Origin of the sequence: Mannheimia haemolytica (genome assembly GCA_900638155.1) — a bacterium.
GTDB classification, from domain to species: Bacteria; Pseudomonadota; Gammaproteobacteria; order Enterobacterales; family Pasteurellaceae; genus Mannheimia; species Mannheimia glucosida.
On the sequence record LR134495.1, the window covers coordinates 2,076,175 to 2,191,517 of the forward strand.

Genomic DNA, 115,343 nt, shown 5'->3' on the forward strand with positions numbered 1-115,343 from the left:
AAATTGTAATTGAGCTTTGAAATCACGGGCAAGCGTGCCAAATAAGCTGTCATCTTGCTCCGCAAACCATTGTAAGCCGAACTGTTCGACTTTAGGTTGGTTTTCCGCTTCACGTTTTTGGTTGATCAATTCAGATAACGCATTATATGCCACATTAAAATTGCCCAACTCATCAACCAATCCGTGTTTTAACGCATCAGTTCCCAGCCACACTTGCCCTTGAGCCACTTTATCTACCGCCTCTTTTGGCATTTTCCTGCCACGAGAAACCAGCTCTAAAAAACGGTCGTAGCCGTTTTCAATCCCAATTTGCAGCACTTCTGCCTGCTCTTGCGGTAGGCTTTTTAAACCGGCTTGTTGTGCTAGGGCAGAAGTCGCTATGCCGTCTTCGCTCACACCGAGATTTTTAGCGGTTTTTTCAAAAGTTACTGCTAAACCGAAAATACCGATAGAGCCGGTAAGCGTATTCGGGCTAGCAATAATTTTATCGCTAGTAGCCGCAATCCAATAACCGCCCGATGCTGCCATTCCGCCCATTGAAGCAACCACCGGTTTGCCGGCTTGTTGAAAGGCTTCCACTTCTTGGCGAATCAGTTCAGACGCCACAGCACTGCCGCCGGGGCTGTTAATGCGTAGAATTAAGCCTTCCACATTTTTGTCATCTCGAGCTTGTTGCAGTAATTTTACCAGCGTCTCGCTGCCCACATTCATTTGATCGCTTTCGCCACCGGCAATCGCCCCTTCCACATTCACCACTGCAATTTTCGGTGCATTTACCTCTGCAAAGCGGTCATTCAGTTCAGTCATATAATCCAAAAATTCAATCTGGTTATAGCTGCCTTCGCTGTTTTTACCAAACTGTGCAATCAGTTTATCTCTGCTTTCCTGACTAGAAACTAATTGGCTAACCCATTTTTGGTTTAATGCAAATTGAGCATCATCGCCTTTAGCTTGCTTATACTTTTCAATGTAGTTCACAGCCGACAGATCCACCGCTTGCGGTTCAATATTGCGGTTTTGAGCCAGTGTTGCCACCGTTTGTTGCCAAGTGCCGTTTAACCAGCCATGGGCGTTTTGTTTCGCCTCCTCAGACATATCATCACGCATAAACGGCTCAACCGCCGATTTATAAGTACCGACACGGAAAATATGCGGTTCAGCCTCAATTTTATCGAGCAAGGTTTTGAAATAGGTGTTGGAATAATTCAAGCCTTTTAAATCTACCGCCCCGACTTTGTTGAGGTAAATTTCATCGGCAAAGGAGGCAAGATAATATTGTTTTTGCGAATATTCTTCAGCCACCGCAATCACCGGTTTGCCTGATTGCTTGAAGTTGTTGATTTCATTACCAATGAAATCCAATGAACTAAAATCGGCACTTTGTAGCTTTTGCAGATCTAACACCAAGCCGGTAATTTTCGGGTCATCTTTGGCGTGGCTAATCGCTTGTACTACATCAAAAGTCGAAATTTTAAACGGCTCGGAACTGCCTAATTCCGATTGCACCAAGCGGTAGAAATCGGCAAATTCTTCACGATTATCCGCTAAATAACCGTCTAAATTTAAACGTAACGCCCCTTGAGTGAACACCGGCTTTTGCGTACTGCTAGAAGAGCTGATAAACGCCACTACCGGCACTAACAGCAAAATAAACAGAATAAAAAAGAGGTTAATGACACACTCTCTAATACAGCGGAAGATTCGGTAAAATGCTTTTAAAATCGTTAACATCAGAAATTCCTAAAATAAAATCAGTCGGCACAGTATAAAGCAATCACCAAATGAAGAAAATATGCTATTCTTGAGTGCAAAAAATTAACAAAGGAACGCTTATGCAAATCTTGGATTTATTACACCATCGCCGTTCAAATAAAAAATTTGGCGATAAAGCCCCGAATGCAGAACAGCTTGAACAAATTCTAAAAGCAGGCCTCCGAGTGCCGGATCACGGGCGATTAAAACCTTATCGCTTTGTGGTGATTGAAAAAAGCGGTATGCCACAGTTTGGTGAATGTTTAAAAGCTGCGGTAGAAGAATTTGAGATGGGCGAGGAACCCTTAAAAAAGGCGGAAAAATTAGCTAATCAAGCTCCAATGATTATCGGCGTAGTGGCAAAATTAGACGACAGTATCGCCAAAGTACCAAGTTGGGAGCAGATGATTACCGCAGGTTGTGCCACCTACGCCATTCAGTTAGCGGCAAATGCACAGGGCTTTGATACAGTTTGGATCACCAATAAATGGATTAACGGCACAGCCCTTCGCTCTGCTTTTGGTTGCCAAGAATCGGATAAAATCATTGCTTTAATTATGCTTGGCTCACCGGCAGAGGGCGAGCAAATTGCATTAGCCCCTGAAAGTGAAAGTTTAGAGGGGTTTGTACGTTATCTTAAGTAAGCAGGTTAACAGATAAAAGTTAGTAATAAGGGCGAAAAATATTTCGCCCTTTCTTTTCTCTGTTTTTCCTTACTTCTTCCACCCTTTTAACGCATCAGCAAAAGCGTTGTTGCCAAATGTGTTGCGGTTATCACGTTGCAAGCGGTCATTTTTCTGCGGATTTTTGCGAATTTCTGCTGAATTTCGACCGCTTGTCAGCTCTTTTTTGTCGGTTGGTTTGTCGTCTAAACGCATTGTTAGGGCAATACGTTTACGAGCAGCATCCACCTCAAGCACTTTGACTTTCACCACATCACCGGCTTTCACTACCGTGTGCGGATCTTCCACGAAAGAGTTGGAGAGCATTGAAATGTGAACTAAACCATCTTGGTGTACGCCAATATCGACAAAAGCTCCAAAGTTTGCCACATTAGTGACTGTACCTTCCAAAATCATACCGGCTTTGAGGTCGGTAATTTCTTCCACGCCGTCCATAAACACGGCGGTTTTGAACTCTCCACGAGGGTCACGCCCCGGTTTTTCCAGCTCTTTGAAAATATCGTTCACTGTTGGTAAACCAAACTGCTCGTCCACAAAATCTTTGGCGTTGAGCGAGTGAATTTTAGTGCTGTTACCCATTAATTCTGCAAGTGTTGAGGTGGTTGCCTGTAAGATTTTTTCTACCACCGGATAAGCTTCCGGGTGAACACTCGAGGCATCAAGGGCATTTTTCCCGCCGATAATTCGCATAAAACCGGCACACTGTTCAAAGGCTTTCGGCCCTAAACGAGGCACTTTTTTCAGCTCTGAACGGCTGGTAAAACGTCCGTTTTCGTCACGGAATGCTACAATATTTTGTGCCAATGTTTTGGTCATTCCCGCCACCCGAGCCAGCAACGGAGCAGAGGCAGTATTCAGATCCACGCCCACCGCATTTACACAATCTTCTACTACCGCATCGAGTTTACGGGCAAGTTGGGATTGGTTTACATCGTGTTGATACTGCCCAACACCAATCGCTTTTGGTTCGATTTTCACCAACTCGGCAAGTGGATCTTGCAAACGGCGGGCAATCGAAACCGCTCCACGCAATGAAACGTCTAAATTTGGGAACTCGTTAGCGGCAAATTCCGAGGCAGAATAGACCGATGCCCCAGCCTCACTCACCACCACTGTTTGAGGTTTATTCTCTTTGATTTCTTTAATTACCGTTTTGGCAAAACGTTCGGTTTCACGAGAAGCCGTACCGTTACCAATCGCAATCAGCTCCACATTGTGCTTTTTAATTAAGCTGAAAATCGTAAGTTGTGCCTCCGCCTCTCGCCCGGTGTGAGGGTAAATTGTGGCGGTATCCAGCAATTTACCGGTGTTATCCACCACTGCCACTTTCACGCCGGTACGCAAGCCCGGGTCTAGCCCCATTGTATTTCTCGCACCGGCAGGGGCTGCCATTAATAATGCCGAGAGATTGCGGGCAAACACATCAATCGCCTCTTCTTCAGCTTTTTCACGCAGGGTTGCCATTAATTCAGTTTCTAAATGCAGAGCAGCTTTGATTTTCCACGTCCAAGCAATCACTTGATCACGCCATTTATCCGCCGGCTGATGATTGAAAATCACGCCCAAATGCTCACGAATAATCTCTTCACAATGGCTGGATTTTGGGCCTTCTTCCGCGGTCGGATCGGCATTTAATGAAAGCGATAACACTCCTTCATTTCGCCCACGGAACATCGCCAAAGCACGGTGGGAAGGCACGCTGTTAAACGGCTCGCTATGAGCAAAATAATCACGGAATTTCTCGCCCTCTTCCTCTTTGCCGTCAATCACTTTCGATTCCAACGTGGCGTAAGCGGTCAAATATTGGCGAAGTTTTGCAAGTAGTTCGACATCTTCGCTAAAACGCTCCATTAAAATATATCTTGCCCCATCTAAGGCGGCTTTAGTATCCGCAACGCCTTTTTCCGCATCAATAAAGTTTGTGGCTAAGGTTTCAGGATCTTGTTTCGGATCATTCCATAAACTGTCCGCCAATGGCTCTAACCCTGCTTCAATCGCAATTTGCCCTCTGGTACGACGTTTAGGCTTATACGGCAAATAGAGATCTTCCAGCTCGGTCTTGCTTTCACTGCTGAGGATTTTGGCTTTTAATTCATCGGTTAATTTGCCTTGTTCTTCAATCGACTTCAAAATGGTTTGGCGGCGTTCGTCCATTTCACGCAAATAAATTAAGCGGGTTTCAAAATGGCGAAGTTGGGTGTCGTCTAGCCCGCCGGTCACTTCTTTACGGTAACGGGCGATAAATGGAATGGTATTGCCCTCATCTAATAGCGTGATGGCTGCAAGAATTTGGTGTGAGCCAACGTTGAGTTCGCCGGCAATAATTTGGCTGATTTTTAGATTTAAGTCAGTCATTAGTTTTCCTTCAATAAATTTGCTCGAGGTTTATCCAATTTCTCAAGCTCGGTCAATGTTTCGGCAATTTTTTGCAGATTCGGCTCTTTTTTCGCACATAACACCATATTTTCTAAGCTATCTGCTTGGTGATAATAAGGAGCTTTGCTTTTGACAGCCTGCTCAAATTGCTGATAAGCCTGTTGAAATTGACCCTGTTTACATAAAAAAGTGCCGTAATTATTCAGCACATCAGGGCGGTTTTGACTCAATTTCAGTGCCGTTTGGTAGGCTTTTTCGGCATTTTCAGCATCACCTGTTTGTTGGTAATAATAGGCAAGCACCGAATAAGGGAGGTAATCTTTTTCATCGTGAGCCAAGGCTTTATCAATATTCTGCTTAGCTTTTGGGAAATCATTTTGCTCCAGATAAGCTAAAGCCAAATTAATACGGGCTTTTACCGCTTCCGAGCGGTTAAATTCGACTTCAGAGGAAGAAGGGGGAAGAGAAGAACAAGCCGCTAATAAAAAAATCAGAATACAAGCGGTCATTTTTGGAAAAAATTTTGCAAACATAGCGTTCTCCTACAACAAAGGGCTTAATTTTACTGTTCCATCCTCGCTAAGACTAGCGATTTTTTGCGAAGAAGAAAAATTTTTCGTGTTCATTTTTCGACGCAGATCGCAAAAATAATAATGGGGTGTTGTGTGGTATTTCACTTTGTCCCAATATACTTGACATCAAAAAAAACTTGCATAAACTAACCACTTATGATTACAAGGTCTCACAATGACAACTCCTGACAATCAGCCTGTAGCAGCATTTAACGTATTTCTGACTAAACACGCTCAAAAAGAATTCTCAGCATTACCTGTTTCACTACAAGCTGCAACAGCCGATGTAATAGCCGAGCTGAAAACCTATGGTAATCAGCTTACCGAACCTGAAGTAAAATCGCTTCAAAACGGGCTTAAAGAATTAAGAGCGAAATCAAGAGAAGGGATTTCCCGTAGTTTCTTTTTCTTTATGGCAGGAAAGCAAGCGTACATTGTGCATATCTTTCAAAAGAAGAGTCAGAAAATACCGAAACAGAACCTTGAGCTTGCTCTTGAACGTATGAAGAAATTAAAACAGGAATTAGAAAATGGCAAAAGATCTTGATTTAGAAGTCGTCCCTTTTGATGATGTCTTACGACAAGCGATGAGAAACCCTCAATTTAAACAGGAATTTGATGAACTTAGGGTGCAAAGAGAATTGGCACAGATACTCAAACAAGCTCGTTTAGAGAAGAATCTCACACAGGCACAAGTTGCCGAACTTTCGGGCATTAACGTGAAAAATATCAGCCGATTAGAGAGAGGCGTTATTTCACCTAAATACGCAACAGTAGTTCGTTATTTGAATGCATTAGGTGGCTCATTTCAATATGTTCCACATTTGGGGTAAAAGAAAAGGCAGAAACCTCTGCCTTTATACTACTCAGATTAATGGGTTTTAACCGCAATACCCTGCCCAAATTTACGTTTTTCAAGGGTACGTTTAGTGCGGTCAATCACATCGCCGGCAAGCTGTCCGCAAGCGGCATCAATATCATCACCTCGAGTTTTACGCACTGTTACTGTGAAACCATACTCCATCAAGGTTTTTTGGAAACGATCTACCCGAGAGTTGGAGCTTTTACCATAAGGAGCTTCCGGGAACGGGTTCCACGGAATCAAGTTAATTTTACACGGCGTGTTTTTCAATACTTCCGCAAGTTGGTGAGCGTGGTCGGTACTGTCATTGACGTGATCTAACATCACATATTCAATCGTGACCTTGCCGTGGTTGGCATTAGAAACTTCAAGGTATTTATTCACCGAATCCATCAACATTTTTATGTTGTATTTTTTATTAATCGGCACTAATTCATCACGCAGCTCATCGTTCGGGGCATGGAGTGAAATCGCCAACGCCACATCAATTTGCTCACGCATTTTGTCTAATGCAGGTACTACACCCGAAGTAGAAAGCGTAACACGACGTTTAGATAAGCCATAGGCGAAATCATCTAACATAATTTCCATTGCCGGAATCACGTTATTCATATTCAGCAGCGGTTCACCCATTCCCATCATTACTACATTGGTAATCGGGCGAACACCGGTTACGCCAAAATTACCGATAATTTTAGAGGCTCGCCAAACTTGGCCGATAATTTCCGCCACGCTTAAGTTGCGGTTAAAGCCTTGTTGAGCCGTTGAGCAGAAAGTACAAGCCAACGCACAGCCTACTTGTGAAGAAACACACAGGGTTGCACGGTCATCTTCAGGAATATATACCGTCTCGATTTGCTGATCGCCCACTTGCATTGCCCATTTGATTGTACCATCTGCAGAACGTTGTTCTATCGCGACTTCTGGGGCTTTAATTTCGGCAATACGTTTTAATTTTTCACGCAATACTTTATTGATATTGCTCATATTGTCGAAATTTTCTTCGCCAAAATGGTAGATCCATTTCATTAGCTGGTCGGCACGGAAAGGTTTTTCCCCCATTTCAGCAAACAGTTCCCGCATTTCTTGACGATTAAGATTTAATAAATTGATTTTTTCTTTTGGTTGTTCAGCAGACCCACAGCCTGCATTGGTAATCAGTTCTGACATAAAGTTGAAAGCCTCGTTATTACACGGATTACGGCAAAAGGTTGGAGCAAATGCCCTTATTTTGCGATTGGATTTTAAAGCGTGCAATTTTACTGGCTCTTGAGGGATTAGGCTAGTAATTTTTAATCAAAAGGGCTGAATTGCCTGAGTAAACTTATCAAGAATAACCTTATAAAAAACAAGACTATTTACATCATTCTCAATGTTCTATAGAATAGCTGTCGATAATTCTCATTCTCAATAATATTAAGGAGGCTGAAAATGAAACTATCAACAATTAAAAAAGCATTGGTATTAACCTTTGGTTTAAGTGCAGCAATGGCAATGGCAGAGCCGTTTAAAGTAGTGACCACTTTTACCGTGATTCAAGATATTGCACAAAATGTCGCCGGTGATAAAGCCACTGTGGAATCCATTACCAAACCGGGTGCTGAAATTCACGATTATCAACCAACACCAAAAGACATTGTAAAAGCTCAAAAGGCAGACTTAGTGTTATGGAACGGTATGAACCTTGAGCGTTGGTTTGAACGTTTCTTTGAAAATGTAAAAGGCAAACCGGCGGTTGTCGTCACCGAAGGCATCACCCCAATGCCGATTACCGAAGGTGAATATAAAAACCTGCCGAATCCGCACGCTTGGATGTCCACCGACAACGCATTAATTTACATTGAAAATATTCGTGCGGCTTTAGTAAAATATGACCCACAAAACGCAGACACCTATAATGCGAATGCAAAAGCCTATGCTGAAAAAGTAAAAGGCATTGCCGAGCCGTTACGCCAACGTTTAGCCTTTATTCCTGAACAGCAACGTTGGTTAGTAACCAGCGAAGGGGCATTTAGCTACTTGGCAAAAGACTACAACTTAAAAGAACTGTATTTATGGGCAATCAATGCGGAAGAGCAAGGTTCGCCAAAACAAGTGAAAAAAGTGATTGATGGAGTAAAAGCCAATAAAATCCCTGTTGTCTTTAGTGAAAGTACTGTTTCCGACAAACCGGCAAAACAAGTGGCGAAAGAAACCGGTGCATTATACGGTGGCGTAATTTATGTGGATTCTCTTTCAGAGAAAGATGGTCCGGTTCCAACCTATTTAGATTTGCTTAAAGTGACCATCGGCACTATTGTCGAAGGGTTTGAACGCAGCAAAAAATAATAAGATTTAGCAATGACAACTATTTCAGCCTCTATTTCCATCGAAAATTTATCGGTTCGTTATAATAACGGACATATCGCTTTGCAAGATGTCTCATTTCATCTGGAAAACGGCACAATTTGTGCATTAATCGGCGTGAATGGAGGGGGAAAATCCACACTGTTTAAAAGTTTAATGGGGCTGGTTAAGCCATTAACCGGCTCTGTTAAACTGAGTCAGCTCCCGATTGCTAAAGCCCTAAAACAAAATTTGGTTTCTTATGTGCCACAAAGTGAAGAAGTGGACTGGCAATTTCCGGTTTCGGTTTACGATGTGGTGATGATGGGGCGATACGGCTATATGAATTTTCTACGCCGCCCAAGCCAAACCGATAAGCTCAAAGTAGAGCAAGCAATGCAACGCCTTGATGTTTTACATCTGAAAGACAGGCAAATCGGCGAACTTTCCGGCGGGCAAAAAAAACGGGTATTTTTAGCTCGTGCCTTAGCTCAAGAAAGTAAAATCATCTTACTTGATGAGCCTTTCACCGGTGTTGATGTTAAAACCGAAAATGCGATTGTTGAGCTACTTAAACAGCTTAAAAACGAAGGGCATTTAATTTTAGTTTCAACCCACAACCTTGCCAGCGTACCGAGCTTTTGCGACCAAGTCTTGATGATCAATCGCACACTACTGGCAAAAGGTAAAACGGAAGAAACCTTTAATAATCAAAATTTAGAACGGGTGTTCGGCGGTTTATTGCATTATCAAAAGTAGTTTTAAGTCAAAAATAGGGAGGTAAATACCTCCCCATTTTTGTATCACTGACTCTTAGAATATGCAAAACTGAGGAAAAAAATGACCGCTTGCACAAGAATAATCGTCGGCCCTGTTGCAGCATCAATATGGTAGCTAAGCAATGTGCCGAATACCGATGAAAATATCGCAACGCCTAGGGCAATCAACAACATAGTATCAAACCGCTTAGTCAGCAGATAAGCGGTGATCCCCGGGGTAATCAACATTGCCACCACTAAAATCACACCTACTACTTGCATTGCACTGATAATGGTTAAAGCGAGCAAGGAAAGTAAACCATAATGCAATAATTTAACCGGTAAGCCAGCTACCTTGGCTTGATTAACATCAAAGCAATAGAGTAAGAAATCTTTGCGTTTTGCGACCATTACTGCAAATGTAAAAAGGCTGATCGCCAAAGTCTGAATCAAATCGCTTTTGGTTACACCTAACAGATTACCAAATAAAATATGGGTCAAATGCTCGCCGGTATTAAAAGCGGTAAACAGTAAGATCCCAAAGGCAAACATACCTGAAAATACAATCCCCATTACCGTGTCTTCTTTCAAGCGGCTATTTTCTTTTAAATAACCCACCGATAAGGCACAACCTAAACCTGAAAAAAACGCCCCTATTGAGAGTGGCAACCCTGCAAGTGAGGAAATCACCACACCTGGCAGTACGGCGTGCGAAATTGCATCGCCCATTAAAGACCAGCCTTTTAACACCAAATAGCAAGATAAAACCGCACTTACGCCAGCAACTAAAATTGCGGTAATCAACGCAACTTGCATAAATTCAAATTGCAAAGGCTCTAAAACCCAATTAAGCATTTTGAGCCTCCACACGGTGTAATTTCCGCTTTTGGGTAATCAAGCCATATTTAGGGGCAAAGCAGAATGCGAATAAGAAAATCAGGGTTTGTAAGCACACAATTACCGCCCCGGTTGCTCCGTCTAAAAAGTAGCTTAAATATGCCCCAATACCTGATGTCAGCGTGCCGATAAGCATTGCAATCACCACTAATGTGGGGAAGCGGTCAGTGAGCAAATAAGCAGTTGCGCCGGGCGTGACGACCATAGCAATCACTAAAATTGCCCCAACCGTTTGCAGAGCCACTACCACACAGGCACTTAATAAGGTAAAGAAAATCACTTTATAGCGTAATGGCGAAAGCCCGACTGACAATGCGTGGTGTTCGTCAAAAAAGACGAGTAGCAAATCCTTCCAAAATAGGATTAAACCCAGTAGCGAAATCGCAATAATCAGCACCACCTGCCACAAGTCATCATCAGCAATGCCTAAAATATTTCCCATTACAATCGAATTCACATCAACCGAAGTTGGATTGAGGGAAACAATAAACATACCGAGTGCAAAAAAAGTCGTGAAAATAAAACCGATAACTGCATCTTCCTTAATTTTGGTCAGGCTTTTTACCCAAAGAATCGACAATGCCGCAAAAATGCCGGAAAAAAACGCACCAACGGCATAGGGCAATTTTAGTGCATAAGCAATGGCAACACCCGGCACCACAGCGTGCGATAGGGCATCACCAATCAAAGACCAGCCTTTTAACATCAAAAAGGCGGAAAGAAAGGCACAAACCAAGCCCACGCCCATACTGACAAAAATCGCTTTTTGCATATAGTTGTAGGCAAAAGGTTCTAATAAAACATCAAGCATAAAATCCTAACAAGTTGTTGATAATAGTTCGCATATACTATCATATAAACCCCTTTTCTTGTATGGATTAAACTTAAATATCTACTTTAAATTGATAAGGATCAGGATAGCGATAACGAAAACCAAGTTCTTGGCAAATTTTATCTGCCTTTACCACTCTTACAAGCGGTTGATTTTCTTTAGAAAAATGCAAATCCGCTAGCCCAAAACGCTTCGCCATTTCACCATAATAATCTTTACGGCTTGGGTGCTGTTCGGCACATAAATGAAAAATACGTTTCCCATTCGGTTGCTCCAATAACAAAGAAATGGCTGCGATACAGTCCTCTAAATGCACTAGATTGACTGGTTGCCCTGCCCCACTCAAATTTTGCTTCCCAGCCAAATAAAAAACCGGGTGTCGCTTTTTCCCTACCAAACCGGCTAAACGCAAAATATCGCAATGAATTGGCTGATTCAGTAGCCAGTTTTCCATTTTTACCAATAGGTTAGCAGAATCAACCGTTGCATTTTCATCAAAAACACCCGATTCCATTGGCAAAACTGAAGTTGAGCTAGTGAAAATCAGATGTTTCAAGCCCTTGTCTATTGCAAGCGAAACTAATGTTTGAATACCGCAAAGGTAATTTTCAGGGCTAATTTGGCTAGGTGGTAAGGCAATCACTAACGCATCAGCGGCAAGTAATTGCTCGATCTCGCTTGTCACTGCTAACGCATTTAAATCTAAAGGATAGCATTCTATCGATAAATCTGTAATTGTTCGCTTAGTCCCTGCAACACACCAGCCCTTATTTTGTAAGGCTTCAGCTAAAGGTAGCCCGAGCCAGCCAAGCCCTAAGATGGTAAGCTTTTTCATCATTAATGTTTCTCAAGAGTAAAATTGGAATGAGGGGAAATTTAGATATAAAAAAAGCACCTCTTGGTGCTATCTACTTTTAATTTTAGATTGGAGCGGGAAACGAGGCTCGAACTCGCGACCCCGACCTTGGCAAGGTCGTGCTCTACCAACTGAGCTATTCCCGCATATTTGGTATATTATCGAAATGGTGCCCGAGGCCAGACTTGAACTGGCACGCCCCGAAAGGCGAGGGATTTTAAATCCCTTGCGTCTACCGATTCCGCCACTCGGGCTTCGATAACTATCATATTGTTAAAATTTAATTCTTCTAAATGGTGCCCGAGGCCAGACTTGAACTGGCACGCCCCGAAAGGCGAGGGATTTTAAATCCCTTGCGTCTACCGATTCCGCCACTCGGGCAGCACGATATAGAAAAATTGGAGCGGGAAACGAGGCTCGAACTCGCGACCCCGACCTTGGCAAGGTCGTGCTCTACCAACTGAGCTATTCCCGCATATTTTAAATTGTTGATTTTCTAAATGGTGCCCGAGGCCAGACTTGAACTGGCACGCCCCGAAAGGCGAGGGATTTTAAATCCCTTGCGTCTACCGATTCCGCCACTCGGGCAGCACGATATAGAAAATTGGAGCGGGAAACGAGGCTCGAACTCGCGACCCCGACCTTGGCAAGGTCGTGCTCTACCAACTGAGCTATTCCCGCATTTAAAAACGCTACGAACCTCGTAGCGTCTCAACAGGTGCATATTCTATGGATTTCAGATTTAATGTCAAATAAATTTGTAGGAAATCTGTAAAAAATCGTTTAATTGGTGAAAAATAACGCTTTTTGCAAATTTTTCATCAAATTTGACCGCTTGCAGCCGCCTTATTTGTTGAAATCATAATCAGCAAATTTCCGACAAATATCAATTACAACCTTTGTGGCTTTTTCCATCGTATCAACCGAAATAAACTCAAATCGTCCGTGGAAATTTTCGCCGCCGGTAAATAAATTCGGGCAAGGCAAGCCCATAAATGAAAGGCGTGAGCCGTCAGTGCCGCCACGGATCGGTTCTAAATTCGGCTCAATGCCTTGTTCACGCATTGCGTTTTCGGCAATTTCAACCAAGTAGCCGTAATCGTCCAGCACTTCACGCATATTGCGATACTGCTCGACAATCTCGACTTTTCCGCAGTGTTCGCCGTAAAGCTGTTGCATTTCTGCCAAGGTGTCGTTCAGCATTTTGCCGAATGAGGCTAATTCATCACGTTCAAAACTACGCAAAATATAGTGAATTTCTGCTTTATCAATGCCGCCCTCGATGCCGTGCAACATAATAAAGCCTTCACGCCCTTCGCTGGTTGCAGGGGTTAAATGGGGCGGCAGACGGTGTTGGAACTCGCAAGCTCGCTCTAAGGCGTTGATCATCTTACCCTTTGCCGTGCCGGGGTGAACGCTTCGCCCGAAGAACGTAACGGTCGCTGCATCGGCATTGAAATTTTCATACTGCAATTCGCCCAGTGACCCGCCATCTAGCGTAAAAGCAACATCGGCACCGAATGCCTTTACATCAAAATGATCTGCGCCTCGACCGATCTCTTCATCGGTGGTGAAGCCGATGCGGATCTTGCCGTGCGGAATGTGCGGATTGGCTTGTAAATACTCGATAGCCGAGAGAATAATCGCAATGCCGGATTTGTCGTCTGCGCCAAGCAAAGAGGTGCCGTCAGTGGTGACTAAGGTGTCGCCAATCAGCTTGTTTAAATTCGGGAAATCCGCTGGCGAAAGGTAATCACCACTGCCGTTTAGCAAAATATTGCCGCCTTCATACCGCTTGATCACCTGTGGTTTGACGTTTTCACCATTAAAATCGGGCGAAGTATCAACGTGAGCAATTAGCCCAAGCACCGGCAGGGTTTTATCAATATTGGCAGGCAAGCTGGCGAACAGATAGCCGTTGGGGTCAAGATAAATCTCGCTTAGCCCCATCGCCTCTACTTCCGTTTTCAGCAGATGAAGCAAATCCCACTGCTGTTGCGAGCTTGGCACAGTTTGGCTTTTCGGATCTGAGGTTGTGTGAATTTGGGTGTAACGTAGTAAACGGTTAAGAAGGGATTGTTTCATTATCTTTCCTTACTATTAATTAGTTTAGAGTTTAGTGCAACCAATTTTCTAATTTTAAATCAGGTACCATTTTAAATGCCTGATCGCTAGAAACTAAAATACACTCTTCAGCAAGAGCGTGGCTAGCAATCATTTGATCCTGCACTCCCATTACTTTGCCATTTTTCTCCATCTCTGCCCGTAACTTGCCATAAAGTTCAGCACAACGATAATTCCAATCTAAAACCTTTACACTCGATAAAAAATAATCTAAAAATTGAGAAAGCTGCCCATTATTTCTTTTCGCCACACCATAAACCAATTCAGCAGCAGTTACAGATGAAATACAAAGCTTCTCAGGATTAATGGATTTTAATTTTGCCACTACATTTGTATTTCCACGAAAAAAATAGCTTACAGTATTCGTATCTAACATATACATTTAAGCCACCTCAAAAGGATCCCTTTGCTCAAAGGATTGGTTTCTCTCTTTTGTGTCTAAAAATGTTTCATCACATACAACAGCAGGCAATAGCTCAAACAATTTTTGCCAATGCTCGGCATTTCTCGATCTCAATGATAATAAAATATCGCCATTTTCTTGTTTAGAAACATAGACTTGCTCGGCATCGAACTCAAATTCAACCGGTAAACGTACCGCTTGGTTTCTCCCATTACGGAATAATCTCGCAATTTTTTCCATCTGTTCCTCCAATAGGTAGTGTATATGCCAAAGTATATGCCTATTTTATATAACTGGCAAGATAACCCGTTCTCAAATACTCAATAACATACTGATTTCAAATCACAATATTACCAACTAATAGTCGGTTTACGTTTCTGCTCAACGCAATCTTTCAAATAAAGATTGATCAATGTTTGGTAAGGCAAATTCACCTCTTCGGCAAGTTGTTTAAAATAGCTGATAACATCGTCTTCAATCCGAATAGTGACCACACTTTTGCTTTTTAGCCCTTTTGCATAAGGGTTTTTCACTGCATTAGAAAAATCGTATTCTTCTCTCATTTAGTTTACTCCTCTTGATATACACATTCAGCTAGAAGAAGTTTACGCTCTTTTATATGTAAATAAAATATATTTACACCTTATAAACAAAAACGATTTTTACGATACAGATCGCAAAAATCGTTTACATTTAAAATAGCTATTTATTAATCACGTTTCATTGAAACGACAAGTGCATTCAATGTTTCAATTTGTGCCTTTTGCATCTCAATAATTTCGGCTTGATGTGAAATTGTTTGTTTCAGCAGAGCAATTTCAGAGGCTAAATTTTCATCAGTAGGGTTAACAATATTGATGCAATGATTATTTCCACTCTCTTGGAAATAAACAATATTTTTCTCCCCCAATGCCATCAATTCTAATAAATCATAATTCAGCACTTCACAAATTTGACGGAGACGGGAAATGCTAAGTTGCGTTTCGCCACGTTCGATTTTGGCATAGCCCTGTACAGAAAGCCCGACTCTCTCAGCCATCTCTTCCTGCGACCAACCTCTTGCTTCACGCAAAAAACGGACTTTTTCATTTACATTCATTGTTATCTCCATAAATTCGGTAGAAATCTTCACTTTGAGTTGATTGTAGAGTATTAAACGATAATGACATAATAAATTTAACATCATCTTTTGAGGAAAATTATGTCTCGTCGTTACTTGTTCTATTTTAGCCTATTAATATCTCCGTTTACATACTCTAACGAAGAAATTAATGAGGCACTCAAACTAGATCCTCGTGTACAGCAATTTGCCGAAGATTTGATGCAAAAAGAGTATTCCTATGAAGATGCGTTTGAAGTTGCGGTGGTACAAGCCAAACAGTGTCTTTATGGAAAATCACACCCAAACAGTAGGATCTGCCAATCCTACGGATTGTGGAAAATTTACCTAACCAAATAACAGGAGAAATACTTTGAAAAAGACAATTTTAGCTTTATCAGTCTTATTGATTTCTTACTCTGCACACGCAGTAAGATGTTCTGATTTTGCTACGCAAGCCCAAGCTCAAGCTTATATGCATCAAAATGGTGCTTATAAGTTAGATAGAGATCGTGACGGTATAGCTTGTGAACATTTACGCCGTTAATCATTGATTTATACCATAGAGGGCAGATTTGATTGTGATCTGCCCTTTTCCTTTTTATCCGCCCACAATCTCTCTTAGCAAATTTTCCACAAATTCTAACCGCTTGCGGTTGTCTTCGAGTGCTAAGCGGAATTTGAACTTCACCGCCCCTTCAAAACTGTACACCGCCGGTTGTTTTTGGATTAAGGCGATAAACTTCATCGGGTCGGGTTGGGCGGTCGGTTTAAATTCAAGATAACCGCCGTGAATGCCGGCATCAATTTTCTTAATCCCAAGCGTTTGTGCCACCAAGCGAAGTTGGGTAATCGCAAACAGATTTTTGGTTGCCTCTGGGAGCAAACCGAAGCGGTCGATCAGCTCCACTTTCAAGTTGTTCAGGCTTTGCAGATTTTCGCTGCTTGCGATCCGCTTGTAGAACGACAGACGCATATTCACGTCCGGCAGATAATCGTCCGGCAACAAGGCTGGCACACGCAATTCAATCTCCGCTTGGTGTTGGGTGATTTCATCGAGGCTCGGCTCTCGCCCTTCTTGCAAGGCTTTGACCGCATTTTCGAGCAAGTCCATATAGAGCGAAAAACCGATGCTTTCAATCTGTCCGCTCTGCTCCGAACCGAGTAATTCGCCTGCACCACGGATTTCTAAATCGTGGGTCGCCAACGCAAACCCTGCCCCGAGATTATCAATGGTACTCATCGCCTCCAAACGTTGTTCGGCATCTTTGGTGAGTGTTTTCGGGTGTGGCGTGAGCATATAGGCATAGGCTTGGTGATGGGAACGCCCGACCCGTCCACGCAGTTGGTGCAGTTGTGCTAGCCCGAATTTGTCCGCCCGTTCGATAATAATGGTATTAGCGGTTGGCACGTCAATCCCCGTTTCAATAATGGTGGAGCAAACCAACAGGTTAAAGCGTTGATGATAGAAATCGCTCATCACCCGCTCCAATTCACGCTCACGCATCTGCCCGTGTCCGATCACAATTCTTGCCTCTGGCACAAGTTCCGCCAATTTCTCGGCACAGTTTTCAATGGTTGCCACATCATTGTGCAGGTAATAAACCTGCCCGCCACGCAGAATTTCACGCAAAATTGCCTCACGGATCACCACATCATCACTTTGTCGCACAAAGGTTTTGATTGAAAGTCGGCGAGCCGGCGGGCTGACGATAACCGAGAGATCACGCATTCCGTTGAGTGCCATATTCAGCGTTCTTGGAATTGGCGTGGCAGTGAGGGTCAGAATATCCACATTGGCACGCAGTTGTTTGATCTTCTCTTTTTGGCGTACGCCGAAACGGTGTTCTTCATCAATCACCAGCAAGCCGAGATCACGGAACGCTACATCGTCTTGCAACAGTTTGTGCGTGCCGACCAAAATATCCACTTTGCCCTCCGCCACATTTTGCAAAATCGTTTTCTGCTCTTTGGCGGTTTTAAAGCGAGAGAGTACTTCCACATTCACAGGGTAGTTGGCAAAACGGTCTTTAAAATTCTCATAATGCTGTTGGGCAAGCAAGGTGGTTGGGGCAAGAATGGCAACCTGTTTATGGTTCATCACCGCCAAGAAAGTCGCTCGAATTGCCACTTCGGTTTTGCCGAAGCCGACATCGCCACACACCAATCTATCCATCGCTTTGGCTTGGCACATATCGCTAATTACGGCATTGATGGCGATTTTCTGATCGTCCGTTTCCTCAAAAGGAAAGGTAGCACTAAACTGATCAAATTCCGCTTTGTCGTAGGCAAACGCAAAACCGGTTTGGCTTTCTCGTTTGGCGTAAACATCGAGCAATTCTGCCGCCACATCACGGATTTTTTCCGCAGCACGTTGGCGGGTTTTCGCCCACGCCTCACTGCCTAATTTGTGCAGCGGTGCAGTTTCGTCCGCCCCACCGATATAACGGCTGATTAAATGGAGCGAGGCAACCGGCACATAGAGCTTGGCATCGTTAGCATAATGTAGCACGAGATATTCGGCTTTGATTCCACCAGCGTCCAGCACGTTTAAACCGCCGTAACGCCCCACGCCGTTTTCCAAATGCACCACCGCCTGCCCGATTTTCAGCTCAGCAAGGTTGCGGATTAGGGTATCTGGATTGACGGTTTTGCGGTTTTTCTCACGCCGTGTTTGCACCTTTTCGCCTAAGAGATCGGTTTCGCAAATTATTGCTAAATTTTGACCGCTTGTATTTATTGATGGCGCAAGCGTCTCGCTTGTGCCATTTGCATTTTCAATAACAAAACCTTGATCAAGCGGTGAAATAATTAGAAAAGTTTGCAAATTGTCGTTTGGTACAAGCGTGGACGCTTGCACCATCATTTCATCAATAGAGCCTACCTGCTTCGGTTTCACCCCAAGCGGAGCAAGCAGATCCAGCAAGGTTTCTCTTCGCCCTTCGCTCTCCACCGAAAACAGAATGTTGCCGTCAAATTTTTGGCGGAATTGCTGGAAGGCAGAAAACGGTTCTTTCGCGGAAGATTGAATGGCAATATCCGGCAAGTTCGCCACATTTGCATTCATTTTCGCTGCTGATTTACGGATTTTCTCCGAGGTTATCGTTAAACGAGGATAGCCTTTCAGCCAGCGATTCACCTCATCAATCGCAAACCAGAGATCGCTCGGTGGCAGTAGCGGTCGCATCGGATCCACTCGGCGGCTTTCATAGCGGTTTTGGGTATCTTGTTGAAATTGTTCGGCTTTTTGCTGAATATCAGCGAAAGTGATAAACAGCGTTTGGGCTGGGAAATAGTCAAACAGGCTTGCCATTTCCTCAAAAAACAACGGCTGCCAATACTCAATCCCTGCATTCAAAATGCCTTTGCTGACTTGCTGATAAATATGCTCCGGTTCACGACGGATTTCACCGAATTTTTCACGGAATTTGGCTCTAAAATGCTCGATCCCGTTGCTATCGGTCGGGAACTCGTGTGCCGGCAGTAAATTGATTTCGGCAATTTCCGTTTTGGTGCGTTGGTTATCCACATCAAAGGTGCGGATACTGTCGATCTCATCATCGAAAAAATCGAGGCGAAACGGCTCTTCTGCTCCCATCGGGAATAAGTCTAAAATCGAGCCACGCACGGCATATTCACCATATTCCAACACCTGTTCCACCGCCCGATAGCCGGCATTTTCCAGTTGTAACCGCAGTTTTTGAATCGAAAAACGGTCGCCTTTTTTAATCAACAGCACATTGTTAGCGAGATAATTCGGCGGGCAGACCTTCTGCATTAAGGTGTTAATCGGTAACAGCAAAATCTGCTGCCGCCCTTGTTGCAGTTCAAACAGGGCGGAAAGTCGGGCGGAGATAATGTCTTGGTGCGGCGAAAAATTGTCGTAAGGCAAGGTTTCCCAATCGGGGAACAGTTGCACCGGCAGCCCTGCAAACTGTGGCAAGGCTTTTTCCAAGCGTAACGCGGTGCGGGTATCGGGCGTGACTACCACCGTCAAGCCGTGAAAGGCTCGGGCAGCTTGGCTGATAACAAGGGTATCGGAATGCCCGACAAGGTTGCCGAGAGTTTGATGATCTTGAAAATTGCCGTCAGATTTCGGCAGATTAAGTGAAATTAGAGACATACAAGCGGTCTGTTTTTGATAAAAAATTGCAAATTGTTGCTTAGTTTACTAAAGCACGGCTGATTGTGCAAAATAAGCGGAGAAATTATGTTATCTAGATCGCATTGCGAAAAAATTCTGATAAAATGTTCCTCTTTTTTAACTCTTACTCACACATATTATGAAAAATAAAATTTTAGGAAGTGCATTAATGATTGCAGGCACTACCATTGGTGCAGGAATGCTGGCAATGCCGCTTACCTCTGCCGGAATGGGCTTTGGGGCAACTGCATTATTATTAGTCGGATTATGGGCTTTGTTGGCTTATACCGGTTTATTATTTATGGAAGTGTATCAAACCGCATCACAAAAAGATGTCGGTGTGGCAAGCCTTGCCGAGCAATACTTTGGCTTAATCGGGCGTGTGTTAGCAACTTTCAGCTTGCTCGTACTACTTTATGCCCTACTTGCTGCTTATATTACCGGCGGTGGTTCATTGTTAGCCGGTGTAATGCCTGAAATGGCAGATGCTGATATGAAACTAAAAATTAGCATTTTAATTTTCACGGCGGTATTAGGTGCATTTGTAGTCGTTGGTGTGAAATCGGTTGATGGTTTAACCCGAGTACTGTTTTTGGGAAAAATTGTTGCTTTTATTGCCGTGTTGCTGATGATGCTGCCTAAAGCGAAGCTGGAAAACTTGACGGCAATTCCATTAGATAACTTACTCATTATTTCTGCTATACCCATTTTCTTCACTGCGTTCGGTTTCCACGTTATTATGGGAACAATTAATAGCTATTTAGACGCAGATATCGGCAAGGTTCGTAAATCTATTTATATCGGGACGGCAATTCCGCTAGTGGCTTATTTATTGTGGCAGCTCGCTACACACGGGGTATTAAGCCAAAATGAATTCACCACAATTTTGACACAAGATCCGACCTTAAACGGCTTGGTGAAAGCCACTAGCCAGATTACCGGTAGTACGATTTTAGGCGAAATGGTTCGCTTATTCTCAGTGCTTGCATTGATTACCTCATTTTTAGGGGTTTCGATGGGAATTTTTGAAGGCGTGGGCGATTTGTTAAAACGCTTAAATCTACCGACTAACCGTTTATGGCTGACCATCGCCACCTTTACACCGCCAATTCTGTTCGCTTTATTCTATCCGAACGGCTTTATTAAGGCATTAGGTTACGCCGGTTTACTCTTTGCGTTCTATGGTATGATTTTACCAATCGGCTTAGCGTGGAAAGCACGTCGCCAATATCCGAATTTACCTTACCGTGTGATTGGTGGTAATTTGGCATTAGTGGTTGCGTTAATTGCCGGTATTATCATTATGGTAATTCCGTTTTTAATTCAGGCTGGCTATTTACCGCAAGCGGTAGGCTAATATTGAAAAGGGCTACGATTCAATATCGTAGCCCTTTCTATAAGTTACAAGCGGTCATTTTTCGATGACTTTTTACAGATTAGCCAATCAACTGATACAAAGCCTTAATTTGATGCTCTTTCAATGCCCCACCAATTTTCTCTCTGCCGACAAAAATCTTAAACATCGCGTTGCCTTTTTTATTAATGAAAATCAGGGAAACCGTGCGTTTTCCCATAAAAGGGCGATCTAATAAATAAATTTTGGCACAATTTTCGTGGCGTAGATGCCCTTGTAAGCCACCGCCCTCTTTATGTTCGAAATTGTAAAATCCACGAGAAATTGAACCGCTTGGGAGCTTGCCTACAAACTCAATAATGGTATCTTCCGTATGGGAAATCAGCGTAATTGCATCGTCCCATTCGTGGATTTCCTGTAACACTTCGGCAAAACGCTCTCCTTCGGTTACTTTTAGCATTTCAGCCGGTAAATTCAGCATTACCTCTTCCAGCGTGCATTGATATTTTGCCGCTAACATTTCTAAAATTTGCCCCGGATTTTCGGCTAATTCATTGCGTAGGGCGGTTTGTTGTTCGATTGATATCATTAAATGTTCCTTTAAGTAAAGAGAGTTTCTTAGCTCTCTAAGTAAATTTGTAAATTAGAAACGGTATTCAAAATTAGCCGAGAAGTTACGTCCAGGTTCATAATAGCGTTGTAATCCAGGATAGCCACCGTAAGTTGCATTTTCACGTACTCCAACAGAATTAACGATTCCACCTGTTGTATTTAAACCACGTAAAGTATCCCAAGTATGATATTTACGGTTAAACAAATTATAAATACCGGCACGTAATGTAATATTCTCTGTTGGTTTATAGAAACCGTATAAATCCACAACAAAGGCTTTAGCATTTAAGTGCTTCCAGGTATCTAAACCTGTCTCGTGAGAATATTCAGTACAACGAATGTCATATTCATCCCCCCAATAAGGGTAATACGGATTTGGCGTTCTATCCTCTTTAAGGCATTTTTCCGGTAATGTTTTTAAATATTTTGCATCTTTCGCCTTTTTAGCCCCCAAGAATGTGAAGCGAGAAAATACTCCCCATTTACCTTCAGGTTGTTCATAATCTAAGCCAACTACGGCTTTAATCGGCTGAATAGAAAGTAAATCTGCCCCGTTAGACATACTACCTTTGCTGTAACCGAAGGCTCCAAATAGCTTCCAGCCTTCAGGTATTGGCATAGCTGAATTTAAATTCCATTTACCACTCACTTCTAGCCCATAGATTTTCGCAGAATCAATATTTTGCATTTGCTGTACCGGGCGCCAAAACTCTCTACCATATGCTTGGTAAACATCCCAGGTTTCTTGCTCCCATAAAAAATCTTTATATTTAGTATGGTGGAAATTAACTGAGAGCAGCCCAACATTGCCACTACCTTGCAAACTTAAATTTTGGCTTAAACTACGTTCCGCTTTTAGGTTTGGATTGGACATCCAAGCTCCTGCAGCATTATCACGGTAATCAAAATACATTTCTGATGCATTTGGAATACGGAAGCCTGTCCCAATGTTATATCCTACTTTCCATGCCTCAGTCAGATGTTTTTCTAAACCGGTAACCCAAGTTAGTTGATTAAATTTCGCATTGTCAGTTTTTACGCAGTTACGACAAACAAGACCATTGAGTTCTTGCTGTTCATACTTCGCCCAATCATAACGAATGCCTAGAGTTGCAATCCAATCATGCGTTAAATCAATCTTATCGTGCAATGAAAAAGTGTGCTGTTTCGTTTTAATTGGGTACATCATCGTAGAATCGGGAGAATTTACCCAAACACCGGATAAATAAACCGAGTCCTTATGTAATACATCGAAATCTCTCTCTGCAGTAGAGGCTTTGAAAGATAGCTGATGAGTCCATTTACCAAATTCTAATGCTTGGCTGTCTAAACGGAAATTTAAGCGTTTCAATTCAGTATTAAAAATACGAATATTATTGTCACTTGGTTTTCTTTGTTTAGCAGGGCTCCAGTCTGTTGCCTCTTCAGCGCGTGTACCTTCATAGTTATAAGCAGATGTTTCAGTATCTTGATAATCTGCATCTATCTTCGCTAGAGATATCCATTTTGACTCTGGGAAATACTCATAAAAAACATTTACTGTATCACGTTTACTACGGTCTTCCGCTTCACGCCAAAAAGAAGTAATAGTAACGGCTGAATCTTCGATAATATAATTTTTATTATTTTGCCCACTGTAAGAAACACCAACGCGGTGATTATCATTAAATCGATAAGCAAATTTGGCTAAATAATTATGATGATTATGAGTAGAATCATCAGGAGTTTGTTTACTACTGCGTAAAGAGCGAGTTTGTAGAGAATCTTCAGGAAGAGTATAACCTCCTGCACTTTTCATTTCATGCCCATGGCGATTTGAATAAACCAATATCGCCTCAGCTTTCTCACCTAAATATCCAACACCGAATGTATTCAACCATTCATTATTACGAGTACCATATCCTGTGCGATAAAAAGCACCAAATTTATTACCGTTACGAACAATATCATAAGGCTCAAGCGTCCGATAATTAACTCCGCCGCCTAAATTACCACTACCTTGATTGAAAGAATCTGCACCTTTAGATACTTCAATAGTACGAGCTAATTCCGGATCTATAGATTGGCGAGATGTATTTAAATTACCATAGCGTTTATAAAGGGAATTTTCTTCTGAATCAGGAAGCGAGACACCATCAATACTTATTCCGACACGGTTGTCTTCCACTCCACGAATAGCAAATCCTTTTTGATGTCTACCTTGGTTAACAATGCCAACATCAGGGCTATAACGAACTAAATCTCGATTATTTTGAATCAACTCTTGCTGAATTATCTCTTTATTTTTCTTTTCTATAGAAGCCTTCACATCTTCTTTAGCTACAACATTCACTTCAGATAATTCCGCTGTTGTTTCTTCAGCATAGGTAGCTTGTGAAGACAAAATACTACTAACGCTTAAAGCCAATATAGTCGGGCACAATTTTTTAGACTTTATTGAATAAGAGGTAAACACCATGATTCTCCCTAGATAGATTTTTAATATACTTTATTATTAATAAGATGTATTATCAGTTACATCACATTTATAGTCAATAATGATTCTCATATGGATTGAAAGTTTTCACTCTTTATAGTAATCTAAAAAAACACTATTTAAATTGAGGTATTTTATGACAACCAACCGTCAAGAGGTCTTACAAAACCGTTTAGGTCCAGAAATTGAAGAATTAAAACAACAAATCAAAACTATAATGCTTGCAACCATAGATAAAGATGGTGTACCGAATGTGAGCTATGCCCCTTTTGTAATTAATAACGGCGAATATCAAGTCTTAATCACTACTATTGCCCGTCACGCTCGTAATTTACAAGAGGTGCCAAAAGTCTCTTTAATGCTAATTGAGGATGAAAGTAAGAGCCGTCAAATTTTTGCCCGTCGTCGCTTAACCTTTGACGCAACAGTGCGAATGATTGAACGTACTGATGAGGAATGGAATAATAGCATTGCAGCACTTAAAGCTCGTCACGGTGATTTAGTTGATGAACTGTCAAATATGCAAGATTTCAAGCTCTTTAGCTTTAAGCCAACGGCTGGCCTATTTGTAAAAGGATTTGGTAAAGCCTTTGATGTTGGTGTTGATGACTTAATTAATGTCGTTCATTTAGACCAAGGCCACCAAACTGCCTAATTGCGAAATAAACTCACGGCTATAAATAATCCTATTTATAGCCGTTTTTATTACGACAAGCGGTCAAATTTTTTGGAAAATTTACCGCTATTTTAGTACAATAACGACACTATTCTATGAGCTAAACGCAACTAAAAAAAGGAAATCCTATGCAACCTAAAGCGAAACTCAGAAAAGATTATCGAGCTCCCGATTTCACTATTACTGATATTTATCTTGACTTCCAACTTGACCCGGATCGCACTTTTGTCACCTCAAAACTAACTGTCGTGCGTAAAAATCCTGAGGCGACCACACTTCGTTTAGACGGTCATAGTTTCGATTTCCTTTCGCTTAAATATGACGGTGTGCCGTTTTCTGCCTTTCAAAAAGATGATGAATCTTTAACCTTAAATTTAGCCGATGTGCCTGCCGAGCAGTTCGAGCTTGAAATTGAAACCGCATTAAATCCGGCACAAAACACCTCGTTACAAGGTTTGTATAAATCGGGCGACGGGCTTTGCACCCAGTGTGAGGCTGAAGGTTTCCGCCAGATTACCTATATGCTCGACCGCCCTGATGTACTTGCAAAATATACGACAAAAATCACCGCTAGTAAGAGCAAATACCCGTATCTGCTTTCTAACGGTAACCGCATCGCACAAGGCGAGTTGCACGATGGCAGACACTGGGTGGAATGGCAAGATCCGTTCTTTAAACCAAGCTATTTATTTGCATTAGTAGCCGGTGATTTTGACTTACTCCAAGATAAATTCATCACCAAAAGCGGACGTGAAGTCACGCTCGAAATTTATGTCGATCGTGGGAATTTAGACCGAGCTCCGTGGGCAATGGAGAGCTTAAAACGTTCAATGAAATGGGACGAAGAGCGTTTCGGTTTGGAATACGATTTAGATATTTATATGATTGTTGCCGTTGATTTCTTCAATATGGGAGCAATGGAAAACAAAGGGCTGAATATTTTTAACTCTAAATTTGTATTGGCAAAACCGGAAACCGCAACCGATACCGATTATTTAGATATTGAAGCGGTGATTGCCCACGAATACTTCCATAACTGGACGGGCAACCGCATTACCTGCCGTGACTGGTTCCAATTAAGTCTAAAAGAGGGCTTAACCGTCTTCCGTGATCAGGAATTTACCTCTGATTTATGGTCTCGTTCGGCAAAACGAATTGAAGATGTGCGTTTACTGCGTACTGTGCAATTTGCCGAAGATGCCAGCCCGATGGCTCACCCAATTCGTCCGGAGAAAGTGATTGAAATGAATAATTTCTACACCGTGACCGTGTATGAAAAAGGGGCGGAAATTATTCGTATGATTCACACCCTGTTAGGCGAAGAAAAATTCCAACAAGGTATGCAGCTTTATGTGGCAAGACACGATGGTTCTGCGGCAACTTGTGAAGATTTCGTTAAGGCAATGGAAGATGCTTCAGGCGTTAATCTTGAACAATTCCGCCGTTGGTATAGCCAATCCGGCACGCCTGAGCTCACCATTTCCGATGAATATGATGAAACCCGCAAGGCATACCGCTTGCATATTTCACAAATGACACCGGCAACCCACGATCAGATGGATAAACTCAATCTGCATATTCCGCTTAAAGTAGCGTTATATGGTGAACAGGACGGTAAACGCATTCCATTACAATATGAATTATTAACCGTAAGCGATGTGTTAGATGTAACCGCAGAACACCAAACCTTTGAGTTTCATAATGTAACACAACGCCCGGTGCCGGCATTGCTGTGTGATTTCTCTGCACCGGTACGGTTAGATTACAACTATACCACCGAGCAGCTTTTAACCTTACTCAAACACGCTGAAAATGATTTTGTGCGTTGGGACGCAGCACAAATGCTCTACACCAATGAATTGCGTGAAAATTTAAGCCGTTATCAGCAACAGCAGCCTCTCAACTTCTCAGAAGGGTTAGTGAATGCCTTAACGTTCGTGTTGGATAACTCAGCAAGCTCGCCGGAGCTAACGGCATTAACCCTCACATTGCCGAAAGAAACCGAGTTTGCAGAATCATTCAAAACCATTGACCCACAAGGCATTGCGGTTGTGCGTGAATTTATGCAGCATTCCATTGCTCACGCCTTGCAAGATAAACTATTAGCGGTTTATCACCAAAATCAATGTGGGGAATATCAAGTTGTAGCTGAAGATATTGCTAAACGAGCCTTGCGTAATGCTTGCTTAAGCTATTTAGCCTTTACTGATTTAGGCAATGCGTTGGTGCATAAGCATTACAATAATGCCGATAATATGACAGATACGCTCGCTGCATTACAAGCCGCAACCAAAGCCCAGCTAAGTTGCCGTGATGCGTTATTAGCCGATTTTGAGCAAAAATGGAAACACGACGGTTTAGTGATGGATAAATGGTTTATGCTACAAGCCACCCGACCGGACGACGATGTGTTATCCATCGTGCAAAATTTAATGGAACACCCAAGTTTTAACTTTAATAACCCGAACCGTTTACGTTCATTAGTAGGTGCATTCTGCGGTCAAAACCCGAAAGCCTTCCACGCCATTGACGGTTCAGGCTATCGTTTCTTGGTAGATACGCTGATTAAACTTAACGAAAGTAACCCACAAGTTGCTGCTCGACTTATTGAGCCGTTAATTAAACTCTCACGCTACGATAACCAACGCCAAACCTTGATGCGTCGTGGCTTGGAACGCCTGCGTGAGTTGGATAATCTAGCTCGGGATCTGTTTGAGAAAATTGAAAAAGCGTTAGATTAAACCAAGCAATACAAGCGGTGTAACTTGCAAATTTTTTCGGTATTATGTAGCAGTTGCACAAAACCCGAGATTTAATCTTAACCGCAGTAAAGTTTCTGATGTCCTTAGCTCCCAAAATAGAGTTAAGGGCATTTCTTTTACCTCATTTTAGCTGATTTCCTCACGTATTACATAAAATTTCCTTACAGCAGACGTAGCCAATCCGCTCAACCTTATCAAAGGTAAGCTGATTTTCCTGTACTTAAATTTCAGTTAGCTTTGCAGTTAAAAAACTAAGCAGCCAACAGTTCTTGCTCGTATCTCATTCGTTCGTTGAGGTTTTTAAAGTAAGCTTGGGAAATTTCTTCGGGGCTGAAAGCTCTCATACCGATAAGCTCTTGTGAGCGATGATTACCTTGCCAATAGCCTACCCATTCCCTTAGTGGTAATACCCATAAGCAACGTTTAAGAATATCACTAAATAGGTCGCCATTAGACTTTTGACGGTTATCCGACATAAAGGCAGCTTGGTTAGCATAATGTAGGGCATATTTATTGTCGCATTTGTGGTGTACACCACGATGTAAATCACGGAAACGAGCATTAAAGGATTCGGCTAAATTGTTGTTGATACCTTTTGCACTGTAACACTCTTTATGATTCACACTCCAGAGAGTGTAATGAAAATCTAAACCTTTATAGGCTGGATTTTCATCACACATAATATCACTACCTTGTTTCACGAATTGATGATTTAACGCCAAAACAGTTTTGGCATTTTCAGTGTAGTCCATTGCCACAATGGTTCTATTTGAACCCCATAGATTTTCATCATTAGAAGCACGTTGATTTAAGCTAATGATACAACGTTTAGTCGGTCTGAATTTTGGAAATTTCCGTCCTTTTTTATCGGCTTTTTGTTTCTGTTTATGGGCGTTTTTAGCGAAGTTAGTTGGACGTAATTTGAAATTAATCCACGCACCATCTTCGTGAATTTCACCTTGTAAGGGAGTTAAATCACGAGTTTTGAATAGGGCTTCACGTAGTTTATGGCAAAGGACAAAAGCGGTTTTGTAGTTAATGTTTAAGTGGCGGCTCATTGTTATTGCTGAAATACCTTTGACTTCATTCGCAAACAACAAAATTGCCGCTAAAATATCAACGAAAGGCAATTTATGAAAAGCAAATGCAGTGTTGGTGGTAATGTAGAAATGACGTTTGCAATGCTTGCAGCACCAACGTTTACGAGATTGAAGAAAATAAGCATTGTGGCGGATTCCGCAATGTGGACATACTATGTCCGTAATATCGTTAGGATTTCCCCAACGGTTGGCTTTTAAAAGTTGGAAGGCTTCATCTTCACTTAAACGAAAGATTTGTTTGAGATTTAAATTTTTAGATTTGCTTGAAAGCAGATAATGCTGCGCCATAAGTATTCCTTGTGTGTACAAGGTACTCAAAGCCAAACGCTAGACATAAAAAATCGCCCACCTGAATTTCAGGTCGGCTAAAAGCGTTTTCGTGCTTCGAATATCGTAATGAATACTCAGTGACAAATGCCAAGATAAGTTCAGACCAACATTCTGACTGCCTGTTACAGTCGTTGTCGATGGTAAATAAGCAATTAGATTACTCTTGTCTGGCGGGCCATCTCCTTGCAAACAAGGCTAAAGGCGAGATTTATTCTATTCGTAAGCAAGTTATAAATTGAAATCTTTACTATTCAGCATATTCCTTTTTAACAATAGTAAAACTTTAATAATAACTTATGAAACTATGTTAAGCATATTATCAATAACACTATTATGCCAATCCTTTTCCGTTTTCCCTTCTAATAAAGTTTGTTTAGAAATTTTCAATGAAAATTCATGAATTTTATATAAATCTTTAGGTTGGATATTCTTTTTAACAGCTTTTTTAAAAAAAGTAATAAATGTTGAAGTGTTCATAGGTATAACATCAACATGTCCTTTATAGATATTGCTATTTATTAATGAGGATGTGTAAAAATAGTTAATAACAGAATCTTGAAGTTTATCCGCAATAAAAATACCAAATGCAGGACCTTCTTGTTGAAGTCTTCCTATATGCCTATTTACAGGCTCTCCTTCCATATCATACTGTTTGCTTCCAGTAGATAAGCTAACTTCAACACCAATTTTAAAGCATCCATAATCACCAATGATGTCGCTTTTACCTCCACCTGCTGTTGAAATAGGATTACCCATATCATCAACTATAAAATTCCCTTGAACATCTCCGTGATTAATCATAGTCATTGCTCTCCATACATTCCATTCATAGTATGTTGGACGCATACTTGCAGGTTCAATTTCTTTGTTTGATATTTGATTAAAGGTATTTAGGATATCATCAATATCTTTTTGTTTTTTTACTTTTAACGTTACTATTTGATTGTTTATTAATTCTATTCTCTTTTTCTCACGTAATATGTTTAGCTTTGATTTTAGTTCGTAAATATCAAGATTAGGATCTACATATTCACCATTAAGTTCAATCATAGAATTAATAATGTTTTGTGAGCAATCATTAAGTAATTCTGGAATGCGTGGATTTGATATATATTTATCAAAATCCTCTCGATTCATATCAATAGGCATAATATCCCTAGAAACATTATCTAAGATATAATCAACTTCATTTTTTCTTGTTGGGTTTATTTGAAGTGATTTTCCTTTTGAATTTATTACCAGTCCGGTTGATTGAATAACTCGAAAAATTGAATCTGCATAATCAGATAAATTATTCATTTTCTTCTTTACAAATTCATCAACTGTTTTGGTTTCAGACTCTCTAGTTTTTATATTTCCTGACGCAATAATATCTTTATATAAAACTTTAAAAGTGTTTATTTTGTTCTGATGTTCAAATATTCGCAATGCTGTATTATTTTTCTTGGCTATATTACGCTCAACTCGATAATTAAGAATATTATTAACTACCTCATCAAAATTTTCATAATTAGTTAATGTCATTCCGTATGTCAGAAACTCATTGTATGTTAAATATCCTAGTTTATCTATCAATCTGAGTAGTTCTAGAAATGGTTTAATCTTAAAACACCCTTTATTACTTTCTTGTTCCTTATGTAAAACAGATGGTAATTGGTATTTTAGTACTTGATGTAACATGACATCTTCAAATAAAGCATTATTTTGTAACAATTCTCCTGCTTCAGTAATTCTAAACTTCTTATTTCTTTGAGTAATAAAAAAACCTAGAGCTTGAGGCATTCGTGTAAGTTTATCTCTTCCAGCAAATGCTTTATTTTTAGCATTACCTGCTTCTACCCCCGCAACCTGTTCTTTTGATAGCATCTCATAAAACTTCTCTTGTAAATCAGCATCATAATTCTGTCCATCAAGATTATATTTTTTAATAACCTTGACATACTCACTGAGTAATCTAGGATTTCTAGGACTAGTAAACCCTAGTAAAAATCGTTCACCAAATTTTGCCATGTTCTTAGATCTTATAGTTAGTTATGATTAAATGATTTGCTTCGGATTTAAACCTATTTCTGATATTAACAGAATATGATTTTGAATATGAGTATTTTATATACCCATTGTATAATTCACGAATTAAAGGGGTTTCACTAATAATCATCATTGAAGGTGATGATAAATTCTTAAAATCAACAGCTAACTTCCTATGCTCATCTTCTCTAAAGTCGCCAGTAAACACTTCATTTCCATAATCACTAAAAGTAGTATCGTAAGGGGGATCTAAAAAGATAAAATCTTTTGGTCCTGCAAGCTCAAATCCCTTTTCATAACTACCATTATATATTTCGCTTTTTGATAATAGATTATGATGTTTTTGCTCTAAAAGACTTGTATTGAAGTTAGCATACCTACCATAAGGAACATTAAATTCCCCTTGAGAATTATATCTAATCATACCTGAATATGCTGTTTTATTAATAAAAAAGTAAATAGCTGATTGGCTATATTCATGCTTAATTTTGTTATTAAACATATCTCGGATTCGGTAATATAATTCCTCATTAGGGTCATCCACTCTTTTTTGAGGAATGACAGTTTTTCTATTTATAAAGATTTCTCTGTTAAATTCATATTTTCTTTGTAAATCCAATAAATCTTTTTTCACAGTTTCAAAATTATCACTTCCAACTTCTTGATAAAATTGGATTAAACTAGAATTTATATCACTTACAAACGCTTTCTCAGGTTCTAAATAAAAATACGTAGCTCCACCGCCTAAGAATGGCTCATAGTAAGTCTCAAATTTAGGAATTAAATGTATATAATTAGGTATTTCTTTTGATTTTCCACCACGATATTTCAAAATTGGCTTCATTAATTTTTCCTTGATATTTGCAAATTGAACGATTATCTATCACTATAAATTCTAATCACAAAAATAAAAAAGACGACCTATTACTAAGTTGCCTTTGCTTTTTGTATTTACCGTTAAGTGTAATTTAGCTCAACTACCATTCGTAGCCGATACCCACAGAACTAACAATATCACCTTGTGTATTGGTACTACCATTTAACCTAAGTAATAGTTTACCAACCGCTTATTTTGAGATTTCAGACAAAATTTTAAAGGAAACATCAAAGGCCTTTTGCGTATCACCAGATAATAGGCGATAATGATTAAGTAAATTGGATTCATTTTCTGTTAGTGAATTGGGGTTAATAGCACTATTAAACATTTCACCTTCACCTGTAATTAGCCAATGTAGATTAATCTCCATTGTGCTAGCCATCTTTAATAATGACTCCATATTTGGAGCTCGCTCTTCCAATAAATAGTTTTGGACAGTTCGGTATGGTATTGATGTTGCTTCCGAAAACCCTTTTATATTCAATCCCTTACTATCGATAACTAATTTCAGACGCTTACATATACTCATAATGGTATATCCTTATTGATAAATATCACTCTATATGGTATATTTAACCATGTCGTATATACTCAATATAACATAAATAAACTAAAATGGTACAACACTTCTTACTTTCTAGTAAAGCCCGAACGCTTTCGCCCATCAAGATAGCCCGACTATCTGATGATGAAGCGTTTTCAATGCTATGCGATATTCGTTGGGGAAGTGAAAAGAATGTCGTGTGTCCAAAATGCGGTATTCAGCATCAAGCCTACTTTATCTCTACTCGCAAGCAGTGGCGATGTAAACATTGTAAGCATACCTTTAGCATTACTTCAGGTACAATTTTTGCGAATCACAAGTTGCCGATTCAAACCTACTTGTTCGCTATTGCGTTATTTGTGAATGCGGTAAAAGGGATTTCCGCTTGCCAACTGTCTCGTGACTTGAACGTACAGTACAAAACGGCATTTACGCTGGCTCATAAGATTCGTGAAAGCCTGATTATTCAACGTGAGCTATTCCCCCTAGTAGGCGAAATCCATATAGATGGAACTTACATTCATTCTGCGCCACGCCCAAAGAATAAGAAAGTAGAACGTATGGATAGACGTTTAAAAGCCAATACCAATCCAAACAAGCGTGCGGTATTGGTGATGCGTGAGCGTTACGCTGAACAGGACACTTTATCTAATCCGCAGTTAGTTGGTGCAAAGCGAACCATCACTTTCCCTATTCTCTCAGAGAACACAGAAACGGTGAAGAAAGTGGCTGCTGCGTACATTGAGCCAAACAGCCGTATTCATGCGGACGAAAACTCAGCTTATGATGAATTAATAGTGAATTACGACCTACAACGAGTAAATCATCAACATGAATATCGTAGCGATGAAGGCGTTACTAATAACCTTGCGGAAAGTTACTTCGCACGTTTCAAACGTATGTATTACGGACAAGTCCACAAGATGAGTAACGTGTATCTTGATAATTATGCCAACGAAGTCGCCTATCGTGAAGATACTCGTAAACTGGACAATTTAACCATTTTCAATGATATCACCAGTAAATGCCTCAGCACGTCATCAGATAATGCTTGGAAAGGCTATTGGCAAGGTAATCATCGACAAGTAGAACGGCTGGTAATGTAATGGCAAAGAAAATCTATTTAAGTCAAATTCAAGCAAAAATTGACCGCTTGCAGCGTGAGCGTAAACAAGTGCTAGAACACCTTACGTTAGTGGAAGATAAACTCAATAAACTACAAGCTGCTATTGAAATTATGCAGGAAGAAGCCCTGACTGATGAATACAATACAGAGCTTTATACTTATCAAACTCATAAACGCCATTTCAAAGGCAAGTTACGCCAAATGGTACTGGCAGAGATGAAGGCTCAACCAAACCATGAATTTACCGTTAATGAATTGATTAAGCTCATTCTTATTCGAGATAAACAAGAACCAATCATTCAACCGCAGCATACTGTTTCTGTTCGTGGCGCATTAAAACACTGGCTTAATAAAGGTGTCGTCGAACGATTAGCATTAAAAGCAAATAATGTACGGTGGAGGTTGAAAATGTAACTATTTCGCCTTCAAACGCCAATAACACGTTTTCCCTTCTAGCTTTTTCTCAACCAATGAATGCTTAACAAGATGATTTAGCGTGCTATGCATTGTTTGTAAGTGTAAACGTGGCACGCCGTTATCAATAGGCTGGTTATCTAATTTCAATGCTTGAAGGGTAATTTCATTCGTATGAAACCATTTTTCAGGTTGCTTTTTAAGAATATGCGCCACTAATTGACGTGGTGATGACTGAAAACGAACATTGCGAGATTTCTTACTTAATGAAAAATCTGAATCTCTTGCGTGATTTAGCGCAGTTCGATAGTCTAAAATTTTCTGATTTAATCCCTTTATCTTAGCTTCAAATTCAGCCCTTTCTTGTTCTGCAAGGGAAATTTCTTCAATCAATAATTTTTCTAACGCATTCATTTTTTCTTACCTTTAAATTACAATGAGATAAGAAAAATGTAGCAGAAACACTTAGTTAAATCTTTGTGCAACTGCTACATAATACCGAATTTTTTTACAAATTACACCGCTTGTTAGTTAATACCTTACCTCAAACCTCTCAAACCTTTCCGAACCAAGATAATCGCTCACAATTACCTGTTCCACCTTTGCAGCAGATGAGCCTTGTTGTAACCAATTTTCCAGTTGAGCCATTGTCTGTTCATCCGCTTCAGCGACTACTTCTACCGAGCCGTCATCACGGTTTCTGACATAGCCTTTCACGCCTAATTTTTCGGCTTCTTTTAACGTAAAAAATCGAAAAGCGACGCCTTGAACCCGTCCGTAAACCGAGAATAATTTTGCGACCATTCTTCCCCCATAAAAATAGGCTGCTTATTTTTCAATAAACAGCCCATAATGTCTTATTTCACGATGTAGAGGTTACGCAGTAAAATATCATCTTGCGGATCTTTACCCTCATAGCCTTTCACGTAAGGTTTCACCAAACGAGGGTTTACATAGTTATAAATCGGAATAATCGCATAATCTTTGGCTAACTGCTCCTCTGCTTTTGCATAAGCAGCTGCACGACCGGCTGCGTCTGTCGCTTTGTAAGATTCTGCTACCGCATCATCATACGCTTGGTTCTTATAGAACGCCGTATTGTTGCTGGAGTTCGATAAGAAATAGTTCACAAAAGTGGTTGCTTGGTTATAGTCTGCCGACCAACCTGCACGAGAAACATCATAATTTGCATTGCGGCGGGTATCTAAGAACGTTTTCCACTCTTGGTTTTCCAATTTTACATCAACAATGCCGTCTGTGCCTTGTTTCCATAATGATGAAACTGCAATCGCAATTTTCTTGTGGTTGTCGTTGGTATTATAAAGAATAGTAAATTTTAACGGGTTCGCTTTACTGTAACCGGCTTCTTCCAATAATTTCAACACTTTGGCTTTTCTATCTGCCATTAATTCTTTAGAATAAGCAGGTTGCTGAATTTTTTCGCCCTCGTGAATATAAGGAGGTGTAAACACATAGGTTGGGGTTTGACCTTGTCCTAACACTTTATCGGTAATAATGGTGCGATCTAAAGCTAAGTTTAACGCCTCACGCACTTTCACATTATCAAACGGCGCTCGTTTATGGTTAATTTCATAGTAATAAGTAGAAAGGGTTCTTGCCGTAAACACTTCGTTTGGAATCTCTTTTTTCAAGGTTGCAAACTGCTCTGGTGGAAGAGTATAGCTGGTCATATCCAAGTCACCGGCACGGTAACGGGAAACATCGGTTGTGGCATTGGCAATGGCTAAGAAAGTTGCTTTATTAATCACAGTTTCTTTATCATTCCAATAATTTTTATTACGCTCAAACACGATTTTTTCATTAATGACGTGATCAGCTAAGGTATAAGCTCCGTTTCCAACCAGATTGCCTTTTTTCACCCAAGCATCACCGTATTTTTCAACGGTCGCTTTATGTACAGGTAATAAAGAAGAGTGTGTGACCAACTCTACCGCATACGGCACAGGTTGGCTTAACTGCACTTGGAAAGTATGATCATCAATCGCTTTAACCGCTAATTCCTCTGGCTTTTTCTTGCCGTCAATAATATCTTGGGCATTTTCTACATTGAGATAAGTTAAATAGCTTGAATAAGGTGAAGCCGTAAGTGGATTAACTAAACGCTGCCACGCAAATACGAAATCGTGGGCTGTCACGGCATCACCGTTTGACCATTTAGCATCTTGGCGTAATTTGAACGTCCACGTTTTGTAATCCGGTGTATTTTCCCAACTTTCCGCCACACCCGGCTGAATATTGCCGTCTGTGTCTTTCGTAACCAGCCCTTCAAATAACTGATAAGCAACTTGCGATTCCGGCACGCCCTCAATTTTATGTGGATCAAAACTTGATGGCTCAGAAGCATTATTAATCGTAATTTCTTGTTTTTCTGCAAGCGTTGTTCCTTCAGGTACTTTCGCTGCAAATACATTTGTCGATAAACCTAATACTAACGAGGTTGCTAATAAAGAAAGCGAAAATTTTGACTGCATATTTAATCTCCATTTATAAAATAATGACTGGGTGCAAAATAATATGTTTCGAATTAATTTTTTTAAGTCTAGGCATTATTATTTTGATTGCAAGAAGATTTTTTAAAAAATGTGATAGATATCACCTTTCAATACAAAAATTGCATAAAAAAATACCGAAGAAAATAGCTCTATAAACTCTGATAATGACTAGATAACTTACTAGAACAGCTGTATTATTCAGAACAATATTCTAAACATATTTAAAAAAGACTATTTTTAGGCTTATTACACAGAATAAAAATCCTTATTTAACTGAAAAATACCGTTTTACTTTCATTTTTTTAATCGTTATATTCACTCCATATCAGCAAGCGGTCATTTTTGTAAAATTGTTTGCAAATTTAACCGCTTGTATAGCCAAAATTATTTATTTGAGTTGGAACATTTTATGCAGCAAGCCAAAACCCTATATCAAAAACTATTCGACTCACACGTTGTGTATGAAGCCGAAGGCGAAACACCGATTATTTATATTAACCGCCACTTAATTCACGAAGTCACTAGCCCGCAAGCGTTTGACGGCTTGCGTGTTGCCGGTCGCCAAGTTCGCCAAGTCAGCAAAACCTTCGGTACAATGGACCACAGTATTTCAACCCAAGTGCGTGATGTACAGCAACTTGAAGGGCAAGCGAAAATTCAAGTATTAGAATTAGAAAAGAACTGTGAAGAAACCGGTATTCCACTGTTTGACATCACTAAAAAACAACAAGGTATCGTCCACGTAATGGGGCCGGAGCAAGGCTTAACTTTACCCGGTATGACCATTGTATGTGGCGACTCCCACACCGCCACTCACGGGGCATTTGGTGCGTTAGCCTTCGGTATCGGTACTTCTGAAGTGGAACACGTTTTAGCCACCCAAACCTTAAAACAAGCCCGAGCGAAGAGTATGAAAGTGGAAGTTCGCGGCAAAGTGAACCCGGGCATTACCGCAAAAGATATTGTGCTTGCGATCATCGGTAAAACAACTATGGCTGGCGGTACAGGTTATGTGGTGGAATTTTGTGGTGAAGCAATTCGAGATCTTTCAATGGAAGGACGAATGACGGTGTGTAATATGGCGATTGAGTTTGGTGCAAAAGCCGGTATTGTTGCCCCGGATGAAACCACGTTCGCTTACTTGAAAGACCGCCCAAATGCACCAAAAGGCAAAGATTGGGACGATGCTGTTGAATATTGGAAAACGCTCAAAACTGATGAAGGTGCAGTTTACGATGCGGAAGTGATTTTAGAAGCAAAAGACATTGCCCCACAAGTAACTTGGGGAACCAATCCGGGGCAGGTAATCGGTATTGATGATGTAATTCCAAACCCGGAAGATATGGCCGATCCGGTCACACGAGCTTCGGCTGAAAAAGCCTTAGCTTACATCGGCTTAGAAGCCCATACCGATATGAAAGATGTACCGGTTGATCAAGTCTTCATCGGTTCTTGCACCAATGCTCGCATTGAAGATTTACGAGCTGCGGCTGCGGTAATGAAAGGGCGTAAAAAAGCCGACAATGTAAAACGTATTCTCGTTGTGCCGGGTTCAGGTTTGGTAAAAGAACAAGCGGAAAAAGAGGGGTTGGATAAAATCTTCATCGAAGCCGGTGCAGAATGGCGTAACCCGGGTTGCTCAATGTGTTTGGGAATGAACGATGACCGCTTGGGCGAATGGGAACGTTGTGCCTCTACGTCTAACCGTAACTTTGAGGGCAGACAAGGACGTAACGGTCGTACCCACTTAGTCAGCCCGGCAATGGCGGCTGCGGCAGCGGTGTTCGGTAAATTTGTGGATATTCGCAAAGTGTCATTAAACGCATAATAGGAGGAAAAAATGGCAGGTATTAAACAACATTCAGGCTTGGTCGTTCCTCTTGATGCAGCGAACGTAGACACCGACGCAATCATTCCAAAACAATTTTTGCAAGCTATTACCCGTGTCGGCTTTGGTAAGCACCTTTTCCATGAATGGCGTTATTTAGATGCGGAAGAGACCCAAATCAACCCCGATTTCGTACTGAACTTCCCACAATATCAAGGTGCAACCATTTTACTCGCCCGTAAAAATTTAGGCTGTGGCTCTTCTCGTGAGCACGCCCCTTGGGCATTGGCAGATTACGGTTTTAAAGTAATGATCGCCCCAAGTTTTGCGGATATTTTCTACAATAACAGCTTAAACAACCATATGTTGCCGATTAAATTAACCGAAGGGGAAGTCGAAGAGATCTTCCAATGGGTGTGGGCAAATGAAGGAAAACAGATCCACGTTGATTTGGAAGCGATGACTGTAACTGTTGGCGAGAAAGTTTATCGCTTTGAGTTAGACGAATTTCGCCGCCACTGCTTATTAAATGGTTTGGATAATATCGGCTTAACACTTCAACACGAAGCAGCGATTGCAGCTTATGAGAAAAACATTCCGGCATTTTTACGCTAATTCAGACATAATAAAAACGGCTAGCATCTTTAAAGTGCTATCCGTTTTCTTTTTAGCAATTTTCTTTTAGGCAATTAACCTTCTCTACACTCTAACCACGGTACATTGTTCTTATAATAGGTTGAAATGAACTCTCGTGCCACTAACTCCACGAAACCACCTTCAATCGGTTGATAAGAACGATAACGCACTTCAAATTTGGTTCCTCTCCCGTTCAAACTAATATTCGCAATATGGTCGAAAGGATATACTTTTCCATTATCTAACTGGAAATAGATACCAAAATTCTCTTGCTTACGGCTTTCAGACCAAAGCGGGAAATAAGTCGCAAGGTAAGAACCCCCCCCTGTTAAGAAATTCTTACAATAATAGCTATAACGCTTAAAATCTTTCGGATTATTCAACTCCGCTTGGCTGATATTCTGTTTCAAATATCCAACCTGTGCTTGTTGCTTAGTTGAGTTTGATTGTGGTGAGGGCGTACAAGCAAATAAGCCAATTGCCACTGTTGCCATTAAAGCAATTTTGAATTTATTCATAAAAATCCCGATAAAATATTAAATTAAATCTGATATTTGCTTTTATCGCCAATATCAAAATGCAGCGGCATTCGCCATTTTTGAATACTCAGCACAAGAAGCAACAAGCCACAGACAAGGCTTAAAATTTGCACTAATAAAGGCCATTCTAGTGCAAAAGCAATCCACAATGCCGCCACTAAAAGCGGTTGGAAATTTAAGCCGAATACTCTAAAACAGAAATATTCTTTATAGCTTAATCCGCCGATCACCAGTAGCATTGCCCCGAACGCAAGCAAAGGGAAATTAAACACAGCACCAAGTAAACCAATCCAAGCAGAAAATTGGAAAATCAGGCGAAACGATTTGGCATAAAGATGTAAAGATGAAGCCAACATTGTGCCAGATACTAATAAACCATATTGTGCCGTTTGCGGATAATAAGGCAATAAAAGCAACATCAATGTAGCTAACACAAAACCGCTGCGGTAAATGATGATGGTTAAATAATCCAAAAAATCCATTGGGGATTTGATATGTGGATCTGCCATAACTGCCTCCTTAAACAATAAATTAGCCAATAAACGCAAGGGCTTGTTCCACTACTTCTACACCAGCTCCTTGTTTAGTGGCATTTTCACTTAAATGACGACGCCACTGTCTTGCCCCTTTACAATGTTGGAATGCTCCGAGCATATGGCGAACAATATGATTTAAATAGACACCCTTTGCTAACTCTCGTTCAATGTAAGGGAACATCTTTTCCACCGCTTCTTTTGCAGTTACAAGCGGTCGATTTTCATTAAAAATTTGCGAATCGATCTCGCCTAGCATTGACGGGTTTTGATAGGCCTCACGCCCTACCATTACCCCATCAACAAACTGCAAATGCTGTTTAATTTCCTCAATGGTTTTAATGCCGCCATTGATGCTAATCTTTAAATGCGGAAAATCTCGCTTGAGCTGATAAACCCGATCATAATCTAAAGGCGGAATTTCACGGTTTTCCTTCGGGCTTAACCCTGTCAGCCACGCCTTGCGGGCGTGTACGATAAAATCATTGCTATAAGGTTGCACTTTTTCGATAAAATCACACAAAAATTCATAGCTGTCTAAATCATCAATCCCAATACGATGTTTAACCGTGACCGGAATTTCCACCGCTTCTTGCATTGCTTTAATACAATCCGCCACTAAATCCGCTTTTGCCATCAGGCAAGCCCCGAACATGCCGTTTTGCACTCGGTCTGACGGGCAACCGACATTTAGATTAATCTCGGCATAGCCTCGCTCTGCCACCAATTTGGCACAATGAGCCAACTGTGCCGGGTCGCTTCCACCCAGTTGCAAAGCCACCGGATTCTCGCTCGGATCATATTCCAACAAATCATATTTGGCGTGAATAATCGCCGGGGCGGTGATCATTTCGGTATAAAGCAAGGCTTGACGACTAAATTGGCGATGAAAATAGCGGCAGTGACGGGTTGTCCAATCTAACATTGGAGCAACCGAAAAACGTCCACGGTAAAAAGGTTGAATTTCGTTAGTCATAAAAATATCAAAATAAAGCGGTAAAAAATCAGCAAAAAATAACCGCTTGTAAGCGATTCAAAACAAGCAGCCATCATACTCGAAAAAGCCAGATAAACATAGTTTCCTCAAGGCTTCCCCATCTATCTGCGCACTTTTAAAACAACCTCAAAACACAATATATAGTGTTTCAACATCAAATCACACACAACATATTGAAGCAAAAATTTACAAAATTATTTTTCTTTATAAATCAATAAGCTACCAAAGACCAATAAAAAAGAGTGTTTGTCAAGACTTGTCTTGAAACTTTTTTTGCATACAATCATCTACCAGTTCCAAACATAAACTTTAAGATAGAGCCTACGAATATGTCTAGAAACCTCTTCCAAAAACGCTTAAATATTAAGCCGTATGAGTATCCTGAGCTTCTTGAATTTAAAGATGCAATTCGCCATTCTTACTGGTTACACACCGAATTTAACTTCACCGGCGATATTCAAGACTATCGCACCACTATTAACGATCACGAACGTCACGTGTTAACCCGAGCAATGCTTGCAATTTCACAAGTAGAAGTAAACGTAAAACGTTTCTGGGGTGAGTTATACCGCTATTTCCCAAAACCGGAGATGGACGATGTAGGCGGTACTTTTGCTGAAAGTGAAGTTCGCCATAAAGATGCTTACTCGTTCCTATTGGAAAAATTAGGCCTAAATGAAATGTTCAGTCAAATTCATGAAATTGAACCATTAATGAACCGCATTCGTTATATGGAAAGTTTTATGAAAGATAAAGATGCTGGCAAAGGCGAATTTGTTTTATCGTTAGTGCTGTTCTCTTTATTTGTTGAGCATATTTCATTGTTTGGACAGTTTATTATTATGATGTCGTTCAACAAGCATAAAAACCTGTTTAAAGGGATTTCCAATGCGGTTGAAGCCACCTCAAAAGAGGAAGAAATTCACGGTAAATTCGGAATTGCGTTATACGAAATTTTACGTGACGAACACAGTGAACTATTCACACCAGAATTTTTTGAAGATTTGCAAACCTTGGCAAATCAAGCGTTTGAAGCAGAACGTGGCATCTTAGACTGGATTTTCGAAGAAGGTGATTTAAGCTTTATCACCAAAGCGACGGTAGAAAATTACATTAAAAACCGTTACAACAATTCTTTAAGCATTTTAGGGTTAGAGCCGCCACACGACATCGACCCTGAATTATTAAAAGAGACTGAGTGGTTTGATATTGAAATTCTTTCAACTAAAGAAACCGATTTCTTTAACAAACGTAGCACCGATTATTCTAAAAAAATGAAACAGATTACCGCAGATGACTTATTTTAATACTGACCGCCCAGACTTCCACTGGCTTAATGAAGACAGCCGTTTATTCTTACAACGTGGCTATTTATTGGAAGGCACAACCGCATTAGACCGCATTCGTTTTATTGCCGAACACGCAGAACGTAAACTCGGCATTGAAGGCTATGCCGATAAATTCTATCACTATATGGCAAGAGGCTACTTCTCGCTTTCTTCGCCAATTTGGTCAAACTTCGGTTTAGATCGTGGCTTACCGATTTCTTGTTTTGGTAGCTACATCGGCGATTCTATCCACGAGATTATGGTAACAACCGCTGAAGTGGGCATGATGAGTAAAATTGGCGGAGGTACTTCCGCCTACTTTGGCGATATTCGTCCGCGTGGCTCGTTAATTAAAAACAACGGTAAATCAGACGGCTCATTTAACTTCAGTAAATTATTTGACACTGTGATTGACGTGATTTCACAAGGAACATCACGCAAAGGTCAGTTTGCCGGTTATATTGATATTGAACACGGCGATATTGACGAATGGTTGGATATTCACACCGAAGGTAACCCAATTCAATTAATGTATTACGGTGTGTGTGTTGGTCACGATTGGTTAGAGTCAATGAAAGCCGGCGATCCATACAAACGTCAGCTTTGGGCAAAATTGTTACAACGTAAAACCGAAACCGGTATCCCTTATTTATTCTTTAAAGACAATGCCAACGCAGGTCGTCCCGATGTCTATAAAGATAAAAATATGACGATTCACGCCTCTAACTTATGTACTGAAATTATGTTGCCTTCAAGCAACGAAGAAAGTTTCGTATGCTGTTTATCGTCTATGAATCTACTCTACTTTGATGAGTGGAAAGATACCGATGCACCAGAAACATTAACCTATTTCCTTGATGTCGTAATGAGTGAATTTATTGAGAAAAGTCAATCAATTCCATTCTTAGACCGTGCAAACCGCTTTGCCCGTCGCCATCGTGCATTAGGTTTAGGCGTGTTGGGCTGGCATAGCTACCTACAGGCAAATAATATTGCCTTTGACAGCTTCCAAGCGATGCAAAAAAATAACGAGATTTTCAAAACACTTCAAGAGAAAACCTTGAAAGCCTCGCAAGAATTAGCTCAACGTTTTGGCGAGCCGGAAATTCTCGAGGGCTATGGTCGCCGTAATACCACATTAATGAGTATTGCTCCAACTAAATCCAGTAGCTTTATTTTAGGCAGTGTGTCGCCATCGGTAGAGCCGTTTAAATCCAACTACTATGTAAAAGATTTAGCGAAGATCAAAACCGTGTATAAAAACCCGTTCTTAGAGAAATTACTCCAAGAAAAAGGCCTAGACACCGAAGAAATTTGGACGTCTATTTTACAAAATGATGGTTCGGTTCAGCATTTAGAACAGCTTTCCGAGCACGAAAAAGAAGTATTTAAAACCTTTGCCGAAATCAGCCAATTAAGCGTGATTCAGCAAGCTGCTCAACGTCAAAAATATATTGACCAAGGGCAAAGTATTAATGTGATGATCCACCCTGCCACACCGGCTCGTGATCTTAACCAATTATACTTAACAGCAGAAGAGCTGGGCTTAAAATCCATCTACTACCAAAACTCAATGAGTGCAGCACAGGTATTTAACCGTAACCTATTAAGCTGCTCAAGTTGCGAAGGGTAAGTAAAGCTGTAAAACTAAAAATGCTGAATAATCATTTATTCAGCATTTTTTGTACCCTACTCTTAACACAAAATTATTTACTCTCCCGACATAACTTCAAGGTAGCTTGAATCAGCTCAAAAGCTATTGTGCCTTGTTGTGGGATTTCAGGTAAGCTTTCCTCACAGTCGAACCATTTTGCATCGCAGATTTCTTCTTCCTGTAGCTGAATTTCACCGCTTTCATAATCCGCTAAAAAACCTAGCATTAATGAATTGGGAAACGCCCAAGGTTGGCTTCCAAAATAACGCACATTTTTCACTTTAATGCCCGTTTCTTCAAACACTTCACGATGCACCGCAGTTTCTACCGCCTCACCGGCTTCGACAAAACCGGCTAAAGTGGTATAAATTGTGCCTTTATGGCGTAGATGATTAGCTAGTAGGATTTGTCTGCCTTTTCGCACCGCCACAATAATTGACGGGCTAATCGTTGGGTAAGCTCGATTGCCACACGCATTGCAGTAAATTGCAATTTCATCGCTTGCCAGTATGGTTTTCTCGCCACATTTTCCGCAAAATTGGTGAGTCTGAAAGAAATGGTTAAGCGAAACAGCTCGATGCAACAAATGAGACAGTTCGGGTGGTCGGTTAATTTGGCTTCTTAAATAAGCAAACTCTCGCTGATTATCCGATTCTAACGCCTTCACCAAATAAGCCGGCGAGCCTTGATATTGCCCGATGGTTAATTTCTCACGTCCACTTAAGCCCAGCTCTTCCGCACTTCCGAATGGAATTTCCCCAGCCTCCAAGGCAATATCAAAATCGCTGACGATAATCCAATATCCTTTATTCATCTTTCAATCCTAATTGTGTAAACAACTTACGTTTTTCATTTTCAGATAGCACTTGAAACTCACCACAGCCTAAATTGCCTAATCTAAACTGGCCTATCCCAACACGAATTAACCGTAAAGTCGGGAAACCGATATGTGCAGTCATTCGTCTGACTTGGCGATTTTTCCCTTCAGCAATACTCAATTCCATCCAACTGGTCGGAATGGTTTTCCGCTCACGAATTTGCGGGGCAATATGCCAAGCAAAATCAGGTGCTGCTATCGCCCTAACTTTGGCAGGCTTGGTCAAACCATCTTTTAATTCCACCCCTTTTGCTAGTTTGGCTAAATCCTCCGGCTGTGGCACACCTTCCACTTGTACCCAATAGGTTTTCTGCTTGTCAAATTTCGGGTGAGCTAAACGGTGCTGAATGTCGCCATTATTGGTCAAAAGCAGCAATCCTTCACTGTCTCTGTCCAACCGCCCGACAGGGTAAATATTAGGAATCAGAATAAAATCTTTTAGCGTTTTTCGCCCCTGTTCATCGGTAAATTGGGTCAGCACATCATAAGGCTTATTGAGCAACACAACAGTGGTTTCCGCAAAGGTAAGCGGTCGTTTTTGCGGATTTTTTTGCAAATTTTTAGCAAAATTTGACCGCTTGTTGGTCATTCTTTTAAAGGTTGGTTGTTTCATTTTTTCAGGTTCGCCCACGCAACAGACAGTAAAATAATTGCCCCACCGATAATCATCTTAAGTGTTGGCACTTCACCAAAACAGAGCCACGCAATCACTATCGCATACACCGGCTCAAGAGAAATAATCATTGAGGCAGTACGGGCGTTGATGGTATCAAGACTGGAAATAAACAGGGTATAGGCAAGAGTGGTACACAAAAAACCGATACAGAAAATCCAAAACCAATCTTGGGCGGAAACACTTGGAAATTCAGTGATTGAGAAAGGCAATAGAAACAGAGTGGCAAAAATATACTGCCACCAGCTTGCTTGCACGCCGGAAATTTTGCTCATTGTACGGCGATTCGCTACCGCCAAAATGCCGTAAACTAAAGCGGATAACACACCCCACAATAATCCTTGAGTGGCTTGATTACCAAAGGTAAATTCAGGGGTAACTAAAATTAAACCAACCGTGATAGCAATTAACAACACCACTTCACGAAAGCGTAATTTTTCACGGAAAAACAGGCTTTCAAATAACGCTACAAATGCCGGAAAGCTGGCAAAACCTAAGGTTGCTACCGCCACACCGCCTACTTTAACCGCCACAAAAAACGTGACCCAATGGGCAGACAATAGGCCAGCAGAGAATGCCAGTTGGGTAACTTGCTGTAAATTGAGCTTTACAAGCGGTTGTTTTTTCCATAAAAAATACAAAGAGATGATGGCAAAAGCAATCACCACCCGCCCAAGCACAATAGTTTCAGCCGAGCTTTGAATTAATGCTCCGAAGATCCCCGAAGCACCAAATAAAACCGCTGTGCCGTGAACTTTAAGCAATGCAAGTGTTCTTTTCTCCACTATTTGATCCTTTTGATTTCATCTTGTGGATCCGGCTTGCGTTCAAACTCGGCATCAAAAGTATTGCCATCTTGAGGCGATTGTGAATGAAAATGGGTGTTTTGCGAGGTAAAACGCATAAACACCTTATTTTTCACGCTGTTAATTACTAAGGCTTGAATCCATTTTCGGCTAAAGGGTAACACGCATAAAATCGCTAAAATATCGCTTAAAAAGCCGGGAATAATCAGCAAAATACCGGCTAAAATAAACATCACCGAGTTGCCGACTGCTTCAGTCGGTATCTTGCCTTGGCTTAAATCTTGCTTGATGGAAAAGAGGGTATAAACGCCTCTTAACTTCACGATCCACAACCCTAAAAATGAAATCACGACCAGCAATAAAATCGTGGGTAACACACCAATGGTCGAGCCAATATTCACCAGCAGTGAAATTTCGCAATAGATATAAAAGAAAATACCAAACAGAATCGCTAAAATAGGCATATTACCCTCCCAACGTTGCGGCAGCGTTTGCCGTCAGATTTTCTGCACCATTGGCTCGCATGACAATATTGTCTTCGGTACGAATCCCGCCAAAGGCTTTAAAAGCCTCAATTTTCTGCCAGTTAAAGGCTGAAGATAAGGTACTATTTTTCCAAGGCTTAAGTAGCATTTCAATAAAATAGAAACCCGGCTCAATGGTAAGCACCATATTTTCCTGTAGCTCACGGGTACAACGCAAACTGGGGTAAACCTCAGGGGGAGCTTTATGGCTGCCTCGGGCATTTTGCTGAAAACCGCCCACATCGTGCACTTGAATACCCAATAAATGCCCTAGTCCGTGTGGGAAGAACGTACGGCTAATCCCTTGTTCAAAAATTTGCTCGGCTGAAAGATGAATAAATTGATGTTCCACTAATAATTGCGAAATCAGCTGCTGCATTCGGGTGTGATAATGCAGGTAGTTCACCCCAATACTCAGCTCGGCAATAATTTGTAACTTAAACAGTTCCATTTTCGCCACCAGCTCGGCAAATTCAGAACTGCTGTCAAAGGCATAGGTGCGAGTAATATCGGAGGCATAGCCATTTACCGTTGTGCCGGCATCAATTAAAAAACTGTGGCGTTTTGCGTGGGTGCCAAAATCTAACGCCGTATAATGTAGCACCGCACCATTTTGATTAATCGCCACAATATTGCCATAAGGAACATTGAGATCAGATTGCTGCGTCGCTTTCAAATATTCAAGGTTGATTTCAAATTCGCTTTTGCCGGCAAAAAATGCCTCTTTTGCTACTTGATGCCCTTTTAACGCTGAAAATTGGGCTTGGTAAATACTTTCAATTTCAAACTCCGTTTTGATGGAGCGAGCAAAATTCAGGCTATTCAGCACTTTCTGCGGGTTAATATGGTTAAAGCCTAACTTTTTGGCTAGCTCAACATCTTCACCGATAAAGGCACAAGCGGTCGGATTTTGGATAAAGGTTGCAATTTCATTCTCTGCTCTCAACAAAATCCACTCAAATTCCGTAGCGAAAAATGCCTCCGTTGGCACTTTGGAAGTAGAAACCCAATAATCTTCAGGGGCATAAAAATAGACTTTCGGCTTATTTTTGCCATCTAAAAATAACCAGCAATTTTCAGCTTGGGGATACGGGAAAAAGTAATTAAAATAAGGGTTAATTTTAAACGGGGCGGTTTGATCGTCTAAAAATAAGGTTTTTGCCTTGCCGGCATAAATCCATAAACCGTCTAAAAAGGCATTTTCCAGTAAACTTTGCACTGTCTGCTGCAAACGTGCGAGATGCGTAGAAAATAGATTTTTCATAAGGAATAAAATGACTCAATTAACTGTAAATAAAGAATTAGATACCTTAGGGCTACGTTGCCCCGAGCCGGTGATGCTCACCCGTAAAACAATCCGTAGTATGGAAGAAGGGGAAATTTTGCATATCATCGCCGATGACCCAGCTACCACCCGCGATATTCCGAGTTTCTGCGAATTTATGGATCACCAATTAATTCAAAAAGAAGTGGACTCCACTCCATACCATTATTGGATTAAAAAGGGCTTGGAATAAACCACAAGCGGTCGATTTTAGCCATAAAATTGCAAATTTATGCACAAAATCGACCGCTTGTTTTAATTAATGACGGCGAGGTTCGTCCTCAAAATCGTCATCTTCATCATCGAAAAATTCACCGTCATCGCCGTACTCATCTTCATCAGCATTCGGATCTTCAAAGTAGGTTCCCCAGCCCTCATACTCAGCACCGGCTTTTTCAATTAATGGCAGTAACTCTTTTTGTTGTGCGGTAATTAAATCGGCATTGAGGTTAATTTCGCTCACAATGTCGCATACAAAAATCACTTTACCGTTTTCGTCTTCCACTTCTTCCGCTTCGGAAATTTCATAGCCCAGCTTATAGGCATCAACTACTAATTTTTCCAATTTATCAAAATCGTGGTGAGCAACGTGGTGTTCAATAATATAAAGGGCTTCAGGATCTGAACCATCGGCTAATAATGATGAAATGATTTCATCGGTTTCTGTGCGTAATTCATCGAAATTGTACATATTGAATTCCTTACTTATTCTGTGATTAATTCTGGTGCAAACCAGCTATCTAATTTGTTCGACAGCTTATCAATACCGATTTTATTCAGTGCGGAATAAGCCTCTACTTGAATATCGCCTTGGAACGGTAAAATCGCTTCTCTTACCATTTTTACCTGCTTAGAACGTGCCGATTGGCTTAACTTATCCGCTTTGGTCAACAGCAGTAACACCGGCAAGTTGGCCGACACTGCCCATTCAATCATCTGTTGATCTAAATCTTTTAACGGGTGGCGAATATCCATTAAAATCACCACACCGCCTAAACATTCACGCTTTTGTAAATATTCACCTAATGCCTTTTGCCATTGGATTTTCATCTGTTCAGGTACTGCTGCATAGCCATAGCCGGGTAAATCCACCAACTTACAATTCGGCTCAACCTCAAACAAGTTAATCAACTGCGTTCGCCCCGGTGTTTTGGACGTACGGGCTAAACTTTTTTGGTTAGTTAACGCATTCAAGGCGGTCGATTTACCGGCATTTGAACGCCCGGCAAACGCAATTTCAACACCGGTATCTTCCGGTAAATGGCGAATATCCGGTGCGGAGGTTAAAAAATGGGTTTTATGATAATTTAATTTCATTTTATTCTCTAAATTTAAAAGATAAGCCTTGCTCACCATATTGATTCGGTTCAGGATTACCGGCAAATACGCCCCATTCTAAAAAGAGCAACATTCCAATAAATGCCGGCATTACCTGTCCTAGTAATATCTGCATAATTCCTTGCGAATAAGGGGCTGCGAGATAACAAATAATCGGTACTAACACCATTAACAAGGCTTTTCCCGAACGATTGCGGTCGTGTAATCGTTTGATAATAATAGCAGACAGGCTAAATCCTGTAATTACAAGCGGCAGCACACTTAATAAAGACAAATCAGCTAAATTTATCAACATCGCAACCACAAACAGGAAAAGAAAGTTGATTCCAAATCCAATCCAAAAACCTTGTCTGTTTAGCCTACCGTTAAAACTAAAAAGTGCTTTATACCAAATCATTTTCTATCCTAAAGCTACATCAAGTACCATCATTACCACAAAGCCCAACATCAAACTTAAAGTCGCAATATCGGTATTGCCCGAACTTTGCGATTCTGGGATCAATTCTTCTACCACCACGAAAATCATCGCTCCGGCAGCAAAAGCAAGAGCATAAGGTAAAATAGCTGCCATCGATAGCACAAAAACTGCCCCAATCACCGCTGCAATAGGTTCAACCACTGCTGACATAGAGCCATACCAAAATGCTTTCTTCCGACTGTGCCCCTCACCTCGAATTGGCAATGCAAGTGACGAGCCTTCGGGAATGTTTTGTAACCCTATTCCGATTGCCAAACCGATAGCTCCCATAATGGAAGCATCTACGCCTGAAACTTGGGTTGCCAAAGCACCGAAAGCCACCCCTATGGCTAATCCTTCTGGAATATTATGAATCGTAATCGCAAGAAAAAGCAAAGTAGATTTTGATAAGCCTTGTTTAAGTTGATCATTTCCTTCAGCTTGCTCAATCGGCTTACTCAAGTGCAAATGCGGCACAACATAGTCAATTAATCGAATAAAAGCTCCGCCGGCAAGAAAGCCAATCGCTGCAGGCAACCAAGCTAAAGAGCCATAATCCGCCTCGGCATATTCTAAAGAAGGTGCAAGCAAAGACCAAAACGAGGCTGCAATCATCACCCCGGCAGCAAAGCCCATCATACTGTCTAATAATTTTCGATTGACCGATTTAAAAAAATAGACAAATGATGAGCCGAAAATCGTACACCCCCAAGAAAATAAACCGGCTAGAAAAGCTTGCCATACAGGAGAAAGTGAAAGGAAATATTCAAACAAGAAACAGTACCAACTAAAATCAATATTGGCTCATTCTATCAAAGATTCAGATTCATTAACATAGTATAAACAAAAGCTCAATAAAGATTTCATTTGTAAAATTTCATAAAAAAACGACCGCTTGCATTTCCCTTTCATAAATACAATGAAAATCCTAACAAGCGGTCATTTTCCGTGAGTTTTTTACCTTTACCACCACAACAAAAAACCGCCTGTATCTCTACAGGCGGCTCTTCTTTTTATTTACTTGTTCTTAGCTTTTTACTTTTTATTCGTTTTTGCTTTGCGCTTCGCTTTTGATTAAGTTTCCGCTTTTGTCACTTTTCGCTTTCACTTAATCCCGCTTAAAATTAAAACCCCGACGATGCTCTACTCTCACATGGCGAATCACCACACTACCATCGACGTCACTGCGTTTTACTTCTGAGTTCGGTATGGGGTCAGGTAGGACCACAGCACTCTTGTCGTCGGGAAAATTCCTTTCTATCTTATGATTTCTTTATCTTTTCTTTATTCGTTCTTCTCAATACAAAAACAAGCCTAAAAACATTTGAGCGTTGTATAGTTAAGCCTCTCGGGCAATTAGTACTGGTTAGCTCAATGTCTCACAACACTTACACACCCAGCCTATCTACGTCGTAGTCTCCAACAACCCTTACACACTTATAGTGTGGGAGAACTCATCTCTTGGCAAGTTTCGTGCTTAGATGCTTTCAGCACTTATCTCTTCCGCACTTAGCTACCCGGCAATGCGTCTGGCGACACAACCGGAACACCAGTGGTGCGTCCACTCCGGTCCTCTCGTACTAGGAGCAGCCCCAACCAATTCTCCAACGCCCACGGCAGATAGGGACCGAACTGTCTCACGACGTTCTAAACCCAGCTCGCGTACCACTTTAAATGGCGAACAGCCATACCCTTGGGACCTACTTCAGCCCCAGGATGTGATGAGCCGACATCGAGGTGCCAAACACCGCCGTCGATATGAACTCTTGGGCGGTATCAGCCTGTTATCCCCGGAGTACCTTTTATCCGTTGAGCGATGGCCCTTCCATTCAGAACCACCGGATCACTATGACCTGCTTTCGCACCTGCTCGACTTGTCTGTCTCGCAGTTAAGCTTGCTTATACCATTGCACTAACCTCACGATGTCCGACCGTGATTAGCAAACCTTCGTGCTCCTCCGTTACTCTTTGGGAGGAGACCGCCCCAGTCAAACTACCCACCAGACACTGTCCGAGACCGCGTTCCGCAATCTTCGTTAGAACATCAAACGTTAAAGGGTGGTATTTCAAGGACGCCTCCACAATCACTGGCGTGACTGCTTCTAAGGCTCCCACCTATCCTACACATCAAAATTCAATGTTCAGTGTCAAGCTATAGTAAAGGTTCACGGGGTCTTTCCGTCTAGCCGCGGGTACACCGCATCTTCACGGCGATTTCAATTTCACTGAGTCTCGGGTGGAGACAGCCTGGCCATCATTATGCCATTCGTGCAGGTCGGAACTTACCCGACAAGGAATTTCGCTACCTTAGGACCGTTATAGTTACGGCCGCCGTTTACTGGGGCTTCGATCAGGAGCTTCTCTTTCGATAACACCATCAATTAACCTTCCAGCACCGGGCAGGCATCACACCCTATACGTCCACTTTCGTGTTTGCAGAGTGCTGTGTTTTTAATAAACAGTTGCAGCCAGCTGGTATCTTCGACCGGTTCAACCTTCGTGTGCAAGACACTACAATCTACGCCGGCGCACCTTCTCCCGAAGTTACGGTGCTATTTTGCCTAGTTCCTTCACCCGAGTTCTCTCAAGCGCCTGAGTATTCTCTACCTGACCACCTGTGTCGGTTTATAGTACGGTTTATAATAACCTGAAGCTTAGTGGCTTTTCCTGGAAGCGTGGTATCAGTTACTTCATCTCCGTAGAGACTCGTCATCACTTCTCGGTGTTAATAAGCGTCCGGATTTGCCTAAACGCTCCACCTACCGGCTTAAACAGACATCCAACAGTCTGCTAACCTAACCTTCTCCGTCCCCACATCGCAGTTATTACAAGTACGGGAATATTAACCCGTTTCCCATCGACTACGCTTTTCAGCCTCGCCTTAGGGGCCGACTCACCCTGCCCCGATTAACGTTGGACAGGAACCCTTGGTCTTCCGGCGAACGAGTTTTTCACTCGTTTTATCGTTACTTATGTCAGCATTCGCACTTGTGATATCTCCAGCAGACTTCTCAATCCACCTTCATCGACTTACACAACGCTCCCCTACCCAACAGACTTTCATCTGATGCCGCAGCTTCGGTGCTATATTTGAGCCCCGTTACATCTTCCGCGCAGGCCGACTCGACTAGTGAGCTATTACGCTTTCTTTAAATGATGGCTGCTTCTAAGCCAACATCCTAGCTGTCTAAGCCTTCCCACTTCGTTTCCCACTTAATATAGACTTTGGGACCTTAGCTGGCGGTCTGGGTTGTTTCCCTCTCCACGATGGACGTTAGCACCCACCGTGTGTCTCCTGAGTATCACTCTTCGGTATTCGCAGTTTGCATCGGGTTGGTAATCCGGGATGGACCCCTAGCCGAAACAGTGCTCTACCCCCGAAGGTGTCCGCTCAAGGCTCTACCTAAATAGATTTCGGGGAGAACCAGCTATCTCCCGGTTTGATTGGCCTTTCACCCCCAGCCACAAGTCATCCGCTAATTTTTCAACATTAGTCGGTTCGGTCCTCCAGTTAGTGTTACCCAACCTTCAACCTGCCCATGGCTAGATCACCGGGTTTCGGGTCTATACCTTGCAACTAGACGCCCAGTTAAGACTCGGTTTCCCTTCGGCTCCCTTATTCAGTTAACCTTGCTACAAAATATAAGTCGCTGACCCATTATACAAAAGGTACGCAGTCACAGAATAAATCTGCTCCCACTGCTTGTACGCACAAGGTTTCAGGTTCTATTTCACTCCCCTCGCCGGGGTTCTTTTCGCCTTTCCTTCACAGTACTGGTTCACTATCGGTCAATCAGGAGTATTTAGCCTTGGAGGATGGTCCCCCCATCTTCAAACAGGATATCACGTGTCCCGCCCTACTTGTTGTTAGCCTAGTACCACAATGGAGTTTTAAGGTACGGGATTATCACCCTCTACGATTGTCCTTCCCAGAACATTCCCCTAACTTCACTGCTATCACTAACTGGCTCTTTCGCGTTCGCTCGCCGCTACTAACGAAATCTCGGTTGATTTCTTTTCCTCGGGGTACTTAGATGTTTCAGTTCTCCCGGTTTGCCTCACACAGCTATGTATTCACTGGGTGATAGTAGGTTCTTCACCTACTGGGTTTCCCCATTCGGACATCTTGGATTAAACGCCTCTTATCGACTCATCCAAGCTTTTCGCAGATTAGCACGTCCTTCATCGCCTCTGATTGCCAAGGCATCCACCTTGTGCGCTTAGTCACTTAACTATACAACCTCAAATGTTTTCTAAAACTTCTTAGAAATAAAAAGTAAAAAACAATGAAGTCAGTTTTACAACTAAACACTTGACTGCTTTTGTTCAGTCAAGATTTTTTCTACTCAGACTTTCACTTGGGGACATATCTAATATGTCCCTACAGAAAATCTCTCAGTTTTTCAGCTTGTTTCTATATTGTTAAAGAACAAAGATAATGGCTTTCGCCTATCATCATACCTAAAATTGCAAATAATCCGGTATTTTTAACCGCTTGTAATCTTAGGTATGATGATAAAGTCACGATGATTGGTGGAGATAAGCGGGATCGAACCGCTGACCTCCTGCGTGCAAGGCAGGCGCTCTCCCAGCTGAGCTATATCCCCATTTCATCTTCCGTTTTCTTCACTCATAGTCGCTTCGCTTTCGCTTGCCTTCTGAGTGGTGGGTCTGAGTGGACTTGAACCACCGACCTCACCCTTATCAGGGGTGCGCTCTAACCACCTGAGCTACAGACCCAACGGATGACCTTCGGTTTTTGTCTTCTTTTATCAAACAATCTGTGTGAACACTTGCTGTCGTTCTCGATTTTGGTAAGGAGGTGATCCAACCGCAGGTTCCCCTACGGTTACCTTGTTACGACTTCACCCCAGTCATGAATCATACCGTGGTAAACGCCCCCCTTTCGGTTAAGCTATCTACTTCTGGTACAACCCACTCCCATGGTGTGACGGGCGGTGTGTACAAGGCCCGGGAACGTATTCACCGCAACATTCTGATTTGCGATTACTAGCGATTCCGACTTCATGGAGTCGAGTTGCAGACTCCAATCCGGACTTAGACGTACTTTCTGAGATTCGCTCCCCATCGCTGGCTCGCCGCCCTCTGTATACGCCATTGTAGCACGTGTGTAGCCCTACTCGTAAGGGCCATGATGACTTGACGTCATCCCCACCTTCCTCCGGTTTATCACCGGCAGTCTCCTTTGAGTTCCCGACCGAATCGCTGGCAACAAAGGATAAGGGTTGCGCTCGTTGCGGGACTTAACCCAACATTTCACAACACGAGCTGACGACAGCCATGCAGCACCTGTCTCAGAGCTCCCGAAGGCACCCTCGTATCTCTACAAGGTTCTCTGGATGTCAAGAGTAGGTAAGGTTCTTCGCGTTGCATCGAATTAAACCACATGCTCCACCGCTTGTGCGGGCCCCCGTCAATTCATTTGAGTTTTAACCTTGCGGCCGTACTCCCCAGGCGGTCGATTTATCACGTTAGCTACGGGCACCAAGCTTAAAGCCCAATCCCCAAATCGACAGCGTTTACGGCGTGGACTACCAGGGTATCTAATCCTGTTTGCTCCCCACGCTTTCGCACATGAGCGTCAGTACATTCCCAAGGGGCTGCCTTCGCCTTCGGTATTCCTCCACATCTCTACGCATTTCACCGCTACACGTGGAATTCTACCCCTCCCTAAAGTACTCTAGTTGTCCAGTCTGAAATGCAATTCCCAGGTTAAGCCCGGGGCTTTCACACCTCACTTAAACAACCGCCTGCGTGCCCTTTACGCCCAGTTATTCCGATTAACGCTCGCACCCCCCGTATTACCGCGGCTGCTGGCACGGAGTTAGCCGGTGCTTCTTCTGTGATTAACGTCAATCGACTGTTCTATTAAAACAGTCGCCTTCCTCGTCACCGAAAGAACTTTACAACCCGAAGGCCTTCTTCATTCACGCGGCATGGCTGCATCAGGGTTCCCCCCATTGTGCAATATTCCCCACTGCTGCCTCCCGTAGGAGTCTGGACCGTGTCTCAGTTCCAGTGTGGCTGGTCATCCTCTCAGACCAGCTAGAGATCGCGGGCTTGGTGAGCCTTTACCTCACCAACTACCTAATCCCACTTGGGCTCATCTTATGGCAGGTGGCCAAATGGTCCCACCCTTTAGTCCTAAGACATTACGCGGTATTAGCTACCGTTTCCAGTAGTTATCCCCCTCCATAAGCCAGATTCCCAAGCATTACTCACCCGTCCGCCACTCGTCAGCAAAGAAGCAAGCTTCTTCCTGCTACCGTTCGACTTGCATGTGTTAAGCCTGCCGCCAGCGTTCAATCTGAGCCATGATCAAACTCTTCAATTCAAAAAGTTTAATCGCTCAATACTGCTGACATAAAATCGCACTTTCAAATTTAAACCTAATTAAAATCAGGTTAAACGAAAGTAATGAATTTCTAGTTAGCACCTATTAAGACTTCAAAATTAAAAAAATATTTTCAATCAAGTCAATCAACAAGTGCCCACACAGATTGTCTGATAAATTGTTAAAGAACAAAAAGAAACGACGCACTGGAAATCAATTTTAAATCGTTCACAACAGTGCGTCGTTGTGTGCTGCGTATTATAGGGAAAAACAAAAACAACGCAAGCGGTTTTTGTAAAAAATTTGAAAAAAATCACCGCTTGCGTATTTTTACGGCAAAACGAGTATTAATTTAGCTAAATTTGCCATTTATTTGTTCTTTTAGCCCACTTTGTCTTTCGGTTTTAGCTCCAACACTATATTTCCACACTTTTTCGCTACCAAATAAGGTAAATTTATCTTTCGCTCTTGTGATTGCCGTGTAAATTAACTCTTTCGTCAGCACCGGGGAAATCGAATGCGGTAACACCAATACTGTATGTTCAAATTCAGATCCTTGCGATTTATGCACCGTCATAATATAAGCCGTTTCATAATTTGAAACCCTGCCTAACGGCAAACTATGGTGTTCTCTATTTTCTTGTAACGAATCAAAATAAACTCGGCTTTCCCCATTTTCGTCAGGCAAAATGATGCCAACATCACCACTGGCAATGCTATTTATCGGCATATTTTCTGTCATTAAAATCGGTTTTCCGATATAACGATCTCGGCTATGATTAAATTTCACCAACCCAGCTCTGCGTAGTCCTTCTGCAATCGCAATATTAAGGCGTTCAACACCGAGTTCACTTACCCTTAAGGCTGATAAAATGCGGACTTTTTGGAATTTCTCAAAAATCGCTTTCACACTCACTGAATGTGGATTTTTCTCCCGTTTTTGAACCGCTTGCAAATAATCACGATAAAGTTCAACTGCCTTATCCACCACCATTTGCACACTTTTTTCAATCCAACTTGATTTATCTGTTACCTCTTTCGTTTCCGGATAACAGCAGTTTTCTAACTTATTGCTGCTTTTATATTTAGCAAAAATCTCCCACGAAAGATTAATTTTTTGCTCATTTACTGCATTTGCCAGCTCGCCAATCCACGCTTTTTCACCAAATCGATAACTATGCTTTAAGTGCGATAAACAGTCACCAATCGGCAACGCATTACCGACTTCAATTTGGTAACCGGTAACATCTTTCAGGTAATCACAATGTGATTGGCTATAACCATTCTCGATAAAAGAACCTAGTTCTCCCATAATCGATCCTGCCTCTACAGAGGCAAGCTGATCTTTATCCCCCAGCATTATCAAGCGAGAGTTTGGTTTGAGGGCTTGAACAATTTTCTCCATCATCGATAAATCAATCATTGAAGCCTCATCTAATACTACCAAATCATAATGCCACGGGTTTTTGGCGTGATATTTGGTTTCTTCACTCAATGGTCTAGCCCCAAGCAAACGATGAATTGTCACAGCTTGTGTTGGAATAGCCTGTTTTAACGCCTCAGATAAGCCCTTCTCTTCCGCCAGCTTACTTTCCAGCGACTCCTTCATTCTTGCCGCTGCTTTTCCTGTTGGTGCAGCCAGAGCTATTTGCAAATATGGTTTTTGTAGTGCTTGCTGTTTTAATTGCAGCCCGAGTAATAATTTCACCACTGTCGTGGTTTTTCCTGTTCCCGGCCCACCTGAAATTAAGCTAAATGGCTTTTCCAGTGCCGTTGCCACTGCAACTTTTTGCCAATTGACTGTTTGAGATTGCTCAGTAAATAATTGATTGAGAATGTTTTTATTTAATTCGGTATTTGCAAATTTTTCCGAAAAACCAACCGCTTGTTGTAAATAACCGGCAATTCGATGTTCCGCTTGCCAGTAGCGATAAAAATAGAGCAAACCGTTTTGGAATAACATCGGTTTAATTGTTTCGGGAGAATGGCTAAAAGCGATATGATTTTTCAGCACGCTCTGCCATTCAAGCGGTGGAATTTGCTCAATTTTTTGCAAAATTTGTTCGAGCAAATGATAAGTTTGTGGCTTGCTATTTAATTCAAAAAGAGAAGAAAGGCTGAGATTTTCTAAACGTAATGCCGTATGCCCAAGCCCCACTTGGTAAGAAACCAACGCAGCAGCTAACACCGCTAAATCTTGTTCTAAAGGCGAATAACCATAAGGTTTCTGTTTGTTATCAATAAAACGGGCAAATTGATAATTTAAGTCAGAAATCACCTTCTCTTGTTTAAGTTCCAATAATAAATTTAGCATAATCAAACCTTGAATCAACCACCTTGCATAGGTGGTAATACTAATCTTTTTTGCATTATTTTCTAAGGGATTTTTTATTTTAGGCGTATAATTTAACCTTTCTTGTGATTTTAACTATGTAGATAACTATGAAACCAGCAACAGCAACCATTGATAGCCAAGCCCTCCGCCATAATATTCGCCTGATCAAATCTTTTGCACCAAAGCAAAAATTATTGGCGATGATTAAAGCCAATGCTTACGGGCAAGGCTTATTGCCGGCTGCCGGTACATTAGCGGATATGGTTGATGGCTTTGGGGTTGCCCGTTTGCGTGAGGCCTTAGAAATTCAAGAAACCGGCTACACAGGCAAAATTGTGTTAGTTGAAGGTTTTTTCGACCGAGAAGAGTTGCTCAAAACGCTTTCTCGTAAGTTTGATACCGTGATTCATAATCTCGAACAACTGGAATTACTCGAGCAAGTAGCAAAAGAATGGCAGGCAGAGCAACAAAAAGGCTTTTGGGCTCGTAAAGCCAAAATCTACTTCCCGATTAATATTTGGCTAAAAATCGACACCGGAATGCACCGTTTAGGCATTCACCCGGAACAAGTCGATCATTTTGTTGAACGTTTGAAAAATTGTGCGTTGGTTAATTCAATCAGCTTTGTCAGCCATTTTAGCCGTGCCGATGAACTCGATTGTGGCTACACCGAAAAACAAATTTCAGTATTTGAGCAAGCTACGCAAAAATATCACGATCACGCCCGCAGTATTTCCGCCTCAAGCGGTATTCTTTATTGGAAACAGGCTCATTATGATTGGGTTCGCCCGGGTATTATTATGCACGGCATTTCTCCCCATTATACGCCGATTACCGATTTAGGTTTTAAACCGGTAATGACGCTTTCGTCTTCCCTGATCGCTGTGCGTACCCACAAAGCCGGCGAGCCGGTCGGTTATGGTGGAGCTTGGGTAAGCCCTAAAGATACCAAGCTCGGCGTGATTGCAATGGGCTACGGCGATGGCTACCCCCGCAATGCTCCAGAAGGCACACCTGTGTTGATTAACGGCAGAATAGTGCCAATTGTCGGTCGGGTTTCGATGGATATGCTGACGGTCGATTTAGGTGCAGAGAGCCAAGATAAAGTGGGCGATAAAGCCATTTTTTGGGGAGAGCAACTATTGATTGAAGATGTGGCGAAACACATTGGCGTGATTAGCTATGAGCTGATTACCAAGCTCACCCCTCGCGTGATTTTTGAATATAAATAAACAACAAGCGGTAAAATTTTCAACAAATTTTACCGCTTGTAGCTTATTCAAGATCGAAAATATTATTTCGCACAACTGCAGGTTGCCACTTTTTCTTCAAAACGGCGAGCTGCTTCGTCCCAGTTTACCACGTTCCAGAATGCTTTAATGAAATCCGGACGGCGGTTTTGGTAGTTTAAGTAGTAAGCGTGTTCCCAAACGTCTAAGCCTAAAATCGGGTAGCCTGAAACGCCAGCTACTTCTTTGCCCATTAATGGGTTGTCTTGGTTTGCAGTTGAAACAACAGCTAATTTGCCGTCTGCCGCCACTAACCACGCCCAGCCTGAACCGAAACGCGTTGTTGCTGCTTTTTCAAATTCTGCTTGGAATGCTTCAACCGAACCGAAATCACGTTCAATCGCTTCTTTTAATGCACCTTGTAATGTTGTGCCTGTTTTTAAACCTTTCCAGAATAAAGTGTGGTTTACGTGTCCGCCCACATTATTACGCACTGCGGTACGTTTTTCTTCAGGTACTTGGCTTAAATCTTTAATTAACTCAGCCGGGCATTTTTCTAATAATTCGGGGTGAGCTTCTAATGCAGCGTTGGCATTATTGATATAGGTTTGATGATGTTTAGTATGGTGAATTTCCATTGTTTTTGCATCAAAATGTGGCTCTAATGCGTCATAAGCGTAGCCTAATTCTGGTAATGTGTATGCCATAGTTAATTCCTTTTTCAAATAATTAATAGGTTAATCAGAGTCAAACTCTGATTACATTCTAGCAAGAAATCGGCAAAAAATGCATATTTTTTTGATCTAGAACAAAATTATTTCACTATCTATTTAGAAAGGTTCCTAATCAAATTCTTGCTTTTAATTGTTTTATATAGAAAGACAAAGAAATTTAAAAAAATGTGGTGAAAAACAGCGTTAAGCCCATTGACAAAGGCATTATTTTCACGCATTCTTGAACCGTTATTCACTCTCTTGACCGAGATTCCGCCAATGAATTGTTTTAATATGATGACAACGATTATTACCACCATTATGTCACCAACATAGTGCGGGTTTTAATTGGCTGAAATAGTGAAAGAATAAACCGAAAACCCGCTACAAGCGGGTTTTTTTGTATAAAAATTTACAAATAATTTATCAGGAGTAACTATGCGAGTTCTTAAATTTGGAGGCACTTCCCTTGCCAACCCTGAACGCTTTATGCAAGCGGCAGAGATTATCGAAAAATCCCACTTGGCAGATCAAGCTGCCGGTGTATTATCTGCCCCTGCCAAAATCACTAATCACCTTGTTGCTATTGTAGATAAAGCGATTGCTGGTGAATCATTTCAATCTAATCTTTCCGAAGCTACCGAGATTTTCCACAACATCATTAACGGCTTATATGCTGCAAATAATCACTTTGCTAAAGAAGCACTATTAGCCTTAGTGGACGCGGAATTAAACCAAATTCAACAAGTGGCGGCAGAGTCAGCTCAAACCAAATCGTTGTCAGATAAAATTGCTGCCACCATTCACTGCCGGGGTGAAAAACTCTCTATTGCGATGATGCAAGCGTGGTTTGAGGCAAAAGGCTATGAAGTCACTCGCATTGATCCGGTTGAAAAATTATTGGCTCACGGCAGTTATTTGGAATCTTCGGTCGATATCGCTGAATCCACCAAACGAGTTGATGCAGGTTCAATTCCAAAGAAAAATATTGTTCTCATGGCTGGTTTTACCGCAGGTAATGAACAAGGCGAACTGGTGTTATTAGGGCGTAACGGTTCAGATTATTCTGCTGCTTGTTTAGCAGCGTGCTTAAAAGCCGATGTGTGTGAAATCTGGACGGACGTAGATGGCGTTTACACCTGTGACCCTCGTTTAGTGCCTGATGCAGTATGCTTAGAAACAATGAGCTACCAAGAGGCAATGGAGCTTTCCTACTTTGGGGCGAAAGTGATCCACCCTCGCACCATCGGGCCTTTAGTGCCACTCAATATTCCGTGTTTAATCAAAAATACCGCCAATCCGGAAGGAAAAGGTACATTAATTGATGGCAATGTGGCAAACGATAATCTCAAAGTAAAAGGGATTACCAACCTTGATAACGTGGCGATGTTCAACGTTTCAGGTTCAGGAATGCAAGGAATGGTGGGTATGGCCGCCCGAGTGTTCTCAACGATGTCGAAAGCCGGTATTTCGGTAATTTTAATTACCCAATCATCATCAGAATATAGCATCAGCTTCTGTGTGCCGGCAAAATCAGCAGAAAAAGCCTTAGCTGCATTAAATGTTGAATTTGCACAAGAGTTATCTGAAAACTTACTTGACCCGATTGATATTATTAAAGATTTATCTATTGTTTCGGTGGTTGGTGATGGTATGCGTACCGCTAAAGGGATTGCTGCCCGTTTCTTCTCTGCCCTTGCTCAAGCTAACATCAGCATTGTAGCAATTGCACAAGGTTCATCAGAGCGTTCCATTTCTGCTGTCGTGCCGTTAAATAAAGCGATTGAGGCAGTAAAAGCAACTCACAAATCGCTATTTAACAGCAAACGTGTAGTGGATATGTTTTTAGTCGGTGTAGGCGGTGTCGGGAGCGAACTCATCGAACAGGTCAAACAGCAAAAGGAGTTTTTGGCAAAGAAGGACATTGAGATCCGTGTATGTGCGTTAGCCAACTCGGATAAAATGTTACTCAACGAAAACGGCTTGAATTTAGACAACTGGAAAGAAGATTTAGAAAAAGCAATTCAGCCGTCAGACTTTGACGTATTGCTTTCTTTCATCAAATTCCACCACGTGGTAAACCCGGTGTTTGTAGATTGTACTTCGGCACAATCGGTGGCAAACCTGTACGCACGAGCCTTAAAAGAAGGCTTCCACGTTGTGACACCAAACAAAAAAGCTAATACTTCAGGTTATGATTACTACTTAGAAATGCGTGAAAATGCCCGTCAAAGCCAGCATAAATTCCTCTACGAAACTAATGTAGGGGCTGGTTTACCGGTAATTGAAAACTTACAAAACCTATTAGCTGCCGGTGATGAAGTGGAAAAATTTGAAGGGATTTTATCCGGTTCGCTCTCTTTCATTTTCGGCAAATTAGAAGAAGGTTTAACCCTTTCGCAAGCAACTTTAATCGCCAAAGAAAAAGGCTTTACCGAGCCTGATCCACGAGATGATTTATCCGGTGCAGATGTTGCTCGTAAACTCTTAATTCTTGCTCGTGAAACCGGCTTACCGCTTGAATTTGACGACATTGAAATTGAAGGTGTATTACCAAAAGGCTTCTCGGAAGGAATGAGCCGTGATGAATTTTTACAAGTGCTACCTTCATTAGATGCTGAATTCAGCAAACGTGTTGAGGCAGCTAAAGCGGAAGGCAAAGTATTGCGTTATGTAGGTTCGATCACCGGTGACAAGTGCCGTGTTGCCATTGAAGCCGTGGACGAAAACCATCCGCTTTACAAAGTAAAAGACGGCGAAAATGCTCTTGCCTTCCTCACTCGCTACTACAACCCGATCCCACTGTTATTGCGTGGCTATGGTGCAGGCAATAGCGTAACCGCTGCCGGTATTTTTGCCGATATTCTGCGTACCTTACAAGGGGGGGTAAACTAATGGTATTACGAATTTATGCCCCTGCCTCCAGTGCCAATATCAGCGTAGGTTTTGATTCACTCGGGGCGGCAATCTCCCCGATTGATGGCTCTCTACTAGGCGATGTAGTTCAAATTGAAGAATCCGAGCAAGTTTTTGAACTGGAAAGTGCCGGTTACTTTGTTCGTAAGCTACCAAAAGAGCCACAAAAAAACATCGTTTACCAAGCCTATGTGCTATTTAGCGAACGGCTAAAACTGCGTGGCGGTGTTGTGAAAAACTTACGCCTAACGCTGGAAAAAAATATGCCGATTGGCTCAGGGCTTGGCTCAAGTGCTTGTTCTATTGTTGCAGCATTGGTCGCACTCAATAAATTCCACGATGAACCCTTCTCCAAAATGGAATTACTGGAAATGATGGGCGAATTGGAAGGCAGAATTTCAGGTTCAATCCATTACGACAACGTTGCCCCTTGCTATTTAGGTGGCTTGCAATTAATGACACAATCGCTCGGTAATATTTGCCAACCGTTGCCATTCTTTGATGAGTGGTATTGGGTGCTTGCCTACCCGGGCGTGGAAGTATCAACTGCTGAAGCCCGTGCTATTTTGCCGAAAAGCTACACTCGACAAGATATGATTCAGCAAGCTCGCTACTTAGGCTCTTTCGTCCACGCTTGCCATACACACCAAGATATCTTGGCTGCTACAATGATGAAAGACCTAATTGCTGAGCCTTACCGTGAAGATTTACTGCCGAACTTTCCGACTGTTCGTCAAGGCTGTAAAGACTTAGGTGCGTTAGCGGTCGGTATTTCAGGTTCCGGTCCGACAATGTTTGCGATAGCCCCTGATCTCGAACACGCTCAACGTTTAGTGAGCTATTTAGAGAAAGAATATCTACAAAACAACGAAGGCTTTATTCATATCTGTAAAGTCGATAATCAAGGAGCAAGAGAGCTGAAATAGCCCTCTCGAACAACCATATCACTAAATAACTTAAAGGACTGACTCCAATACCACTTGGAGCAGCCCTTTTTAATTAATTTTTTGAAAAGTCTATTACTTATAAACAACCGAAGGCTATGCCTTACGCCAAATTGTACCGTTTGGCGTGTCTTCCAGTACGATATTCATCGCTTTGAGTTTATCTCGTACTTCATCTGCAACTGCCCAATTTTTGGAGGCTTTGGCTTCGTTGCGTTGTTTAATTAATGCTTCGATTTCTGCTGCTTCATCATCATTCGCATCACCTTTTAAAAACGCATCAGGATCTTGTTCCAATAAACCTAGCACGCCCGCTAGCTCTTTTAAGCGAACAGCTAAACTATTGGCTTTTGCCATATCTTCGGTTTTGAGCTTGTTCAACTCACGCGCAATTTCGAATAATACTGCTAATGCCCCCGGAGTGTTGAAATCATCGTCCATTGCGGTTTTAAAGGCTTCTACATAGTGTTCACCACCGATGGATTCGCCCGACACATCACAACCACGCAGAGCGGTATATAAACGCTCAAGAGCCGAACGGGCTAAATCAAGGTTATCAATACTGTAATCTAATAACGAACGATAATGGGCGGTTAAGAAGAAATAACGTAACGATTCAGCATCGTATAAGCCTAACATATGGCGAATGCTGAAGAAATTGCCCAACGATTTTGACATTTTTTCTTTATCAATGGTGAGCATTCCGGTGTGTAGCCAATAATTGACATAATCGCCACCGTGAGCACAGCAAGATTGTGCGATTTCGTTTTCGTGATGCGGGAACATTAAATCCGAGCCACCGCCGTGAATATCAAAATGTTCGCCCAATTCTTTGCTGTTCATTGCCGAACATTCAATATGCCAGCCTGGTCTGCCGTTTCCCCACGGGCTTTCCCAGCTTGGCTCACCGGCTTTCGACATTTTCCACAAAACAAAATCCATCGGGTTTTTCTTGATTGATTTAATTTCTACCCTTGCACCGGCTTGTAGTTGTTCTAAATTTTGGCGGGATAACGCACCATATTTTTGGAACGATTCCACATCAAACATCACATCGCCATCGGCTGCGACATAAGCGTGTCCGTTGTTAATCAGTTTTTCTACCATCGCAATAATTTCAGGAATATGCTTGGTGGCTCGTGGCTCAACGTCCGGACGAAGAATATTTAACGCATCAAAATCTTGGTGCATTTCAGCAATCATTCTATCGACTAATTCATCGCAAGTTTCGTTATTTTCTAAGGCACGTTTGATGATTTTATCGTCCACATCGGTAATGTTACGCACATAACGTAAATTGTATCCTGAATAACGTAAATAACGGGCAATCACATCGAAAGAGACAAAAGTGCGACCGTGCCCAAAATGACAAAGATCGTAAACCGTTACGCCACAGACGTACATTCCCACCTGATTTGGGTTAATCGGCTTAAATTCTTCTTTTTCACGTTTTAGGGTGTTATAAATTTTGAGCATAAAGTCCTCTTGTGTAACATTCAGTAACTAATGAGGCTAAGTATAGCGAATAAGCGGTCTGATTTTGAGATTTTTTTGCAATTTGGCCTAAACTTTTTAATAATAGCGAGCGAAATTTATTTTCCCCTCCATTTTTATTTATAAAGGAACATAGAATGATTACATTACACACTAATTTTGGTGACATCAAAATCGAATTAAACTTTGAAAAAGCCCCGATTACTGCGAAAAACTTTGAAGATTACGCTAAAGAAGGTTTTTATAACGGCACGATTTTCCACCGCGTGATTGACGGCTTTATGATTCAAGGTGGCGGAATGACGGCAGGTATGGCTGAAAAAGCAACTAAAGCTCCGATTCAAAATGAGGCTGGTAATGGTTTAAGCAATAAACGTGGCACAATCGCTATGGCTCGTACTTCTGATCCGCATTCTGCCTCATCACAATTTTTCATTAATGTGGCGGATAACACTTTCTTAGATTACCGCTCAAAAGAGATGTTCGGTAAAACCGTGGTGCAAGAGTGGGGCTATGCGGTATTTGGCGAAGTGGTAGAAGGTATGAACGTAGTCGATAAAATCAAAGGTGTGAAAACCGGCAATAAAGGCTTCCACCAAGATGTACCGGTTGAAGATGTGGTGATTGAGTCTGTAACCGTTGCCTAATTTCCCAAATTAGCCTACAAGCGGTTGGTTTTTCGCCATTTTTTGCATTTCTCAGCGTTGCAAAAAAGTGGCAAAAATCGACCGCTTGTTTATATGAATTGATATAGCCAAATAATCAGGGGCATTGTAAACACACAGAGCAAGGTGGTTACGCCATAAATTGCACTGGCTTTTTTAGCATCTTGCCCATAAGCCACCGCCATTTGGGTTGCGGTTGCAGCAGATGGGCTAATAGTCGCTAAGAACGTAATCATTACCACTGTTTTTCCATTCTCGATCCAGCTCGCAAAACCGCCGAGTTTAATCACCGCTAACAAAATCAGCGGAATAAAAATCAAGCGGAGAAAAGCCACCAAGTAAATGCGTTTATCGGTAATAATCTCTTTAAATGGAATTGCTGCAATTAACATCCCTGCCACAAGCATTGCTAAAGGCCCTAACATATGCCCTAAAGTTGAGAGCGTGTTTGCAAGCGTAGCGGGCAGTTTGATATGTAGCAAAAACAACATCATACCAATCACAATCGCAATAATGTTGATATTAAAGATCATCTTTCTAAACGGCACATTGCCTTTGCCACAAATCAGCAGCCGTAAGTGAGACCAAAACAACACATTTTGCACCACAATAAAAGCCGTTGAATAAATCACCCATTCATTGCCGAACAGGGAGGCAACAATCGGAATAATTAAGTTGCCGGAGTTGGAATAAATAGCGGTGGCTTGTTCTATGTTGTCTAATTTCAACGCTCTTTTGAGCAGCCAACCAAGCAGAATTAACAAGCCGTTTAATAAGACGGAGATTAAAAATGCCAGATACAAGCCGTTTAGTATTTCGGTGGTGTCATCTACTTGAAAAGCAGTAATCAGCATTGCCGGGCTGATAATGTAAAGTCCGATAACCGAAATCGGATAACTGTGTTCCGATTTGAGTAATTTGGTTTTAACGATGAGGTAGCCGAGCAGCACCATCAGGGTTAATTGTAGAATTTTATCGGCTAATAAAAGGGCTATTTCCATTATCGATTAAGAGCGAGTCTCTCTTCTCCTGCATAAATGGTCGCTTTGCCTTTGCGGGCAAAAGCAAGTAAGGTAAATTGATTTTCACGAGCCATATTCACTGCCATTTCAGTGGTCGCTGAGATGGCACACAGCATTTCAATGCCGATGGCTAAGCATTTCTGCACCATTTCAAAGCTAGCACGACTAGTTACAAACACAAATCCAATCGGAAAATCAGCTTTGGCATACCAACCGATTAATTTATCCAACGCTACGTGTCTGCCTACATCTTCACGAATAGCAAGCAGTTTTCCATCCGGGGTAAAAAATGCAGCGGCGTGGCTTGCACCGGTTTCTTTCGATAAGAATTGAGCATTTTCTAGCTGTAATAAACAATCCTCTAAAATCAGTGGATTGACGTTCTGTAAGCGGTTATTTTTCTTAACAATTTTGCAACTTTGATTAACCTGCTCTAATTGCTCTACACCGCAAATACCGCAACCTGTTCTACCTGCCATTGAGCGGCGTTTATCTTTTAATGCAACAAATTGGCGGCTCGATATTTCAAGCTGAATTTCTACTCCATTTTCTTGTTCAATTACATCTAAACCATATAATTCCGATGGGGCATTTAAAATCCCTTCCGCCAATGAGAATCCTAAAGCGAAGTCCTCCAAATCAGCCGGTGTTGCCATCATTACAGTATGAGAAATACCGTTATATACCAAAGCAACCGGCACTTCTGAAATTAAATTCTCTTCATCATCTTTTTGTTTAATACTATTAGTTGATAATGATAATTTTTTGGCATTTATTTTTGTGATCTTATTCACAATATTTATCTCTCACTTGACTAAAAAGTAGTTTATTTTGTTAAAAAGTTGTATCATTAAATTATTTAAATTTGGTTTACATCAAATTAATTTAAGATTTCATCTATTTACCAAAAAAAGAGTATGTTCATTTCCTTTTATTAGGAGGAAAATGATACACCTCTTAGATCAATTTATTAAATTAATTTTGATCAAATTTTGTTTTATTTCTCACATTAATGTGATTTGGAGTGATTATGCAGATCTCAAGACGTAAGTTCTTCAAGGTCTGTGCAGGTGGAATGGCTGGGACTTCTGCTGCAATGTTAGGTTTTGCACCGGCAACAGCATTAGCTGCACCTCGTGAGTATAAACTCTTGCGTGCAAGAGAAACTCGTCAAACCTGTACTTACTGTGCCGTTGGCTGCGGAATGCTGATGTATTCCTTAGGCGACAACTCAATGAACAGCAAAGGAAAATTAATTCACATCGAGGGGGACCCTGATCATCCGGTCAGCCGTGGGGCGTTATGTCCGAAAGGCGCAGGGGCATTGGATTATGTAAACAGTGACCGCCGTGTGCATTATCCGGAAGTACGTGAAGCCGGTTCAAGCGAGTGGAAACGTATTTCGTGGCACGAGGCAATTGAACGTATTGCCCGCCATATGAAAAATGACCGTGATGAGAACTTCGTCACCCACAATGAAGCAGGGCTGGAAGTAAACCGTTGGATGACGGCAGGTTTCTTAGCAGGTTCAGCGTGTAGTAACGAAACCGGTATCGTCACCCAGAAGTTTATCCGCTCTCTCGGTATGATTTTTACCGACAACCAAGCGAGTATCTGACACGGACCAACGGTAGCAAGTCTTGCTCCATCATTTGGTCGCGGTGCGATGACCAACCACTGGGTTGATATTAAAAACTCTGATTTAGTGATCGTTATGGGCGGTAACGCAGCCGAAGCTCACCCTGTGGGTTTCCGCTGGGCAGTTGAAGCGAAAAAACAGAACGGTGCGAAGTTAATGGTGGTCGATCCACGCTTTAATCGTAGTGCTGCGGTGGCTGATATTTATATGCCATTGCGTCCGGGTACGGACATTGCGTTCTTGTTGGGTGCGGTAAACTACCTGCTTAAAAACGACAAAATTCAACACGAGTATGTGAAGCATTACACCAATGCCACATTCTTGATCAACGAAGGTTTCAAATTCGAAGACGGGCTTTTCACCGGCTACGATGAAGCCACTCGTACCTATAAAGACAAATCCACTTGGGCTTATCAGTTAGATGAACAGGGTCAGCCAAAACGGGATATGACCATGCAAGATCCACGTTGTGTGATCAATATGCTCAAAGACCACGTTTCCCGCTATACGCCTGAAATGGTAGAACGCATTACCGGTACGCCCCAAAAAGATTTCCTGATTTTCTGTGAAGAGATTGCGAAAACCTCAGCGCCGGATAAAGCCGCCACCTTCCTCTATGCCTTAGGTTGGACACAACACACCGTGGGCGCACAAAATATTCGCTCAATGGCGATCATTCAGTTGCTGTGCGGTAACATTGGTGTCTCCGGCGGTGGGGTAAACGCACTGCGTGGTCACTCTAACGTACAAGGGATTACCGACTTAGGCTTGTTCCCACATATGTTGCCGGGCTATATCCGCCTGCCAACCGAAGCGGACGCAACCTTAGAAAGCTACTTAAATGCGATTGCACCGAAAACCTTAGTGGTAGGACAAGTGAACTACGGGCAAAACAACCCGAAATTCGCTGTGAGTATGCTCAAAACCTTCTATGGCGATAAGGCAACCAAAGAGAACGAGTTCGGCTATCACTATTTACCGAAATACCCGAAAGGCGGTACGGATCACTTTCGCTTTATCGAGCAGATGTACCAAGGCAAAGTGAACGGCTATTTCTGCCAAGGTATGAACCCGATTGCCTCTTACCCTAACTCGCAGAAGTTAATTAAAGCGTTGAGCAATTTGAAATATTTAGTCATTTTTGACCCGCTTATTACCGATACTTCTGAGTTCTGGAAAAATCACGGTGAGTTCAACAATGTGAACCCATCTGAAATTCAAACCGAAGTATTCCGCTTGCCGACCACTTGCTTTGCGGAAGAAGATGGTTCAATTGCGAACTCCGGTCGCTGGTTACAATGGCACTGGAAAGCAGCAGATGCGCCACACGAAGCAAAACCGGACGTGGATATTCTGTCTGAAATCCGTGCCGAACTAATCCACCTTTATCATAAAGAAGGCGGAAAAGCACCGCTTGAACCGTTAGAAGCGATGACGTGGAACTATATGAACCCGTTAGAACCGAAACCGGAAGAGATCGCCAAAGAAAACAACGGTTATGCGTTGGAAGATCTCAAAGATGCGGACGGCAACATTATCGTGAAAAAAGGCGAACTATTATCCAGCTTTGCACAAATGCGTGATGACGGCACAACCTCTGGTGGTTGTTGGATCTACTGCGGTCAATGGACTCCGAAAGGTAACCAAATGGCGAACCGTGATAACTCCGACCCATCAGGCTTAGGTAACACCTTAGGCTGGGCATTCTCTTGGCCGGTAAACCGCCGTATTCTATACAACCGTGCATCGGCAGATTTAAGCGGTAAACCATGGAACCCGAAACGCCAATTAGTTAAATGGAACGGTAAAAACTGGAACTATGTGGACGTTGCTGACTATGGTACAGCACCACCAAATAGCCCTGTGACACCATTTATTATGCAACCGGAAGGGGTATCTGGCTTGTTCGTGCGTGAACGTATGCAAGACGGCCCATTCCCTGAGCATTATGAACCGTTTGAAACCCCAATCGGCACTAACCCGTTGCACCCGAATGTGATCAGCAGTCCGGTGGCACGCATTCTGCCGAGCGATAAAGCGGATTTAGGCACTAGCGATGAGTTCCCTTATGTCGGTACAACTTACCGCTTAACCGAACACTTCCACTACTGGACGAAAAATGCCCTGATTAACGTCATTGCTCAACCGGAGCAGTTCGTGGAAATCGGCGAGAAACTTGCCGAAGAGAAAGGCATTAAAAATGGTGACAAAGTGCGTGTTTGGTCTAAACGTGGTGAAATTAAAGCCGTTGCCGTGGTGACTAAACGTATCCGTTCATTGGTCTCTGACGGCAAACCAATCCACACTATCGGTGTGCCGATCCACTGGGGCTTTGCGGCTACAACCGGTGCGAAAAAAGGCTATTTTGCCAATAACTTAACCGTGCGAACAGGTGAACCAAACTCAAATACACCTGAATCGAAATGTATGTTATTAAACATTGAGAAAATTGTGGGGGCTTAACCGATGAGTACAGTTCAAACTCAAGACATTATTAAAATCTCCGCAACCTCGGCGCTGACACCGGCGCCGCAGGCTCGTTCGCACCAAGTGGAAGTAGCGAAACTGATCGATGTCACCACTTGTATCGGCTGTAAAGCCTGCCAAGTGGGCTGTTCAGAATGGAATGACATTCGCTCCGATGTAGATGCAAACTGTGTCGGCGTGTACGACAACCCTGCGGATCTGAATGCGAAAGCGTGGACAGTAATGCGCTTTAACGAAGTAGAAGAAAACGACCGTTTAGAATGGTTGATCCGTAAAGACGGCTGTATGCACTGTGCCGAGCCGGGTTGCTTGAAATCTTGCCCATCACCGGGTGCGATTATCCAATACGCCAACGGTATTGTTGATTTCCAATCCGACAAATGTATCGGTTGTGGCTACTGTATCGCAGGTTGTCCGTTCAACATTCCTCGTATGAATCCGGACGATAACCGTGTTTACAAATGCACCCTGTGTGTGGATCGTGTCAATGTTGGTCAAGAACCGGCTTGCGTGAAAACCTGCCCGACCGGTGCAATCCGCTTCGGTAGCAAAGAAGAGATGAAGTTCTATGCAGAACAACGCATTGCTGATCTGAAATCTCGTGGCTATGAAAATGCTGGCTTGTACGACCCTGAAGGCGTTGGCGGTACGCACGTAATGTATGTATTACATCATGCCGACAAACCGGAGCTTTATTCAGGCTTACCGAAAGATCCGAAGATTGATACCACAGTAACCTTATGGAAAGACGTTTTAAAACCTGTGGCGGCAGTAGCGTTGGGTGGTTTAGCTTTAGCAGAAGTTGCACACTATATTACCGTTGGGCCAAACGTTGAGGAAGATCTTGAAGAACACCACCATAGCGAAAATGCAGAAGGAGGCAAACATGAGTAAGAAATTTGAAATCACGAACGATACCAAAATCGTTCGTCATAAGCCCTTAGCTCGTGTTAGCCACTGGTTCTTAGTAATCTCGTTTTTTATGACGATGTTTACCGGTGTGGCATTCTTCTTCCCTGACTTTGCTTGGCTTACCGAGATTTTAGGTACTCCACAGATTGCCCGTGCAGTCCACCCATTTACCGGGATTATAATGTTTATTGCATTTATTATTATGGCGTTAATATATTGGCACCATAATATCCCTGAGAAAAATGATATTCGTTGGGCAAAAGGCATTGTTGAAGTACTAAAAGGTAATGAGCATGAAGTTTCCGATAATGGAAAATACAATTTGGGTCAAAAATTACTCTTTTGGACTCTTATTCTTGCGATGTTCACTCTTTTAGCCACAGGGATTATTATGTGGAGACAATTTTTCTCTCACTACTTCTCGATTCCTATGCTAAGAATTGCAATTTTACTTCATTCAGCAAGTGCATTTATGCTATTTACCGGAATTTTAGTACATATGTATATGGCATTCTGGGTAAAAGGCTCAATCAGAGGTATGGTTGAGGGTTGGGTTACCGTTCGCTGGGCAAAAAAACACCACCCAAGATGGTACCGTGAAGAAGTGCTACCTGAATTAGAAAGACAAGTAGCTGAGCAAAATAATAAATAACCTCAAGTGCGGTATTATTACCGCACTTTTATTTTATTGGTTTAAAAAGAATATTATGAGTATCAAAATACTACCTCAAGATGATATCAAACAAGCAGCTAGTTCATTTCAACAACCCGAGCTCTTATTTGCTAATCCCAAAAATCTGTATTTACGCCGCGCTAAGCGGCTACGTGAATTAGCCAAGCAAAACCCATTCGGTGAATATATGGAGTTTTCTGCTAACCTCGTGGACATTCAATTAGCATTACTTGAAAGCCAGCCAATTGCAGATTATTCTCAAAAAATAACCGCTTGTGTAGAGCGCACGCAAGGAGAAACACCGCTAAATGCACAGAATTTTCAGCGTACTGATGAATGGCGGACACTACTCTTAGCTATTATTGAGAAATTCAAGCCTTATGCAAATAATACTGTTCTTGCAACAATTGAAGTATTGGAAAAGGCAGCTAAGTCAGAGCTAGACACACTTGCTGATAATTTGCTAAATGAACGATACGAACTTGTGGGCGCAGATAAAGCTGTCTTTATTTGGGCTGCTCTCTCACTTTACTGGGTACAATTAGCTCAACAATTACCACGTAATTCTCGTGCAGAAATAGGCCATAAACATTTATGTCCGGTATGTAACTCAGCACCTGTAAGCAGTGTGATTCATTTCGGTGAAGCTCAAGGGTTACGTTATCTACACTGTTCTTTATGTGAAAGTGAATGGCATGTAGTACGTACAAAGTGTACAAACTGTGATGAAACCGGCAAACTGGATTATTGGAGCTTAGATACAGTAGAAGCAGCAGTTAAAGCTGAAAGTTGTGGCGACTGCCATTCCTACTTAAAAGTACTCTATCAAGATAAAGACGTGAATGTGGAACCTGTTGCTGATGATTTAGCAACTCTATTCTTAGATTCCGAGATGGAACAAAAAGGTCTTTCAAGAAGTGGGATAAATCCATTTTTATTTCAAGTAGAGTAACTCATTTACAACAAAAACGGAGCATGACGCTCCGTTTTTTATTACATTTAACTCATACACTATACTTTTTTAATCAGCTATTTTTTTAACTTCACAGCGGTTAGCAATAATCTCCCGATCTGACATAAATGCGTATCGGCATTGAGATTTAAAATATTGAATCACAGAATCATCAAGAGGTCGTTGTGCTCCAACACGTAATTCCTCCATAGAAAAATTACTAACCTCTTCATCTTTCTCTTTATTTTTCAATACCTTACGTTCAGATATTCTAAACTTAGGCTTGTCTTGCTGTTTTTTTACTCCGTTTAATTTTTCTTTATTATTAGGAATAGGATTACTTGCATAACTAATACTATTCATCGTAAGAAAAAGAGAAATAACAAAAAAGCTAAAAGCGTTTTTCATAGCAAACCCATAAATAAAATGTAGCATAATCATAAAATTACGTAACATTCTATTACATTTAGCGCATGGTTACAAATTCTTCAGATCCTGTCGGGTGAATAGCCACTGTGTTGTCAAAATCAGCTTTCGTCGCGCCCATTTTAATTGCAACAGCAAAACCTTGAATCATTTCATCAACACCAAAACCAATACCATGTAACCCAACCACTTTTTCCTCTTCCCCAACACAAACTAATTTCATTCGGCAAGGTTGACGATGTTGTGTAACCGCAGTATACATTGCAGTAAATGAAGATTTATACACTTTCACATTTTCTGCCCCATATTGCTCAATCGCTTTTGGCTCACTTAAACCAACAGTACCTATTGGTGGGTGGCTAAAAACGACTGTCGGTACTAAGCTATAATCCAAATGTTCATTTGGTTTATTATTGAACAACCGTTCCGATAGTCTGCGACCAGCTGCAACTGCAACAGGAGTTAATTCAATACCACCTTCAATAATATCACCAACAGCATAGATATTTGGCACATTAGTATTTTGGAATTTATCCACTTTGATAAAACCACGCTCGTTGGTTTCAACACCAGCAGCCTCTAAATTAATCTTATCTGTCGCTGGCTCACGACCAATAGCCCACACCAAGCTTTCAACAGAGGTTTCACGACCATCTTGCAATTTTAATGTCAATGAACCATCTGCATTTTTAACTACTTCTTGAGGAGTCGCTTGTGTATGTAATTCGATCCCATCTTGAGCTAATACTTCAAGCAATGTATCCACTATTAATGGGTCTTGATTACGCATTGGAGCATGTTGACGAACAAAAAGATGGGTATTTACTCCTAAGCTATTAAATACTCCAGCTAATTCAACTGCAATATACCCTGCCCCCACAATTGCTACGGACTTCGGTAAAGCATCTAGTGCAAATACACCATCAGAAGTAATACCGTATTCAGCCCCTTTCACATTAGGTACACTTGGACGACCGCCTGTCGCAATCAAAATATGTTCAGCCGTGACTTCCTCGCTTGAACCATCAGCGTAGCTCACTATCAGCGTTTTTGCATCTTTAAAACGAGCAAAACCATGTAAAACATCAACATTATTTTTTGCCAGCACATTACCATATGAAGTGTGAATGCGCCCAATATAGGCCTGGCGACTCTCAACTAATTTGGCATAATCAAAATTATTTACCGTAATATCAAAACCATAATCGGGGGCGTAATGGTTAATCGCTTCTGCAACTTGTGCTCCATAGAACATCACTTTTTTGGGTACACATCCCACATTCACACAAGTGCCACCTAAATGTTTTGCTTCAATAATGGCACATTTTTGCCCATAGCTTGCTGCTCGATTAATTGAAGCAATACCACCACTACCACCGCCGATAGCAATATAATCATAATGTTTAGCCATAAGCTATTCCTCGATCTATAAAAATAAAAGCAACTTATTCGTAAGCGCTTTATCAGATTAAATTTGCATAGAAGACTAATGTTTCATATGCCCTGAATTCAACATTTTATCAATATACGCCATCGCTAATGCTGAAACAATAAAGGCTAAGTGAATAACTACTTGCCACATCATTTGCTTTTCATCAAGATTTGAAGCATTGATAAATGTTTGTAATAAATGAATAGAAGAAATACTGATAATTGCCATTGAAAGTTTTACTTTCAAAATAGTCGCATTAACGTGATCTAACCATTCTGGCTGATCAGGGTGATCATCTACTTTTAATCTAGAGACAAAAGTTTCATATCCTCCAACAATAACCATAACCAAAAGATTTGCAATCATCACCACATCTATTAAATTTAATACCGCTAACATAACAGTATTTGAATCCATTTCATTTAAATTGATAACTAGATGATACAATGATTTAATAAACTTATACGCATATATCCCCTGTACAACAATCAACCCTAAATAAATAGGTAATTGTAACCAACGACTTGCGAAAATAATTTTACCTAAAATATTTGCCCTAGTATTTAATTCCGAATGCATATATCTCCTATAAATAGCAATACAAAAATAAATTACAACGCTCAAATTTTAACAATTTTTTGCCAAAAAATTAAGATATTTAACCACTTGCACCTTATATTTTAAAACCTTGTCCATCGTTCCAAGAAACCGTATATTCTAGAGGTAAACGGCAACTTGGTAACGCTGGGTTTACTGCTTTACCGATAGCTAGTAGCATAACAGGCAAATAACGTTCTGCATCTATATTCAATAATTTTAATACAGCAGGGCGATCAAACACGCCTATCGCATGAGTATCATAGCCTTTATCTTTGGCAATTAGCATTAATTGCATTGCCACCAAACTAGTATCAATTAATACCTGATCTCTAATTTCTGCTTGAGTTGCTTGGTTATGAAGGTTTAGTAAAAAATCAAATTTACGTTCACGAAACTCTGCATGCAAACACCCAGTTTCTACCGATTGATCAACAATTGTTCCTAATAATTTTTCATATTGCAAATCTGCCAATATCGCCATAATAACAGATGCTGTTTCACAAGGTGGGCCATTAAAGGCAACATTTTTTGATAATGCTGCTTTAAGAATTTCATCATCAATAATGACAAAACGCCAAGGTTGCAGATTTGCTTTTGAGGGAGCAAGCTGGGATAAAGCGACCATTTCTTCTAATTCAGTTCTACTAATCTTAATTGTTGAATCAAAAGCTTTGATAGTTTTACGCTGTTCAATCGTATGTTTCAATTCCATCTCTTTTCTCCTATCTTTCCAACGATTGAGATAGTCTATAATTTAAAGATTAGGAATGTAATAATTGAAAAGAGTTATTCTGCATATTTATTGAAATAGGTCAAAATTATCAAATAATCATATTAGAGCAGGAATAAAGATTTAGCTTGCCCAAGCATGCACACTAAGGTGCTTTCCAAAATGACTTTCAATTAAGCGTTTTGTAATTTGATGTTGCGGATTCAGTAAAACCTCTTTCGTCAAGCCATACTCTACTACTTCGCCACTTTGCATCACCATGATTTTATCGGCAATATGTTTAATCAGACCTAAATTTTGCCCCACATAAATATAAGCAATCCCTTGTCGCTGCTGGACACTTAACATTAAATTAATTAATTGTGTTTTGACTGAAAAATCCAGTGAATTAATCGTATCGTCCGCAATAATAATTTCCGGTTCTAAAATTAAAGCACGAGCAAACGCAATACGCTGCTTTTGTCCACTGGAAGCCTCTGAAATAGGAATGAGCGCTTGCTCAGGATACATTCCTACCAATTTTAGCGTATTAAAAATACGCTCATTTCTTTCCTCTTCATTTAAATCTGTCGCCAAGCGGAGCGGAGCATCTAAAATTTGTCCTATATTATAATTAGGATCAAAGGCATCGTTAGGGTCCTGAAACATCATACGAATATGCTTAGCCCGGTATTTATAATCGCCAAATGAAAGCGGTGTTCCTCTAAAAATCAGTTCCCCAGATGTTGGCTCAACCATACCAGCAACCATTTTAGCCAAGGTAGATTTCCCAGCTCCGTTTTCACCAATAATCGCTAAAGTTTCCTTGCGATTTAGGGTAAAAGAAACTTCTTTTACCGCATAAAAATCTTGTTTATGAAACAGGCTACTACGTTCAACAAAACGCTTATTCAGATGATTAACTTCAAGTAATGCCATAATAAATTGGTGCTTGGAAATAAAGTGATAGTTTACCGCAAAAAATAAATAAAAAAAGACCGCTTATACAAGCGGTCTGATTTATGGAATTTTTTGCAAATTATAAAACGTTCACACAGTTTAAGTCTTCGAAAGATTGCTCTAAGCGTTTAGACATAGACTCTTCCATTTTACGTAACCAAACACGTGGATCGTAGTATTTTTTGTTTGGTGCATCAGGACCTGTCGGGTTACCTAATTGACCTTGTAAATATGCTTCGTTTGCTTTGTAGAATTGAAGAATACCGTCCCACGCAGCCCATTGGGTGTCAGTGTCAATGTTCATTTTGATTGCACCGTAGCTGATTGCTTCACGAATCTCTTCACGTGAAGAACCAGAACCGCCGTGGAAAACGAAGTCTAATGATTTTGCCGGTAAACCACGCTCTTTAGATACATACTCTTGTGAAGCACCTAAGATTGATGGTTTTAATTTTACATTACCCGGCTTGTAAACACCGTGTACGTTACCAAATGCCGCCGCAATCGTGAAACGTGGGCTGATTGGGCTTAATTGGTCGTAAACATATAAAACTTCAGAAGGTTGAGTGTAAAGTTTAGATTCATCTACATCAGAATTATCTACGCCATCTTCTTCACCACCGGTTACGCCGATTTCGATTTCAAGGGTCATACCGATTTTGTCCATACGGGCTAAATATTCACGGCAGATTTCCATATTTTCTTCGATTGGCTCTTCAGATAAATCGATCATATGTGAAGAGAATAATGGGCGACCGGTTTCTGCGAAATGTTTTTCGCCTGCTTCAAGTAAGCCATCGATCCAAGGTAATAAGTTTTTCGCAGCGTGGTCGGTGTGAAGAATCACAGGCACACCATATTCTTCTGCTAATTGATGAACGTGTTTTGCACCCGCAATCGCCCCTAATACATCTGCACGAGCGCCTGAAGCCGGCTTAATGCCTTTACCCGCATAGAACTGCGCACCACCATTTGAGAATTGCACGATTACCGGTGATTTTACACGAGCGGCTGTTTCTAATACGGCATTAACTGAATCTGAACCCACGCAGTTTACTGCCGGAATAGCGAAGTTGTGTTCTTTAGCATAAGCGAAAACTTTTTGTACGTCGTCGCCTGTTACTACACCCGGTTTTACGATGTTTAATAATGACATTTTTTGCTTCCTTTGTATGAAATGTGCAAAAGCACTTTGTTAAAATATACGGCCAAATCTTGCAAAATTTTCACAAAATTTGACCGTTTGTAACTGTTAGCCGTTAGCTCGTTTTTCTAAGATTTCCACTGCCGGTAATACTTTACCTTCCACGAATTCTAAGAACGCACCGCCACCGGTTGAAATGTAAGAAATTTTGTCTTTGATACCGAATAAATCAATCGCAGCTAAGGTATCGCCACCACCGGCAATTGAGAATGCACCGTTTGCCGTTGCTTCTGCAATCGCATTTGAAATCACTTCAGTTCCTTTACGGAAGTTAGGGAACTCAAACACACCGACCGGACCATTCCAAAGGATGGTTTTTGAATTACGGATAATTTCAGCTAATTGCTCTGCCGATTTTTCACCAATATCGAAAATTGATTCATCAGCTTGTACTTCACTTACCGCTTTTTCCGTTGCCGGTGCAGTTTCAGAGAACTCAGTACCTACACGCACATCAACCGGAACAGGAATATTGGTTACTTGTGCTAAACGTTTTGCTTCAGGGATTAAATCTTCTTCGTATAATGATTTGCCCACAGCGTGACCTTCTGCGGCAATAAAGGTATTGGCAATACCACCGCCCACGATTAATTGGTCGGCAATTTTAGAAAGCGAATCAAGCACCGTTAATTTAGTGGATACTTTTGAACCACCTACAATGGCTAACATTGGGCGTTGTGGCTCTTTTAATGCTTTGCCTAATGCGTCTAATTCAGCGGCTAATAACGGACCTGCACACGCAACAGGGGCATATTCTGCCACACCGTAAGTTGAGCCTTCCGCACGGTGAGCCGTACCGAATGCGTCCATTACAAACACATCACAAAGTGCTGCATATTTTTTCGCTAATTCAGGATCGTTTTTCTTCTCACCTTTGTTAATACGCACGTTTTCAAGCACCACGATTTCATTCTCGTTTACTTCAACGCCGTCTAAGTAATCACGTACCAAGCGTACCGGAACACCTAGATCTGATGCATTTAAGTAATCAACCACAGGTTGTAAAGAGTTTTCCTCTTCAAATACGCCTTCTGTCGGACGACCTAAATGCGAAGTCACCATTACCTTAGCCCCTTTTTGTAAAGCTAATTTTAAGGTTGGAATGGTCGCAACGATACGGGCATCTGATGTTACTTTGCCATCTTTTACCGGTACGTTAAGGTCAGCACGAATAAATAAACGTTTACCCGCTAAATCAAGGTCAGTCATTTTAATAACAGACATAGTTTGTTCCTCTTTAGATTAAAATTTAAAAGTGATAACGGTCGGATTATATCAGTTTCTAATCATTTTGGGCTAACCTAGATCAAATAAATGATTAATTTTTTATCATTTTAGAATGCTATTATCCTGACTGTTCTTATTTACCCCCAATACGCTTGGTTAATTAAGCAAAAATTGCAAATTCCCGGCAAAATTTAACCGCTTGTCACTAAAAATAAAGCTGTTTGAAAATCCATTCAAACAGCTTATAGAATTTAGAGTGAATTGAAGAAAATCACCAAGATAATCACCGGAATCACAAAGCGAACATAGTTAAACCAAATAGTGGTAAACATTTTACCCGCACCTAATTCCTCCTTAGCCTCTTCTTTTAGAACAAAGCCAACGAAAATCGCGCTACCTAAGGCGGTTAAAATAAACAGAATATTGCCACTAATATAATCGAAAGCATCAAAAATACTCTTGCCCATAACCTGCACCTCTTGCAATATATTGTCACTTAATGCTGATGGAATATTTCCCAACAGAAAAATGGTAGCCAAAGTAATAAAAATAGCTTTCTGACGACTGATCTTTGCCTTCTCTTGCAATGCAGTGATAATAACTTCATAAATAGTTAACGAGGTTGTTAATGCCGCTACCACTAATAAACTGAAGAAAATAATTGCAAAAATCGTGCCACCCCACATATTCGAGAACACAATCGGCAAACTTTGGAATACTAAAGTCGGACCTGAATTTGGAGCAACGCCAAAGCTAAATAATGACGGAAAAATCATAAAACCGGCAAGTACCGCAATTAAGGTGTTCATCACCCCAGTAATTGTTGCTGTTTTTACTAAATTCTCGCTCTTATCAAGGTAGCTTGAAAGGGTTATCAACACACCAAAACCAAGGCTTAATGCAAAAAATACTTGACCCAGCACAAACACAAACAATTTTGGTGTGATTTTTGAAAAATCGGGCATCAGATAAAAGGCAATGCCTTCAGCAGCCCCCGGTAAGGTAATATTTCGAACCACCATCACAATCAGGAAAATAAACAGGATTGGCATCAAATATTTCACTGAACGCTCAATACCGTCCACAATGCCTTTTACCAAAATAAAATAATTCACCAATACAAAAAGTGCCGTATAAGCAATAATTGTCATTGGGCTATTAAAAATACTTTGTTGGAAGAATTGTTGGGTCGTGCCAACGGTAACAGGTTGAGATAGATCTAGTGTCCCCGTGAGTAAGCTACCGATATAATTTAATACCCAACCACCAAGTACCATATAGTAGGCAAGAATACCAAATGCTCCAAGCAAGCCCATATAGCCAAGAATTTTCCAACCTGAGGCAATTTTTTTACCATTAGCAAAACCGGCAAAAGCATCAATAGCATTCACTCTCATTCGGCGACCAATTACATTCTCCACTAATATCATAGGGATACCAATTACGATCATCGCAATACAAAATAAAAACACATAAGCACCGCCTCCGTGTTCCCCCACAAGATAAGGGAAACGCCAAGTTGCACCAAAACCGACTGTTGCACCAGCAACGGTCATAATATACGCCAATCGGTTAGACCAAGATTGGCGTTCTTGTTGTTGATTTGCCATTTAATACTCCATCGGCTAACAATACCGCTTCAACCAACAAGCGGTCAGATTTTTAGAAAATATTACAAATTAAATGAAGAGTGCGAATAACTCGCCAACTTTAACCCTTGAGCCCACCTTCTGCCCTATTGAACGCTGTACCTGAATTTGGGTAATATCGGCAGATTGATAAATCCTACGGGTAAAATCAGTATCGTGATTTGAAATTAATACGGGAACGCCTAATCCTTTCATTTCTAAAGCCAGTGTTGCCAAACGCCCTTGTTGCTCTAGGCTAAAACCACCGCCAGCATATTGCGTAAAATTCGTTTCTTGTGCTAAAGGAGCGTAAGGTGGGTCGCAGTAAATCACATAATCCGTTAATTGATTTTTTGCCAACTCAAAGACCTGTTCAAAATCCGCACACACAAAAGTTGCCTTTTGTGCTTTTTCAGCAAAAAAACGTAGTTCTTTTTCTGGAAAATAATGGGTTTTATAACGCCCAAAGGGAACATTGTACCCTTTTTTCTGGTTATAACGGCAAAGTCCGTTATAGCCAAATCGATTTAAATACAAAAAAATCACCGAGCGACGAAAAATATCTTTTGAGCGATTAAACTCCGCACGGCGTGCTTTATAAAAGGCTTCTGTATTCGCTTGTGGGTGAAGAAACAGAGACTTTGTTTGCGCAATATATTGCTCAACATCCGCTTTCACTACGTTGAAAAGATTAATCAAGTCAGGATTAATATCAGCAAGAATATAACGTTCAAAATCTGTATTCAGAAAGACCGAACCTGCACCAACAAAAGGCTCGACTAAACAAGCCTTTTTTGGCAAATGGGTTTGAATATCTGGAATTAAGCGATATTTACCGCCGGCCCATTTTAAAAAGGCTCGATGCTTAGGGTGATTCATTTCATTTTAAACATTAACGTTGGGTAAAACGCTCAATAGAGGCTAATACTTGAGATTCTGTGGCTTGCGATGAAACATAAGCTTCACCAAGTGATTTCAATAAAATTAGGCGTAATTGACCTGCCAGTACTTTTTTATCTCGCCACATATAAGGTAGATATTCTAAAGGCTCCATTCCATCAGGTGAAATTGTTGGCAAATTTGCTCGGGCCAATAATTTTTCCAAACGAGCAACCTCTTGAGGGCTTAAATCCCCCAGAATACGAGATAATTCCGCAGCCTCTAGCATACCAACCGAAACAGCCTCTCCGTGTAACCATACACCATAGCCCATACGTGCTTCAATGGCGTGTCCAAAGGTATGTCCTAAGTTTAGTAATGCACGATCCCCTTTTTCCGTTTCATCTCGACCAACCACGTCAGCTTTTAGCTGGCAACAACGCTGAATACAATATTCCAGCTCATCTTGCTTGAGACTGACCAAATCATCAATATGCTTTTCAAGCCATTCAAAAAAAGTAACATCAAAGATTGCACCGTATTTGATGACTTCCGCCAAACCAGCACTGACTTCTCTTTTGGATAAGGTATGGAGCGTATTGGTATCAACAATCACAGAAACAGGCTGATAAAAAGCCCCAATCATATTTTTACCGAGTGGGTGGTTTACTGCCGTTTTCCCGCCTACTGAAGAATCAACTTGAGCCAGTAAAGTGGTCGGAATTTGTATAAAACGAATACCACGTTGGTAAGAGGCAGCTGCATAGCCTGCAACATCACCGATTACACCACCGCCTAAAGCAATTAAAGTGGTATCGCGATTATGATTTTTTTCTAATAATGCGGTAAAAATCAAATTTAATGATTCTAGCGTTTTATATTCTTCACCGTCGGGAATCAATACCGAATCAACGTGGCAACCCAGCTCCTTTAACGCATTTGTTACCACACTAAGATAATGTGTCGCCACCGTTGGATTTGAGACAATCATCACCTTATCTCCAGATTTTAATGGGCTATAACTAGCAGGCTGATTTAATAACCCTGCACCAATTATAATCGGGTAACGACGCTCTTTTAATTCCACATTGACTTGTAACATATCTTAGCTCCTTTCTTACCTGGCTACTGTAAATTATCAATCATATCAATAATTTGATTTGCCACTACTTTAGCGCTCTGCTCGTCCGTATGAATAGTAATATCTGCAATTTCTTCATACAATGGGTTACGGATTTTCGCTAACTCTTCCAACGTTTTACGGGGGTCTTCTGTTTGCAATAAAGGGCGTTTTTTATCTCGCTGAGTACGTTCAAACTGTTTATCCACTGTTGTTTCTAAATAAATAACGATACCACGAGCCGATAACACATTACGGTTATCTTTAGATAAAATCGAACCACCGCCAGTTGAAAGCACGATACCATAATTTTGCGTCAGTTCATTTAGAATACGTTCTTCACGCTTACGGAAACCCTCTTCACCTTCAACATCGAAGATCCAATCAATATCCGCACCTGCTCGTTCTTCGATCACACTGTCGGAATCCATAAATTCCATACCTAATGTTTGAGCAAGCTGACGACCAATCGTACTTTTACCTGCTCCCATCGGCCCAATCAAAAAAATATTACGTTTTTCAGCCATTATTTCTTCTTCATTTTAAAATTTACTAAACATTTGATCTGTGAAATTAAAAGAAAAAATGACCGCTTGTTCTACAAGCGGTCTGATTTCTTTAAAAAATTGCAATAAAACTCATTTATTGACTAAGGAATATACAAATATAACTCACAAATCGCCCAAAATAAAATTGGCACTTATTATCGCAAGAAATCCCCCTATTTTTCAACTTTTAAGAGCATTATCCTTGTAATAAATTATTAGAATAATTCACCGCTTTTTAGCACCCCTGGTGGAGGTAATCCTAAACGTAACGGCGCAGATTCTGTTTTTTGAGGCGCTTTTTCAGTATAAGCTCTCTCTACAATATAACGTTTTGTAGGCTCAGTACCCTTGATAAAATACTCTTTACGTCCATTTCCCAAGAAACCACTATTAGGGTCAATATTAACCTCAATAATATTTTTTGGAAGGATACTTTTTTCAACAGGCTTATCTGACAATGCAACTTTCATATAATTTGTCCAAGCGGGTAAAGCTGTACTAGAACCTGAAGCACCTCTACCTAATACTCTTTTATTATCATCAAAGCCAACATACACAACAGTAGAAATATTAGCACCAAATCCCGCATACCAAGTTGCCTTAGCATTATTGGTTGTACCAGTCTTCCCCCCCACATCTGCTCGTTTTATCGTATTGAGCATTTTATAGCTTGTTCCTCGCCAGCCATATTCAGGCTCACCAGTAATTGCTGTAGCTAAAGCACTACGCATTAAAAAAGCGAGTTCATCACTAATAACATGAGGAGCGTAACGTAACCCTTTGATATGATGAGAAGATTCTGCCATTAAGCTCGGCGCATTTTTCTCGCTATTGTTCGCTTGTAATTCAGGTTCTGAATCACCAACATCTTCCACAACATCGTCGTCATCATTATTCGAGGAATTCACTATAGTTTGTACACCGACTTGAGCTTCATCATGAATTTTGACTGATTCAAAATATTTAGGCTCAGGGTAAACAACTGGGCTATCGCAACTATTACAAGCTACTACAGGATTTGCTTGGTATAACTCGTAGCCTTGGGCATCAATAATACGGTCAATGATATATGGTTCAATCAAATAACCTCCATTATTAAATACTGCATAAGCTCGAGCCATTTCTAATGGCGTAAAAGATGCTGCCCCCAATGCAAGAGATTCTGTTGCAACATACTGATTTCGGTTAAAGCCAAAACGTTGTAAGTAGTCTGCAACATAATCAATCCCTGCCATTTGTAATATACGAATAGCCACCATATTTTTCGATTTACCTAATGCAACACGGGTTCTCAACGGGCCGCCATAAACCCCATCGGCATTTTTAGGCCGCCACTCTTTTTGCCCTTTCTTTTTAATAACAATAGGAGAATCGCTAATTGTTGTTGAAAGACTTAGCCCTTTATTCATTGCCGCTGTGTAAATAAACGGTTTAATCGCAGAGCCTACCTGAACTAATGACTGAGTCGCACGATTGAAACGGCTTTGTTCAAAGCTAAAGCCTCCAACGATAGATTCAATGGCACCGTTTTCACTATTAATTGACACTAGGGCTGAATTTACCTCGGGAATTTGCCCTAAAGCCCACTCCTTATTTTTATTTTGACGTACCCAAATTTGTTCACCTGCTTTTAACCCTTTAGGTGCAAAAGAAGCATTTGTACGTTTTAAAACAGAGATATCACCATTTGCCAATAAAATTGTATATTTTGATTTATCTGCTTGCATTACAACAGCTGGTGTAAACGGCTCTGATTTTGGCAGCTTACTTAAATGATCGATAATTTTCTCATCGTCCCAAGCAGAACTACCTGTCCATAATTTTTCAGCGCCTCGCCAACCATGACGGCGGTCATAATCAATCAAATTTTCACGTAACGCATCTTGTGCTGCTTTTTGGTCTGCTGAAAGTACCGTGGCGTACACTTTTAAGCCTTTGTTATAAGCAATATTTTCTCCATAGCGTTTCACAATTTCTTGACGAACCATTTCTGTCACATAATCCGCTCGAAATTCTAATGTCGCACCATAGTAGTTAGCTACTACTGGCTCTGCTTTAGCTTTCTCATATTCCTCTTTTGTAATATCTCCGGTTTCTAGCATTCTCCCAAGCACTACATTACGACGGTCTTCCGCCCGTTTTACTGAATAAAGTGGGTTCATCGTTGAAGGCGCTTTTGGAAGCCCTGCAATAATTGCTATTTCAGAAAGGGTTAAATCTTTCAAAGCTTTATTAAAATAAGTTTTAGCCGCAGCGGCAACACCGTGAGAACGATACCCTAGGTAAATTTTGTTTAAATACAGCTCCAGAATTTCATTTTTACTGAGAACCTGTTCAATTTCTAAAGCTAAAATTGCCTCTTTGGCCTTACGCTCTAAACTACGTTCAGGTGTTAAGAAAAAGTTTTTCGCCAGCTGCTGGGTGATTGTACTTGCACCTTGAGTATCCCCCTGGCTAGTGCGCCATATTGCACGCATAATACCTTTAGGATCGATCCCTTTATGCTCGTAAAAACGCGCATCTTCGGTAGCAAGAATCGCTTTTACTAACATCGGTGGAATATCATCAAGCTTGACCGGAATACGGCGTTCTTCTCCTACTTCACCAATTAATTTACCATCTAAGGTAAAAATCTGCATAGGCTGCTGTAACTCTACATTTTTCAGCGTTGCCACATCAGGCAAATCAGATTTGAAATGCATGTACAGTAAACCACCAATTACCCCACCTAAAATCAAGAGTGAAAGTAAAGCACTAAATATTATTTTTGCGATCCGCATCGAAAAAATCTCTTTTGGTTAATGACGAAACATAAATTTAAAGCCAATATTAGGTTACTAAGTATAAGCTAAAAAAGCTTACTTCGCATAACTAATTGCAAAACTTTACTTACTATACTTATTATGAAATTACTTAAACCACATTCAAAAATACCGTCAAACCGTATCATCTTAGGCTTAAGTGAAGATGAACAACGTTACTGCTTAGTCAAAAATAAAGCAGAAAAATTCACCGTTTTTTGGCAAGCCAAGCCTGCGAGCATCGAAGAGCTTATCGGTAATCTCACCCCACAAGAGCAAGCAATGATGACGCTGGTTCGCCCGATTCATTACCAATACATTTGGCGAAAAACCGTTTTTATGGCTAACACTCTCAATGAAGCTCAATTACACCGTAAGGTAATTCACATTTTAAAAAATGAGCAGCCACTTGCATTGGATTTACTCAATATTGACTATCAGCGATTTCCAAGCAGCAACTATAATCTGGATAAAGTGGTTATTTACGCCGTGCGAAAAAGTTATACCGAGAATTTGAGCCAATTTAACAGCATCTTAGATTGTGAGCTTCATTGCTATGCACGGGCGATAGTTCATTTAACACAATCCCAAAATAATCAGCCAGTGCCCTGTTTTTCATTTAAACAGAAGTACTTCCAATTTACCGAGACGGAATTACTGATATTGCAAACAGAGCCTGAAAATTGCATTCATCTGTCTCAAATTAACCATCTTGAAATCGAATCTGAGCAAGACAAACAGTTATATTGTCTCGCCTTAGGAGCAAGTTTATGGAATGGCAAGGTATTGATTTAAGTGCTAATCGAAAAAATAACTGGCTTGCCGGCAGTGATAAAGGCATCAAAAACGTGATTTATACACTTTTATTATCTGCCCTCATTAGCTTGGCTCTGATTTTTCTCTATTTGCAAAAAAATCAAGAAATTCAACCGCTTGCACAGCAATTAGAGCTGGTAAAAACCGATATATTAAATATTGAAAATAAAATTATCAGCTTGAATAGTAATCATACAAACACCTTGCCCTTTACCGAGCATAAAAAAATAACACAACTACTGGCAATAATAGATAACTTACCACTCAAAAATGGGGGAATTGAAGCGATACAAATTTATCTTGAAACCGATCTCTATTTAAAAATAATCGGTAATTTAGATAATCAATCTGATTTTCAAAGTCTAGAATCTTATTTATATCAGCAAGATTTATTTGAAACCAAAACCGAGCAAATTAATGTTAATCATAAAAATGAAATTCAATTTATTTTCACACTGAAACATAAAGGTAATTAATATGTTTTCTATACATTCTAAAATTGAAGCTGCATATTCCAATCCAAACAGTTCATTATTTCAGTTTATTTGGTTTATCCGAAAATATCCTAAAGTATTACCATTTGGCATTATGATGATATTCATCATTCCACCTATGATTATGTTGATAAAATCCCATATTGAGGTTAATCATATTTTAAAAAATATAGAAAATGACAAGATTAACTTTAATCATCAACAAAACAAATATGACTCAATTATCAATAAAGCTAAAAATCAGAACAGACAAGAGAATAATTTAACCGAAATAAACAGCAACATACAAATATTAGCTGAAAAACACCAACTAACCATTGAAAGTTTACAATGGAATTTAGAACAAGGTAAAAGTATTGAATTGAGTATTATCGGCAATAGCCGATCTTTATTTGATTTTATCCATTCAGTTAAGCAAATACCTTATTTGAAATACAATGCGATTAGCCTCATCAAATCTCGGCAAGACAGAAAAGTTGAAATGAATACTACCTTAGTCATATTAGCTAATAAGGAATAACAATGCATAATTGGTTTTTATTTATTACTTTATTTATCAGTTTTTCTGTAAAAGCAAATGATCCTTTCTTTGGAGAAAAACAGGAAACTCAAGCCTCAGGCAATATAGGTGAAAGTAGTGTGGAATTTACAAAAAATGCTGAAAACACCACCGCTTGTAAAGTACCTGATAACTTTTCTGCAAAAAATATAGCAACTGATTTTGACAAAATGACACTGATAGGATTAGTTAAAATCAATGAAGTAATGCGAGCATTATTTATTGATGAAAAACAACAATTAATTGAGCTAAAAGAAAATAACTTACTTAACAATGAAATTGAAATAAAACATATTAGTCTTAAATCCATTACTTATATTAACTGGAAATTAACTAAAGATTGTAATATCCCTTATGAAATTAACATCAAATTATAGAGGTTGATATGTGGCAAATTTTTATATATTTCTTATGCGGTTTTTCATTAGCCTATGCGAATACCATTTCCATAGCTTTAAAAAATGCTCCAACTTCGCTTATTTTTACTTATTTAGCGGAAGAAACCGGTAAAAATATGGTGCTTGATGATAATATTGAAACCAAATCAACACTACGATTAGAAAATAAATCGGTTGACGAGATTTTTAAAACGCTTGGCAAAGTCAATAAATTATCCTTAACACAAGAAGATGATATTGTTTATATTCACAAAAAAGAGGAAAAAGCGGCTGACTTAACGCCTCTGCCAATAATGAATTTGCAAAATAATGGGCAAAATACACCGCTTGTCACCGCCCCTAAATTAATCACAAAAACCTTGAAACTACATTATGCAAAGGCTTCAGAGGTGATTGAGTCGTTAACCAAAGGCAGCGGGACATTTTTATCAGAAAACGGTTATATTCACTTTGATGAAAGAAGCAATAGCCTGATTGTGAAAGACAGTGCAAAATCGCTTAAAAATATCGAACATTTGGTGAAACAGCTCGACCAACCCACCGAGCAAATTGCGCTTGAGGCTAGAATTGTCACTATCAGTAGCGAGCATTTGCAAGAGCTTGGCGTTCGCTGGGGAATTTTTTCTCGTGAGGCTGGGCACTATAAATTTGGCGGACAGCTGGAAGGCAATGGACTCAACGATGTCACCAATAACTTAAATGTAAATTTTCCGGTTACTGGTGGAGCATCTGCCGTATTACAGGTTGCGTCCATTAATAGCAGAGTGCTTGATTTAGAATTAAGTGCATTAGAACAAGAAAATAGTGTGGAAATTATTGCCAGCCCACGCCTGTTAACCACCAATAAAAAGCCGGCAAGTATCAAGCAAGGCACGGAAATTCCTTATGTGATGTACAACACCAAATCGGAAGCCACCGATGTCGAATTTAAAGAAGCGGTATTAGGGCTTGAAGTCGTTCCACACCTTTCAACCCAAAATCAAATTCTACTCGATCTGATCGTTACCCAAAATTCGCCAAATTCCCAATCCGGCAGTAGTGGCTTAATTACGATTGATAAACAAGAGCTAAATACGCAAGTATTTGCCAAACACGGCGAAACCATTGTACTTGGTGGTATTTTTCAACATTTAACCCAAAAAGGCGAAGATAAAGTGCCGATTTTAGGCTCAATTCCCTTCATCAAGCGGTTATTTAGTCAAACTCGAGATAAAATCAGCAAAAGAGAGCTAGTCATTTTTGTGACGCCTTATATCCTTCAATCTAATGAAAAGAGCAGCAACCGCAAAAAATCAAAATAGCACATCATAAACGCAAGCAAAAATAGGGGAAGTGTGATAGAATCAGCCGTCATTTTTTGAGTTAAAGATTTAGAGGTTTTATGAAAATTTCCCCACGTCGCCGTGCAAGAGAATGTGCGGTGCAAGCCATTTATTCTTGGTATATTTCCCAAAACACGGTTGAAGAAGTGGAATTGGCGTTTGTGACAGATCAAGATATGAAAGGCGTTGATATGCCTTATTTCCGTAAACTTTTCCGTGGCGTTGTGGATAATGTAGAAGCCATTGATGAAGCATTACGCCCTTATTTAGATCGTAAAGAGTCAGATGTTGATCCTATTGAACGTTCTATTTTGCGTTTATCAACTTACGAATTAAAATTTGAACACGATGTGCCTTTCCGTGTAGTCATCAATGAAGGGATTGAAGTCGCTAAAGTGTTCGGCTCTGATGACAGCCACAAATACATTAACGGCATTTTAGATAAATTAGCCCCAGCATTAGGCAGAAAATAATAAGATTCCCCAATTTATACATAAATTGGGGATTTTGATCATAACGCTCAAGGAGATTTTTTATGGGTGAATTTGATATTATCGAACGCTATTTTAATGCTTCTCAACGCCCACCTCGCAAAGATGTATTACTTTCTATCGGCGATGACTGTGCGCTCACCTCACTCAAACCAAATCAGCAACTTGCGATCACAACCGATACCCTTGTCTGCGGAACCCACTTTCTCCCGACTATTTCACCAGCCGATCTCGCTTATAAAAGTGTAGCGACCAATTTAAGCGATCTTGCCGCAATGGGCGCAGAACCTGCGTGGATCTCTTTAGCCTTAACGTTACCTGAAATTAATCACGATTGGCTAGCGGAATTTAGTGAACATTTCTTTGAGATTCTTGATCACTATAATGTTGATTTGATTGGAGGGGATACCACTTGTGGGCCACTATCTTTGACAATCACAGCTCAAGGCATTGTGCCACAAGATAGAGGCTTATTCCGCCATAATGCCAAAGTGGGTGATTGGATCTATGTTTCCGGCACACTCGGTGACAGTGCAGGTGGTTTGCAACTTCTGCTAAATCGGCAAAGCGAGCAAGTGAATTGGAATAAAGAGCAAAGCTACCTGATTCAACGCCATTTACGCCCAACACCTCGAGTTTTACTTGGCTTGACTATCGCCTCTATTGCTAATGCAGCGATTGATATTTCAGATGGTCTATTGTCTGATTTAAGCCATATTTTAAAGCGCAGTGACTGTGGTGCAGTATTAAACCTTGAGAATTTCCCCTTGTCTGACGCCTTACTCAGCTGTTATTCTCGAACAGAGGCAGAATATTTTGCCTTAAACGGTGGCGAAGATTACGAACTCTGCTTTACCGTGCCAAATGATAACAAAGCCAAATTAGACAAAGCATTAGCCAATATCGGAGTAACTTATACCTGTATTGGGCAAATTCGTTCGGCTAAAGAAGGTTTAACCCTATTACGTCATAATCAGCCTGTCACCTTGCCCTCACAACGAGGCTACGATCATTTTAAAAAATAACACAATGAAACCAATTAATCTTAAAAACCCGATTCATTTTTTTGCCTTTGGCTTTGGTTCAGGCTTATTAAAGCCTGCTCCCGGCACTTGGGGTAGCCTCGCCGGGCTAATTGTGGCAATAGCCTTGTGGTCTATTACACAATCTCCTCTGTTCTTCGGCTTGCTTACTCTCATTTCTTTCATTGCAGGTTGTATTATTTGCACCAAAGCCAGCCAAGCTCTAGAAGTTCACGATGACGGGCGAATTGTTTGGGACGAAATCGTCGCCATCTTTTTGATGTTTACCTGTTTGCCTGAATATAATCTGTTAGGCTACCTGCTTGCATTTATCAGTTTCCGCATTTTTGATATTATCAAGCCTTTCCCGATCCGCTATTTTGATGAAAAATTAGAAAGCGGTTTAGGCATTATGTTTGATGATATTCTCGCAGCCATTTTTGCCCTGATTTCACTTCATTTTTTGTATTATGTTATTTAGAAATTTATGCTTACCATTTTATTTATACATTTAGCCGGGCTGGTTACCCCCGGTCCCGATTTCTTTTATGTGGTTAGACAATCCGCCAGCCATTCAATTAAAAAAGGCATTTTAGCGGCAATCGGCATTTCTATTGGCATTATTTTCTGGGCAAGTTTTGCTATTTTCGGGCTGGCTTGGCTGAGTAAAAGCATAGGCGAAATTTTCCAATATAGTGTGATGTTAATTGGTGGCTGCTACCTTGTATATATCGGTTCAAAAATGGTAAGAGTAACCGAAAGTATTCGCTTTACAGAGCATAAAGCCGAGCTAATAACACTGAATAACCTCACAGAAATCAGAAAAGGCTTATTAATTAATATCTTTAATGCCAAAGCCGGAGTTTACTTTACCAGCGTAGTTTCTGCTTATATCGGTAATTTTACTGAAACACTACAAATGTTCGAACTGCTCCTACTCTTTGTAGTCAGCACCTTTATGTATTTCTGTGTGGTGGCACTACTCTTCTCTCGCCGACCGGTCAGACTGTTCTATGCTAAATACAGCCGCTATATTGATAATATCTCAGGCGTGATTTTCATCTTATTCGGCTTAATGCTGATTTATGAAGGACTCACTCACTTACTCCGCTAACAAGCGGTTAAATTTAGCGAAAAATTTGCAAATTCCATTCAGAAAAAATAGTGTTATTTTATACAGTTTCTGCTATGCTACTGCCAATTTTAACTCTGAGATAAAAAAATGATTGGACGACTACACGGCAAAATTATTGAAAAGCAACCACCCGAAATTTTATTAGACGTGCAAGGGGTCGGCTATGAACTACTGCTCCCGATGACTAGTTTCTACAGCCTGCCACAAATTGGCGAAGAGGCAACTATTTTCACCCATTTAGTGGTACGAGAAGATGCTCACTTGCTATTCGGTTTTGCCCAAAAACAAGATAGAACGCTATTCCGTGAATTAATTAAAACCAACGGTGTTGGGCCGAAGCTCGCGTTGGCAATTCTATCGGCAATGTCGGTATCTCAATTTGCCACCGCGATTGAAAATGAAGAGCTGGTAAAATTAACCAAAATCCCGGGAATCGGTCGGAAAACCGCAGAACGCTTATTGGTGGAACTCAAAGGCAAATTTAAAGGAATGGCACAGAGCGATTTCTTTGTGGAAGTATCGCACGAGCAAATTGTGGCAAGTAATACGCCAGACCCGGCAAATGAAGCCCTTGATGCCTTAATAGCCCTAGGCTACAAACCTGCCGATGCGGAAAAAATGATTAAGAAAGTGAATAAATCCGGTGCAACGAGCGAACAGCTTATTCGTGAGGCGTTAAAAAATTCATTATAAACATTAAATTATGATTGAAGCAGATAGAATCATCAGTGCCTCACCTAAGCGTGAGGAAGAAGTTATAGACCGAGCAATCCGCCCGAAACTGCTTGCCGACTATGTCGGGCAGCCATCGGTGCGGGATCAAATGGAGATCTTCATCAAAGCCGCTAAATTGCGGGAAGAGGCATTAGATCACTTACTGATTTTCGGGCCTCCAGGTTTGGGTAAGACAACCCTTGCCAATATTGTGGCAAACGAAATGGGGGTCAATATTCGTACCACCTCAGGACCTGTGCTAGAAAAAGCCGGCGATTTGGCGGCAATGCTGACCAACCTTGAACCTTACGATGTGCTGTTTATTGATGAGATTCACCGCCTTTCTCCAGCGATTGAAGAAGTGCTTTACCCTGCAATGGAAGATTACCAGCTCGATATTATGATTGGGGAAGGACCTGCTGCTCGTTCCATCAAGCTCGATCTACCGCCTTTTACCCTTGTAGGGGCAACCACCCGTGCCGGCTCGCTGACCTCGCCGTTACGCGATCGTTTTGGGATTGTACAACGCTTAGAATTTTACTCAGTGGACGATCTTACTCTGATTGTCAAACGTAGTGCCGATTGTTTAAATCTCAATTTGTCGGCAGACGGTGCTTATGAAGTGGCTCGCCGCTCCCGTGGCACACCCCGTATTGCCAACCGCTTACTCCGTCGAGTTCGGGATTACGCCGATGTGCGTAATAACGGCATTATTACCTCCGATATCGCCAAACAAGCTCTGGCAATGCTTGATGTAGATTCGGAAGGCTTTGATTTTATGGACATTAAACTGTTGCAAGCGATTGTAGAACGCTTTGATGGCGGGCCGGTGGGATTAGACAATCTTGCGGCAGCTATCGGCGAAGAACGAGATACGATTGAAGATGTGCTAGAGCCTTATCTGATTCAGCAAGGCTTTCTACAACGCACACCAAGAGGCAGAATTGCTACCAGCAGAACCTATGCCCATTTAGGTATAGCCCAAATAGATTAGTCATATTTCTAAAGGCATTGATACATAAATAAAAAGCGGATAGTTAGTACTATCCGCTTTCATTTGCAAAAAATCAATAAAATTTGACCGCTTATCCGCTAGGCTTTTTCAGTCTCAAAACGCTCAAAAGCTAATACTCTGCTTTCTAATTTTCTGAGAACGATTGTCATAATGCCGGTAATTACCAAGTAAATAACCCCTGCCATACCATAAATTGATAATGCGTCATACTCTGTACCATAAAGCTGGCGAGCATAGCCCATAATATCCATAATCGTAATGGTTGATGCAAGCGATGTGCCTTTAAAAACTAGCACAATCTCATTACTATAAGAAGGTAAAACACGTTTTAATGCGTAAGGCACTAAAATTTTCAGTGTATCTAAACGGCTCAAACCAAGGGCTGCGCAAGTTTCCCATTGCCCCTTCGGAATCGCTTTTACCGCACCGTGGAACAACAATGTCGAATAGGCAGCACTGTTTAACGCTAAAGCCAACATTGCACAGAACCAAGCATCGGATAATAATACCCAAGCCGCACTTTCTGTAATCCATTCAAATTGCCCCGGGCCACTATAAATCAAGAAAAATTGAATTAATAAAGGCGTTCCGGTAAAAAGCGTAATAAATCCGTTTACCAACCACTTTAACGGACGATTTTCTAACGAGAGAATAAACGTAAGAATGATCGCTAAAATAAAGGCAATGATGAGCGCCATAAAAGTGAGCTGTAGGCTGGTGCCAATACCCTGTGAAATTTCAACTAAATAATCCCACCACATTAGGCAACTCCTCGCTCAAAACGGGTAAATCTACCTTCTAATACTTTAATCACTCGCTGGCTAATTAGAGTAATCGCTAAATAAATAAGTGCTGCTATCCCATACCAAGTAAAAGGTTGATGAGTATTAGCATTAATTAACTCCGATTGACGCATTAAATCATCTACCCCAATTAACGATACCAATGCCGTATCTTTTAACAGCACTAACCACTGATTGCTTAAGCCTGGTAAAGCGTGTCGCCAGACTTGAGGGAGAATAATGCGAACAAATACTTGCGCTCGGCTTAACCCCAATGCAGTGCCTGACTCCCATTGCCCAACTGGAATAGCTTTAATTGCGCCACGTAAAGATTGGGAAGCATAAGCAGCAAAAATAATACCCAGCGCAATAGCCCCACACCAGAAAGCATTTAACTCCGCAAACTCATCGGTGATCAAGAAAATGACTTGGATAAGACCAAAATAGATCAAAAATACCACTAAAATCTCCGGCAACCCACGCAATAATGTAATTATTATACTAGTTGGTTTACGGATACATGCAATCTTACTGGTTTCAAGTACCACAAAAAAGATTGACAATAACATTCCAATCAAGAGGCTTGCCAGCGCAATCCCTAAGGTCATCAGGGTTGCGTTGACAAGTAAGTTAAAAATATCGCTAGACATTATTTCCCAGCCATCCAAGTATTATAAATTTGCTCATATTTACCATTTGTTTTGATGGTAGCTAAAGCCGAATTTAATTTTTCAAGCAATGCAGTGTTAGATTTATTTACCGCAATACCATATCCATTACCAAAAAAGGCTTTATCGACTACTTTTTCACCCACGAAATCTAACTCTTTTTCGGTTTTTAGCCACTCTGCCAATACTGGTGTATCACCAAATACCATATCAACACGTCCATTTTTTAAATCTAACACTGCCGATTGTAGGCTAGCGTAAGGTTTTAAATTATATTGTTTGGCATTTTTGCTTAAGTATTGTTGAAAAGTTGTACCATTTTGCACGCCGACATTCTTAGCTGTTTCAGGTGTAAATTTACCCTTCATTGCGACATAACTTACTGAGTTTTCTAAATAAGCATTGGTAAAGGCAACCTGTTTTTGACGCGCTTCAGTAATATCCATGCCTGAGATAATTGCATCAAAATTTTTAAATTTTAATCCTGCAATTAAGCTATCGAATGATTGCGTTTTAAATTCGCAAGTTGCTTTTAGTTCTTCACATAATGCTTTTGCAATATCTATATCAAAGCCAATAACTTCACCTTTTTCATTTGTTGTTTCAAAAGGGGCGTAAGAAGGCTCCATCGCAAAAGTGATAGTTTCTTGTGCATTGGCAGAAAATGTTGCAAATGCGATAGCAGAAGCTAATAATAATTTTTTCATTGTTGTGTCCTTTTTCTGTTGTTATAGATTACTCTGAGTGAGATAAATATTGAGCAAATTGCTCTGTTTTCGGTGATTCAAAACAACTTGCATCACCTTGTTCAATAATTGTACCTTTTTCCATGTACACCACTTTGCTTGCCACCTTACGAGCAACGCCGACTTCATGAGTCACAATCACCTGAGTAATGCCTGTAGATTGCAATTCTTTAATAATATCAACTACTTGTGCAGTAATTTCCGGGTCAAGTGCAGCGGTAGGTTCATCAAATAATAAAACCTGTGGCTGCATCATCAATGCACGCGCAATTGCTACCCGTTGTTGTTGCCCACCAGAAAGGTGTAAAGGGAAACGCTCCGCAAATTCACTTAACCGTAAACGATCTAAATGCCCTTTTGCTCGAGTAATAGCCTCTTCTTTGCTTAATCCTAACACCTTCATAGGTGCTTCAATTAAATTTTGCATTACGGTCAAATGTGGCCAAAGGTGATATTGTTGGAACACCATTCCTACTTCACGGCGCAGCAAACTAACTGCTTTAGTATTAGTTTTAGCCGTCAAGTCAAATTGGTGATTGGCTATCTCTAAGGTCCCCGATTGCGGTACTTCCATTAAATTTAAAGTGCGAATTAACGTACTTTTACCTGCACCACTAGGCCCAAGCAGCACGACCGTATCACCTTTTTCAATTTCTAAATTAATGTCAAATAAAGCTTGATTTGAGCCATAGAAAAAATTGACATTTTGAATACGAATTGCCATTCGTGAAAATCCTACCTTGTTCAAACAATGAATGAATAGTAATTATTTTTGCATAAATATGCAAATAAATTTTTTAGTTATTTGAAATATTTATACAAAATAACCGCTTGCATACATTAAAAATATACAAGCGGTCTAATTTTTTCAGAATTTTGCAATTTATTAGGCTATAATCTGCCCCCTAATTATTTTTCAATTACCATTTTAGTATGATTAAATCACTGTTTTCATTATTTTTCAGCTTGTTGATGATCACTACATCTCAGGCTAGCCTGTTCTCCTCGCAGCCAAAATTTTTAAAGGCTGAAGAGGCTTTCGTATTTTCTCTAGAAAATCAAGATAATACTTTGCACTTAAAGTGGGATATTGCAAAAGATTATTATCTTTACAAAAAAGAGATTAAAATCACCCCACATAACATTGAGCTAGGTGAAATAACACTCCCTACTGCAGAACAGCATAATGACGAATTTTTCGGCCTAGTTGAAATCTACCGAAATCAATTGCAACTAACTGCACCTTTCAAAACTATTAAAAATGATGCTTCAATCGTAGTGGAATATCAAGGTTGTACCAAAGGTTTTTGCTATCCGCCGGAACGAGTAGAGCTGAAATTTGACAGCATTCTTTCTGCCACACCTGAAGAACTTGAGCAACTAGGAACACAAGCGGTCGAAAAAAGTGAACATTTTGCAAAAAACGACAATGAGACCAAAGCAGAGCAAGATCAACTGGCTGAAAATTTAGCTAATAATCGTTTTTCCATTTTTTGGTTTTTTGTATTAGGCGTTGGATTAGCATTCACCCCTTGCGTACTGCCGATGCTACCTCTTCTTTCTGCGATTGTTATCGGTAACAAACAACGCCCTTCCACCGCCAAAGCATTGCTGTTAAGTATTGCCTATGTGCAAGGAATGGCAGTTACTTACACCTTGCTCGGCTTAATTGTAGCGGCTATCGGCTTGCCTTTCCAAATCGCCTTACAAAGCCCACCCGTGCTGATTGGTTTATCTATCGTCTTTATTCTGCTTGCCTGCTCAATGTTTGGCTTATACGAAATCCAGCTACCAAATAGCTGGCAACAAAAACTCAATGCAATGAGCCAAAAACAGCAAGGTGGTGCGTTGGGTAGCGTGTTTTTAATGGGGATGATCGCAGGCTTAATTGCTTCCCCTTGTACTTCTGCCCCACTTTCCGGTGCATTGCTTTATGTGGCACAAAGTGGTGATTTAGTCACCGGTGGATTAGCTCTCTATCTACTCGCACTGGGAATGGGTTTACCACTGATTTTAATTACCTTATTCGGCAACAAAATTCTGCCAAAATCCGGCGAATGGCTGTTAAAAGTAAAAGCTGCATTCGGTTTTGTTATGCTCGCCTTACCTGTGTTCTTATTAAGCCGTGTGCTGCCAAGCCACTATGAACCGTTTTTATGGTCAGCCCTTGCCGTTGCGTTTTTGATCTGGCTGGTGGATGCAATTCCATCTAATTCAATCACGAAAAAGATCATTAAAGTCTTATTATTGCTAGCTTTAGCCATTGCAGCTAAACCTTGGGCAGATTTAGCTTGGAACGGCTCAACCACTCAACAGCAAAACACACCGCACTTAGTATTGGAAAAAATTCAATCACTTGCAGATTTAGAGACAAAATTGACCGCTTCCAAGGGTAAAAAAGTGATGCTCGATCTCTATGCCGACTGGTGTGTCGCCTGCAAAGAGTTTGAAAAATACACCTTTAGTGACCAAAATGTTCAGAACAAACTGAATGAAATGGTAGTGTTGCAAATTGATATGACGAAAAACTCGGCTGAAAATATCGAGCTGATGAAACACTTTAATGTATTAGGTTTGCCAACGATTCTGTTTTTTGATGAAAACGGCAATGAAATGAGCCAATCTCGTGTTACTGGCTTTTTGGATGCCGAGCAATTTTTAGCTTGGCTGAATAAGTTATAAAGAAAAGAAATGAATCAAGAAAATCATAAAATTGAAGACATTATTCGCATTTTTAATCAATGCTTTGCTGATGAATATAACACTCGTCTAGAGCGGGGGGGTGATTATCCGATTTACTTGCCCGAATTTATGGACGAAGATGGTGTGCCGAGCGAACGCCCTTACAATGTGATTTTATTTGCTCACGGCTATTACAGCAGTGCCTTGCACGAAATTGCCCATTGGCTCGTTGCCGGTGAAGCTCGGCGTAAACTTGAAGATTTTGGCTATTGGTATGAACCGGACGGACGTTCTGCCGAACGCCAACGTGAATTTGAAAGTGCGGAAATCAAACCGCAAGCGATTGAATGGGTGTTAGCAACTGCTGCCGGTTTTCGTTATTTTGCTAGTGCCGACAATCTCTCGGGAAACCCCGGCGACAATTCCGCCTTTAAACAAGCAGTGTACGACCAAGTCAAACTCTATGCGGAACGTGGCTACCTTCCCAAACGAGCTGAAACGCTCCGCAAAGCCCTCTGTGCTTTTTATAACACCCCTGATGTGATTGATTTAGCTCAATTTGATATTGAACGGATTTAGTTGCAAAATCTTTAACAAATTAGCCCGCTTATAACATATACAAGCGGGCTAATTTTTGAAAAATATTGCATTTGTACTAAACGATACCCTACTTATCTATTTCTATTACCTTGATTACTTCCTATCCAAACCCCTTTGTTTCAGCGTACAACTGTTTCTTTTTTTCATATTTTCTATTATATTAGCGTACAACTGTTCACTGAAATAGAAAGTAAAAATAAGATTATGAACACTTTAGATTTTCACTTTATCCACCGTTTCCACCAGCAAGTTCAGGCTCTTAGCCACCGCCCAGCTTTACGTTTTATGCAAAATGAAAAATGGTCAGAAATAAGTTGGTTAGAATTACAAAAACAGGTCAATAACCTTTCTTATGCCTTGCTGGCAAACGGTCTTGCCGTTCAAGAAAAAATCGCTATTTTTGCACAAAATATGCCTCGTTGGACAATTACCGATATTGCTGCAATGCAAATTCGTGCGGTAGCAGTGCCGATTTATGCAACCAGTACCACCAAACAACTTGAATATATCCTGAATGACGGGGATATAAAAATCCTCTTTGTTGGCGATCAGGAACAATATGATCAAGCCATAGAAATAGCGAACAACTGTTCGCTATTAATAAAAATTGTCGCGATGAAAGACTCGATAGATCTGCGTGATTTCCCTATCGCTCAACATTGGCAAGATTTCATTAAGGTTACTCAAGATGAAGCTGAATTAACCAAACGTTTAAATAATAAATGCTTAGACGATTTATTCACTTTAATTTATACCTCGGGAACAACCGGTGAGCCTAAAGGCGTTATGTTAGATTATGCTAATTTAGCTCATCAACTTCAGGCACATAATAAAGCACTCCCTCATATTGATGAAAATGATATATCCCTTTCATTTTTACCTTTATCGCATATCTTTGAACGTGCTTGGGTCGCTTATGTGCTACATCGAGGAGCAGTAAATTGCTATCTGGAAGATCCTCAACAGGTACGCCAAGCACTCTCAACGGTACGACCTACATTAATGTGTGCCGTACCAAGGTTCTATGAAAAAATTTATACTGCGGTGTGGGATAAAGTCCAACAAGCACCGATACATCGCCAAGCGTTATTTAAATGGGCAATCCGTACCGCCGAAGCCAATCTGTTTGGTAAAAAATCGACCTTTTTCCACCGCTTGCAGTACATTATGGCAGATAAATTGGTGCTAGGAAAATTACGAGCCTTACTAGGTGGACGTATTCGTATGATGCCGTGTGGAGGAGCGAAATTAGATCCGTCTATCGGGCTATTTTTCCAAAGTATAGGCATCAATGTAAAACTTGGATACGGAATGACCGAAACTACTGCCACTATTTCATGCTGGCAGGAAAAAGGCTTTAATATCAACTCAACCGGTACCTTAATGCCTGATGTTGAGGTCAAAATTAGTGAAGAAAATGAAATTTTAGTGCGTGGAGGCTTGGTTATGAAAGGTTACTACAAAAAACCGGAAGCCACTGCTCAAGCCTTTACTGCTGAAGGTTTTCTAAAAACGGGAGATGCCGGTGAACTGGATTCGGAAGGCAATCTTTATATTACCGATCGTATTAAAGAATTAATGAAAACTTCAAACGGTAAATATATTGCCCCACAATACATTGAAGGAAAAATAGGTAAAGATAAGTTTATCGAGCAAATTGCGGTGATTGCTGATGCTAAGAAATATGTTTCCGCATTGATAGTTCCTTGCTTTGACAGTCTTGAAGAGTATGCTAAAAAACTCAATATTTCTTATCAAGACAGGTTGGAACTCATTAAAAATTCTGATGTTGTCAGAATGTTTGAACAACGGATTAACGAATTACAGCAAGACCTTGCAGGTTTTGAGCAGATTAAAAAGTTTACCTTATTGTCTCAAGCATTTAGTACCAAAATGGAAGAAATTACGCCGACATTGAAATTAAGGCGGAAAGTCATTTTAGAACGCTATAAACAACAAATAGACAAAATGTACGAATAATAATGAAAAAGTAGAGATTTTTTCTCTACTTCCTTCATTTTATACCGCAGCGGTAACTACAATTTCGACTTTCCAATTTGGATTGGCTAATTTAGCCTCCACCGCCGCTCTTGGTGGGGCGTTATTTGGGGCAACCCATTCGTCCCACGCACGGTTCATTTCCGCATAATCTGCCATCTCTTTTAAATAAACCGTAGCCATTAGAATTTTACTTTTATCGCTGTTGGCTTTTGCCAGCCATTTATCAATTTCTGCCAGCACTTGCCGGGTTTGGGTGTAAGCATCGGCGGTGTCATCTAACGGCACTTGCCCTGCCAAGTAAGCCACACCGTTATGTATTGCCATTTCCGAAAAACGGCTACCAACTTCAAAACGTTGAATCATTTTTACCTCTACTGTTTTATACATTGCCCTTTATAAGCTTTATGCCCTTTTATTTCTTGCTTGATATCCATTTCTTTTTCATCAAAATCAGTGATGATTAATTCCACCGTTTTATTATTATCACTATCAGAAAGTGAGCTAAATAAATTCTCTTCAAATTGTTGTAACTCCGAATCACGTTGTAATTCAGACCATATTTGTGAACGATGGCTACGCTGTACAGATTCTGAGACGATACGATAAACAATAGCCCCGTTTTTCACACTCCAGCGCCCATTCTGTTGTAATGAATACTCAAAAATCGACTTTTGAATAGGGTAATATATACCACCTTGATTGGTCATAGTCCCATTTGTGGAAAATCGTAAATTATCCACCGTACGAATATTAAAATCATCGTACTCAATAGTGCATTGCCATTGCCCAATCAGTTGATTAGGATTAGAAATTGTTGAAGAACAACCAGCTAATGCAAGTGCTGATAAACCTAAAAAAATTAACTTTTTCATATTCTCTAAAAAGCTAGAACGGATCTTATATCCGTTCTATATATCATAACAAAAGGGCGAAAAATTTTTCGCCCCTACCCGGTATTATTCGACTTTTACAATCCAACCTTGCGGTGCTTCAACATCACCAAATTGAATACCGGTTAATTCCGCATATAAACGGCGGGTAACAGGCCCCACTTCGGTTTCTGAATAGAACACGTGGAATTTATCTTTATGTTGAATCCCGCCAACAGGTGTAATCACCGCTGCCGTACCACAAGCACCGGCTTCGGCAAATTGGTCTAACTGGTCGATATACACATCGCCCTCAATCGCTTCCATACCTAAACGCTCTTGGGCAAGGTATAACAATGAGTATTTGGTAATACTTGGCAAAATCGACTCTGAAATCGGGGTAATAAATTTATTGTCTTTGGTAATGCCAAAGAAGTTCGCCGCCCCTACTTCTTCAATTTTAGTATGGGTTTTCGGATCTAAATAAATCGCATCGGCAAACTTACGGGTCGCTGAACTTTGCTCAACTGCTAATTCGTGCGGTAATAAACTCGCCGCGTAGTTACCACCTACTTTTACCCCACCTGTTCCCATTGGAGCGGCACGGTCATAGTCGGTAGTAATAAAGTTTGAAGGAGCTAAGCCACCTTTGAAATACGCCCCTACCGGACAGCAGAAGACGGAGAAAATAAATTCAGGTGCAGCTTTCACGCCAATATTTTCACCCACGCCGATTAAAAACGGACGTAAATAGAGGGTTGCTCCCGAACCGTAAGGCCCTAACCAATCTTGGTTGGCTTTCACCACTTCTTTACAAGCACGAATAAAGAGCTCGGTTGGCACACGTGGCATTAATAAACGATCTGCGGTGCGTTGCATACGCTCGGCATTTTGATCCGGGCGGAATAGATTAATTGAGCCATCTTTACAACGATAGGCTTTTAACCCCTCAAAACATTGTTGCCCGTAGTGCAAGGCGGTTGAGCCTTCGTGAATATGCAAGGTATTGTCTTGGGTTAATTCGCCGTCGTTCCATTTGCCATCTTTCCAATGTGCGATGAAACGGTAATCGGTTTTGATATAAGAAAAGCCTAAATTTGCCCAATCTAACTCTTTTAATGCCATGTTGTGTCCTTTTATTTTTATGTTACGAAATAATTTTGACATTCTAAAACAAAATAACTCTTGAGGTAAGAAGTTTAAGCCTAAATCGCAAGAAAAAATTAAGGCTCTTAACTATAAGAGCCTTAACATACTGGTTTGGAATTATGCTGCGTGTTTTGCCGCAGTTTCTTTTAATAAGGTTTGAAGTTCACCTTTTTGGAACATTTCTAACACGATGTCGCAACCGCCAACCAATTCACCTTCTACCCATAATTGTGGGAAAGTCGGCCAGTTTGCAAATTTTGGCAATTCCGCACGAATATCCGGATTGGTTAAAATATCCACATAACCGAAAGGCACTTGGCAGTTAATTACCGCTTCCACCGCACGAGCGGAGAAACCGCAAGATGGGAATTTTGGTGAACCTTTCATATAAAGTAGAATCGGATTTTCGCTGATTTGTTGTTTGATTTTGTCAATAGTTTCCATTTTTAGCCTCAAAATAATAATTTAAAATAGTTGAGTAATTATATCAGAATTAAGTTAGCACAGAAATAGCTTTAAATATCAATATCACGCCGTCCAGCAAAAGAGTGAGAAAGCGTTGTACCATCAACCATTTCTAATGAACCACCGACCGGCACACCGTGAGCAATACGAGTAGCTTTCACGTTATACATTCTGCACATTTCAGCAATGTAGTTTGCGGTAGCATCACCTTCAATGGTCGGATTAGTCGCCAAAATCACTTCGTGGAAAGATTCCTGTTCCAAGCGTTGTTGCAATAAATCTAAGCCGATTTCACGAGGGCCTATACCATCAATCGGCGACAAATGCCCCATCAGCACAAAATAACGCCCTGAAAATTGCCCGGTTTGCTCAATCGCTTGAATATCTTCCGGCATCTCTACCACGCAAAGTTGTCCGCTCATCTGACGGCGAGGATTTTTACAAATCGAACACTCTTCCTCTTCGGTAAAAGTACGGCACGATTTGCAATGTCCGATATGGCTCATTGCCTCATTTAAGGCTTTTGACAACGCCACACCGCCGGAACGATTACGTTGCAACAGATGGTAAGCCATTCGCTGTGCCGATTTCGGTCCGACACCGGGCAATGCACGCAAGGCTTCCATCAAATTTTCAAGTAAAGGACTGGTTTGCATACTTAAATTAGAATGGGAATTTCATACCCGGCGGCAGTTGCATACCGGCAGTCACACTTGCCATTTTCTCTTTTTGCATTTCTTCTGCACGGCGAACCGCATCGTTAAAGGCAGCGGCAACTAAATCTTCCACCATCTCTTTATCATCTTCCATTAATGATGGGTCGATTTCAATTCGGCGGCAGTTGTGAGCCCCGTTAATAGTGACTTTTACCAACCCTGCACCAGACTCGCCTGTTACTTCTAATTGGGCGATCTCTTCTTGCATTTTTTGCATACGCTCTTGCATTTGCTGAGCCTGTTTCATTAAGCCGCCTAAGCCACCTTTTCCAAACATAATTTTTCCTCTTAATTTTCAATAAAAAATAAACGGCTTATTCTACTGAACCACTTTCTAATCCGCAAGCGGTTAATTTTTCCCAAAAATTTGCAAATTTGCTAAAATAGCCCGTTCTTTTTATTCCTCGCACTTTAACTATGGCTTTAACCCGTTTATTAATCAACCATTTTAGAAATATCCAACATACTGATTTGGCATTTAGCCCGCATTTTAATTTTTTAGTCGGAGCAAACGGCAGTGGCAAAACCAGTTTGCTGGAAGCGATTTTCTATCTTGGACACGGGCGTTCGTTCAAAAGCCATATCAGCAACCGTATTATCCATTACGACAAAGACGATTTTGTGCTACACGGTAAAATTGACGAGGCAAAGCACAGTTGGTCGGTCGGCATTCAAAAATTCCGCAGTGGCGAGACGACACTCAAAATCAACGGTGAAGACGGCAATAAAATTGCCGATTTAGCCCATTTATTGCCGATGCAAGTTATCACTCCCGAAGGCTTAACCTTGCTTAACGGCGGCCCGAGTTTTCGCCGTGCTTTTTTGGATTGGGGCTTATTTCACCAACACCCCGATTTCTACGCTCATTGGAACAATCTTCGCCGTTTATTAAAGCAACGCAATTCAGCGTTACAACAAGTTCGCTCTTATCTGGAACTCAAAGCGTGGGATATCGAATTGGTGAAAACCACTTATGCCGTGAGCGAAATGCGAGCCGAATACGCCGAGGCCTTACGCCCCGAAATTGAGAAAACCTGCCAATTTTTCCTGCCGGAAATCGAAATCGGCTTGAGCTTTCATCAAGGCTGGGAAAAAGGGGCGGATTATGCTGAAATTCTGGCACAAGGTTTTGAACGGGATAAAGCACTTGGCTATACGATGATTGGGGCTCAAAAAGCGGATTTCCGGTTTAAAGCAAACGGCTTGCCGGTGGAAGATGTGCTTTCCCGCGGGCAATTAAAGCTCTTGATGTGTGCCTTAAGACTGGCTCAAGGCGAACATTTGGTTGCTCAAAAACAACGCCAATGCCTGTTTTTAATTGACGATTTCGCCTCCGAACTCGACCCAACCAAACGTGAGCTTTTAGCACATCGTTTAAGAGAAAGTGGCTCACAAGTATTCGTTACCGCCATTACTCAAGATCAGCTCAATCAAATGCAATGGCAAGACAGAAGCGATGATTGTTTGTTTACGGTAAAAAATGGCGAAATTCAGCCACAGTAAGCGGTCAGATTTGGGGGCAATTTTACAAAAATGTTTCTTCCGATGGCGCGAGCGTCCACGCTCGTGCCAAAACAAGCGGCTAATTCTGCATAAAAATTTGCAAAAAATAGATCATTATTAACCGCTTGTAGAATACGAAATAGCACTAGCGTGGACGCTAGCGCTATCAGAACAAAAACCAACCTACCTTTACTTTCTTGAATCGTTAGCCTGTTGGAGCAATACTCTACTCTCTTTTAAGAACTGCTCCGAATAATCGCCAAACCAGTGATGCACTTCCTCAAAAGCCTTGATAAAACCGGCTTTGTCGTTGCGTTTAAAGAAATCCAGCCCTTGTTCAAAGCTCTCTTTTAAGGTTTCAATGGTGGCTAAATTTTCCGGTTTATCGGCAATAATATCGGCATATAAGCTGCCGTCTTGGGCAAATAAACGCCCAATCATTGCCAACTCTAAGCGGTAAATTGGTGAAGATAATGCCAATAGTTGAGAGAGTTGCACCGGCTGGCGAGAAAGATGTAGCCCGAATGCAAAGGTGGAAAAGTGGCGTAAGGCTTGAATGTAGGTCATGGCATTATCGTGTGCTGCTGCCTCAATCTCTTCAATTTTAGCCCCCCAAATTTTGATTTGCTCAAGTAGCCATTGGTAGCGTTCGGGGAAACGTCCGTGACAGCAAGCCACCACTTGCTTTGCTTGACTGGCAATATCCGGCCCGAACATTGGGTGCAAACCGACCACGGCTCCACGATGCACTTCCAGCATTTTTTGCAACGGCTGAGCTTTTACTGAGGTTAAATCCGCCAAAGTCATTTTTTCGGTTAAATAAGGCTGTAAACGTGCGATTGTCTCAAGCGTGTTGGCAATCGGTACACACACAATCACCAAGTCGGCATCGGCTAAAATCGCTTTCGCATTGCCCCAATCATCACGCCCAAGAGCCTCAACATCGTAGCCGGATGAGGTTAAATATTGCCCGAACAATCCGCCCAATTTCCCTTTACCGCCGACAATCACGATTTTGTTAATCTCTGGGTTTACGCATTTAAAGCCGTGTTTGTTTTCATTAGCGTAAGATTCCCGCATCACACGGCGTAGTACATCTTCAATTAAATCTGCCGGAATGCCTTGTTTTTCCGCCTCAGCACGGCGTGCGGCAATCATTGCAGTTTCTCGCTCGGGGGCATAAACCGGTATGCCGTGTGCCGATTTTACTTTTCCGACTTCCGCCACCAAGGCTAAACGCTGGGAAAGTAGTAGGATAAGTTGTTGATCAACTTGGTCAATTTGTTCTCGTAAAGGGGATAATGGGTTCATATATTCACCAATAAAGTTCCCCTCTTTAGCAAAGAGAGGGAGAAGATTGTTACAAATTATTTATTACGCAATTTTTCAGCAAAATTCGTCAATAAACTCTCGGTGGTTTGCCAATCAATGCAAGCATCGGTAATCGACACTCCATATTGCATCTGCTCAAACCGCTGTTCTGAAGATTGATTGCCTGCGTGTAAATTACTTTCAATCATTAAACCGATAATCGAGGTGTTACCTGCCAATAATTGTTCCAACACATTTTCTGCCACAAGTGGCTGACGGCGATAATCTTTATTGGAATTGCCGTGGCTGCAATCAATCATAATCGCTGTAGGTAAGTTTGCTTGTTTTAGCACCCATTCACAATCATCAACATATTGCTTTTCATAATTTGGGGTTTTACCGCCACGTAAAATAATATGTCCGTCTGCATTACCTTTCGTTTTGAGTAAAGTAACTTGCCCCTGTTGGTTAATGCCGATAAAACGGTGGCTTTGTGCCGATGATTGCATTGCATTTAGGGCAACCGCTAAACCGCCGTCCGTCCCGTTTTTAAAACCTACCGCCATTGACAAGCCGGAGGCTAATTCACGGTGAGTTTGGGATTCAGTGGTTCTTGCCCCAATTGCCGACCAGCTGAACAAATCCGCTAAATATTGTGGTGTCATCGGATCTAAGGCTTCGGTCGCTAACGGCAAGCCAAGTTCGGCTAAATCCAAACAGAGTTTTCGTGCGATACGTAAGCCGGTTTCGACATCAAAAGAGCTGTCCATTTTCGGATCGTTAATCAGCCCTTTCCAACCTACAGTAGTGCGGGGCTTTTCAAAATAAACCCGCATCACAATATACAACTTATCACTCACTTGCTCCGAAAGAGCTTTTAATTTTTTACCATATTCAAGGGCAGCAACTGGGTCGTGAATCGAACAAGGTCCAATCACAATCAGTTGGCGTTTATCTCGTCTGTGAATAATATCGGAAATCGTTTTGCGTGAACGTTCAATTTGATTGCGTAAATGTTCCGGCAACGGAAATTCTTGTTTTAACTCTTGTGGGGTCAGTAATACCTTTTCATCTTGGATATTTACGTTATGCACGCTATCTTGATTAAACACAGTGTTCATTTTTATTTCCTTGTGTAAATTTTAAATTACACTCACTTTACAATGTAATTTTTAAAGTTTCAACTATTTTTTGTTTCACACTATCAACCGTAATTTTTTCCATCCAATTTTTGCCTTTGGCTTTTGTTGCCCAAGCTAATTGCTGCCAAGGTTTACCATAAGATTGCAAAATCGCTTCATCATATACCGAAACCACTTTGTCTAAGTCATTGTAAGGGCCTGTCCGTCTTGGATTATGAATCGCATACAACCCAATCACCGGCGTATTTTGCGTAGTGGCGATATGGGCAGGACCTGAATCTGAAGAGATCACCAAATCAACCTGACGAATAACACCTGCAAGCTGTTTTAGCGTGGTTTTACCGGCAATACTCGTACAATTCGGGGCAAGTTGTTGAATTTTGGCTGCGGTTTCCATTTCATATTGCGATGGAGAACCTGCAATTAATACATTGATATTTTGCTTACTTAGCCAGTTAGCAATTTCTGCATAGCGTTCCGGCAACCAATCTTTCTCTTTCTTGCTTGAACAAGGAGCAATGAGTATATTTTTCCTTGTAAAATCAATAAATTGTTTGCCATAAGCTAAATCTTGATCATTCACAGGCAAATTCCATTGTGCCGATAAATCCATTACTCCAATGGCTTTGGCAAACATCATTTGCCCGTCAAGCACGTGAGGAGAGTCCGTCATTTCTACTTTCCGGTTGGTAAACAACCATTGCATTTCCCTTGCTCTGTCTTGATTAAAGCCGATTTTTTTCTTCGCTTTAATCCCAAGAGAGAGAATTGAAGCTCGGAATGCCGTTTGCAAATTTAACAAAAAATCAAACCGCTTGTGAGAAAGCTCTCGCCAAAGTGTAAAGATACCTTTCCACCCTGTTTTTTTGTCATAAGGAATTAAGTGAACATTCGGAATATCTTTCATTAAAGCAGCTTCGGTTTTACCGATAATCCAAGTAATTTCAGCGCTAGGATATTGTCGTTGAATAGCTTGAATAACCGCTAAGGTATGACAAACGTCGCCAATGGCAGAAAGGCGGAGAATACAGATAGAAAGAAGTTTATTGTGCATAATAATATCAATAGTTCAGATTACATAAAGCTATATTAAGACAGAAAAAAAGCCACATAAAGTGTTTTATGTGGCTTTTGCGTTAATCGTTTAGATTATTCAACTCTTAAGATACGACAAGTATTTGTACCGCCAGCTTTTAATTCATCTCCGTGAGTTAAAAGCACTAATTCGCCAGTTAATAAATAGCCTTGTTCTTTTAATTGAGCAATGGCTTTTTTCGCCCCTTCCATTGTGCGGCTGTCTTCATTGTAATATACCGGTGTTACACCACGATATAATGCACAAAGGTTTAATGCTTTTTGGTTACGAGACATCGCATAAATCGGTAAACCTGAGCTGATACGGCTGGTTAATTTAGCCGTTTCGCCTGAATGCGTTAATGAAATAATCGCCGATACACCTTCTAAATGGTTCGCAGTGTACATTGCAGACATTGCCACCGCTTCTTCAATAGATTTAAACGTACCTTCCATACGGTGGCGAGAAATATTAATGCTTGGCATTGTTTCAGCACCTAAACAAACTTCCGCCATTGATTTCACCGTTTCAACCGGGTAGTCACCGTTTGCAGTTTCGCCTGAAAGCATTACCGCATCAGTACCATCTAACACCGCATTTGCCACGTCCATTACCTCAGCACGGGTTGGCATTGGTTTTTTGATCATTGACTCCATCATTTGAGTTGCAGTAATAACCACTCGGTTTAACTTACGAGCACGGCGGATTAAACGTTTTTGCACGCCAACTAACGCCGCATCACCAATTTCAACCCCTAAGTCACCACGAGCAACCATCACCACATCAGCACCTAAAATGATGTCGTCCATTGCTTCTTCTGTCGCAACAGTTTCAGCACGTTCTACTTTCGCTACAATTTTAGCCTCTAAACCAGCTTCTTTCGCTAACTCACGTGCATAATGTAAGTCTGCACTAGATTGAGGGAATGAAACCGCTAGGTAATCCACACCGATTTTCGCCGCTAATTTAATGTCTTCTTTATCTTTGTCGGTTAATGCAGGAGCTGATAAACCACCACCTAATTTGTTAATCCCTTTATTGTTTGATAACGGGCCACCAACTGTCACTTCGGTGTGAACTTTAACGCCTTCTACTTCTAACACTTTCAGTTGAACATTGCCATCGTCTAATAACAGAATATCGCCCGGAACGACATCATTAGGTAAGTTTTTGTAATCTAAACCTACAGCTTCTTGATGGCCTTCTCCACGCGGTAAATCTGCGTCTAAGGTGAATTTATCACCAATATTTAAGAAAATTTTACCGTCTTTAAATGTCGAAACACGAATTTTAGGACCTTGTAAATCACCCAAAATCGCAACATGACGACCTAATCTTGCAGCAATTTCACGCACTTTATTCGCACGTTCAATGTGATCTTCAGGAACACCGTGGGAGAAGTTCATACGAACCATATTTGCACCGGCAGCAATGATTTTTTCTAAAGTATTGCCACGGTCGGTAGCAGGGCCCATTGTACAAACGATCTTCGTTCTTCTGAGTTTTCTAGACATTATTTGACTCCATCAATAAATTTAAAAATTAAGTTAAAATCTTTCTAAGCATCTTGATTATGCGTTAAACGAGGGTCATTATACGCCTAAATCAAGAGAGTTTAAATACAACTAAAGGAGAATGTTATGAATATTTGGATTATGCGCCATGGGGAAGCAGGCTTTAATGCTTCGAGTGATGCTGCTCGCTGTTTAACCGACAATGGTATAAAAAACACCATTTCACAGGGAAAATGGTTAGGAGAACATTTAGCCAACCAACAAATTCAATTAGATAAAATTCTCGTCAGCCCATACCTTAGGGCGCAACAAACGCTTGAAAATGTGCTTATTGGTATGCAAGCGGTCAATTTTCCCCAACATTTTACCAACCTCATTGAAAGTTGGGACGAGGTTACGCCTGACGGAAACCCGCATACAGTAGAAAGCTATCTACATTTTTTAAGAGAGGAAGGCGCAAAAAATATTCTTCTGATTTCACATCTCCCACTTGTGTTCGATCTCGTCCAAATTTTAACGAATAACCAAAGCAATGTACAATTTCCAACTTCAACCATAGCAGAAATTAATTGGGTAAAGACAAAAGCTGAGCTAATGCGAGTAAAGCATACTTAATTCTTTCATTTTTAGAATGTCAATATAAAAATTTTCAATTTTTTTATAAATTGTCGAATTTATAGACTTCCAAAATACCTAAAAAATGCGTATCATACCAGCCCTCAAATCAGTACTAAACTGATCCATAAGCTATTATAAGAAAGTACGGTATTTACCGTACTTTTTATTTGGATATCCCTCTGGTTAAAATTACTTCAAATTTGTTAATAAAAGGTTAAAAATGCAAATAGGACAATATGCAATCAAAAATCGTATTTTCCTTGCACCTATGGCTGGAATCACAGATCAGCCTTTTCGCCGCTTATGTAGCCAACTTGGAGCAGGTTTAACATTTTCAGAGATGATGTCTACCAATCCTGATGTATGGCATACTGAGAAATCACGGTTGCGGTTAGCACACCACGATGAAATAGGCTTAAATGCCGTACAAATTGCAGGTTCTGATCCTGTTGAAATGGCAAAGGCTGCAAAGATAAATGTTGAGTATGGTGCCGATATTATTGATATTAATATGGGTTGCCCGGCAAAAAAGGTGAATAAAAATATGGCAGGCTCTGCTCTTTTACGTAACCCCAAATTAGTCGCTCAAATATTAGATTCTGTAGTCAATGCCGTTGATGTCCCTGTGACACTAAAAATTAGAACAGGTTGGGATCAGGAAAATAGAAATTGTCTGCAAATTGCGAAAATTGCAGAACAAGCCGGCATAAAAGCTCTCACTATTCACGGGCGTACTCGAAGCTGTTTATTTAATGGCGAAGCTGAATATGAAAGTATTAAGGCAGTAAAAGAAGCAATTTCTATCCCAGTTATAGCAAACGGAGACATTGACTCTGCGGAAAAAGCAAAGTTTGTTCTCGACTATACCAAAGCCGATGCAATCATGATTGGGCGCGCTAGCTTTGGAAATCCTTGGATATTTAAGGAAATTAATGATTTTTTTGAAACTGGATTATCTTCACCATTATCAATTGATAAAAAATACCAATTAATGTTTAAACATATTGAGGATTTGCACCAATTTTATGGTGAAGAAAAAGGTTATCGTATTGCACGAAAACATGTTGGTTGGTATACCGAAAAATTAAATCCGGAATCAAATTTTAAACGCACTTTTAATACACTAAGTTCCACAAAAGAGCAACTTTATGCATTAGAAGATTTTGTTAAATCGATTCATTTAGAATCTCAATTAAGAAAAGTTGGATAAAAAAATGTTAGAGCAACAACCTACACAAAACCCATTAACAGTAACAATGTTAAATGCACAAGCGCAGCAGGTTAATAAACCACTTCGCGATAATGTGAAAGCAGCATTAAAAAACTATTTATCTCAATTAAATGGTGAAGATCCAACAGAATTATACGAGTTAGTATTATCTGAGATCGAACACCCGATGTTGGATATGGTTATGCAATATACCCGTGGTAATCAAACCCGTGCAGCAACAATGCTAGGTATTAACCGCGGTACATTACGTAAAAAATTAAAAAAATACGGAATGGGTTAATCTAACCTTTGGCTCAAAACGATTTTAATCGGTATTAGTTAGCCAAACAAAAAACGCTGGATAACATATTCAGCGTTTTTTGTTTTTATTTAGCACCTAAAACTTCATTTCAAATGCTAAACTGAAATTTCTCCCCGGGGCGGCAA

The 115,343-nt window shown here is 40.9% G+C and carries 109 protein-coding genes, 8 tRNA genes and 3 rRNA genes (2 of these 120 only partly in view); 43 read left to right on the top strand and 77 right to left on the bottom strand.

Going from position 1 to position 115,343, the window contains the following annotated elements:
• Window positions 1-1,731 carry the 5' portion of a signal peptide peptidase SppA gene (gene sppA, locus EL242_RS10125; protein WP_126302485.1) on the bottom strand. Its footprint begins 126 nt before the window's first position, so only the first 1,731 of its 1,857 coding nucleotides appear in the window; its start codon is at window positions 1,729-1,731; its stop codon lies off the left edge, out of view.
• Between the two features lie 101 nt (window positions 1,732-1,832).
• Between sppA and EL242_RS10130 the strand changes: the two genes are divergently transcribed.
• A complete protein-coding gene (locus EL242_RS10130; protein WP_126302486.1) occupies window positions 1,833-2,396 on the top strand; it encodes a nitroreductase family protein in 564 nt (187 codons plus the stop codon).
• A gap of 69 nt (window positions 2,397-2,465) precedes the next feature.
• On the opposite strand, the gene EL242_RS10135 is transcribed toward EL242_RS10130, so the two are convergent.
• Together EL242_RS10135 and pilW are read right to left on the bottom strand one after the other, a co-directional pair.
• A complete protein-coding gene (locus EL242_RS10135) occupies window positions 2,466-4,790 on the bottom strand; it encodes a Tex family protein (protein WP_126302487.1) in 2,325 nt (774 codons plus the stop codon).
• Entirely contained in the window at window positions 4,790-5,344 is a 555-nt protein-coding gene (pilW, locus tag EL242_RS10140; RefSeq protein WP_006251773.1) for a type IV pilus biogenesis/stability protein PilW, read from the bottom strand. The genes EL242_RS10135 and pilW overlap by 1 nt, the downstream gene beginning before the upstream one ends.
• Before the next feature lie 214 nt (window positions 5,345-5,558).
• On the opposite strand from pilW, the gene EL242_RS10145 reads away from it, so the two are divergent.
• Together EL242_RS10145 and EL242_RS10150 are read left to right on the top strand one after the other, a co-directional pair.
• Window positions 5,559-5,930 carry a type II toxin-antitoxin system RelE/ParE family toxin gene (locus EL242_RS10145; protein WP_126302488.1) on the top strand — a complete coding sequence of 124 codons (372 nt, stop codon included), beginning with the start codon at window positions 5,559-5,561 and terminating at the stop codon, window positions 5,928-5,930.
• Complete coding sequence (locus EL242_RS10150) at window positions 5,914-6,216, top strand: helix-turn-helix domain-containing protein (protein ID WP_126302489.1); 303 nt, start codon at window positions 5,914-5,916, stop codon at window positions 6,214-6,216. Before EL242_RS10145 ends, EL242_RS10150 begins: the two co-directional genes overlap by 17 nt.
• Before the next feature lie 38 nt (window positions 6,217-6,254).
• On the opposite strand, the gene EL242_RS10155 is transcribed toward EL242_RS10150, so the two are convergent.
• Window positions 6,255-7,415 carry a bifunctional tRNA (adenosine(37)-C2)-methyltransferase TrmG/ribosomal RNA large subunit methyltransferase RlmN gene (locus tag EL242_RS10155; protein WP_126302490.1) on the bottom strand — a complete coding sequence of 387 codons (1,161 nt, stop codon included), beginning with the start codon at window positions 7,413-7,415 and terminating at the stop codon, window positions 6,255-6,257.
• Between the two features lie 261 nt (window positions 7,416-7,676).
• Here EL242_RS10155 and EL242_RS10160 point away from each other — a divergent pair, with 261 nt between their 5' ends.
• Both EL242_RS10160 and EL242_RS10165 read left to right on the top strand, forming a co-directional pair.
• Complete coding sequence (locus tag EL242_RS10160; protein WP_006251769.1) at window positions 7,677-8,573, top strand: metal ABC transporter substrate-binding protein; 897 nt, start codon at window positions 7,677-7,679, stop codon at window positions 8,571-8,573.
• A 12-nt stretch (window positions 8,574-8,585) separates the two neighbouring features.
• Complete coding sequence (locus tag EL242_RS10165) at window positions 8,586-9,329, top strand: metal ABC transporter ATP-binding protein (protein ID WP_126302491.1); 744 nt, start codon at window positions 8,586-8,588, stop codon at window positions 9,327-9,329.
• A 44-nt stretch (window positions 9,330-9,373) separates the two neighbouring features.
• On the opposite strand, the gene EL242_RS10170 is transcribed toward EL242_RS10165, so the two are convergent.
• The 14 genes from EL242_RS10170 to EL242_RS10235 all read right to left on the bottom strand — a co-directional run bounded on the left by EL242_RS10170 (window position 9,374) and on the right by EL242_RS10235 (window position 15,539).
• Entirely contained in the window at window positions 9,374-10,183 is an 810-nt protein-coding gene (locus EL242_RS10170; protein ID WP_126302492.1) for a metal ABC transporter permease, read from the bottom strand.
• On the bottom strand, window positions 10,176-11,036 hold the full coding sequence (locus EL242_RS10175; protein WP_126302493.1) for a metal ABC transporter permease: 861 nt from the start codon (window positions 11,034-11,036) through the stop codon (window positions 10,176-10,178). The genes EL242_RS10170 and EL242_RS10175 overlap by 8 nt, the downstream gene beginning before the upstream one ends.
• Window positions 11,037-11,109: 73 nt before the next feature.
• The gene (locus EL242_RS10180) at window positions 11,110-11,895 is read right to left on the bottom strand and encodes a GDP-L-fucose synthase (protein WP_126302494.1); all 786 of its coding nucleotides are present in this window, start codon (window positions 11,893-11,895) and stop codon (window positions 11,110-11,112) included.
• Between the two features lie 88 nt (window positions 11,896-11,983).
• Window positions 11,984-12,059, bottom strand: a tRNA-Gly gene (locus tag EL242_RS10185).
• Window positions 12,060-12,080: 21 nt separating this feature from the next.
• Window positions 12,081-12,167 (bottom strand) — tRNA-Leu (locus EL242_RS10190).
• 40 nt (window positions 12,168-12,207) lie between these two features.
• Window positions 12,208-12,294: transfer RNA gene (locus EL242_RS10195), tRNA-Leu, on the bottom strand.
• A gap of 18 nt (window positions 12,295-12,312) precedes the next feature.
• Window positions 12,313-12,388: transfer RNA gene (locus EL242_RS10200), tRNA-Gly, on the bottom strand.
• A 26-nt stretch (window positions 12,389-12,414) separates the two neighbouring features.
• A tRNA-Leu gene (locus EL242_RS10205) sits at window positions 12,415-12,501 on the bottom strand.
• Window positions 12,502-12,518: 17 nt separating this feature from the next.
• A tRNA-Gly gene (locus EL242_RS10210) sits at window positions 12,519-12,594 on the bottom strand.
• Between the two features lie 165 nt (window positions 12,595-12,759).
• Window positions 12,760-13,998, bottom strand: coding sequence for a peptidase T (gene pepT, locus EL242_RS10215; RefSeq protein WP_126302495.1), 1,239 nt, complete (start codon window positions 13,996-13,998; stop codon window positions 12,760-12,762).
• Between the two features lie 31 nt (window positions 13,999-14,029).
• A complete protein-coding gene (locus EL242_RS10220) occupies window positions 14,030-14,419 on the bottom strand; it encodes a type II toxin-antitoxin system VapC family toxin (protein ID WP_126302496.1) in 390 nt (129 codons plus the stop codon).
• Complete coding sequence (locus EL242_RS10225) at window positions 14,420-14,680, bottom strand: antitoxin (protein WP_126302497.1); 261 nt, start codon at window positions 14,678-14,680, stop codon at window positions 14,420-14,422. It abuts the gene before it with no gap.
• 110 nt (window positions 14,681-14,790) lie between these two features.
• Window positions 14,791-15,003, bottom strand: a complete 213-nt coding sequence (locus tag EL242_RS10230; RefSeq protein WP_126302498.1) for a BrnA antitoxin family protein — start codon at window positions 15,001-15,003, stop codon at window positions 14,791-14,793.
• A 146-nt stretch (window positions 15,004-15,149) separates the two neighbouring features.
• Window positions 15,150-15,539 carry a helix-turn-helix domain-containing protein gene (locus EL242_RS10235; RefSeq protein ID WP_172595359.1) on the bottom strand — a complete coding sequence of 130 codons (390 nt, stop codon included), beginning with the start codon at window positions 15,537-15,539 and terminating at the stop codon, window positions 15,150-15,152.
• A 102-nt stretch (window positions 15,540-15,641) separates the two neighbouring features.
• Here EL242_RS10235 and EL242_RS10240 point away from each other — a divergent pair, with 102 nt between their 5' ends.
• Window positions 15,642-15,899 carry a hypothetical protein gene (locus EL242_RS10240; RefSeq protein ID WP_126302500.1) on the top strand — a complete coding sequence of 86 codons (258 nt, stop codon included), beginning with the start codon at window positions 15,642-15,644 and terminating at the stop codon, window positions 15,897-15,899.
• A 13-nt stretch (window positions 15,900-15,912) separates the two neighbouring features.
• Window positions 15,913-16,086 carry an excalibur calcium-binding domain-containing protein gene (locus EL242_RS10245; RefSeq protein ID WP_126302501.1) on the top strand — a complete coding sequence of 58 codons (174 nt, stop codon included), beginning with the start codon at window positions 15,913-15,915 and terminating at the stop codon, window positions 16,084-16,086.
• A 54-nt stretch (window positions 16,087-16,140) separates the two neighbouring features.
• Here EL242_RS10245 and mfd read toward each other — a convergent pair whose 3' ends face one another.
• Entirely contained in the window at window positions 16,141-19,662 is a 3,522-nt protein-coding gene (gene mfd / locus EL242_RS10250; RefSeq protein ID WP_126302502.1) for a transcription-repair coupling factor, read from the bottom strand.
• A gap of 160 nt (window positions 19,663-19,822) precedes the next feature.
• Here mfd and EL242_RS10255 point away from each other — a divergent pair, with 160 nt between their 5' ends.
• Window positions 19,823-21,040 (top strand): aromatic amino acid transport family protein, encoded by a 1,218-nt coding sequence (locus tag EL242_RS10255; RefSeq protein WP_126302503.1) that lies wholly within the window; start codon window positions 19,823-19,825, stop codon window positions 21,038-21,040.
• Window positions 21,041-21,119: 79 nt separating this feature from the next.
• Here the strand turns inward: EL242_RS10255 and hutX are convergent, their stop codons facing one another.
• Together hutX and EL242_RS10265 are read right to left on the bottom strand one after the other, a co-directional pair.
• The gene (gene hutX / locus EL242_RS10260; RefSeq protein ID WP_126302504.1) at window positions 21,120-21,626 is read right to left on the bottom strand and encodes a heme utilization cystosolic carrier protein HutX; all 507 of its coding nucleotides are present in this window, start codon (window positions 21,624-21,626) and stop codon (window positions 21,120-21,122) included.
• Between the two features lie 54 nt (window positions 21,627-21,680).
• Entirely contained in the window at window positions 21,681-24,107 is a 2,427-nt protein-coding gene (locus EL242_RS10265) for a TonB-dependent hemoglobin/transferrin/lactoferrin family receptor (RefSeq protein WP_172595360.1), read from the bottom strand.
• 154 nt (window positions 24,108-24,261) lie between these two features.
• On the opposite strand from EL242_RS10265, the gene hutZ reads away from it, so the two are divergent.
• Window positions 24,262-24,780 carry a heme utilization protein HutZ gene (hutZ, locus tag EL242_RS10270; protein WP_006249323.1) on the top strand — a complete coding sequence of 173 codons (519 nt, stop codon included), beginning with the start codon at window positions 24,262-24,264 and terminating at the stop codon, window positions 24,778-24,780.
• 149 nt (window positions 24,781-24,929) lie between these two features.
• On the top strand, window positions 24,930-27,542 hold the full coding sequence (gene pepN, locus EL242_RS10275) for an aminopeptidase N (RefSeq protein WP_126302505.1): 2,613 nt from the start codon (window positions 24,930-24,932) through the stop codon (window positions 27,540-27,542).
• Between the two features lie 272 nt (window positions 27,543-27,814).
• Here pepN and EL242_RS10280 read toward each other — a convergent pair whose 3' ends face one another.
• The 4 genes from EL242_RS10280 to EL242_RS10295 all read right to left on the bottom strand — a co-directional run bounded on the left by EL242_RS10280 (window position 27,815) and on the right by EL242_RS10295 (window position 32,427).
• A complete protein-coding gene (locus EL242_RS10280; RefSeq protein WP_126302506.1) occupies window positions 27,815-28,951 on the bottom strand; it encodes an IS1595 family transposase in 1,137 nt (378 codons plus the stop codon).
• A 336-nt stretch (window positions 28,952-29,287) separates the two neighbouring features.
• On the bottom strand, window positions 29,288-31,003 hold the full coding sequence (locus EL242_RS10285; RefSeq protein WP_126302507.1) for an AlwI family type II restriction endonuclease: 1,716 nt from the start codon (window positions 31,001-31,003) through the stop codon (window positions 29,288-29,290).
• A 4-nt stretch (window positions 31,004-31,007) separates the two neighbouring features.
• A complete protein-coding gene (locus EL242_RS10290) occupies window positions 31,008-31,865 on the bottom strand; it encodes a DNA adenine methylase (RefSeq protein ID WP_126302508.1) in 858 nt (285 codons plus the stop codon).
• Between the two features lie 223 nt (window positions 31,866-32,088).
• Window positions 32,089-32,427, bottom strand: coding sequence for a helix-turn-helix domain-containing protein (locus EL242_RS10295; RefSeq protein ID WP_126302509.1), 339 nt, complete (start codon window positions 32,425-32,427; stop codon window positions 32,089-32,091).
• A gap of 86 nt (window positions 32,428-32,513) precedes the next feature.
• Here EL242_RS10295 and EL242_RS10300 point away from each other — a divergent pair, with 86 nt between their 5' ends.
• Window positions 32,514-33,548, top strand: coding sequence for an IS1595 family transposase (locus EL242_RS10300; RefSeq protein WP_126302510.1), 1,035 nt, complete (start codon window positions 32,514-32,516; stop codon window positions 33,546-33,548).
• A complete protein-coding gene (locus tag EL242_RS10305) occupies window positions 33,548-33,982 on the top strand; it encodes a DNA repair protein (protein WP_126302511.1) in 435 nt (144 codons plus the stop codon). Before EL242_RS10300 ends, EL242_RS10305 begins: the two co-directional genes overlap by 1 nt.
• Here the strand turns inward: EL242_RS10305 and EL242_RS10310 are convergent, their stop codons facing one another.
• From EL242_RS10310 to EL242_RS10320, 3 genes are all read right to left on the bottom strand, one after another.
• On the bottom strand, window positions 33,983-34,396 hold the full coding sequence (locus EL242_RS10310) for a transcriptional regulator (protein WP_126302512.1): 414 nt from the start codon (window positions 34,394-34,396) through the stop codon (window positions 33,983-33,985).
• Window positions 34,397-34,513: 117 nt separating this feature from the next.
• The gene (locus tag EL242_RS10315; RefSeq protein WP_126302513.1) at window positions 34,514-34,786 is read right to left on the bottom strand and encodes an acylphosphatase; all 273 of its coding nucleotides are present in this window, start codon (window positions 34,784-34,786) and stop codon (window positions 34,514-34,516) included.
• 53 nt (window positions 34,787-34,839) lie between these two features.
• Window positions 34,840-36,474 carry an ABC transporter substrate-binding protein gene (locus EL242_RS10320; protein WP_126302514.1) on the bottom strand — a complete coding sequence of 545 codons (1,635 nt, stop codon included), beginning with the start codon at window positions 36,472-36,474 and terminating at the stop codon, window positions 34,840-34,842.
• 430 nt (window positions 36,475-36,904) lie between these two features.
• Between EL242_RS10320 and leuC the strand changes: the two genes are divergently transcribed.
• Both leuC and leuD read left to right on the top strand, forming a co-directional pair.
• On the top strand, window positions 36,905-38,323 hold the full coding sequence (gene leuC / locus EL242_RS10325; protein WP_126302515.1) for a 3-isopropylmalate dehydratase large subunit: 1,419 nt from the start codon (window positions 36,905-36,907) through the stop codon (window positions 38,321-38,323).
• Window positions 38,324-38,335: 12 nt separating this feature from the next.
• Complete coding sequence (gene leuD / locus EL242_RS10330; protein WP_126302516.1) at window positions 38,336-38,938, top strand: 3-isopropylmalate dehydratase small subunit; 603 nt, start codon at window positions 38,336-38,338, stop codon at window positions 38,936-38,938.
• 74 nt (window positions 38,939-39,012) lie between these two features.
• Here leuD and EL242_RS10335 read toward each other — a convergent pair whose 3' ends face one another.
• The 3 genes from EL242_RS10335 to dusA are packed head-to-tail and all read right to left on the bottom strand — an operon-like array spanning window position 39,013 to window position 41,007.
• Window positions 39,013-39,477: a hypothetical protein gene (locus EL242_RS10335; protein WP_126302517.1), complete on the bottom strand. Its 465-nt coding sequence runs from the start codon at window positions 39,475-39,477 to the stop codon at window positions 39,013-39,015.
• Window positions 39,478-39,500: 23 nt separating this feature from the next.
• The gene (locus EL242_RS10340; RefSeq protein WP_126302518.1) at window positions 39,501-40,007 is read right to left on the bottom strand and encodes a DUF2301 domain-containing membrane protein; all 507 of its coding nucleotides are present in this window, start codon (window positions 40,005-40,007) and stop codon (window positions 39,501-39,503) included.
• A 22-nt stretch (window positions 40,008-40,029) separates the two neighbouring features.
• Entirely contained in the window at window positions 40,030-41,007 is a 978-nt protein-coding gene (gene dusA / locus EL242_RS10345) for a tRNA dihydrouridine(20/20a) synthase DusA (RefSeq protein ID WP_126302519.1), read from the bottom strand.
• A gap of 350 nt (window positions 41,008-41,357) precedes the next feature.
• Between dusA and EL242_RS10350 the strand changes: the two genes are divergently transcribed.
• The gene (locus EL242_RS10350; protein ID WP_006253235.1) at window positions 41,358-42,335 is read left to right on the top strand and encodes a ribonucleotide-diphosphate reductase subunit beta; all 978 of its coding nucleotides are present in this window, start codon (window positions 41,358-41,360) and stop codon (window positions 42,333-42,335) included.
• A complete protein-coding gene (locus tag EL242_RS10355) occupies window positions 42,322-43,989 on the top strand; it encodes a ribonucleoside-diphosphate reductase subunit alpha (protein ID WP_126302520.1) in 1,668 nt (555 codons plus the stop codon). Before EL242_RS10350 ends, EL242_RS10355 begins: the two co-directional genes overlap by 14 nt.
• Before the next feature lie 73 nt (window positions 43,990-44,062).
• Here EL242_RS10355 and nudC read toward each other — a convergent pair whose 3' ends face one another.
• From nudC to pepQ, 5 genes are read right to left on the bottom strand one after another with little or no spacing between them, the layout of a single operon-like run.
• Window positions 44,063-44,824 carry an NAD(+) diphosphatase gene (gene nudC, locus EL242_RS10360; RefSeq protein ID WP_006249791.1) on the bottom strand — a complete coding sequence of 254 codons (762 nt, stop codon included), beginning with the start codon at window positions 44,822-44,824 and terminating at the stop codon, window positions 44,063-44,065.
• The gene (locus EL242_RS10365; RefSeq protein WP_232019711.1) at window positions 44,817-45,476 is read right to left on the bottom strand and encodes a pseudouridine synthase; all 660 of its coding nucleotides are present in this window, start codon (window positions 45,474-45,476) and stop codon (window positions 44,817-44,819) included. The genes nudC and EL242_RS10365 overlap by 8 nt, the downstream gene beginning before the upstream one ends.
• A 20-nt stretch (window positions 45,477-45,496) precedes the next feature.
• Window positions 45,497-46,345, bottom strand: a complete 849-nt coding sequence (locus EL242_RS10370; protein ID WP_126302522.1) for a DMT family transporter — start codon at window positions 46,343-46,345, stop codon at window positions 45,497-45,499.
• Complete coding sequence (locus EL242_RS10375; protein WP_126302523.1) at window positions 46,345-46,830, bottom strand: FxsA family protein; 486 nt, start codon at window positions 46,828-46,830, stop codon at window positions 46,345-46,347. Before EL242_RS10375 ends, EL242_RS10370 begins: the two co-directional genes overlap by 1 nt.
• Window position 46,831: 1 nt before the next feature.
• Entirely contained in the window at window positions 46,832-48,154 is a 1,323-nt protein-coding gene (gene pepQ, locus EL242_RS10380; RefSeq protein WP_126302524.1) for a Xaa-Pro dipeptidase, read from the bottom strand.
• Window positions 48,155-48,164: 10 nt separating this feature from the next.
• On the opposite strand from pepQ, the gene tusA reads away from it, so the two are divergent.
• A complete protein-coding gene (gene tusA / locus EL242_RS10385) occupies window positions 48,165-48,407 on the top strand; it encodes a sulfurtransferase TusA (RefSeq protein ID WP_126302525.1) in 243 nt (80 codons plus the stop codon).
• A gap of 66 nt (window positions 48,408-48,473) precedes the next feature.
• Here tusA and rraB read toward each other — a convergent pair whose 3' ends face one another.
• The 10 genes from rraB to recD form a co-directional block, all read right to left on the bottom strand.
• Complete coding sequence (rraB, locus tag EL242_RS10390; protein ID WP_126302526.1) at window positions 48,474-48,905, bottom strand: ribonuclease E inhibitor RraB; 432 nt, start codon at window positions 48,903-48,905, stop codon at window positions 48,474-48,476.
• A gap of 14 nt (window positions 48,906-48,919) precedes the next feature.
• Window positions 48,920-49,531, bottom strand: coding sequence for a ribosome biogenesis GTP-binding protein YihA/YsxC (gene yihA / locus EL242_RS10395; protein WP_126302527.1), 612 nt, complete (start codon window positions 49,529-49,531; stop codon window positions 48,920-48,922).
• 1 nt (window position 49,532) lies between these two features.
• The gene (locus EL242_RS10400; RefSeq protein WP_126302528.1) at window positions 49,533-49,949 is read right to left on the bottom strand and encodes a DUF805 domain-containing protein; all 417 of its coding nucleotides are present in this window, start codon (window positions 49,947-49,949) and stop codon (window positions 49,533-49,535) included.
• A gap of 3 nt (window positions 49,950-49,952) precedes the next feature.
• Complete coding sequence (locus tag EL242_RS10405) at window positions 49,953-50,783, bottom strand: ZIP family metal transporter (RefSeq protein WP_126302529.1); 831 nt, start codon at window positions 50,781-50,783, stop codon at window positions 49,953-49,955.
• Between the two features lie 356 nt (window positions 50,784-51,139).
• A 5S ribosomal RNA gene (gene rrf, locus EL242_RS10410) occupies window positions 51,140-51,255 on the bottom strand.
• A gap of 89 nt (window positions 51,256-51,344) precedes the next feature.
• Window positions 51,345-54,243: ribosomal RNA gene (locus EL242_RS10415) — 23S ribosomal RNA — on the bottom strand.
• A 297-nt stretch (window positions 54,244-54,540) separates the two neighbouring features.
• Window positions 54,541-54,616, bottom strand: a tRNA-Ala gene (locus tag EL242_RS10420).
• Window positions 54,617-54,672: 56 nt separating this feature from the next.
• A tRNA-Ile gene (locus EL242_RS10425) sits at window positions 54,673-54,749 on the bottom strand.
• A 75-nt stretch (window positions 54,750-54,824) separates the two neighbouring features.
• A 16S ribosomal RNA gene (locus tag EL242_RS10430) occupies window positions 54,825-56,364 on the bottom strand.
• Together the 16S, 23S and 5S rRNA genes with 2 tRNA genes alongside form the textbook arrangement of a ribosomal RNA operon.
• 352 nt (window positions 56,365-56,716) lie before the next feature.
• Window positions 56,717-58,678 (bottom strand): exodeoxyribonuclease V subunit alpha, encoded by a 1,962-nt coding sequence (gene recD, locus EL242_RS10435; RefSeq protein WP_126302530.1) that lies wholly within the window; start codon window positions 58,676-58,678, stop codon window positions 56,717-56,719.
• Between the two features lie 128 nt (window positions 58,679-58,806).
• Between recD and alr the strand changes: the two genes are divergently transcribed.
• The gene (alr, locus tag EL242_RS10440) at window positions 58,807-59,931 is read left to right on the top strand and encodes an alanine racemase (protein ID WP_126302531.1); all 1,125 of its coding nucleotides are present in this window, start codon (window positions 58,807-58,809) and stop codon (window positions 59,929-59,931) included.
• A gap of 62 nt (window positions 59,932-59,993) precedes the next feature.
• Here alr and sodA read toward each other — a convergent pair whose 3' ends face one another.
• On the bottom strand, window positions 59,994-60,635 hold the full coding sequence (sodA, locus tag EL242_RS10445) for a superoxide dismutase [Mn] (protein ID WP_126302532.1): 642 nt from the start codon (window positions 60,633-60,635) through the stop codon (window positions 59,994-59,996).
• A gap of 444 nt (window positions 60,636-61,079) precedes the next feature.
• On the opposite strand from sodA, the gene thrA reads away from it, so the two are divergent.
• Complete coding sequence (gene thrA, locus EL242_RS10450) at window positions 61,080-63,536, top strand: bifunctional aspartate kinase/homoserine dehydrogenase I (protein WP_126302533.1); 2,457 nt, start codon at window positions 61,080-61,082, stop codon at window positions 63,534-63,536.
• Entirely contained in the window at window positions 63,536-64,483 is a 948-nt protein-coding gene (gene thrB, locus EL242_RS10455) for a homoserine kinase (RefSeq protein WP_126302534.1), read from the top strand. Before thrA ends, thrB begins: the two co-directional genes overlap by 1 nt.
• A gap of 114 nt (window positions 64,484-64,597) precedes the next feature.
• On the opposite strand, the gene cysS is transcribed toward thrB, so the two are convergent.
• On the bottom strand, window positions 64,598-65,977 hold the full coding sequence (gene cysS / locus EL242_RS10460) for a cysteine--tRNA ligase (protein WP_126302535.1): 1,380 nt from the start codon (window positions 65,975-65,977) through the stop codon (window positions 64,598-64,600).
• Window positions 65,978-66,132: 155 nt separating this feature from the next.
• Here cysS and EL242_RS10470 point away from each other — a divergent pair, with 155 nt between their 5' ends.
• The gene (locus EL242_RS10470; protein WP_126302537.1) at window positions 66,133-66,642 is read left to right on the top strand and encodes a peptidylprolyl isomerase; all 510 of its coding nucleotides are present in this window, start codon (window positions 66,133-66,135) and stop codon (window positions 66,640-66,642) included.
• Window positions 66,643-66,731: 89 nt separating this feature from the next.
• On the opposite strand, the gene EL242_RS10475 is transcribed toward EL242_RS10470, so the two are convergent.
• Both EL242_RS10475 and fdhD read right to left on the bottom strand, forming a co-directional pair.
• Window positions 66,732-67,661 (bottom strand): AEC family transporter, encoded by a 930-nt coding sequence (locus EL242_RS10475; protein ID WP_126302538.1) that lies wholly within the window; start codon window positions 67,659-67,661, stop codon window positions 66,732-66,734.
• Window positions 67,661-68,476, bottom strand: a complete 816-nt coding sequence (fdhD, locus tag EL242_RS10480; RefSeq protein WP_126302539.1) for a formate dehydrogenase accessory sulfurtransferase FdhD — start codon at window positions 68,474-68,476, stop codon at window positions 67,661-67,663. The genes EL242_RS10475 and fdhD overlap by 1 nt, the downstream gene beginning before the upstream one ends.
• Before the next feature lie 236 nt (window positions 68,477-68,712).
• Between fdhD and fdnG the strand changes: the two genes are divergently transcribed.
• From fdnG to fdhE, 4 genes are read left to right on the top strand one after another with little or no spacing between them, the layout of a single operon-like run.
• Entirely contained in the window at window positions 68,713-71,784 is a 3,072-nt protein-coding gene (gene fdnG, locus EL242_RS10490) for a formate dehydrogenase-N subunit alpha (protein ID WP_145962133.1), read from the top strand.
• A gap of 3 nt (window positions 71,785-71,787) precedes the next feature.
• Entirely contained in the window at window positions 71,788-72,702 is a 915-nt protein-coding gene (gene fdxH / locus EL242_RS10495) for a formate dehydrogenase subunit beta (protein WP_126302542.1), read from the top strand.
• On the top strand, window positions 72,695-73,372 hold the full coding sequence (locus EL242_RS10500; RefSeq protein WP_126302543.1) for a formate dehydrogenase subunit gamma: 678 nt from the start codon (window positions 72,695-72,697) through the stop codon (window positions 73,370-73,372). Before fdxH ends, EL242_RS10500 begins: the two co-directional genes overlap by 8 nt.
• 55 nt (window positions 73,373-73,427) lie before the next feature.
• Complete coding sequence (fdhE, locus tag EL242_RS10505; protein WP_126302544.1) at window positions 73,428-74,345, top strand: formate dehydrogenase accessory protein FdhE; 918 nt, start codon at window positions 73,428-73,430, stop codon at window positions 74,343-74,345.
• 69 nt (window positions 74,346-74,414) lie between these two features.
• On the opposite strand, the gene EL242_RS10510 is transcribed toward fdhE, so the two are convergent.
• The 12 genes from EL242_RS10510 to EL242_RS10570 form a co-directional block, all read right to left on the bottom strand.
• Window positions 74,415-74,801: a hypothetical protein gene (locus EL242_RS10510; protein ID WP_126302545.1), complete on the bottom strand. Its 387-nt coding sequence runs from the start codon at window positions 74,799-74,801 to the stop codon at window positions 74,415-74,417.
• 10 nt (window positions 74,802-74,811) lie between these two features.
• On the bottom strand, window positions 74,812-76,182 hold the full coding sequence (gene gorA, locus EL242_RS10515; protein ID WP_126302546.1) for a glutathione-disulfide reductase: 1,371 nt from the start codon (window positions 76,180-76,182) through the stop codon (window positions 74,812-74,814).
• Between the two features lie 75 nt (window positions 76,183-76,257).
• On the bottom strand, window positions 76,258-76,782 hold the full coding sequence (locus EL242_RS10520; protein WP_006247922.1) for a TIGR00645 family protein: 525 nt from the start codon (window positions 76,780-76,782) through the stop codon (window positions 76,258-76,260).
• A 94-nt stretch (window positions 76,783-76,876) separates the two neighbouring features.
• Window positions 76,877-77,515 carry a nitroreductase family protein gene (locus EL242_RS10525; RefSeq protein ID WP_126302547.1) on the bottom strand — a complete coding sequence of 213 codons (639 nt, stop codon included), beginning with the start codon at window positions 77,513-77,515 and terminating at the stop codon, window positions 76,877-76,879.
• A 141-nt stretch (window positions 77,516-77,656) separates the two neighbouring features.
• A complete protein-coding gene (locus tag EL242_RS10530) occupies window positions 77,657-78,451 on the bottom strand; it encodes an ATP-binding cassette domain-containing protein (RefSeq protein ID WP_126302548.1) in 795 nt (264 codons plus the stop codon).
• 100 nt (window positions 78,452-78,551) lie between these two features.
• On the bottom strand, window positions 78,552-79,628 hold the full coding sequence (gene fbaA / locus EL242_RS10535; protein WP_006247925.1) for a class II fructose-bisphosphate aldolase: 1,077 nt from the start codon (window positions 79,626-79,628) through the stop codon (window positions 78,552-78,554).
• A 96-nt stretch (window positions 79,629-79,724) separates the two neighbouring features.
• Entirely contained in the window at window positions 79,725-80,900 is a 1,176-nt protein-coding gene (locus EL242_RS10540) for a phosphoglycerate kinase (RefSeq protein WP_126302549.1), read from the bottom strand.
• A 254-nt stretch (window positions 80,901-81,154) separates the two neighbouring features.
• A complete protein-coding gene (locus tag EL242_RS10545) occupies window positions 81,155-82,513 on the bottom strand; it encodes a sodium-dependent transporter (RefSeq protein WP_126302550.1) in 1,359 nt (452 codons plus the stop codon).
• Between the two features lie 69 nt (window positions 82,514-82,582).
• Window positions 82,583-83,410, bottom strand: a complete 828-nt coding sequence (locus EL242_RS10550; RefSeq protein ID WP_126302551.1) for a Dam family site-specific DNA-(adenine-N6)-methyltransferase — start codon at window positions 83,408-83,410, stop codon at window positions 82,583-82,585.
• A 13-nt stretch (window positions 83,411-83,423) separates the two neighbouring features.
• Window positions 83,424-84,512 (bottom strand): 3-dehydroquinate synthase, encoded by a 1,089-nt coding sequence (gene aroB, locus EL242_RS10555; RefSeq protein ID WP_126302552.1) that lies wholly within the window; start codon window positions 84,510-84,512, stop codon window positions 83,424-83,426.
• Window positions 84,513-84,535: 23 nt separating this feature from the next.
• Window positions 84,536-85,057 (bottom strand): shikimate kinase AroK, encoded by a 522-nt coding sequence (gene aroK / locus EL242_RS10560; protein WP_006247930.1) that lies wholly within the window; start codon window positions 85,055-85,057, stop codon window positions 84,536-84,538.
• A 236-nt stretch (window positions 85,058-85,293) separates the two neighbouring features.
• Window positions 85,294-87,858: a penicillin-binding protein 1A gene (locus EL242_RS10570; protein WP_126302553.1), complete on the bottom strand. Its 2,565-nt coding sequence runs from the start codon at window positions 87,856-87,858 to the stop codon at window positions 85,294-85,296.
• A 123-nt stretch (window positions 87,859-87,981) separates the two neighbouring features.
• On the opposite strand from EL242_RS10570, the gene EL242_RS10575 reads away from it, so the two are divergent.
• From EL242_RS10575 to ruvB, 11 genes are all read left to right on the top strand, one after another.
• Window positions 87,982-88,674 carry a competence protein ComA gene (locus EL242_RS10575; protein ID WP_126302554.1) on the top strand — a complete coding sequence of 231 codons (693 nt, stop codon included), beginning with the start codon at window positions 87,982-87,984 and terminating at the stop codon, window positions 88,672-88,674.
• On the top strand, window positions 88,650-89,171 hold the full coding sequence (locus tag EL242_RS10580; RefSeq protein WP_126302555.1) for a hypothetical protein: 522 nt from the start codon (window positions 88,650-88,652) through the stop codon (window positions 89,169-89,171). The genes EL242_RS10575 and EL242_RS10580 overlap by 25 nt, the downstream gene beginning before the upstream one ends.
• 1 nt (window position 89,172) lies before the next feature.
• Complete coding sequence (locus tag EL242_RS10585) at window positions 89,173-89,709, top strand: hypothetical protein (RefSeq protein WP_126302556.1); 537 nt, start codon at window positions 89,173-89,175, stop codon at window positions 89,707-89,709.
• A 2-nt stretch (window positions 89,710-89,711) separates the two neighbouring features.
• Window positions 89,712-90,125 carry a hypothetical protein gene (locus tag EL242_RS10590; RefSeq protein ID WP_126302557.1) on the top strand — a complete coding sequence of 138 codons (414 nt, stop codon included), beginning with the start codon at window positions 89,712-89,714 and terminating at the stop codon, window positions 90,123-90,125.
• 8 nt (window positions 90,126-90,133) lie between these two features.
• Window positions 90,134-91,447, top strand: a complete 1,314-nt coding sequence (gene pilQ / locus EL242_RS10595) for a type IV pilus secretin PilQ (RefSeq protein WP_126302558.1) — start codon at window positions 90,134-90,136, stop codon at window positions 91,445-91,447.
• An 80-nt stretch (window positions 91,448-91,527) separates the two neighbouring features.
• The gene (gene nusB, locus EL242_RS10600; RefSeq protein ID WP_006247938.1) at window positions 91,528-91,941 is read left to right on the top strand and encodes a transcription antitermination factor NusB; all 414 of its coding nucleotides are present in this window, start codon (window positions 91,528-91,530) and stop codon (window positions 91,939-91,941) included.
• A gap of 62 nt (window positions 91,942-92,003) precedes the next feature.
• Entirely contained in the window at window positions 92,004-92,984 is a 981-nt protein-coding gene (gene thiL, locus EL242_RS10605) for a thiamine-phosphate kinase (RefSeq protein WP_126302559.1), read from the top strand.
• A gap of 4 nt (window positions 92,985-92,988) precedes the next feature.
• The gene (locus EL242_RS10610; protein WP_126302560.1) at window positions 92,989-93,462 is read left to right on the top strand and encodes a phosphatidylglycerophosphatase A; all 474 of its coding nucleotides are present in this window, start codon (window positions 92,989-92,991) and stop codon (window positions 93,460-93,462) included.
• Between the two features lie 6 nt (window positions 93,463-93,468).
• Complete coding sequence (locus EL242_RS10615; RefSeq protein ID WP_126302561.1) at window positions 93,469-94,095, top strand: LysE family transporter; 627 nt, start codon at window positions 93,469-93,471, stop codon at window positions 94,093-94,095.
• A gap of 108 nt (window positions 94,096-94,203) precedes the next feature.
• Window positions 94,204-94,809: a Holliday junction branch migration protein RuvA gene (gene ruvA / locus EL242_RS10620; RefSeq protein ID WP_126302562.1), complete on the top strand. Its 606-nt coding sequence runs from the start codon at window positions 94,204-94,206 to the stop codon at window positions 94,807-94,809.
• Window positions 94,810-94,819: 10 nt separating this feature from the next.
• Window positions 94,820-95,824: a Holliday junction branch migration DNA helicase RuvB gene (ruvB, locus tag EL242_RS10625; RefSeq protein ID WP_040080998.1), complete on the top strand. Its 1,005-nt coding sequence runs from the start codon at window positions 94,820-94,822 to the stop codon at window positions 95,822-95,824.
• Window positions 95,825-95,922: 98 nt separating this feature from the next.
• On the opposite strand, the gene artM is transcribed toward ruvB, so the two are convergent.
• From artM to artP, 4 genes are read right to left on the bottom strand one after another with little or no spacing between them, the layout of a single operon-like run.
• A complete protein-coding gene (gene artM, locus EL242_RS10630; RefSeq protein WP_126302563.1) occupies window positions 95,923-96,606 on the bottom strand; it encodes an arginine ABC transporter permease ArtM in 684 nt (227 codons plus the stop codon).
• Complete coding sequence (gene artQ / locus EL242_RS10635; protein WP_126302564.1) at window positions 96,606-97,277, bottom strand: arginine ABC transporter permease ArtQ; 672 nt, start codon at window positions 97,275-97,277, stop codon at window positions 96,606-96,608. The genes artM and artQ overlap by 1 nt, the downstream gene beginning before the upstream one ends.
• Complete coding sequence (locus EL242_RS10640) at window positions 97,277-98,002, bottom strand: transporter substrate-binding domain-containing protein (protein WP_126302565.1); 726 nt, start codon at window positions 98,000-98,002, stop codon at window positions 97,277-97,279. Before EL242_RS10640 ends, artQ begins: the two co-directional genes overlap by 1 nt.
• Window positions 98,003-98,030: 28 nt before the next feature.
• Window positions 98,031-98,765: an arginine ABC transporter ATP-binding protein ArtP gene (artP, locus tag EL242_RS10645; protein WP_126302566.1), complete on the bottom strand. Its 735-nt coding sequence runs from the start codon at window positions 98,763-98,765 to the stop codon at window positions 98,031-98,033.
• 209 nt (window positions 98,766-98,974) lie between these two features.
• On the opposite strand from artP, the gene EL242_RS10650 reads away from it, so the two are divergent.
• The 3 genes from EL242_RS10650 to EL242_RS10660 all read left to right on the top strand — a co-directional run bounded on the left by EL242_RS10650 (window position 98,975) and on the right by EL242_RS10660 (window position 103,303).
• A complete protein-coding gene (locus tag EL242_RS10650) occupies window positions 98,975-100,723 on the top strand; it encodes a protein-disulfide reductase DsbD (RefSeq protein WP_126302567.1) in 1,749 nt (582 codons plus the stop codon).
• A gap of 9 nt (window positions 100,724-100,732) precedes the next feature.
• Entirely contained in the window at window positions 100,733-101,302 is a 570-nt protein-coding gene (locus EL242_RS10655; RefSeq protein WP_126302568.1) for an elongation factor P hydroxylase, read from the top strand.
• Window positions 101,303-101,527: 225 nt separating this feature from the next.
• Window positions 101,528-103,303: an AMP-dependent synthetase/ligase gene (locus EL242_RS10660; protein WP_126302569.1), complete on the top strand. Its 1,776-nt coding sequence runs from the start codon at window positions 101,528-101,530 to the stop codon at window positions 103,301-103,303.
• Between the two features lie 39 nt (window positions 103,304-103,342).
• On the opposite strand, the gene EL242_RS10665 is transcribed toward EL242_RS10660, so the two are convergent.
• The 6 genes from EL242_RS10665 to EL242_RS10690 all read right to left on the bottom strand — a co-directional run bounded on the left by EL242_RS10665 (window position 103,343) and on the right by EL242_RS10690 (window position 106,800).
• Window positions 103,343-103,687 carry a RidA family protein gene (locus EL242_RS10665; protein ID WP_126302570.1) on the bottom strand — a complete coding sequence of 115 codons (345 nt, stop codon included), beginning with the start codon at window positions 103,685-103,687 and terminating at the stop codon, window positions 103,343-103,345.
• An 8-nt stretch (window positions 103,688-103,695) separates the two neighbouring features.
• Window positions 103,696-104,196, bottom strand: coding sequence for a membrane lipoprotein lipid attachment site-containing protein (locus tag EL242_RS10670; protein WP_126302571.1), 501 nt, complete (start codon window positions 104,194-104,196; stop codon window positions 103,696-103,698).
• Between the two features lie 84 nt (window positions 104,197-104,280).
• The gene (locus tag EL242_RS10675) at window positions 104,281-105,318 is read right to left on the bottom strand and encodes a branched-chain amino acid aminotransferase (RefSeq protein WP_126302572.1); all 1,038 of its coding nucleotides are present in this window, start codon (window positions 105,316-105,318) and stop codon (window positions 104,281-104,283) included.
• A 141-nt stretch (window positions 105,319-105,459) separates the two neighbouring features.
• A complete protein-coding gene (grxD, locus tag EL242_RS10680) occupies window positions 105,460-105,786 on the bottom strand; it encodes a Grx4 family monothiol glutaredoxin (RefSeq protein ID WP_021280117.1) in 327 nt (108 codons plus the stop codon).
• 71 nt (window positions 105,787-105,857) lie between these two features.
• Window positions 105,858-106,463 carry a recombination mediator RecR gene (gene recR / locus EL242_RS10685; RefSeq protein WP_126302573.1) on the bottom strand — a complete coding sequence of 202 codons (606 nt, stop codon included), beginning with the start codon at window positions 106,461-106,463 and terminating at the stop codon, window positions 105,858-105,860.
• Between the two features lie 7 nt (window positions 106,464-106,470).
• Entirely contained in the window at window positions 106,471-106,800 is a 330-nt protein-coding gene (locus EL242_RS10690) for a YbaB/EbfC family nucleoid-associated protein (protein WP_005600053.1), read from the bottom strand.
• A 140-nt stretch (window positions 106,801-106,940) separates the two neighbouring features.
• Here EL242_RS10690 and recF point away from each other — a divergent pair, with 140 nt between their 5' ends.
• On the top strand, window positions 106,941-108,026 hold the full coding sequence (recF, locus tag EL242_RS10695) for a DNA replication/repair protein RecF (protein ID WP_126302574.1): 1,086 nt from the start codon (window positions 106,941-106,943) through the stop codon (window positions 108,024-108,026).
• A gap of 189 nt (window positions 108,027-108,215) precedes the next feature.
• Here the strand turns inward: recF and tyrA are convergent, their stop codons facing one another.
• From tyrA to pyk, 4 genes are all read right to left on the bottom strand, one after another.
• Complete coding sequence (gene tyrA, locus EL242_RS10700) at window positions 108,216-109,337, bottom strand: bifunctional chorismate mutase/prephenate dehydrogenase (protein ID WP_126302575.1); 1,122 nt, start codon at window positions 109,335-109,337, stop codon at window positions 108,216-108,218.
• Between the two features lie 56 nt (window positions 109,338-109,393).
• Complete coding sequence (locus tag EL242_RS10705; protein WP_126302576.1) at window positions 109,394-110,458, bottom strand: 3-deoxy-7-phosphoheptulonate synthase; 1,065 nt, start codon at window positions 110,456-110,458, stop codon at window positions 109,394-109,396.
• Window positions 110,459-110,495: 37 nt separating this feature from the next.
• Entirely contained in the window at window positions 110,496-111,533 is a 1,038-nt protein-coding gene (locus tag EL242_RS10710) for a glycosyltransferase family 9 protein (protein ID WP_126302577.1), read from the bottom strand.
• A 95-nt stretch (window positions 111,534-111,628) separates the two neighbouring features.
• Window positions 111,629-113,068, bottom strand: coding sequence for a pyruvate kinase (gene pyk / locus EL242_RS10715; protein ID WP_126302578.1), 1,440 nt, complete (start codon window positions 113,066-113,068; stop codon window positions 111,629-111,631).
• A 126-nt stretch (window positions 113,069-113,194) separates the two neighbouring features.
• Here pyk and sixA point away from each other — a divergent pair, with 126 nt between their 5' ends.
• The 3 genes from sixA to fis all read left to right on the top strand — a co-directional run bounded on the left by sixA (window position 113,195) and on the right by fis (window position 115,197).
• On the top strand, window positions 113,195-113,683 hold the full coding sequence (gene sixA, locus EL242_RS10720; protein ID WP_126302579.1) for a phosphohistidine phosphatase SixA: 489 nt from the start codon (window positions 113,195-113,197) through the stop codon (window positions 113,681-113,683).
• Window positions 113,684-113,906: 223 nt separating this feature from the next.
• The gene (gene dusB, locus EL242_RS10725) at window positions 113,907-114,896 is read left to right on the top strand and encodes a tRNA dihydrouridine synthase DusB (RefSeq protein ID WP_006247966.1); all 990 of its coding nucleotides are present in this window, start codon (window positions 113,907-113,909) and stop codon (window positions 114,894-114,896) included.
• 4 nt (window positions 114,897-114,900) lie between these two features.
• Window positions 114,901-115,197: a DNA-binding transcriptional regulator Fis gene (gene fis, locus EL242_RS10730; protein WP_006247967.1), complete on the top strand. Its 297-nt coding sequence runs from the start codon at window positions 114,901-114,903 to the stop codon at window positions 115,195-115,197.
• A 96-nt stretch (window positions 115,198-115,293) separates the two neighbouring features.
• Here the strand turns inward: fis and EL242_RS10735 are convergent, their stop codons facing one another.
• Window positions 115,294-115,343 carry the 3' end of a lactoferrin/transferrin family TonB-dependent receptor gene (locus tag EL242_RS10735; protein WP_232019672.1) on the bottom strand. It continues 2,761 nt past the right edge of the window, so only the last 50 of its 2,811 coding nucleotides appear in the window; its start codon lies off the right edge, out of view — the gene reads right to left on this strand; the stop codon is at window positions 115,294-115,296.

Bases quoted from the DNA above. Each gene is read 5' to 3' on its own strand.
- EL242_RS10280 (WP_126302506.1), bottom strand. From the start codon at position 28,951: ATGGCGCAGCATTATCTGCTTTCAAGCAAATCTAAAAATTTAAATCTC.
- artQ (WP_126302564.1), bottom strand. From the start codon at position 97,277: ATGTCTAGCGATATTTTTAACTTACTTGTCAACGCAACCCTGATGACC.
- fbaA (WP_006247925.1), bottom strand. From the start codon at position 79,628: ATGTCATTATTAAACATCGTAAAACCGGGTGTAGTAACAGGCGACGAC.
- EL242_RS10230 (WP_126302498.1), bottom strand. From the start codon at position 15,003: ATGAGAGAAGAATACGATTTTTCTAATGCAGTGAAAAACCCTTATGCA.
- pilQ (WP_126302558.1), top strand. From the start codon at position 90,134: ATGTGGCAAATTTTTATATATTTCTTATGCGGTTTTTCATTAGCCTAT.
- EL242_RS10300 (WP_126302510.1), top strand. From the start codon at position 32,514: ATGGTACAACACTTCTTACTTTCTAGTAAAGCCCGAACGCTTTCGCCC.
- EL242_RS10365 (WP_232019711.1), bottom strand. From the start codon at position 45,476: ATGACCAACAAGCGGTCAAATTTTGCTAAAAATTTGCAAAAAAATCCG.
- EL242_RS10615 (WP_126302561.1), top strand. From the start codon at position 93,469: ATGCTTACCATTTTATTTATACATTTAGCCGGGCTGGTTACCCCCGGT.
- EL242_RS10640 (WP_126302565.1), bottom strand. From the start codon at position 98,002: ATGAAAAAATTATTATTAGCTTCTGCTATCGCATTTGCAACATTTTCT.
- EL242_RS10150 (WP_126302489.1), top strand. From the start codon at position 5,914: ATGGCAAAAGATCTTGATTTAGAAGTCGTCCCTTTTGATGATGTCTTA.
- EL242_RS10675 (WP_126302572.1), bottom strand. From the start codon at position 105,318: ATGGCATTAAAAGAGTTAGATTGGGCAAATTTAGGCTTTTCTTATATC.
- artM (WP_126302563.1), bottom strand. From the start codon at position 96,606: ATGTGGTGGGATTATTTAGTTGAAATTTCACAGGGTATTGGCACCAGC.
- fis (WP_006247967.1), top strand. From the start codon at position 114,901: ATGTTAGAGCAACAACCTACACAAAACCCATTAACAGTAACAATGTTA.
- aroK (WP_006247930.1), bottom strand. From the start codon at position 85,057: ATGGCTGAAAAACGTAATATTTTTTTGATTGGGCCGATGGGAGCAGGT.
- EL242_RS10375 (WP_126302523.1), bottom strand. From the start codon at position 46,830: ATGCCTATTTTAGCGATTCTGTTTGGTATTTTCTTTTATATCTATTGC.
- dusB (WP_006247966.1), top strand. From the start codon at position 113,907: ATGCAAATAGGACAATATGCAATCAAAAATCGTATTTTCCTTGCACCT.
- tyrA (WP_126302575.1), bottom strand. From the start codon at position 109,337: ATGAACCCATTATCCCCTTTACGAGAACAAATTGACCAAGTTGATCAA.
- ruvA (WP_126302562.1), top strand. From the start codon at position 94,204: ATGATTGGACGACTACACGGCAAAATTATTGAAAAGCAACCACCCGAA.
- EL242_RS10255 (WP_126302503.1), top strand. From the start codon at position 19,823: ATGAAAAATAAAATTTTAGGAAGTGCATTAATGATTGCAGGCACTACC.
- artP (WP_126302566.1), bottom strand. From the start codon at position 98,765: ATGGCAATTCGTATTCAAAATGTCAATTTTTTCTATGGCTCAAATCAA.
- EL242_RS10220 (WP_126302496.1), bottom strand. From the start codon at position 14,419: ATGTATATGTTAGATACGAATACTGTAAGCTATTTTTTTCGTGGAAAT.
- EL242_RS10670 (WP_126302571.1), bottom strand. From the start codon at position 104,196: ATGAAAAAGTTAATTTTTTTAGGTTTATCAGCACTTGCATTAGCTGGT.
- EL242_RS10135 (WP_126302487.1), bottom strand. From the start codon at position 4,790: ATGACTGACTTAAATCTAAAAATCAGCCAAATTATTGCCGGCGAACTC.
- EL242_RS10355 (WP_126302520.1), top strand. From the start codon at position 42,322: ATGACTTATTTTAATACTGACCGCCCAGACTTCCACTGGCTTAATGAA.
- EL242_RS10475 (WP_126302538.1), bottom strand. From the start codon at position 67,661: ATGGAAATAGCCCTTTTATTAGCCGATAAAATTCTACAATTAACCCTG.
- mfd (WP_126302502.1), bottom strand. From the start codon at position 19,662: ATGTCTCTAATTTCACTTAATCTGCCGAAATCTGACGGCAATTTTCAA.
- rraB (WP_126302526.1), bottom strand. From the start codon at position 48,905: ATGTACAATTTCGATGAATTACGCACAGAAACCGATGAAATCATTTCA.
- EL242_RS10340 (WP_126302518.1), bottom strand. From the start codon at position 40,007: ATGGCAGATCCACATATCAAATCCCCAATGGATTTTTTGGATTATTTA.
- EL242_RS10305 (WP_126302511.1), top strand. From the start codon at position 33,548: ATGGCAAAGAAAATCTATTTAAGTCAAATTCAAGCAAAAATTGACCGC.
- grxD (WP_021280117.1), bottom strand. From the start codon at position 105,786: ATGGAAACTATTGACAAAATCAAACAACAAATCAGCGAAAATCCGATT.
- EL242_RS10470 (WP_126302537.1), top strand. From the start codon at position 66,133: ATGATTACATTACACACTAATTTTGGTGACATCAAAATCGAATTAAAC.
- EL242_RS10550 (WP_126302551.1), bottom strand. From the start codon at position 83,410: ATGAATCACCCTAAGCATCGAGCCTTTTTAAAATGGGCCGGCGGTAAA.
- nusB (WP_006247938.1), top strand. From the start codon at position 91,528: ATGAAAATTTCCCCACGTCGCCGTGCAAGAGAATGTGCGGTGCAAGCC.
- nudC (WP_006249791.1), bottom strand. From the start codon at position 44,824: ATGAATAAAGGATATTGGATTATCGTCAGCGATTTTGATATTGCCTTG.
- EL242_RS10610 (WP_126302560.1), top strand. From the start codon at position 92,989: ATGAAACCAATTAATCTTAAAAACCCGATTCATTTTTTTGCCTTTGGC.
- EL242_RS10585 (WP_126302556.1), top strand. From the start codon at position 89,173: ATGTTTTCTATACATTCTAAAATTGAAGCTGCATATTCCAATCCAAAC.
- EL242_RS10520 (WP_006247922.1), bottom strand. From the start codon at position 76,782: ATGCATTCGGAATTAAATACTAGGGCAAATATTTTAGGTAAAATTATT.
- sodA (WP_126302532.1), bottom strand. From the start codon at position 60,635: ATGGCATACACATTACCAGAATTAGGCTACGCTTATGACGCATTAGAG.
- EL242_RS10155 (WP_126302490.1), bottom strand. From the start codon at position 7,415: ATGTCAGAACTGATTACCAATGCAGGCTGTGGGTCTGCTGAACAACCA.
- thrA (WP_126302533.1), top strand. From the start codon at position 61,080: ATGCGAGTTCTTAAATTTGGAGGCACTTCCCTTGCCAACCCTGAACGC.
- EL242_RS10500 (WP_126302543.1), top strand. From the start codon at position 72,695: ATGAGTAAGAAATTTGAAATCACGAACGATACCAAAATCGTTCGTCAT.
- tusA (WP_126302525.1), top strand. From the start codon at position 48,165: ATGACTCAATTAACTGTAAATAAAGAATTAGATACCTTAGGGCTACGT.
- pepT (WP_126302495.1), bottom strand. From the start codon at position 13,998: ATGAAACAATCCCTTCTTAACCGTTTACTACGTTACACCCAAATTCAC.
- fdxH (WP_126302542.1), top strand. From the start codon at position 71,788: ATGAGTACAGTTCAAACTCAAGACATTATTAAAATCTCCGCAACCTCG.
- EL242_RS10710 (WP_126302577.1), bottom strand. From the start codon at position 111,533: ATGCACAATAAACTTCTTTCTATCTGTATTCTCCGCCTTTCTGCCATT.
- EL242_RS10160 (WP_006251769.1), top strand. From the start codon at position 7,677: ATGAAACTATCAACAATTAAAAAAGCATTGGTATTAACCTTTGGTTTA.
- EL242_RS10690 (WP_005600053.1), bottom strand. From the start codon at position 106,800: ATGTTTGGAAAAGGTGGCTTAGGCGGCTTAATGAAACAGGCTCAGCAA.
- hutZ (WP_006249323.1), top strand. From the start codon at position 24,262: ATGACAACCAACCGTCAAGAGGTCTTACAAAACCGTTTAGGTCCAGAA.
- dusA (WP_126302519.1), bottom strand. From the start codon at position 41,007: ATGACTAACGAAATTCAACCTTTTTACCGTGGACGTTTTTCGGTTGCT.
- EL242_RS10575 (WP_126302554.1), top strand. From the start codon at position 87,982: ATGAAATTACTTAAACCACATTCAAAAATACCGTCAAACCGTATCATC.
- EL242_RS10350 (WP_006253235.1), top strand. From the start codon at position 41,358: ATGTCTAGAAACCTCTTCCAAAAACGCTTAAATATTAAGCCGTATGAG.
- EL242_RS10290 (WP_126302508.1), bottom strand. From the start codon at position 31,865: ATGAAGCCAATTTTGAAATATCGTGGTGGAAAATCAAAAGAAATACCT.
- EL242_RS10650 (WP_126302567.1), top strand. From the start codon at position 98,975: ATGATTAAATCACTGTTTTCATTATTTTTCAGCTTGTTGATGATCACT.
- yihA (WP_126302527.1), bottom strand. From the start codon at position 49,531: ATGAAATTAAATTATCATAAAACCCATTTTTTAACCTCCGCACCGGAT.
- EL242_RS10590 (WP_126302557.1), top strand. From the start codon at position 89,712: ATGCATAATTGGTTTTTATTTATTACTTTATTTATCAGTTTTTCTGTA.
- EL242_RS10335 (WP_126302517.1), bottom strand. From the start codon at position 39,477: ATGAATAAATTCAAAATTGCTTTAATGGCAACAGTGGCAATTGGCTTA.
- leuC (WP_126302515.1), top strand. From the start codon at position 36,905: ATGCAGCAAGCCAAAACCCTATATCAAAAACTATTCGACTCACACGTT.
- EL242_RS10130 (WP_126302486.1), top strand. From the start codon at position 1,833: ATGCAAATCTTGGATTTATTACACCATCGCCGTTCAAATAAAAAATTT.
- EL242_RS10175 (WP_126302493.1), bottom strand. From the start codon at position 11,036: ATGCTTGATGTTTTATTAGAACCTTTTGCCTACAACTATATGCAAAAA.
- pyk (WP_126302578.1), bottom strand. From the start codon at position 113,068: ATGTCTAGAAAACTCAGAAGAACGAAGATCGTTTGTACAATGGGCCCT.
- pepQ (WP_126302524.1), bottom strand. From the start codon at position 48,154: ATGAAAAATCTATTTTCTACGCATCTCGCACGTTTGCAGCAGACAGTG.
- EL242_RS10145 (WP_126302488.1), top strand. From the start codon at position 5,559: ATGACAACTCCTGACAATCAGCCTGTAGCAGCATTTAACGTATTTCTG.
- pepN (WP_126302505.1), top strand. From the start codon at position 24,930: ATGCAACCTAAAGCGAAACTCAGAAAAGATTATCGAGCTCCCGATTTC.
- EL242_RS10240 (WP_126302500.1), top strand. From the start codon at position 15,642: ATGTCTCGTCGTTACTTGTTCTATTTTAGCCTATTAATATCTCCGTTT.
- EL242_RS10320 (WP_126302514.1), bottom strand. From the start codon at position 36,474: ATGCAGTCAAAATTTTCGCTTTCTTTATTAGCAACCTCGTTAGTATTA.
- EL242_RS10655 (WP_126302568.1), top strand. From the start codon at position 100,733: ATGAATCAAGAAAATCATAAAATTGAAGACATTATTCGCATTTTTAAT.
- EL242_RS10525 (WP_126302547.1), bottom strand. From the start codon at position 77,515: ATGGAATTGAAACATACGATTGAACAGCGTAAAACTATCAAAGCTTTT.
- EL242_RS10265 (WP_172595360.1), bottom strand. From the start codon at position 24,107: ATGGTGTTTACCTCTTATTCAATAAAGTCTAAAAAATTGTGCCCGACT.
- EL242_RS10545 (WP_126302550.1), bottom strand. From the start codon at position 82,513: ATGGCAAATCAACAACAAGAACGCCAATCTTGGTCTAACCGATTGGCG.
- leuD (WP_126302516.1), top strand. From the start codon at position 38,336: ATGGCAGGTATTAAACAACATTCAGGCTTGGTCGTTCCTCTTGATGCA.
- EL242_RS10665 (WP_126302570.1), bottom strand. From the start codon at position 103,687: ATGATTCAACGTTTTGAAGTTGGTAGCCGTTTTTCGGAAATGGCAATA.
- hutX (WP_126302504.1), bottom strand. From the start codon at position 21,626: ATGATATCAATCGAACAACAAACCGCCCTACGCAATGAATTAGCCGAA.
- EL242_RS10510 (WP_126302545.1), bottom strand. From the start codon at position 74,801: ATGTTACGTAATTTTATGATTATGCTACATTTTATTTATGGGTTTGCT.
- EL242_RS10225 (WP_126302497.1), bottom strand. From the start codon at position 14,680: ATGGAAAAAATTGCGAGATTATTCCGTAATGGGAGAAACCAAGCGGTA.
- cysS (WP_126302535.1), bottom strand. From the start codon at position 65,977: ATGCTCAAAATTTATAACACCCTAAAACGTGAAAAAGAAGAATTTAAG.
- recD (WP_126302530.1), bottom strand. From the start codon at position 58,678: ATGCTAAATTTATTATTGGAACTTAAACAAGAGAAGGTGATTTCTGAC.
- EL242_RS10180 (WP_126302494.1), bottom strand. From the start codon at position 11,895: ATGATGAAAAAGCTTACCATCTTAGGGCTTGGCTGGCTCGGGCTACCT.
- ruvB (WP_040080998.1), top strand. From the start codon at position 94,820: ATGATTGAAGCAGATAGAATCATCAGTGCCTCACCTAAGCGTGAGGAA.
- EL242_RS10295 (WP_126302509.1), bottom strand. From the start codon at position 32,427: ATGAGTATATGTAAGCGTCTGAAATTAGTTATCGATAGTAAGGGATTG.
- EL242_RS10285 (WP_126302507.1), bottom strand. From the start codon at position 31,003: ATGGCAAAATTTGGTGAACGATTTTTACTAGGGTTTACTAGTCCTAGA.
- EL242_RS10540 (WP_126302549.1), bottom strand. From the start codon at position 80,900: ATGTCTGTTATTAAAATGACTGACCTTGATTTAGCGGGTAAACGTTTA.
- EL242_RS10705 (WP_126302576.1), bottom strand. From the start codon at position 110,458: ATGAACACTGTGTTTAATCAAGATAGCGTGCATAACGTAAATATCCAA.
- EL242_RS10400 (WP_126302528.1), bottom strand. From the start codon at position 49,949: ATGATTTGGTATAAAGCACTTTTTAGTTTTAACGGTAGGCTAAACAGA.
- aroB (WP_126302552.1), bottom strand. From the start codon at position 84,512: ATGTTACAAGTCAATGTGGAATTAAAAGAGCGTCGTTACCCGATTATA.
- EL242_RS10165 (WP_126302491.1), top strand. From the start codon at position 8,586: ATGACAACTATTTCAGCCTCTATTTCCATCGAAAATTTATCGGTTCGT.
- pilW (WP_006251773.1), bottom strand. From the start codon at position 5,344: ATGTTTGCAAAATTTTTTCCAAAAATGACCGCTTGTATTCTGATTTTT.
- thrB (WP_126302534.1), top strand. From the start codon at position 63,536: ATGGTATTACGAATTTATGCCCCTGCCTCCAGTGCCAATATCAGCGTA.
- EL242_RS10570 (WP_126302553.1), bottom strand. From the start codon at position 87,858: ATGCGGATCGCAAAAATAATATTTAGTGCTTTACTTTCACTCTTGATT.
- EL242_RS10530 (WP_126302548.1), bottom strand. From the start codon at position 78,451: ATGGCATTACTTGAAGTTAATCATCTGAATAAGCGTTTTGTTGAACGT.
- fdhE (WP_126302544.1), top strand. From the start codon at position 73,428: ATGAGTATCAAAATACTACCTCAAGATGATATCAAACAAGCAGCTAGT.
- thiL (WP_126302559.1), top strand. From the start codon at position 92,004: ATGGGTGAATTTGATATTATCGAACGCTATTTTAATGCTTCTCAACGC.
- EL242_RS10235 (WP_172595359.1), bottom strand. From the start codon at position 15,539: ATGAATGTAAATGAAAAAGTCCGTTTTTTGCGTGAAGCAAGAGGTTGG.
- EL242_RS10170 (WP_126302492.1), bottom strand. From the start codon at position 10,183: ATGCTTAATTGGGTTTTAGAGCCTTTGCAATTTGAATTTATGCAAGTT.
- gorA (WP_126302546.1), bottom strand. From the start codon at position 76,182: ATGGCTAAACATTATGATTATATTGCTATCGGCGGTGGTAGTGGTGGT.
- EL242_RS10580 (WP_126302555.1), top strand. From the start codon at position 88,650: ATGGAATGGCAAGGTATTGATTTAAGTGCTAATCGAAAAAATAACTGG.
- recF (WP_126302574.1), top strand. From the start codon at position 106,941: ATGGCTTTAACCCGTTTATTAATCAACCATTTTAGAAATATCCAACAT.
- alr (WP_126302531.1), top strand. From the start codon at position 58,807: ATGAAACCAGCAACAGCAACCATTGATAGCCAAGCCCTCCGCCATAAT.
- EL242_RS10310 (WP_126302512.1), bottom strand. From the start codon at position 34,396: ATGAATGCGTTAGAAAAATTATTGATTGAAGAAATTTCCCTTGCAGAA.
- sixA (WP_126302579.1), top strand. From the start codon at position 113,195: ATGAATATTTGGATTATGCGCCATGGGGAAGCAGGCTTTAATGCTTCG.
- recR (WP_126302573.1), bottom strand. From the start codon at position 106,463: ATGCAAACCAGTCCTTTACTTGAAAATTTGATGGAAGCCTTGCGTGCA.
- EL242_RS10315 (WP_126302513.1), bottom strand. From the start codon at position 34,786: ATGGTCGCAAAATTATTCTCGGTTTACGGACGGGTTCAAGGCGTCGCT.
- EL242_RS10660 (WP_126302569.1), top strand. From the start codon at position 101,528: ATGAACACTTTAGATTTTCACTTTATCCACCGTTTCCACCAGCAAGTT.